The sequence below is a fragment of the Allorhizobium pseudoryzae genome (genome assembly GCF_011046245.1).
GTDB lineage: Bacteria > Pseudomonadota > Alphaproteobacteria > Rhizobiales > Rhizobiaceae > Neorhizobium > Neorhizobium pseudoryzae.
The window spans coordinates 2,761,957-2,873,414 of sequence record NZ_CP049241.1; the positions used below are offsets into that span (position 1 = coordinate 2,761,957).

107 protein-coding genes and 1 pseudogene (2 of these 108 only partly in view) are annotated in these 111,458 nt (G+C 63.6%); 55 read left to right on the top strand and 53 right to left on the bottom strand.

Annotated features, from left to right (window positions below):
* A protein-coding gene (locus G6N78_RS13325) for an MFS transporter (RefSeq protein ID WP_165219148.1) crosses the window boundary here: on the bottom strand, positions 1–353 show its 5' portion. Its footprint begins 859 nt before the window's first position; only the first 353 of its 1,212 coding nucleotides appear in the window; its start codon is at positions 351–353; its stop codon lies off the left edge, out of view.
* Between the two features lie 156 nt (positions 354–509).
* Here G6N78_RS13325 and G6N78_RS13330 point away from each other — a divergent pair, with 156 nt between their 5' ends.
* The gene (locus G6N78_RS13330; RefSeq protein WP_165221759.1) at positions 510–1,418 is read left to right on the top strand and encodes an AraC family transcriptional regulator; all 909 of its coding nucleotides are present in this window, start codon (positions 510–512) and stop codon (positions 1,416–1,418) included.
* Here the strand turns inward: G6N78_RS13330 and G6N78_RS13335 are convergent.
* The 3 genes from G6N78_RS13335 to cobS are packed head-to-tail and all read right to left on the bottom strand — an operon-like array spanning position 1,402 to position 3,149.
* The gene (locus G6N78_RS13335) at positions 1,402–2,106 is read right to left on the bottom strand and encodes a retropepsin-like aspartic protease family protein (RefSeq protein WP_165219150.1); all 705 of its coding nucleotides are present in this window, start codon (positions 2,104–2,106) and stop codon (positions 1,402–1,404) included. The two genes, G6N78_RS13330 and G6N78_RS13335, sit on opposite strands and share 17 nt — an antisense overlap.
* The gene (locus G6N78_RS13340) at positions 2,103–2,339 is read right to left on the bottom strand and encodes a DUF1289 domain-containing protein (protein ID WP_165219152.1); all 237 of its coding nucleotides are present in this window, start codon (positions 2,337–2,339) and stop codon (positions 2,103–2,105) included. Before G6N78_RS13340 ends, G6N78_RS13335 begins: the two co-directional genes overlap by 4 nt.
* 18 nt (positions 2,340–2,357) lie before the next feature.
* The gene (gene cobS / locus G6N78_RS13345; RefSeq protein ID WP_165221762.1) at positions 2,358–3,149 is read right to left on the bottom strand and encodes an adenosylcobinamide-GDP ribazoletransferase; all 792 of its coding nucleotides are present in this window, start codon (positions 3,147–3,149) and stop codon (positions 2,358–2,360) included.
* A 122-nt stretch (positions 3,150–3,271) separates the two neighbouring features.
* On the opposite strand from cobS, the gene cobT reads away from it, so the two are divergent.
* Positions 3,272–4,309, top strand: coding sequence for a nicotinate-nucleotide--dimethylbenzimidazole phosphoribosyltransferase (gene cobT, locus G6N78_RS13350; RefSeq protein ID WP_165219154.1), 1,038 nt, complete (start codon positions 3,272–3,274; stop codon positions 4,307–4,309).
* A 306-nt stretch (positions 4,310–4,615) separates the two neighbouring features.
* Here the strand turns inward: cobT and G6N78_RS13355 are convergent, their stop codons facing one another.
* Positions 4,616–6,151 carry a sensor histidine kinase gene (locus tag G6N78_RS13355; RefSeq protein ID WP_165221765.1) on the bottom strand — a complete coding sequence of 512 codons (1,536 nt, stop codon included), beginning with the start codon at positions 6,149–6,151 and terminating at the stop codon, positions 4,616–4,618.
* A gap of 120 nt (positions 6,152–6,271) precedes the next feature.
* Between G6N78_RS13355 and G6N78_RS13360 the strand changes: the two genes are divergently transcribed.
* From G6N78_RS13360 to G6N78_RS13370, 3 genes are all read left to right on the top strand, one after another.
* Positions 6,272–6,868: a thermonuclease family protein gene (locus G6N78_RS13360; RefSeq protein WP_165219156.1), complete on the top strand. Its 597-nt coding sequence runs from the start codon at positions 6,272–6,274 to the stop codon at positions 6,866–6,868.
* 8 nt (positions 6,869–6,876) lie between these two features.
* Positions 6,877–7,509 (top strand): uracil-DNA glycosylase family protein, encoded by a 633-nt coding sequence (locus tag G6N78_RS13365; protein ID WP_165219158.1) that lies wholly within the window; start codon positions 6,877–6,879, stop codon positions 7,507–7,509.
* Positions 7,510–7,576: 67 nt separating this feature from the next.
* Positions 7,577–8,065 carry an Lrp/AsnC family transcriptional regulator gene (locus G6N78_RS13370; protein WP_165219160.1) on the top strand — a complete coding sequence of 163 codons (489 nt, stop codon included), beginning with the start codon at positions 7,577–7,579 and terminating at the stop codon, positions 8,063–8,065.
* A 78-nt stretch (positions 8,066–8,143) separates the two neighbouring features.
* On the opposite strand, the gene G6N78_RS13375 is transcribed toward G6N78_RS13370, so the two are convergent.
* From G6N78_RS13375 to G6N78_RS13400, 6 genes are all read right to left on the bottom strand, one after another.
* On the bottom strand, positions 8,144–9,985 hold the full coding sequence (locus tag G6N78_RS13375) for a methyl-accepting chemotaxis protein (RefSeq protein WP_165219162.1): 1,842 nt from the start codon (positions 9,983–9,985) through the stop codon (positions 8,144–8,146).
* Between the two features lie 353 nt (positions 9,986–10,338).
* Complete coding sequence (locus G6N78_RS13380; RefSeq protein ID WP_165219164.1) at positions 10,339–11,208, bottom strand: NAD(P)-dependent oxidoreductase; 870 nt, start codon at positions 11,206–11,208, stop codon at positions 10,339–10,341.
* A 78-nt stretch (positions 11,209–11,286) separates the two neighbouring features.
* A complete protein-coding gene (locus G6N78_RS13385; RefSeq protein WP_165219166.1) occupies positions 11,287–11,697 on the bottom strand; it encodes a CopD family protein in 411 nt (136 codons plus the stop codon).
* Between the two features lie 5 nt (positions 11,698–11,702).
* Positions 11,703–12,263: a DinB family protein gene (locus G6N78_RS13390; protein WP_165219168.1), complete on the bottom strand. Its 561-nt coding sequence runs from the start codon at positions 12,261–12,263 to the stop codon at positions 11,703–11,705.
* Between the two features lie 83 nt (positions 12,264–12,346).
* Positions 12,347–13,165, bottom strand: a complete 819-nt coding sequence (locus G6N78_RS13395) for a class I SAM-dependent methyltransferase (protein WP_165219170.1) — start codon at positions 13,163–13,165, stop codon at positions 12,347–12,349.
* Between the two features lie 81 nt (positions 13,166–13,246).
* The gene (locus tag G6N78_RS13400) at positions 13,247–13,513 is read right to left on the bottom strand and encodes an usg protein (protein ID WP_165221768.1); all 267 of its coding nucleotides are present in this window, start codon (positions 13,511–13,513) and stop codon (positions 13,247–13,249) included.
* A gap of 321 nt (positions 13,514–13,834) precedes the next feature.
* Here G6N78_RS13400 and G6N78_RS13405 point away from each other — a divergent pair, with 321 nt between their 5' ends.
* Positions 13,835–15,976 carry an OmpA family protein gene (locus G6N78_RS13405; protein ID WP_165219172.1) on the top strand — a complete coding sequence of 714 codons (2,142 nt, stop codon included), beginning with the start codon at positions 13,835–13,837 and terminating at the stop codon, positions 15,974–15,976.
* A 62-nt stretch (positions 15,977–16,038) separates the two neighbouring features.
* Here G6N78_RS13405 and G6N78_RS13410 read toward each other — a convergent pair whose 3' ends face one another.
* Genes G6N78_RS13410 through G6N78_RS13435 form a run of 6 tightly spaced genes read right to left on the bottom strand, consistent with a single transcriptional unit; the run spans position 16,039 to position 20,005 of the window.
* Entirely contained in the window at positions 16,039–16,440 is a 402-nt protein-coding gene (locus G6N78_RS13410; RefSeq protein WP_165219174.1) for a DUF2442 domain-containing protein, read from the bottom strand.
* A complete protein-coding gene (locus tag G6N78_RS13415) occupies positions 16,433–16,660 on the bottom strand; it encodes a DUF4160 domain-containing protein (protein WP_165219176.1) in 228 nt (75 codons plus the stop codon). Before G6N78_RS13415 ends, G6N78_RS13410 begins: the two co-directional genes overlap by 8 nt.
* A 54-nt stretch (positions 16,661–16,714) precedes the next feature.
* Positions 16,715–17,245 carry a molybdopterin-guanine dinucleotide biosynthesis protein B gene (mobB, locus tag G6N78_RS13420; protein WP_165219178.1) on the bottom strand — a complete coding sequence of 177 codons (531 nt, stop codon included), beginning with the start codon at positions 17,243–17,245 and terminating at the stop codon, positions 16,715–16,717.
* Positions 17,242–17,874, bottom strand: a complete 633-nt coding sequence (gene mobA / locus G6N78_RS13425; protein WP_165219180.1) for a molybdenum cofactor guanylyltransferase MobA — start codon at positions 17,872–17,874, stop codon at positions 17,242–17,244. Before mobA ends, mobB begins: the two co-directional genes overlap by 4 nt.
* Positions 17,871–19,103 carry a multidrug effflux MFS transporter gene (locus G6N78_RS13430; protein WP_234905799.1) on the bottom strand — a complete coding sequence of 411 codons (1,233 nt, stop codon included), beginning with the start codon at positions 19,101–19,103 and terminating at the stop codon, positions 17,871–17,873. Before G6N78_RS13430 ends, mobA begins: the two co-directional genes overlap by 4 nt.
* Positions 19,100–20,005: a DMT family transporter gene (locus G6N78_RS13435; protein ID WP_165219182.1), complete on the bottom strand. Its 906-nt coding sequence runs from the start codon at positions 20,003–20,005 to the stop codon at positions 19,100–19,102. Before G6N78_RS13435 ends, G6N78_RS13430 begins: the two co-directional genes overlap by 4 nt.
* A 231-nt stretch (positions 20,006–20,236) precedes the next feature.
* Between G6N78_RS13435 and G6N78_RS13440 the strand changes: the two genes are divergently transcribed.
* Positions 20,237–22,780, top strand: coding sequence for a methyl-accepting chemotaxis protein (locus G6N78_RS13440; RefSeq protein ID WP_165219184.1), 2,544 nt, complete (start codon positions 20,237–20,239; stop codon positions 22,778–22,780).
* Between the two features lie 55 nt (positions 22,781–22,835).
* Here the strand turns inward: G6N78_RS13440 and G6N78_RS13445 are convergent, their stop codons facing one another.
* Positions 22,836–23,210, bottom strand: coding sequence for a hypothetical protein (locus G6N78_RS13445; protein ID WP_234905800.1), 375 nt, complete (start codon positions 23,208–23,210; stop codon positions 22,836–22,838).
* On the opposite strand from G6N78_RS13445, the gene G6N78_RS25995 reads away from it, so the two are divergent.
* Positions 23,197–23,904: a DUF2231 domain-containing protein gene (locus G6N78_RS25995; RefSeq protein WP_306416196.1), complete on the top strand. Its 708-nt coding sequence runs from the start codon at positions 23,197–23,199 to the stop codon at positions 23,902–23,904. The genes G6N78_RS13445 and G6N78_RS25995 overlap by 14 nt on opposite strands.
* Positions 23,901–25,475: a PQQ-dependent sugar dehydrogenase gene (locus G6N78_RS13455; RefSeq protein WP_165219190.1), complete on the top strand. Its 1,575-nt coding sequence runs from the start codon at positions 23,901–23,903 to the stop codon at positions 25,473–25,475. Before G6N78_RS25995 ends, G6N78_RS13455 begins: the two co-directional genes overlap by 4 nt.
* Before the next feature lie 216 nt (positions 25,476–25,691).
* On the opposite strand, the gene moaA is transcribed toward G6N78_RS13455, so the two are convergent.
* Complete coding sequence (moaA, locus tag G6N78_RS13460; protein WP_234905964.1) at positions 25,692–26,678, bottom strand: GTP 3',8-cyclase MoaA; 987 nt, start codon at positions 26,676–26,678, stop codon at positions 25,692–25,694.
* A 201-nt stretch (positions 26,679–26,879) separates the two neighbouring features.
* On the opposite strand from moaA, the gene G6N78_RS13465 reads away from it, so the two are divergent.
* The 3 genes from G6N78_RS13465 to G6N78_RS13475 all read left to right on the top strand — a co-directional run bounded on the left by G6N78_RS13465 (position 26,880) and on the right by G6N78_RS13475 (position 29,179).
* Positions 26,880–27,278 (top strand): gamma-butyrobetaine hydroxylase family protein, encoded by a 399-nt coding sequence (locus G6N78_RS13465; protein ID WP_165219194.1) that lies wholly within the window; start codon positions 26,880–26,882, stop codon positions 27,276–27,278.
* Between the two features lie 6 nt (positions 27,279–27,284).
* A complete protein-coding gene (locus G6N78_RS13470; RefSeq protein ID WP_165219196.1) occupies positions 27,285–28,496 on the top strand; it encodes a low temperature requirement protein A in 1,212 nt (403 codons plus the stop codon).
* A 74-nt stretch (positions 28,497–28,570) separates the two neighbouring features.
* The gene (locus G6N78_RS13475; protein WP_165219198.1) at positions 28,571–29,179 is read left to right on the top strand and encodes a pyridoxamine 5'-phosphate oxidase family protein; all 609 of its coding nucleotides are present in this window, start codon (positions 28,571–28,573) and stop codon (positions 29,177–29,179) included.
* A gap of 44 nt (positions 29,180–29,223) precedes the next feature.
* On the opposite strand, the gene G6N78_RS13480 is transcribed toward G6N78_RS13475, so the two are convergent.
* Both G6N78_RS13480 and fumC read right to left on the bottom strand, forming a co-directional pair.
* Complete coding sequence (locus G6N78_RS13480; protein WP_165219200.1) at positions 29,224–30,294, bottom strand: GGDEF domain-containing protein; 1,071 nt, start codon at positions 30,292–30,294, stop codon at positions 29,224–29,226.
* A 276-nt stretch (positions 30,295–30,570) separates the two neighbouring features.
* On the bottom strand, positions 30,571–31,959 hold the full coding sequence (fumC, locus tag G6N78_RS13485) for a class II fumarate hydratase (RefSeq protein ID WP_165219202.1): 1,389 nt from the start codon (positions 31,957–31,959) through the stop codon (positions 30,571–30,573).
* Between the two features lie 454 nt (positions 31,960–32,413).
* Between fumC and G6N78_RS13490 the strand changes: the two genes are divergently transcribed.
* The 3 genes and pseudogenes from G6N78_RS13490 (at position 32,414) to G6N78_RS25950 (ending at position 34,905) form a co-directional block, all read left to right on the top strand.
* The gene (locus G6N78_RS13490; protein ID WP_165221774.1) at positions 32,414–34,330 is read left to right on the top strand and encodes a L,D-transpeptidase family protein; all 1,917 of its coding nucleotides are present in this window, start codon (positions 32,414–32,416) and stop codon (positions 34,328–34,330) included.
* Positions 34,331–34,547: 217 nt separating this feature from the next.
* Positions 34,548–34,781 (top strand): annotated as a pseudogene (locus tag G6N78_RS25795) (class I SAM-dependent methyltransferase); the annotation flags it as partial.
* Positions 34,774–34,905, top strand: coding sequence for a hypothetical protein (locus G6N78_RS25950; protein WP_272955637.1), 132 nt, complete (start codon positions 34,774–34,776; stop codon positions 34,903–34,905). The pseudogene G6N78_RS25795 and the gene G6N78_RS25950, both read left to right, overlap by 8 nt.
* A 16-nt stretch (positions 34,906–34,921) precedes the next feature.
* Here the strand turns inward: G6N78_RS25950 and G6N78_RS13495 are convergent, their stop codons facing one another.
* On the bottom strand, positions 34,922–35,566 hold the full coding sequence (locus G6N78_RS13495; protein WP_234905965.1) for an HAD family hydrolase: 645 nt from the start codon (positions 35,564–35,566) through the stop codon (positions 34,922–34,924).
* A 255-nt stretch (positions 35,567–35,821) separates the two neighbouring features.
* On the opposite strand from G6N78_RS13495, the gene rpiA reads away from it, so the two are divergent.
* From rpiA to gor, 3 genes are all read left to right on the top strand, one after another.
* Positions 35,822–36,517, top strand: coding sequence for a ribose-5-phosphate isomerase RpiA (gene rpiA / locus G6N78_RS13500; protein ID WP_165219204.1), 696 nt, complete (start codon positions 35,822–35,824; stop codon positions 36,515–36,517).
* An 18-nt stretch (positions 36,518–36,535) separates the two neighbouring features.
* Positions 36,536–37,099 carry a DUF2059 domain-containing protein gene (locus G6N78_RS13505; protein WP_165219206.1) on the top strand — a complete coding sequence of 188 codons (564 nt, stop codon included), beginning with the start codon at positions 36,536–36,538 and terminating at the stop codon, positions 37,097–37,099.
* Positions 37,100–37,238: 139 nt separating this feature from the next.
* On the top strand, positions 37,239–38,630 hold the full coding sequence (gene gor / locus G6N78_RS13510; RefSeq protein WP_165219208.1) for a glutathione-disulfide reductase: 1,392 nt from the start codon (positions 37,239–37,241) through the stop codon (positions 38,628–38,630).
* Between the two features lie 89 nt (positions 38,631–38,719).
* Here the strand turns inward: gor and G6N78_RS13515 are convergent, their stop codons facing one another.
* On the bottom strand, positions 38,720–39,961 hold the full coding sequence (locus G6N78_RS13515; protein WP_234905801.1) for a vWA domain-containing protein: 1,242 nt from the start codon (positions 39,959–39,961) through the stop codon (positions 38,720–38,722).
* Positions 39,962–40,267: 306 nt separating this feature from the next.
* Between G6N78_RS13515 and G6N78_RS13520 the strand changes: the two genes are divergently transcribed.
* The 5 genes from G6N78_RS13520 to bluB all read left to right on the top strand — a co-directional run bounded on the left by G6N78_RS13520 (position 40,268) and on the right by bluB (position 45,867).
* A complete protein-coding gene (locus G6N78_RS13520) occupies positions 40,268–41,641 on the top strand; it encodes a class II 3-deoxy-7-phosphoheptulonate synthase (protein ID WP_165219212.1) in 1,374 nt (457 codons plus the stop codon).
* 357 nt (positions 41,642–41,998) lie between these two features.
* Positions 41,999–42,394 (top strand): GFA family protein, encoded by a 396-nt coding sequence (locus G6N78_RS13525; RefSeq protein ID WP_165219214.1) that lies wholly within the window; start codon positions 41,999–42,001, stop codon positions 42,392–42,394.
* Positions 42,395–42,491: 97 nt separating this feature from the next.
* Positions 42,492–44,165, top strand: a complete 1,674-nt coding sequence (locus tag G6N78_RS13530) for an NAD+ synthase (RefSeq protein ID WP_165219216.1) — start codon at positions 42,492–42,494, stop codon at positions 44,163–44,165.
* 167 nt (positions 44,166–44,332) lie between these two features.
* Entirely contained in the window at positions 44,333–45,166 is an 834-nt protein-coding gene (locus G6N78_RS13535) for a TolB family protein (protein ID WP_165219218.1), read from the top strand.
* A complete protein-coding gene (gene bluB, locus G6N78_RS13540) occupies positions 45,163–45,867 on the top strand; it encodes a 5,6-dimethylbenzimidazole synthase (RefSeq protein ID WP_165219243.1) in 705 nt (234 codons plus the stop codon). Before G6N78_RS13535 ends, bluB begins: the two co-directional genes overlap by 4 nt.
* A gap of 3 nt (positions 45,868–45,870) precedes the next feature.
* On the opposite strand, the gene G6N78_RS13545 is transcribed toward bluB, so the two are convergent.
* Together G6N78_RS13545 and G6N78_RS13550 are read right to left on the bottom strand one after the other, a co-directional pair.
* A complete protein-coding gene (locus G6N78_RS13545; RefSeq protein WP_165219245.1) occupies positions 45,871–46,551 on the bottom strand; it encodes a hypothetical protein in 681 nt (226 codons plus the stop codon).
* 83 nt (positions 46,552–46,634) lie between these two features.
* On the bottom strand, positions 46,635–48,971 hold the full coding sequence (locus G6N78_RS13550) for an NADP-dependent malic enzyme (RefSeq protein WP_370691428.1): 2,337 nt from the start codon (positions 48,969–48,971) through the stop codon (positions 46,635–46,637).
* A 214-nt stretch (positions 48,972–49,185) separates the two neighbouring features.
* On the opposite strand from G6N78_RS13550, the gene G6N78_RS13555 reads away from it, so the two are divergent.
* The 4 genes from G6N78_RS13555 to G6N78_RS13570 all read left to right on the top strand — a co-directional run bounded on the left by G6N78_RS13555 (position 49,186) and on the right by G6N78_RS13570 (position 50,802).
* Complete coding sequence (locus G6N78_RS13555) at positions 49,186–50,004, top strand: UDP-2,3-diacylglucosamine diphosphatase (RefSeq protein WP_234905802.1); 819 nt, start codon at positions 49,186–49,188, stop codon at positions 50,002–50,004.
* A 79-nt stretch (positions 50,005–50,083) separates the two neighbouring features.
* On the top strand, positions 50,084–50,302 hold the full coding sequence (locus tag G6N78_RS13560; RefSeq protein WP_165219251.1) for an antitoxin MazE-like protein: 219 nt from the start codon (positions 50,084–50,086) through the stop codon (positions 50,300–50,302).
* 3 nt (positions 50,303–50,305) lie between these two features.
* The gene (locus G6N78_RS13565) at positions 50,306–50,632 is read left to right on the top strand and encodes a type II toxin-antitoxin system PemK/MazF family toxin (protein WP_165219253.1); all 327 of its coding nucleotides are present in this window, start codon (positions 50,306–50,308) and stop codon (positions 50,630–50,632) included.
* 11 nt (positions 50,633–50,643) lie between these two features.
* Positions 50,644–50,802 (top strand): hypothetical protein, encoded by a 159-nt coding sequence (locus G6N78_RS13570; protein ID WP_165219255.1) that lies wholly within the window; start codon positions 50,644–50,646, stop codon positions 50,800–50,802.
* An 83-nt stretch (positions 50,803–50,885) separates the two neighbouring features.
* On the opposite strand, the gene G6N78_RS13575 is transcribed toward G6N78_RS13570, so the two are convergent.
* Positions 50,886–51,350 carry a cupin domain-containing protein gene (locus G6N78_RS13575; protein WP_165219257.1) on the bottom strand — a complete coding sequence of 155 codons (465 nt, stop codon included), beginning with the start codon at positions 51,348–51,350 and terminating at the stop codon, positions 50,886–50,888.
* Between the two features lie 132 nt (positions 51,351–51,482).
* On the opposite strand from G6N78_RS13575, the gene G6N78_RS13580 reads away from it, so the two are divergent.
* Positions 51,483–52,403 carry a LysR family transcriptional regulator gene (locus tag G6N78_RS13580; RefSeq protein WP_234905803.1) on the top strand — a complete coding sequence of 307 codons (921 nt, stop codon included), beginning with the start codon at positions 51,483–51,485 and terminating at the stop codon, positions 52,401–52,403.
* Between the two features lie 180 nt (positions 52,404–52,583).
* Positions 52,584–53,792 (top strand): MFS transporter, encoded by a 1,209-nt coding sequence (locus tag G6N78_RS13585; protein ID WP_165219261.1) that lies wholly within the window; start codon positions 52,584–52,586, stop codon positions 53,790–53,792.
* Here the strand turns inward: G6N78_RS13585 and dgcA are convergent.
* On the bottom strand, positions 53,744–54,724 hold the full coding sequence (gene dgcA / locus G6N78_RS13590) for an N-acetyl-D-Glu racemase DgcA (protein WP_165219263.1): 981 nt from the start codon (positions 54,722–54,724) through the stop codon (positions 53,744–53,746). The two genes, G6N78_RS13585 and dgcA, sit on opposite strands and share 49 nt — an antisense overlap.
* 90 nt (positions 54,725–54,814) lie before the next feature.
* Between dgcA and G6N78_RS13595 the strand changes: the two genes are divergently transcribed.
* Genes G6N78_RS13595 through G6N78_RS13610 form a run of 4 tightly spaced genes read left to right on the top strand, consistent with a single transcriptional unit; the run spans position 54,815 to position 58,842 of the window.
* The gene (locus G6N78_RS13595) at positions 54,815–55,978 is read left to right on the top strand and encodes an ABC transporter permease (RefSeq protein WP_165219265.1); all 1,164 of its coding nucleotides are present in this window, start codon (positions 54,815–54,817) and stop codon (positions 55,976–55,978) included.
* Positions 55,979–55,985: 7 nt separating this feature from the next.
* Positions 55,986–56,822, top strand: a complete 837-nt coding sequence (locus G6N78_RS13600; RefSeq protein ID WP_165219267.1) for an ABC transporter ATP-binding protein — start codon at positions 55,986–55,988, stop codon at positions 56,820–56,822.
* Between the two features lie 5 nt (positions 56,823–56,827).
* Complete coding sequence (locus G6N78_RS13605; RefSeq protein ID WP_165219269.1) at positions 56,828–58,198, top strand: MlaD family protein; 1,371 nt, start codon at positions 56,828–56,830, stop codon at positions 58,196–58,198.
* A 23-nt stretch (positions 58,199–58,221) separates the two neighbouring features.
* Entirely contained in the window at positions 58,222–58,842 is a 621-nt protein-coding gene (locus G6N78_RS13610; protein WP_165219271.1) for an ABC-type transport auxiliary lipoprotein family protein, read from the top strand.
* 278 nt (positions 58,843–59,120) lie between these two features.
* On the opposite strand, the gene G6N78_RS13615 is transcribed toward G6N78_RS13610, so the two are convergent.
* The gene (locus G6N78_RS13615) at positions 59,121–66,215 is read right to left on the bottom strand and encodes an apolipoprotein A-IV repeat region-like domain-containing protein (protein ID WP_165219273.1); all 7,095 of its coding nucleotides are present in this window, start codon (positions 66,213–66,215) and stop codon (positions 59,121–59,123) included.
* 455 nt (positions 66,216–66,670) lie between these two features.
* Between G6N78_RS13615 and G6N78_RS13620 the strand changes: the two genes are divergently transcribed.
* Both G6N78_RS13620 and G6N78_RS13625 read left to right on the top strand, forming a co-directional pair.
* A complete protein-coding gene (locus G6N78_RS13620; protein ID WP_165219275.1) occupies positions 66,671–67,039 on the top strand; it encodes an Hpt domain-containing protein in 369 nt (122 codons plus the stop codon).
* Positions 67,040–67,173: 134 nt separating this feature from the next.
* Positions 67,174–67,494, top strand: a complete 321-nt coding sequence (locus tag G6N78_RS13625; RefSeq protein WP_165219277.1) for a 2Fe-2S iron-sulfur cluster-binding protein — start codon at positions 67,174–67,176, stop codon at positions 67,492–67,494.
* 416 nt (positions 67,495–67,910) lie between these two features.
* Here G6N78_RS13625 and G6N78_RS13630 read toward each other — a convergent pair whose 3' ends face one another.
* On the bottom strand, positions 67,911–68,528 hold the full coding sequence (locus G6N78_RS13630; protein WP_165219279.1) for a DUF922 domain-containing Zn-dependent protease: 618 nt from the start codon (positions 68,526–68,528) through the stop codon (positions 67,911–67,913).
* A 108-nt stretch (positions 68,529–68,636) separates the two neighbouring features.
* Between G6N78_RS13630 and folP the strand changes: the two genes are divergently transcribed.
* The 3 genes from folP to folK are packed head-to-tail and all read left to right on the top strand — an operon-like array spanning position 68,637 to position 70,397.
* Entirely contained in the window at positions 68,637–69,506 is an 870-nt protein-coding gene (folP, locus tag G6N78_RS13635) for a dihydropteroate synthase (RefSeq protein ID WP_234905804.1), read from the top strand.
* Positions 69,503–69,868 carry a dihydroneopterin aldolase gene (gene folB, locus G6N78_RS13640; RefSeq protein WP_165219281.1) on the top strand — a complete coding sequence of 122 codons (366 nt, stop codon included), beginning with the start codon at positions 69,503–69,505 and terminating at the stop codon, positions 69,866–69,868. The genes folP and folB overlap by 4 nt, the downstream gene beginning before the upstream one ends.
* 25 nt (positions 69,869–69,893) lie before the next feature.
* Positions 69,894–70,397 (top strand): 2-amino-4-hydroxy-6-hydroxymethyldihydropteridine diphosphokinase, encoded by a 504-nt coding sequence (gene folK, locus G6N78_RS13645; RefSeq protein ID WP_165221782.1) that lies wholly within the window; start codon positions 69,894–69,896, stop codon positions 70,395–70,397.
* Here the strand turns inward: folK and G6N78_RS13650 are convergent.
* From G6N78_RS13650 to G6N78_RS13665, 4 genes are all read right to left on the bottom strand, one after another.
* A complete protein-coding gene (locus G6N78_RS13650) occupies positions 70,394–70,948 on the bottom strand; it encodes a hypothetical protein (protein WP_165219283.1) in 555 nt (184 codons plus the stop codon). The genes folK and G6N78_RS13650 overlap by 4 nt on opposite strands.
* A gap of 103 nt (positions 70,949–71,051) precedes the next feature.
* Positions 71,052–72,119, bottom strand: a complete 1,068-nt coding sequence (locus G6N78_RS13655; RefSeq protein WP_165219285.1) for a YcjF family protein — start codon at positions 72,117–72,119, stop codon at positions 71,052–71,054.
* A complete protein-coding gene (locus G6N78_RS13660) occupies positions 72,116–73,588 on the bottom strand; it encodes a YcjX family GTP-binding protein (protein ID WP_165219287.1) in 1,473 nt (490 codons plus the stop codon). Before G6N78_RS13660 ends, G6N78_RS13655 begins: the two co-directional genes overlap by 4 nt.
* A gap of 176 nt (positions 73,589–73,764) precedes the next feature.
* Entirely contained in the window at positions 73,765–74,274 is a 510-nt protein-coding gene (locus G6N78_RS13665) for a SixA phosphatase family protein (protein WP_165219289.1), read from the bottom strand.
* 274 nt (positions 74,275–74,548) lie between these two features.
* On the opposite strand from G6N78_RS13665, the gene dksA reads away from it, so the two are divergent.
* Positions 74,549–74,968 carry an RNA polymerase-binding protein DksA gene (gene dksA, locus G6N78_RS13670; RefSeq protein ID WP_165219299.1) on the top strand — a complete coding sequence of 140 codons (420 nt, stop codon included), beginning with the start codon at positions 74,549–74,551 and terminating at the stop codon, positions 74,966–74,968.
* A gap of 88 nt (positions 74,969–75,056) precedes the next feature.
* Here dksA and G6N78_RS13675 read toward each other — a convergent pair whose 3' ends face one another.
* Positions 75,057–76,253 (bottom strand): flagellar biosynthetic protein FliO, encoded by a 1,197-nt coding sequence (locus G6N78_RS13675; RefSeq protein WP_165219301.1) that lies wholly within the window; start codon positions 76,251–76,253, stop codon positions 75,057–75,059.
* A gap of 357 nt (positions 76,254–76,610) precedes the next feature.
* Between G6N78_RS13675 and cckA the strand changes: the two genes are divergently transcribed.
* From cckA to G6N78_RS13700, 5 genes are all read left to right on the top strand, one after another.
* Positions 76,611–79,223 (top strand): cell cycle histidine kinase CckA, encoded by a 2,613-nt coding sequence (cckA, locus tag G6N78_RS13680; RefSeq protein WP_165219303.1) that lies wholly within the window; start codon positions 76,611–76,613, stop codon positions 79,221–79,223.
* A gap of 229 nt (positions 79,224–79,452) precedes the next feature.
* Complete coding sequence (gene recA / locus G6N78_RS13685) at positions 79,453–80,541, top strand: recombinase RecA (protein WP_165219305.1); 1,089 nt, start codon at positions 79,453–79,455, stop codon at positions 80,539–80,541.
* A 164-nt stretch (positions 80,542–80,705) separates the two neighbouring features.
* Entirely contained in the window at positions 80,706–83,366 is a 2,661-nt protein-coding gene (gene alaS / locus G6N78_RS13690; RefSeq protein WP_165219307.1) for an alanine--tRNA ligase, read from the top strand.
* A 151-nt stretch (positions 83,367–83,517) separates the two neighbouring features.
* A complete protein-coding gene (gene ttcA / locus G6N78_RS13695; RefSeq protein ID WP_370691523.1) occupies positions 83,518–84,354 on the top strand; it encodes a tRNA 2-thiocytidine(32) synthetase TtcA in 837 nt (278 codons plus the stop codon).
* A 9-nt stretch (positions 84,355–84,363) separates the two neighbouring features.
* Positions 84,364–85,179, top strand: a complete 816-nt coding sequence (locus tag G6N78_RS13700) for an inositol monophosphatase family protein (RefSeq protein ID WP_165219309.1) — start codon at positions 84,364–84,366, stop codon at positions 85,177–85,179.
* An 87-nt stretch (positions 85,180–85,266) separates the two neighbouring features.
* On the opposite strand, the gene G6N78_RS13705 is transcribed toward G6N78_RS13700, so the two are convergent.
* From G6N78_RS13705 to purC, 10 genes are all read right to left on the bottom strand, one after another.
* Entirely contained in the window at positions 85,267–86,472 is a 1,206-nt protein-coding gene (locus tag G6N78_RS13705; RefSeq protein WP_165221788.1) for a multidrug effflux MFS transporter, read from the bottom strand.
* Positions 86,473–86,604: 132 nt separating this feature from the next.
* Positions 86,605–86,940 carry a Grx4 family monothiol glutaredoxin gene (grxD, locus tag G6N78_RS13710; protein ID WP_165219311.1) on the bottom strand — a complete coding sequence of 112 codons (336 nt, stop codon included), beginning with the start codon at positions 86,938–86,940 and terminating at the stop codon, positions 86,605–86,607.
* Positions 86,941–87,075: 135 nt separating this feature from the next.
* Positions 87,076–87,309, bottom strand: coding sequence for a BolA/IbaG family iron-sulfur metabolism protein (locus G6N78_RS13715; RefSeq protein ID WP_165219313.1), 234 nt, complete (start codon positions 87,307–87,309; stop codon positions 87,076–87,078).
* 87 nt (positions 87,310–87,396) lie between these two features.
* Positions 87,397–89,604 (bottom strand): phosphoribosylformylglycinamidine synthase subunit PurL, encoded by a 2,208-nt coding sequence (gene purL, locus G6N78_RS13720; protein ID WP_165219315.1) that lies wholly within the window; start codon positions 89,602–89,604, stop codon positions 87,397–87,399.
* 114 nt (positions 89,605–89,718) lie between these two features.
* A complete protein-coding gene (locus G6N78_RS13725; RefSeq protein WP_234905805.1) occupies positions 89,719–90,294 on the bottom strand; it encodes an acyloxyacyl hydrolase in 576 nt (191 codons plus the stop codon).
* Between the two features lie 196 nt (positions 90,295–90,490).
* Entirely contained in the window at positions 90,491–90,886 is a 396-nt protein-coding gene (locus G6N78_RS13730) for a hypothetical protein (protein WP_165219317.1), read from the bottom strand.
* 34 nt (positions 90,887–90,920) lie between these two features.
* Complete coding sequence (gene purQ, locus G6N78_RS13735; protein ID WP_165219319.1) at positions 90,921–91,592, bottom strand: phosphoribosylformylglycinamidine synthase subunit PurQ; 672 nt, start codon at positions 91,590–91,592, stop codon at positions 90,921–90,923.
* On the bottom strand, positions 91,589–91,846 hold the full coding sequence (locus G6N78_RS13740) for a hypothetical protein (RefSeq protein WP_165219321.1): 258 nt from the start codon (positions 91,844–91,846) through the stop codon (positions 91,589–91,591). The genes purQ and G6N78_RS13740 overlap by 4 nt, the downstream gene beginning before the upstream one ends.
* A 17-nt stretch (positions 91,847–91,863) precedes the next feature.
* Positions 91,864–92,106 (bottom strand): phosphoribosylformylglycinamidine synthase subunit PurS, encoded by a 243-nt coding sequence (purS, locus tag G6N78_RS13745; RefSeq protein ID WP_165219333.1) that lies wholly within the window; start codon positions 92,104–92,106, stop codon positions 91,864–91,866.
* Between the two features lie 17 nt (positions 92,107–92,123).
* Positions 92,124–92,888 (bottom strand): phosphoribosylaminoimidazolesuccinocarboxamide synthase, encoded by a 765-nt coding sequence (gene purC / locus G6N78_RS13750; RefSeq protein ID WP_165221794.1) that lies wholly within the window; start codon positions 92,886–92,888, stop codon positions 92,124–92,126.
* A gap of 234 nt (positions 92,889–93,122) precedes the next feature.
* Between purC and G6N78_RS13755 the strand changes: the two genes are divergently transcribed.
* Complete coding sequence (locus G6N78_RS13755) at positions 93,123–93,437, top strand: ATPase inhibitor subunit zeta (protein WP_165219341.1); 315 nt, start codon at positions 93,123–93,125, stop codon at positions 93,435–93,437.
* A gap of 76 nt (positions 93,438–93,513) precedes the next feature.
* Positions 93,514–93,828, top strand: a complete 315-nt coding sequence (locus tag G6N78_RS13760) for a DUF1476 domain-containing protein (protein ID WP_165219343.1) — start codon at positions 93,514–93,516, stop codon at positions 93,826–93,828.
* 80 nt (positions 93,829–93,908) lie between these two features.
* Here the strand turns inward: G6N78_RS13760 and G6N78_RS13765 are convergent, their stop codons facing one another.
* Both G6N78_RS13765 and G6N78_RS13770 read right to left on the bottom strand, forming a co-directional pair.
* A complete protein-coding gene (locus tag G6N78_RS13765) occupies positions 93,909–96,437 on the bottom strand; it encodes a sensor domain-containing protein (RefSeq protein ID WP_165221797.1) in 2,529 nt (842 codons plus the stop codon).
* A gap of 146 nt (positions 96,438–96,583) precedes the next feature.
* Positions 96,584–97,138 carry an RBBP9/YdeN family alpha/beta hydrolase gene (locus G6N78_RS13770; protein WP_165219345.1) on the bottom strand — a complete coding sequence of 185 codons (555 nt, stop codon included), beginning with the start codon at positions 97,136–97,138 and terminating at the stop codon, positions 96,584–96,586.
* 168 nt (positions 97,139–97,306) lie between these two features.
* Here G6N78_RS13770 and G6N78_RS13775 point away from each other — a divergent pair, with 168 nt between their 5' ends.
* Positions 97,307–98,962 carry a tannase/feruloyl esterase family alpha/beta hydrolase gene (locus tag G6N78_RS13775; RefSeq protein ID WP_165219347.1) on the top strand — a complete coding sequence of 552 codons (1,656 nt, stop codon included), beginning with the start codon at positions 97,307–97,309 and terminating at the stop codon, positions 98,960–98,962.
* A 71-nt stretch (positions 98,963–99,033) separates the two neighbouring features.
* Here G6N78_RS13775 and purB read toward each other — a convergent pair whose 3' ends face one another.
* The 4 genes from purB to G6N78_RS13795 form a co-directional block, all read right to left on the bottom strand.
* Positions 99,034–100,335, bottom strand: a complete 1,302-nt coding sequence (gene purB / locus G6N78_RS13780; protein WP_165219349.1) for an adenylosuccinate lyase — start codon at positions 100,333–100,335, stop codon at positions 99,034–99,036.
* A 91-nt stretch (positions 100,336–100,426) separates the two neighbouring features.
* Positions 100,427–100,930 carry a hypothetical protein gene (locus G6N78_RS13785; RefSeq protein ID WP_165219351.1) on the bottom strand — a complete coding sequence of 168 codons (504 nt, stop codon included), beginning with the start codon at positions 100,928–100,930 and terminating at the stop codon, positions 100,427–100,429.
* Positions 100,927–101,604 carry a ribulose-phosphate 3-epimerase gene (gene rpe / locus G6N78_RS13790; RefSeq protein ID WP_165219353.1) on the bottom strand — a complete coding sequence of 226 codons (678 nt, stop codon included), beginning with the start codon at positions 101,602–101,604 and terminating at the stop codon, positions 100,927–100,929. The genes G6N78_RS13785 and rpe overlap by 4 nt, the downstream gene beginning before the upstream one ends.
* A 79-nt stretch (positions 101,605–101,683) precedes the next feature.
* Positions 101,684–102,754 (bottom strand): branched-chain amino acid ABC transporter substrate-binding protein, encoded by a 1,071-nt coding sequence (locus G6N78_RS13795; protein ID WP_165219355.1) that lies wholly within the window; start codon positions 102,752–102,754, stop codon positions 101,684–101,686.
* Between G6N78_RS13795 and G6N78_RS13800 the strand changes: the two genes are divergently transcribed.
* The 8 genes from G6N78_RS13800 to G6N78_RS13835 are packed head-to-tail and all read left to right on the top strand — an operon-like array spanning position 102,753 to position 108,663.
* A complete protein-coding gene (locus G6N78_RS13800; RefSeq protein ID WP_165219357.1) occupies positions 102,753–102,959 on the top strand; it encodes a hypothetical protein in 207 nt (68 codons plus the stop codon). The genes G6N78_RS13795 and G6N78_RS13800 overlap by 2 nt on opposite strands.
* A 56-nt stretch (positions 102,960–103,015) precedes the next feature.
* A complete protein-coding gene (locus G6N78_RS13805; RefSeq protein ID WP_165221800.1) occupies positions 103,016–103,465 on the top strand; it encodes a flavin reductase in 450 nt (149 codons plus the stop codon).
* Between the two features lie 24 nt (positions 103,466–103,489).
* Positions 103,490–104,419: an AAA family ATPase gene (locus G6N78_RS13810; protein WP_165219359.1), complete on the top strand. Its 930-nt coding sequence runs from the start codon at positions 103,490–103,492 to the stop codon at positions 104,417–104,419.
* 4 nt (positions 104,420–104,423) lie between these two features.
* On the top strand, positions 104,424–105,689 hold the full coding sequence (locus tag G6N78_RS13815; RefSeq protein ID WP_165219361.1) for a vWA domain-containing protein: 1,266 nt from the start codon (positions 104,424–104,426) through the stop codon (positions 105,687–105,689).
* Positions 105,686–106,006, top strand: a complete 321-nt coding sequence (locus tag G6N78_RS13820) for an XdhC family protein (protein WP_165219363.1) — start codon at positions 105,686–105,688, stop codon at positions 106,004–106,006. Before G6N78_RS13815 ends, G6N78_RS13820 begins: the two co-directional genes overlap by 4 nt.
* Positions 106,006–106,704, top strand: coding sequence for an XdhC family protein (locus G6N78_RS13825; RefSeq protein WP_165219365.1), 699 nt, complete (start codon positions 106,006–106,008; stop codon positions 106,702–106,704). The genes G6N78_RS13820 and G6N78_RS13825 overlap by 1 nt, the downstream gene beginning before the upstream one ends.
* Positions 106,701–108,335 carry an NTP transferase domain-containing protein gene (locus tag G6N78_RS13830; protein ID WP_165219367.1) on the top strand — a complete coding sequence of 545 codons (1,635 nt, stop codon included), beginning with the start codon at positions 106,701–106,703 and terminating at the stop codon, positions 108,333–108,335. The genes G6N78_RS13825 and G6N78_RS13830 overlap by 4 nt, the downstream gene beginning before the upstream one ends.
* 4 nt (positions 108,336–108,339) lie before the next feature.
* A complete protein-coding gene (locus G6N78_RS13835) occupies positions 108,340–108,663 on the top strand; it encodes a TfoX/Sxy family protein (RefSeq protein ID WP_165219369.1) in 324 nt (107 codons plus the stop codon).
* A 6-nt stretch (positions 108,664–108,669) separates the two neighbouring features.
* Here the strand turns inward: G6N78_RS13835 and G6N78_RS13840 are convergent, their stop codons facing one another.
* From G6N78_RS13840 to G6N78_RS13850, 3 genes are all read right to left on the bottom strand, one after another.
* A complete protein-coding gene (locus G6N78_RS13840; RefSeq protein ID WP_165219371.1) occupies positions 108,670–109,086 on the bottom strand; it encodes an NUDIX domain-containing protein in 417 nt (138 codons plus the stop codon).
* 7 nt (positions 109,087–109,093) lie between these two features.
* Positions 109,094–110,602, bottom strand: coding sequence for a DEAD/DEAH box helicase (locus tag G6N78_RS13845; protein WP_165219373.1), 1,509 nt, complete (start codon positions 110,600–110,602; stop codon positions 109,094–109,096).
* Positions 110,603–110,780: 178 nt separating this feature from the next.
* On the bottom strand, positions 110,781–111,458 hold the 3' portion of the coding sequence (locus tag G6N78_RS13850; protein WP_165219375.1) for a M23 family metallopeptidase. 621 nt of this gene lie beyond the right edge of the window; the window shows 678 of its 1,299 coding nt (coding positions 622–1,299); the start codon falls outside the window, past its right edge — the gene reads right to left on this strand; it ends in the stop codon at positions 110,781–110,783.

The window sequence follows — 111,458 nt, forward strand, 5'->3', positions numbered from 1 at the left end:
AGGACGCGTGCGACCAGAAGCGGGACAAACCCCGTGGCCGTGGCGGCGAGCAGGCTGGAGAGGATCAGCAAAGCGCTCAGCGTCAGGAGAACCAGCCGGCGATCGAGCCGGCGGGCACCGACCACGACGACCGGGCCGGCGATCGCACCGACGATGGCGGTTGCCGTGACCGTCTGGCCGGCAAGGCCGGGGCTGATGGCAAGGTCGGCGGCAATCGGCGGCAGCAGGCTGGCGGGCAGAAATTCGGCGGTCACCAGCCCGAAGACGCCGAGCGACAGGGAAAAGATGGCAGGCCAGGCGGTGCGCGCGACGGGCAAATCCTCAGCGGGCAGATCGAGGCAATGGTCGGTCATGGAGGAAAATCCTTGAAGTGAATTCTGGTTGGGTCGGTCTGGGAGAACCGTGCTCAAGATGTCTGTTCCATGCTGTCGTTTCTATGCTAGAAAATCCGATATGCTTGATCATTCGTCCAAAAGGTGCGCCGCGTGAGCTTCGATCCGTTGAGTGAAATGCTGAAAGGTCTGCGCCTGGACGGCGTCGAATATGGCCGCTGCCGTTTCGAGGCACCCTGGGCGACGGCGTTTCCGGGCGAAGCCGATGCCCGCTTCCATTTCGTCGGCAGCGGTGGCTGCCGGCTCAAGGTGGAGACGGGCGAGTGGCTGGTGCTGGCGCCCGGAGACGCCGTGCTGTTGCCGCGCGGCAGCGTGCATGTGATTGCCAGCGGCGAGGATGTCGCGCCCAAGCCGTTCCGTTTTCTGGGCCGCAAGGAGGTGTGCACCGGTGTTTATGACGTGCAGTGCAACTGCGCCACCGGCGGCAGCGTCATGTTCACCGGCGCCATGCGCTTCAATGTCGATCGCCAGCACCCGCTGCTCGAAATGATGCCGGATCTTATCCTCGCCAGCGATCTTGCCGCGACGGACCCGGCCATTCCGCATCTCCTGGAGGCGATGGGGCGCGAGGTGGAGATGGACCGCGTCGGGGCGGCGGGCATCCTTGCCCGGCTGGCGGACGTGCTGACCGCAACGCTGATCCGGGCCTGGGTGGAGCGCGGCTGCGGCGAGGCGCGCGGCTGGCTGGCGGCCGTGCGCAATCCCGATGTCGGCCGGGTTCTGGCCGCCATCCATCTCGACCCCGCCCGCGACTGGAGCGTCGCCGAACTGGCGCGCGTGATGGGCGCATCCCGCTCCGGTTTTGCCGCGCGCTTTGCCGAGGTGGTGGGAGAAACGCCCGCTCGTTATGTGGCGCGGGTGCGGATGCACCAGGCCCGGCAGTGGCTGTCCGACGGCACCCGCGTTGCCATTGTCGCCGAACGGCTGGGCTATGATGCGGAAGCCTCGTTCAGCCGTGCCTTCAAGCGGGTCATCGGCGCGCCGCCGAGCGTGTTCCGCCGGGTGGCGGTCAGTCCCGCAGCCTGAGCTGGTCGGTCTGGATCTGCAGCGAGCCGAGCGTCGAGAGGAAGCTCATGCCGAGAAGGCTTTCGGAAAGCCGTCCGTCCTCCGTCACCAGCGCCCGGACATTGGTGCGGCGGATCGGGCCGACGGCCAGCGTCTCCAGCCTCACGGGCGCGGCGCGCGCTTCGCCGTTGGCGGTCTGGACGCGCACGGAATAGCTGAGGTTTTGTGGATCGAGGCCAAGACGAGCCGCATCGTCATAGGCAAGCACGACGGCGCTCGCGCCGGTATCGACCAGCATCGGGACCGTCTGGCCATCGACGGTGACCTGGGCCTGGAAATGGCCGCTGCGGCCGCGATAGATCACCACTTCCTCGCCGCCTTCGCTGGTGGTCATGACGACCGGGCTGCCAGGGATGAGGCCGGCGGTGATGCGGGCCGCGAACTGGTGCAGGTCCGTGCGGTAGAGGTAGCCGGCGACGAGGGCGAGCGCGATCAGCAGCCAGACGGCGATGTTGCGCAACACCTCGCCGGCTTTGCCGCGCCGCCCGGCCAGCACGCCGGCGGACAGCAGCACGACGAGCGCAGACAGTTGCACCAGGCGGCCGAAATCATCATTGCCGAGCCCGAAAATCTGGCCGGAATCGTGGTTGAAGATCAGGAGCGCCAGGCCGCCGCCGAGAATGACCAGCAGAACAGTCAGCATGTTCATCCGTGCGTCCTCTCCTTCATGCCTCCCACCGCCTGCGTGGCATCATCCCCGCCAGCGAGGAGGCCGCTTCTGGCAAGAGCAGCCATGCGCGACGGCAGTTCCGCCATGACCTTCTCGCGGCCCTCGTTTGTATAGCGGCTCCAACTGGCGATCTCGCCGAGCGTGCGGCCGCAGCCGAGGCAGAGTGCCGTTTGCTCATGGATCGTGCAGACGCGGATACAGGGTGTGATCATGGTTCTTATATCATCGCCTCAGAGCACAACCGCAAGGGCACAGAGGAATGCCGTTTCCGTGATCTGCTGAGTGGCGCCGATCGTGTCGCCGGTATGGCCGCCAATCGTCCGGCGGACTTTGCGGGCAAAGAGGAGGGCCGCGAACGCCGAGACGGCAAAGGCGACCAGAACGGCGAGCGGTGGGGCGGGTGTGAGACGCGAGAGGAGAAGCGCGAGTGCTGCCCCCATCACCAAGGCGAGGTTGCGGGAGGCGATCGAGGGCTGGCCGACGGCGGCGGCGGTTCCGCCGGGCCGGGCCGGGGAAAGCGTCTGCCAGTGCCAGACCATGAATGCGCGGGACAGAGAGGCCGCGGCAAGGAGTGTCAGCGGCGCAAGCAACGGGGCGGCGCTCGCCAGAAGGGCGGCAAGCGCGGCAGTCCGCAGGCCGAAGGAGAGGATGAGGGCAATCACCCCATAGGCGCCGATGCGGCTGTCCTTCATGATGGTGAGCGCATGCTCGCGGTCGCGACCGCCGAAGAGGCCGTCGGCACTGTCGGCCAGCCCATCCTCGTGCAGTGCGCCGGAAAGCAGTGTCGAGAGGCCAAGCGCCAAGAGGGCGAGCAGCAGGGCGGTTTCCGGACGGTGCGGCAGAAGGCCAAGGAGTGCAGCGGAGGGGGCCGCAATCACGAGGCCCGCCAGCGGAAAGGCGCGCGCTGTCCGCCCCATGCTGCCGTCATGACCCTCGAAATAGCGGGCCGGAACGGGCAGGCGGGAGAGAAAACCGAGCGACCGCGCGAGATCGAGCGGCAGTTCCTTGAAAGCGGCGGAGATCCGTTCACGCGCGTTTGGCAGTTGTTCCTCCGTCGATGCCTGATAAAGAGAGGCACACCAAATCAGATTCCGCCGGCCAAAACAAAGGCGGCGTGAGACGACGCACAAGGAAGAGTGATCCGATGAGCTTGAGCGGCCTGCCTTTCGACGATTTCCGCACCCTGTTGCGGGACCTCCCCGGCCCCGATTCGCATGCGCTGGTGGCAGCGCGCGAACGCAACAACCAGCTGACCAAACCGGCTGGTTCGCTCGGACGGCTGGAAGAGATTGCCTTCTGGCTTGCCGCCTGGAGCGGCCGTACGCCAGCGGTCAACCGTCCGCTGGTGGCGATCTTTGCCGGCAATCACGGCGTTGCCCGCCATGGCATCACGCCCTATCCGCCGTCGGTCACGCAGCAGATGGTGGAGAATTTTGCCGCCGGCGGTGCGGCGATCAACCAGATCTGCGCGGCTTACGATCTCGGCCTGAAGATCTTTGACCTCGCGCTCGACTACCCGACCGGCGACATCACCGTCGAGCCGGCGCTCTCCGAGCGCGACTGTGCGGCGACCATGGCGTTCGGCATGGAGGCGATTGCCGGCGGCACGGATCTTCTGTGCATCGGCGAAATGGGCATCGGCAATACGACGGTGGCGGCTGCCATCAATCTCGCGCTTTACGGCGGCGAGGCGGAAGACTGGGTTGGCCCCGGCACCGGCTCGCATGGCGAGATGCTCGCCCGCAAAATCGCGGCGGTCAAGCAGGCGGTTGCCTTCCACAAGGATCATCTCTCCGACCCGCTTGAAATCCTGCGCCGTCTGGGCGGCCGGGAAGTGGCGGCGATGGCCGGGGCGATCCTCGCCTGCCGGGTCGAAAAGATCCCGGTGCTGATCGATGGGTATGTTGCAACCGCGGCGGCGGCGATCCTGAAGGCCGCCAATCCGACCGCGCTCGACCACTGCCTGATCGGCCATGTCTCGGCCGAACCCGGCCACCTGAAGGCAATCGAGAAGCTCGGCAAGACACCGCTTCTGGCACTCGGCATGCGGCTGGGTGAGGGGACCGGGGCAGCGCTGGCCGCCGGCATCGTCAAGGCCGCCGCCGCCTGTCATTCGGGCATGGCGACCTTTGCCCAGGCCGGCGTGACGACGGCGAGCGAGCCGACCCCGCATCAGCATTGAAGGGTGAGAGGTCCGCGAAGAGACCTGGATCCTGGACCGCGTGGCGAAGGGTGACGATGTCCTCGTCGCCCACCTCGTAGACGATCAGATAGGGATAAGGCCGTGTCGCCCGGACCTTCAACCCGGGGATCTGCGAGGGCGACCGATCCGCGGACAGGCCGGCAGCATGTGTGAGCCGGGCTTCCACTTTGTCTGCGTTGGTTAGCGACTGATGCCGGATATCATCGCGCCCACCTCGCTCTCCAAGTTCGAATAGAGCGATCATCCACGCAGTTTGCGCCGTGCTGCCGGAGGAGCGAAGGAGCCTCAGGCAAAACTCTTGCGGCGGGGTTCCACGGATTTGGCGTCGGCGACGGCGGCGACCGACTGCAGCACGCGGGTTTTCGGCAGGATGGCGATCGCTTCTGTGCCTTCGCGTAGTTTCGAGCGGAGGATGAATTGGCCGTCGTGCTTGGCGAGGATCGCCTGGACGATCGGCAGGCCGAGGCCGGTGCCCTGTTCGGCGCTTTTGATGGCGATCGAGCCCTGGCCGAAGGCCGAGAGCACGATCGGGATTTCCTCTTCCGCGATGCCCGGACCATTGTCCTTGATCGCCACATACTGTCCGCCGCCGGCCGTCCAGCCGACCTTGACGGTGACCTCGCCGCCCTGGCTCGTGAACTTCACGGCGTTGGACAGAAGGTTGAGGATCACCTGGCGGATCGATTTTTCGTCGGCCCAGACCTGCGGCATGTCCGGTTCGAACTGCTGGTGGATCGTGATAGTCTTGGCGCGGGCGCGGAGCTGGACCATGCCGATACAATCTTCGGCCACTTCGAGCAGCGACAGCGCCTCTTCCGACAGCTCGTAGCGGCCGGCTTCGATGCGCGAGAGATCCAAGATTTCGTTGATGAGGTTCAGGAGATGCTGGCCGGAGCGGTGGATATCGCCGGCATATTCCTTATACGTGGCGTTCTGCAGCGGCCCCAGAACCTCCTGCGCCATCACTTCGGAAAAGCCGAGGATGGCGTTGAGCGGCGTGCGCAATTCGTGCGACATGGAGGCGAGGAAGCGCGACTTGGCGAGATTGGCTTCCTCCGCGCGGCGCCGTGCTTCGTCGGAGACGGATTTGGCGACCTCGAGTTCGGCGATCAGGTCGTCCTTTTCCGACTGGTAGGCCATCAGGGTCAGGCTGGAACGGTGCATGCGGTTCGCGATATAGTGGAACAGCAGGAGGGCCGTGGCGCACATGCCGATCAGGCCGATATCGAGAACGTCTCGCGACAGATAGGCCGAGACCGACAGCACCAGGATGACCGGCAGGAAGGACAGAAGCGTTGCCTGCCGCAGCATGATATTGCTCATGGCCGAAATCGAGATCGCCACGAGCAACACCGCGCCCTTGTAGAAATAGAAACCGTCACCGCCGCAGGTCGTGCAGATGTTGGCGGCAAACAGCGCCATGCAGCATCCGATCATGATCTGGCCGGCGAGCAGGATGCGGCGCCAGCGCGGCGCGTTGGCCGCCGTGACCTCCCGGCGCGAGGCCTGTCTGGCCACGAGCAGGTTGACGGAATGGATGACGAGCGTCAGCAGGGCCCAGGTCAGATAGCGGCCGTCTCCGCTGATATAAAGACCGGCCGCCGCCACCAGCGTGACGAAGAGCGGCAGGATGAGCGCGCTCTGCAAGGCGGTATGCACATGCAGCGACAGGGTGTCCTTGTCGAAGACCTGGCTGCCGATGGAGGTGGACTGGAGCCGTTCACGGGTCGTGCGCACCGCTTTCGACACCGCGGCATTGCGATGTTGACGCGACTTGTCGACAATGTTCTTGTCGGTGGTGGTGCTGACGCCGCTACTCATGACCATGGGTTACTCTGACCGATGCTCGCGAGATTAGGGGCGAAATCTTAAGAAGATCCTGCCAAGCAAGGTTTTGTTTGCCATCTTCCCCAATCTTCCATTTGGAATTTGGACCGAACCGTGACGCATGCCCGACGACATCGCCGCATCAGCCGGCTGAAGGACCTGCTGCTGACGGTCTGCTTCTTGTTTCTGCTGGTGCTGATTGCCGCCCGGCTTTCCGGTCGGTCGGAGGAGACCGTATTTTCCGGACCTTTTTACGTGATCGACGGGGATACGCTGGCCGTTGGTCCGCAACGGCTGAGATTGTCCGGCATCGATGCGCCGGAGATCAAGCAGACCTGTCTGGATGAGCGAAAGCAGCCCTGGCCCTGCGGCGAGGCTGCGCGGTCGGCCTTGTCGCGCTTGATGGCAGGGCAGGCGCCGGAATGCCGGGGGGATGCCCGCGATCGTTACCGGCGGCTGCTGGTCTCCTGCGTCAGCGACGGGCAAACGGTGAACGGGCGGATGGTGGCCTCCGGCCTCGCGCTTGCCACCGGGGCGATCAGCTTTCGCCGCGAGCAGAGTTCTGCCGAAACGGCGCATCGCGGTCTCTGGCGCGGAACCTTCGAGCACCCGCGCGTCTTTCGTGACCGAGCCGGGCTGATCGATCCGGCGCCGGAAGGAGAGGGGTTTTGGCAGAGCATTCGCGATCTTCTGTCGCTGGCCTGGCTGTGAGCGGTCCGATGGCGGAGAGCAGTGACATCGACGCACTCGCAGAGACGATTGCGCGCTGTCGTGTCTGTCGGGATGCGCCGCTCAAGGGGCCGGAGCGGCGTCTGCCGCATGAGCCGCGCCCGGTCGTCGTGCTGTCGCCCGTGGCGCGCATCCTGATTGCCGGGCAGGCACCGGGGCTGAGGGTGCACGAGAGCGGCCTTCCCTTCAACGATGCATCCGGCGACCGCTTGCGTGCCTGGCTGGGCGTCGATCGCGCGACCTTTTACGATCCGAGCCGGTTTGCCATCGTGCCGATGGGCTTCTGTTTTCCCGGATATGACGCAAGCGGCCACGATCTGCCGCCGCGCGCCGAATGCGCGCCGCTCTGGCGCCGAGGCGTGATCGCGGCCATGCCGCAGATCGAGATGGTGCTGGCGATCGGCCAGAATGCGCAGGCCTGGCACATGCCCGACCGGCGCCACAAGACGATGACGGAGACCGTGCGGGACTGGCGTTCGTCCTTCCTGCGCAATGACGGGCCGCGGGTCATGCCGCTGCCGCATCCCAGCTGGCGCAACAGCGGCTGGCTGAAGAAAAATCCCTGGTTCGAGGCAGAGTTGCTGCCGGCGCTCCGTTCCTATGTGGACAGCGGCGTTCGATGAAAGGATTTTCGGTTACAGGTCCGGAAAATCGCGATATGTAGAATATAGTTTCCCCATAGGAGTTGAGATGGACCGCCTCGACCGCAAGATCCTGCGCATTCTGCAGGAAGATTCCACGCTCGCCGTTGCCGATCTCGCCAAGAAGGTCGGGCTTTCCACCACTCCCTGCTGGCGGCGCATCCAGAAGATGGAAGAGGATGGCGTGATCCGCCGGCGGGTCGCCCTGCTCGATCCGGCGAAGGTCAACACGAAGGTGACGGTCTTCGTGTCGATCCGCACCAACAGCCATTCGATCGAGTGGCTGAAGCGGTTTTCCGAGGTGATCGCCGAATTTCCGGAAGTCGTCGAATTCTATCGCATGAGCGGTGACGTCGATTATCTGCTGCGTGTCGTGGTGCCGGACATTGCCGCCTATGACGCCTTCTACAAGCGGATGATCGCCCGCATCGAGATACGCGACGTCTCCTCGGCCTTTGCCATGGAGCAGATCAAATACACGACCGAGCTGCCGCTCGACTATATGATGCTCGACAACCAGAAGGCCGGCGAGGACTGATCGGTCCGCTTGCCGAGCGACATGAAAAAAGGCCGGTGACGGAAGGTGTCACCGGCCTTTGTTGTCAGGCGTGAGGGATCAGAATTCTTCCCAGCTTTCGGCGGCCTGGCCACCGCCGCCCATGGCGCGGGCGACCTTGTTCACCAACCGGCGTGCCGGCGAGGGGGCGGCTGCATGCCGTGTGGCGGCGGCGACCATCGGCGCGTGAACGGCCGTGGCGCCCTGCAGCTGGAAGCGTGCGATCAACTGGCGGAGCTTCTCCGCTTCGCCGGCAAGGCCGGTGCTGGCAGCGGTTGCCTCTTCCACCATGGCGGCGTTCTGCTGGGTGACCTGGTCCATCTGGTTGACCGCCGTGTTGACCTCGGAGAGGCCGACCGACTGTTCCTTGGCGGAGGTTGCGATCGCATCCAGCTGGGAGTTGATCGCCACGACGTGACCTTCGATCACCTTGAGGGCGTCGCCGGTGGCGGTGACCAGCTTGACGCCGTTTTCCACCTGATCGGCCGAGGTGCGGATCAGCTCCTTGATCTCCTTTGCGGCCTGGGCGGAGCGCTGGGCGAGTTCACGAACTTCCTGTGCGACGACCGCGAACCCCTTGCCGGCTTCCCCGGCGCGGGCTGCCTCGACACCGGCGTTCAGCGCCAGGAGGTTGGCCTGGAACGCAATCTCATCGATGACGCCGATGATGTTGGAGATCTGGCTCGACGATTGCTCGATGCGCTGCATGGCATCGACCGCATTGGCGACGACCTGGCCGGACTGCTGTGCGGCGCGGTTCGCTTCGATCGCCACACCGCGCTCCTCGTCGGTGCGCTTCGACGCATTCGAGACGTTCGCCGTGATCTGGTCGAGTGCGGCTGCGGTTTCTTCAAGCGAGGCGGCCTGCTGTTCGGTCCGCTTCGACAGGTCGTTGGCGCTCTGGCTGAGCTCGCGCGAGCCGGTGTCGATCGAGCCGGTGGAGTTTGCGACGAGCGAGAGCGTGTCCTTCAACTGGGCGACGGCCGTGTTGAAGTCCCGGCGCAGGCCTTCGAATTCCTGGGCGAAGGGACGCGTCAGCTGGTAGGACAGATTGCCATCGGCCAGGTTGCGCAGGCCTTCGGCAAGGCCGGAGGTCGCTTCTTCCATTTCGGCGGCGCGGGCGCGGGCGGCTTCGCCGTTGCGGGCTCGCTCGGCTTCCGAGGCGGACCGGGCTTCCAGCGCCTGCTGGTCTGCTTCGATCTTCTTGATTGCCGTCTGGCGGAAGACTTCGACCGCCTCTGCCATCTCGCCGATCTCGTCCTTGCGGCCGCGGCCCGGGATTTCGATATGGTTCTGCCCCCTGGCAAGCGAGAGCATGCCGGCATTGATGTTGCGCAGCGGGCGCACCAGAGAGACGTTCAAGAGCAGCAGGCCAAGGCCGGAGACCAAGAGCATGGCACCGCCGCCGACGAGCGCCGACAGGCGCGCCATCTCTCCCGCGGCGTCTGAGGCGGCGGAGCGGGTGCTGAGAAGCGCCAGTTCCACGTCCGAGAGTTCCTTGATCTTGGCGCGGATGCCATTCATCGAGGCTTTGCCGACGCCGGAGATTTCGATCTGGTGTGCCTTTTCGAGATTGGCCGGGTCCTTCATCAGCTCGAGTTCAGCGTTGACGACCTTCGTGGTCCAGGTCTCGGCAAGAGCGGCGAGTTCCTTCAGGCGCGTCTGCTGGGCGGGATTGTCGGCCGTCAGCGTCTGGGCGGCCTGGAGATTTTCCTTGAACGCGCTGGCACCGGCGATCTGTGGCTCGAGGAATTTCCTGTCGCCCGCAATCAGAAAGCCGCGCATGCCGGTTTCCTGATCGATCATGGCGCCCATCATCGCCGAAAACTTGGCGAGCACCTCATGGGTGTGCTCCGTCATGTCCGCGTTTTCCATCTGGGTGGAACTGGACGTGTAACTCATGAACGCCACGACGAGGCTGACGAGGATCAGCGTGGCAACGCCCGTTGCGATTTTTTCGCGATGATCCTCAAGTTCTGCATAATGCTCAAAGGTCTCTCCCTGGGTGTGGACCGTTGAGCATGCACTTGATGTACATTCATCGGCGTGTATCGATGCAGACCTTATGGCGGCAGCTTTAACCGCAGGTTTAATTTTTGTTTGCTTATACGGAAGAAGTCACGGATGAGAAATCGTAGATATCTAATATTGTTTCGGTTTTCGACACGCGGTGTTGGCTCCACATTGGCTTAATGCGCCACATGGTTGCATTTACCAGCCCTCCCGTTGAGAGGGCCGGTCAATGCATGCGAACATTACTTTTCCAGCCGCGCGAGCAGCGATGACGTATCCCAGCGATGGCCGCCGAGCTTCTGAACCTCGCCATAGAACTGATCGACCAGCGCGGTGACGGGCAGCGTCGCGCCGTTGCGCTTGGCTTCGTTCAGCACGATGCCGAGATCCTTGCGCATCCAGTCCACCGCAAAGCCGAATTCGTACTGGCTCTTTGCCATGGTCTTGTGGCGGTTTTCCATCTGCCAGGAGCCGGCAGCGCCCTTGGAGATGACCTCAACGACCTTCTCGATATCGAGGCCGGCCTTCTTGCCGAAATGGATGCCTTCGGCGAGCCCCTGGACGAGGCCGGCGATGCAGATCTGGTTGATCATCTTGGTCAACTGACCGGCCCCGACCGCTCCCATCAGGCCGACCATGCGGGCATAGGCATTGATGACCGGTTTCGCCTTGGCAAACGTGTCTTCATCGCCGCCGCACATGACGGTGAGCACGCCGTTTTCGGCGCCCGCCTGGCCGCCAGAGACCGGCGCATCGATGAAGGCAACGCCCTTTTCTCTCGCGGCTTCCTGCAGTTCGCGGGCGACTTCGGCAGAGGCGGTCGTGTTGTCGATGAGAATGGCGCCAGGCTTCATGCTCTCCAGAACGCCGCCGGGACCGGTGGTGACAGAGCGCAGGTCGTCGTCATTGCCGACGCAGGTGAAGACGAAATCGGCGTCGCGCGCCGCTTCGGCCGGTGTCGTGCCCAGCGCGCCGCCGAATTTTTCCACCCAGCTTTCGGCCTTGGCGGTCGTGCGGTTGTAAACCGTCACCTCGTGCCCGCCCTTGGTCTTTAGGTGGCCGGCCATCGGGAAACCCATGACGCCGAGACCGATAAACGCAACTTTCGCCATTGTTCAAATTCCTCCAGTCATTGTCCTGCGAGATCTATTGCCTTTCGTTGCGGATGGAAACCCGCTTGGGTGGCGAGATCAGAACGGTTTGATGATCGCAAGCAGTACGACGACGACCGTGGAAACGAGCACGATCGGCATGCCCTTGGTCACGAAGGCCGGCGGATCGATGAGCGGGTTGGCTTCCATGCGCCGCAGCCAGGCGCTCTGCATGCCGTGCAGCGCCGAGAGCATGACGACGATCAGAAGCTTCAGGTGCAGCCAGCCGCCTGAAAAGCCGACATACCCGAACGCGAGGGTGAGGCCGAACAGCCAGGCGCCGCCGAGGGCCGTGGTGGTGACGAGCCGGTCGTAACGGCGCAACGCCGAGATGACGCCGGTGCGGATCGGCGGCGGCACCATGCCGATGACGAAGGCATTGATCAGCATGCCGCCGACCCAGATGATGTCGGAGGCGACGTGCAGGCCCTTGATGACGAAATACAACATTGAGATCAGCTCCAGATCTGGGTTTCGGAAAAGCCGAGTTGCGCGAAATCCGCGCGCCGCAGCGCCTGTTCGGCCGGATCGCCGGGGAAGAATTCATCGAGTTGCGGGGGTGCCACACTGGTGCCGGACAGCATGGCATGCACCTGGCCGCGATGATGGACCTGGTGCTGGAAGAGATGCAGCGCGATGCGATCGGTGCGCTCGACCTGCACATGATCCCGGCGGGGGATCTCGATCTCCCGCTCCAGGGTTTCGGCCGTCAGCTGACGACAGTGGTCGATCAGGCGGTGATCGACGGCACGCTGCTCGCGTTCCAGATCGGCAAAGTCTGCAAAGGGAATGTCCGGTTCAAAGGCCGCAAGACCGATCGGCCGGCCTTCCATCGCGCTCACGTAAAACCAGTCGACCGTCAGGATATGGTTCAGCGTGTGGATGATCGACGGGAAAAAGCCCGTGCGGCGTGCGTGCAGCTCCTCGACCGACAGGCTGCGACAGGCGGTGAGCAGACGATGATTGGCCCAGGCATTGTTATAGGCCTGGGCCAGAAAATAACGGTGCGGTGTCATGAAGCCTCCTCCCGACGGGAAGCAACTTAGTGCGCCGCGGCCCGGTTGGGAATGGCCCCTGGTGCCGCGGCGCAAGGGTTTGCTCACGCGCCGCGGAAGCGGGCGATGACCAGATGGCCCGGCGTCGGGTTGCCGTCCTGCATGCGCACATTGATGTCGGTGATTTCGACGAGATCGAAGCCGGTATCGGACAGGCGCTCGCGCACGTAAGTTTCGGCATGGGCAAACCGCTGGTGCGGGCCGACCATATAAGGACGGCCGTTCATGACGTCGTCGGGCAGGGTTTCGGACGAGAAGATGAAGAGGCCGCCTTTGACCATGTTTTCCGCCGTGCCGAAGAAGAGCGGCTCCAGCGCGCCGAGATAGGGCAGGACATCGGTGGCGGTGACAAGATCGAAGGGCTCGTCGTCATTATCCTCGAGAAAATCCTCGACTTCCGCCACATAAAGGGTCTCATACAGATCCTTTTCGTGGGCGATCTCGACCATGTTTTCGGAAATGTCGATGCCGGTGATGTCGTCCACCAGGTCGCGCAGCGTGCCGCCGGTCAGGCCCGTGCCGCAGCCGAGATCGAGCATGCGCTGGAAGGGGCCGAGCTTCAGCTCCTGCAGGCGCTGGCGCACCAGCACGGGCACCGCGTAGCCCAGCTGCTCGACCAGGATGTCCTCGAAACTGTCGGCGTGCTGGTCGAACAGGGTTTCGACATAGGCGTCCGGCGCTCTCGGTGGCGTCTCGCCGCGTCCGAGCGAGGCCAGCCGCACGGCGGCACCGCCGTGGTCTTCCGGGTCGATCTCCAGCACCTCGTGATAGGCGGCGACCGCGGCATCGATCTCGCCGGCCTTTTCGTGGGCGAGCGCGCGGTTATAGGCCTCCGCAAGGGCTTCTTCGTCGATCTTGGTCATGGCCGCCTCTGGTTGTCCGTGGTGCCGCGGGTTTAAGCCGGGCTTGGCGGAATGGCAAGCAGGGGCGGGCGGATCAGGCCATCAGTGGAGGATGAATTCCCCCTTCAGCGCCCGCCATTCGCCGGCCGCGATCAGCTTGCGGTGCACATAGCGCACCGAATGCAGCGGACCGTCGAGCTTTTCCTGCCAGAATTTCAGAAACCCCTGCATCTCCGGAAACTCAGGCGCGAGATCGTAATGCTGCCAGAGGAAGGTCTGCAGCAGGGCCGGGTGGTCCGGCATGCGGTAGAGGATCTGCGCGGTGGTGATGCCATAGCCTTTCAGCATCATCTCCATATCGGCTGCCATCTGCTTTGCCATCGTCTTTTCCCTCGGAGTTGACCTTGGGCGGCGCCTTGGAGCCGCCATGTCCAGTGCAGCAGTTCGGGCTTAACCGAGGCTTAACATGCGGCGTTTATGACGCTCGTTTCCTGAGAAAATTCAGATGCTTAGCACTCAATCTGAATGACTGCTGCCAACCCTCTTCAGCTGTCGTTCAGCTCCCATCGCCTCTTCTGCCGACGGAACCCGCGACCGGTGGCGAACGTTAGCGATGCCGGTCGCCTCGACCATGAACGATGACGGTGCCTCTCGCGCAAGCGGATGGACACCGCGCCTCAAGGAGAGAACATGCCCAAGCGAAACGGACTTCTGGCCGGTGTGGCCCTGCCTCTGATGTCGCTCAGCCTGCTGGCCGAGCCCGCGCTGTCGCAGATGCGCATGCCGCAGCTGGCAACGCCTGATCTTCCGCTGATCCGCGTGCAGGCGCAGATCCTGCCGCCGGCAGACGGTCAGCCGCAAGCACAGCCCGAAGGCGAGCCGGAGAAGCAGGCGCCGGCCGAGGAGCCGAAGCCGGCGCCCGAAGCGCCGCCTCAGGAGCCGCCAGCCGCGGAACAGCCTCAGCCGCCCGCTGCCGAGGCACCGGCTGCGCCGGCACCGGAACCTGCCGCGCCGGAGCCTCCGCGTGATGCGGCTCCGCCCCAGCCTGCAGCGCCTGAGCCTGCCGCGCCTGGGCCTGCTGCGCCCGAGCCGGAGCCTGTGAAGCCGCCCGCACCTGCCGAAGACCCCGCACCGGCCGCTCCGTCCGAGCCCTCTGCGCCCCAACCGGAAGCCGCACCGGCACCGGACAAGGCAGCGCCTTTGGCCGAACAGCCGAAGCCCGAAGAGACGAGCCCGCCGGCCGCCGCACCGAAGGCTGAGGAACCGGCCGCTCCGAGCCCGGAGCCGGCCGCACCGGCTGCTCCAACTGCTCCGGACGCCTCTGCACCGACGGAACAACCCTCTGCCGAGCAGCCGGCCGCGAGCCCGAAGGATGCGGCGCCCGCGCCACAGGATGGCACCGCACCGACGGGGACGGCACCCACGGGGAGCGCACCCGCCGAGGGCGCGCCGGCACAATCTCCAGCGCCCGCGACGGATGGCGCCGCCGCTCCGGCCCAGCCGCCGGCTCCCGATGCCGCGGCTGCTCCGCCTCCGGCGGGTGCGGCCCCTGCCGCCCCTCAGGTTGCCTCTCCGACGACGCCGGAAGAGATCGAACGGGCCCGCCGCATCGCGCAGGATCCGGCCTCCAGCAACCAGACGGTCGTTCTGCCGGTCGAAAACGGCGCTGCGGTGCTGGACAGCGCAAAGGAAGCGCCGGCGGTAACGGCGCAGCCCACTGCGCCTGGAGCACCGCCGGCACCCGGGGCCGGGCCGCGTGAGCGGCGCGACGGACCCCGCGGCGCCCAGCAGCAGGCCGGGACGCCGCCGCCGCCGGCTGCTCCACCGGCTCCGGCGCCGACCTCGGATGCCGAGGCGCAGGCGCCTCTCTCCGGCCAGGCGGTTCAGCCGCTGCGGATCGAACCGGCAACGGCGGAACGCGGTGAGCGCCTGCGGGATCGTCCCCGCTATGACCGTCCGCGCGGTTTCGAGGAACGTGGCGAGGAACGGGATGGGCGTGTCATCATCTCGATCGACAACCGCACCGTGATCCGCCACGACGACAGCCGCCGCTTCTACGAGGAAGGCTATCGCCCCGAGTATGAGCGGCTGCGCGGGGGCCGGACGCGCGAGGTGATCGAGCGGGATAGCGGCGTGCGCATCGTCACCATCCGCAACCGGTATGGCGACATCGTGCAGCGCTCGCGGATCGGCCGCGACGGGCGCGAATACGTGCTCTATTACGCACCCGAGCTGATGGATGACCGCCGCGATCCGGACTATGTCTGGCGCGATCCGGGCGTCGACCTGCCGCCGATGCGCCTCACCGTGCCGGTCGACCAGTATATCATCGACACGTCCACGGAACCGGACCGGGATTATTACGACTTCCTGGAGCAGCCGCCGGTCGAACGGGTGGAGCGGGTCTATTCGCTGGACGAAGTGCGGTATTCGGCTCGCATCCGCGACAAGGTGCGCCGCATCGATCTCGACACGATCACCTTTGCGACGGGGAGCGCCGAGATCCCGATGACCCAGGCGCGCTCCCTGCGCAAGGTGGCCGAGGCGATGAAGGCGGTGCTGGACAAGGATCCGAGCGAAACCTTCCTGATCGAGGGCCATACCGATGCCGTCGGCTCCGACGACAGCAACCTCGTTCTCTCCGACCGGAGGGCCGAATCCGTTGCCGTGACGCTGACCGACGTCTTCGGCATTCCGCCGGAAAACCTGGCCACCCAGGGGTATGGCGAACGCTATCTGAAGGTGAGGACCGAAGGCCCCTCGCAGGACAACCGCCGCGTGACGATCCGCCGGATCACGCCGCTGGTAAAGCCGGTGGCGCAGAACCGCTGAGGCTTGAATTCATGAGAAGGCACCGCCGGACCGGGTTCGGCGGTGTTTTGCGTTTCATCTGGCTATTTTGCGGATCTTTTGGGTCCGCCATCGTTGACGCTGTACTGAGGGACGGGAGTCTTCTGCAGGCGCAGGCCGGTTGCTTTGCTGCGAGTTTCCATGAAGGCGGAGGTGCCGAAGATCCCGTTCATCAGGCCGGCAATGCGGAAATCGACATCGAGGCTTTCCCAGTGAAGCCCTGTTTCACCCAGCAATTCGACTTCGGACAGGGCGGCATCGGAGGCGTCTTCCAAACCTTCCAGGGCACGCGCTGGTACCATGAAGATCGAGCCATTGGTAAAATCGATCACGATGTGACCGGATGCCGTCTCGTACCGAACAGAAGCAGGGATTGGCCGGTTGGCACGTTCTTCCTGCCACCGTTCCTGAGCCTGTGCCAATGCTGCATCCGAGATATCAGCCATGATATTTCCTCCATATCTCCAGCAACAGAGGGCGGTGGTCATCAACGACCCGAGCGGCCAATCGAACATCCCGATCTGACAATCCGCCTTGCGTAATTACCTGCGAGGTCAGGATCGAAATCCTAGCTTCACCATTCCCATAGACGTGGACGTGTGGCGGTTCGTGATCCGCTGTATAGATGACAAAGCGCAGACCATGCAGGCGCAGGACCGTGACCATGAGCGAAGTTAGCTCAATCACAAGCTGACTTCAATCAGACGGTGAGCCGCGTGCTCAGGATGGAGGTTTGCAGCCGTCCAGTCCCGTCTTCGCCAGCACGAAATCGGCGATGGCTTTTGTGTCGTCGAGGTCGAAGACGGGAAGATCGGTGCCGTGGACGCTGTGATCGGCGGCGATCGCACAGATGTGCGGGTCGGTGGGGGCCAGCGCCTCGGTCTTGGACGCTTCGCGGCGGCGGGCTTCGATCTTGGGCACCGGCTCGCGTTTGTAGCCTTCGATCAGCACCAGGTCGCAGGGGGCAAGGCGGGCGAGGATGTCGTCGAAGCTCGGCTCGGGTTCACCGCGCAGTTCGTGCATGATCGCAAAGCGCGTGCCGGAGACGAGCGCCACTTCGTGTGCCCCCGCCTGCCGGTGCCGATAGCTGTCGGCGCCGACCTTGTCGATGTCGAAATCGTGGTGGGCGTGCTTGATGGTCGAGACCTTGAGGCCGCGGGCCGTCAGCTCCGTGACGAGGCGGACCATCAGGCCGGTCTTGCCGGAATTCTTCCAGCCGGCAATGCCGAACACTCTCGGGGGCTGTGTCATCGAACCTCCGACAGGAAGGTTTCCGCGGTCGCCAGGTCGTCCGGCGTGTTGACGTTGAGGAAGGGATCGAGCGGCCCCTTGGATGTCTCGATCAGCGCGAAATCCACCAGGGTCGTGTGGTGACCTTCGAGAAAGGTTTTGACGCGCGGTTCTTCCGGGCTGTCCAAAAAGACCTGAAGCGCATCGGCGAGCGAGACCGGCCAGAGGCCGCAGACCGGATGCATGGCTTGTGCCGAGGCGGCAATCGCAATGGCATCATTGGCATGGGCGTCGTTGCTGAGTTGCTCCATCAGGTCCCGCGGCAGGAAAGGGCTGTCGATCGGCACTGTCAGCACATGCGAGGCATGCGGGTGATGGTCCGCGACATGGCGCATCGCCGTCAGGATGCCGGCAAGCGGGCCACGATGACCGGGCACCACATCGGCGATCACGGGCAGGCCGTCGGGCGCTGCAAAAGCCGCAGGCGCGTTGAGGGCGAGCGCCGAGACCTGGGGCCGCAGGCGCTCGATGACGTGATCGAGCAGCGACCGGCCCCCGAGCATCACGGTGGCCTTGTCGGTGCCCATGCGGCGCGAGAGGCCGCCGGCGAGGATCATGGCCGGCGGGTTAAGCGGTTCCTGGCCTATCATGCGGAGGGGTCACTTTCTCTGGTGCGGCGGATCATTTCGGTAAAGACCAGCGCCAAGATAGCGGAGGCGAGCATCAGGAAAAGAACCGGCATCACGCCCGTCTCCTTCGTCAGCATCCAGCCGGCGAGAACGGAGAGGGCCGCGCCGCCGCCGACATAGAGCGCGCCGCCGAGGCCGGAGGCGGAACCGGCGAGATGCGGGCGGACGCTGACCAGGCCGGCATTGGCGCTCGGAAGCGTCACGCCGTTGCCAAGGCCGACCAGCACGAGGGGGCCGAAGAAGGCAAAGGCACTGTCGCTGCCGAGCCCCACCAGAACGAGGGCGATCAGCACCCCAAGGACCGACATGAGGTTGCCGGCCGTGATCATGGTGATCAGGCCGAAGCGGCTGGCATAGCGCCCGGAAATGAAATTGCCGAGGGTGTAGCCCACGGCTAGCAGCATGAACTGCAGGCCGAGCATGGCGGGGGTCAGGCCATAGATGACGGTGCCGATGAAGGGGGCGCCGCCGAGGAAGGCGTAGAAGATGCCGGAGGCGAAACCGCAGGTCAGCGCATAGCCCCAGAAGGCAGGCGCGCGCACCAGTTCCGGCCAGGCCCTGAACTGGGCGGTGATGCTGGCGGAGCGGTGATGGTTGGTTTCACCGAGATCGAGATAGGTGATCAGCAGGCAGGCCAGCGCATAGACGATCATGACGACGAAATTCGCCTGCCAGCCATAGGCGTCGTTCAACACGCCGCCGAGCGCCGGCGCGACCATCGGCACCAGCGACATGCCCATGGTGACGTAACCGATCATCGATGCGGCCTCGTTGGCCGAGACCATGTCGCGGACGATGGCGCGCGACAGCACGAAGCCGGCAACGATCGCCGTCTGCAGGATGCGGCCGATCATGAACACCGTGATGTTCTGCGCCGTCAGGCAGATCAGCGATCCAATCGCCAGAAGCGCGATGCAGCCCAGCATCACCGGACGGCGCCCGAACAGATCCGACAGCGGGCCGATAAACAGCTGGAGAGCCGCGGTGCCGGCCAGATAGGCGGAGACCGCCAGCTGCATCACGGCGTAGCTCGTGCCGAAATGGGTGGCCATGCTAGCCAGCGACGGCAGGAAGATGTTCATGGTGAGCGCCGCAAGCCCTGCCACGAAGACGAGCGTGGAGATATGCGGCGGGGTGGTGCGGTCGAGGTAGAGGCTGTCGGGTTTCGTCACGGCTCTGGCCTCGCTCACTGCGGCGTCCGCGGCAGGGTTTCCGCCGCGACGGTGCGGGCGCGCACCTTTTCCCGATAGAAGGCATAGAGGCCGGAGACGACGATCAGGCTGCCGCCGATCGCCATGTAGCTGTCCGGCGTTTCCCCGAAGAAATAGAAGCCGAGGCTCAGCGAAAAGATGAGGCTGGTATAGCGGAAGGGGGCAACAAAGGAGATTTCACCCGAGCGCATGGCCATGATGATCGCCAGATAGCCGGCCAGGATCAGGGCAGCGGCAAGCGCCAGATGCAGGAAGGCGGGCAGGGTGACGGGGTTCCAGCCGCCCATGACCGGGATCAGCGCGCCGCCCACCACCGTGTTGGTGAGGCCGGCAAACAGCGAAATGATCAGGGTCGGCGTGCCGCTGGTGATCCGCTTGGTGACGAGGTCGCGACCGGAGGTAAAGAACACGGCGCTGACGGCAAACAGCGAGGCGGGCACAAAGGCCTCCGGCCCCGGGCGCAGCACGATGATGACACCCAAGAAGCCGACGAGGATCGCCCCCCAGCGCCGCCAGCCGACCTCTTCCTTGAAGAACAGCCAGGCGCCAAAGGTGACGGCGAGCGGCAGAGACAGAAGAATGGTCGCGGCGACCGCGAGATCGATATGCGCAAGGGCCGAGATATAGGTGACGGCGGCGCCGATCTCGAAGACGGAGCGCAGCAGGACCTTCGGCTGGAACATCATGCGCCACTGGTGCAGGACGCCGAAATACCTTGCCAGCACAACCAGCATGATGGTGGTGAGCGTGCCGCGGATGAACATGATCTGGCCCGTGTTCATCTCGGGCGTGACCATCTTCACGAATGCATCGTTGGTAGTAAACACACCCATGGCGAGCGTCATCATCAACGCACCGCGGGCATTCTGCGACAGGTTCATTTCGATTCCCTAGACCTATTTTTATGTGAGGTTTAGAGCATAGATTGTGGAACGACCAGTTGCTTTGTCCGCGAGCGGACCAGGCGACCGGGTTGGTGGCGGCCCCGTCATCAAAGTCGTTAACCCATGTTCAACATGTTTTGGCCACTTTGAGCGGGCCCGCATGAGGTGGGGCGACGCTTGACCTGTCTCCAATGACCATGGAGCCGCCGGCATGCATGGGGAGATGCAATGTCGTTCCTGGATCGTCTGCTGCAGAGCCGCCGGATCGTTACCAAGGTTCTTCTGTTCGTCGTGCCGCTGATCCTTCTGATCGCGGGCGTCGGCCTGGCCGGTTTCTACACCGCGCGGATGCTGAACGGCCACATGACGGTAACGCGCGCCACCATCGAGAACATCGGTGACTTTGAGCGGCTGCAGGCAGCCCTGCTCGGTTTCCTGGCGTCGCCCACCAATACGACCCTGAAGACGCTCACCACCGCGATCGACGCGCAGGAGGCCGGCATCAAGACGCTGGAGGAGCTCGTGGCGACGCCGGAGGACAGACAGCGCCTGGCGGTCGTCCAGCAGACTGCACCGGCGCTTCGGCAGGCCGCCGCCGGTCTCTGGGATGTGGAACGCAGCATCACCCGCACCGAGCAGGCCATGGAGGCGGGCGTGGACGAGATCCGCGTGCTCGCCGGCGCGGTCAGCAACCAGTTCGAAACCGTGCGCAAGGAAGGCGAGGGCAAGGAGAAGTTTGCCAAGGGCTCGCTCTTCGACGCCTATGTTCTGAAAAGTGTCGCGGCGCGGATCGATGCCCTTGCCGATGCGGTCAAGAATGTGAGCGAGGATGAAACGCTGCCGCGTGCGGCCGCCACCTATCTCGTGCTGATGCAGAAGGAATTCGCCAAGGTCGAAGGCAAAGCCTCGTCCCGCGTGCTGCGCATGCTGGATGCGGTCAAGCAGCAGGTGGCCAGCATCGACGCCCTGATCAAGAGTGACAAGGCCGCGCCGGAGAAGGCCGCCGCCATCCGCGAGGTTGTCGGCACCATGGTGCCGGTGCGCGACGTGTTCCTCAAGGAGATGGACAAGAGCACCTCCGCCGCCGCCGACCGGTTTGCCAATCTGGAAGATGACCTTCAGCTGAACCGCAAGCTGCTGACGGCGCTTGGCGAGGCGTTTCGCCTGAACGACCTGTTGCAGCTTCATACGGAACGTCTGCGCACGGCGCTTTCGAGCGAGTCGCGTGAGGAATTCCTGTCCACGGTGCGGGCGCTGACGGCGGCGAGCCAGCAGGTGTCAGACCTGGGCAAGAAGAACCCGACGATGAAGGATTTTTCGCCGCAGCTTCTGCCGATCCTCGACGACCTGACGAAGAAGTCGCAAGGCCTTCTCGATCTGTCCGCCAAGTGGAAAGCCGCTCGCAAGGTGGCCGAAGACACACTGGCGGGTGGCATGCAGGGGCTCAAGACCTTCGTCGCGGAGGCGCAGGAGGCCGGCAAACAGGACAGCGAACGCTCCGCCAACCTTTCGGTTGCCGCGACGGTCATCGGAACGCTGCTGGCGATTGTCGGCGCGCTGATGTTGGTCGAGACGCTGCGTGCACCGCTGCGCCGCGTGACGGAGATCATGACGCGGCTTGCAAGCGGCGACCTGGAGGTGCGGATCGAGGGCCGCGACCGCGGCGACGAGATCGGCGACATGGTGCGCTCGGTCAGCGTGTTCCGCGATGCGGCACTGGAAAACGTGCGGCTGGAGCAGGAGGCGAATGCCGCCCGCGAAGCGTCCGCTGCCGAACAGGAGCAGCGGGCGAGCGAACGCGCCCGCGTTTCCAACGAGCAGCGCCAGGCGCTGTCGGCGCTCTCCGACGTGCTGCATCTCCTGGCCGACGGTGACCTGGAGCGCGAGATGAGCGACAACCTCCCGGCCGATTTCATCGAGATGGCCCGCACCTATAACCAAGCCGTGCGGACGCTGCGTGCGACGCTTGCCGATGTGCGCGCCGTGGCTGACGACATCAACAGCGGCACCGGCAATCTCGCCGCGTCCGCCGACGACCTGGCACGCCGCACGGAACAGCAGGCGGCGGCGCTCGAGCAATCCACCCGCGCGCTTCGCCAGCTGAGCGACCTCGTGAAATCGACCGCCGGCAGCGCCCAGCGGACCGCCCAGTCCGTCAACCAGACCGAGGCCTTTGCCAGCCAGTCCGGCCAGGTGGTGACGAGCGCGATCCAGGCCATGGGCGAGATCAGCCGGTCGTCGGAAAAGATCTCGACGATCATCAGCGTCATCGACGAAATCGCCTTCCAGACGAACCTGCTTGCGCTCAATGCCGGCGTCGAGGCGGCGCGGGCCGGCGAGGCAGGCCGTGGCTTTGCGGTCGTGGCGCAGGAGGTGCGGGAATTGGCCCAGCGCTGCGCCAATGCGGCGAAGGAGATCAAGGGCCTGATTTCCGCCAGCGCCCAGCAGGTTTCAAACGGCGTGCATCTTGTTGAACAGACGGGCACGGCTCTTACCGAAATCATCGCGCATATCGGCACCGTGCAGAAGCTCGTGTCCGACATCTCGTCGGCCACCGGCGAACAGTCTGTCGGCATCAACGAGGTCTCCCAGGCGCTGGGCGAGGTGGAGATGATCACGCAGCGCAATGCGGCGATGGTTGAGGAGAATACCGCCGAAATCCACGGCCTGCGCGGTCGGGTGGAGGCGCTGTCCGACAAGATCGAGCACTTCAAGACCGGGCAGTCCTTTGGGGAAGGTTCTGGTTCGGCAGGGCGGTACCGCGCCGCCTGATCCCCGTTGAGGGGCTGATCCTCGCGCCGCTCCGGTCTGACGCCGGGGCGGCTTTTCATGTCCGGACGGCGGCTGCCGGGATCGGGCGAATCCGCTCAACCATCTCGCCGCAGAAGAGGATGAGGTAGCCGCCATCCGCCTCGACGGTCTCTGCCATGCGCGCGAGATCGGCCGCATAGGGTTCGCTCTGCCAGATGCCGCGCCGGGACGGATCGACGAGCACGGTCAACTGGGCGCCCTGCCGGTAGACGAGCATGCCGCTGCGGGAGGGTTGCCATTCGGACCGCAACTGGTCGTCGCTCACCCAGAGGCAGAGAAAATCCCGACAGGGCTGCGGACGGGTTTCGTAAGCATTGCAGCCCGTGCCGAGGCTGCAATGCGGGCAGGGCCGATCCGCCGGCTTCTGCAGCGCCTCGATGTCCGGCAGCACGCAGCAGGCCGTGCAGCCTGAGCAGCTGCGGCCCGCGATGGCGGATGGTTCTGGGGCAAAGGCGTTCCCTGTCATGGAGATGTTCCCTAGCCCATTTGCTGCCGTCGTGCATGTCTTTTGCAGCGAGCGCCATCAGGCATCGGCGCGGTCAGCCTGGCTGCGTCTGTTGCGGCTGCCGGGGCGGGCGAGGGAACAAAAGGCCCGCCTCATGCGTAACGCCGATGGATCTTCACCTCCGACCACAGAGATTACGATCATGGCGACTACCTACAACGAAACGGTTGTCCATCGCGGGCACCGTGCCTCGGCGCTTTTCGTGCCATTTCCTTTCGTCTGCTTCACGCTGGCGCTGATCACCGACATCCTGTTCTGGCGAACCGCAAACCTGATGTGGCAGAATTTTTCCGCCTGGCTTCTGTTTGCCGGCGGCGTGTTCGGCGGCCTTGCGGTTCTGACCGGCCTGTTCGACTGGCTGCGCCCGGTTTCGCGCCGGTTGATGCCGGGGATCGCCGCGAGTATCGGTTTCATCATCATGCTGCTGATCTCCGTGGTGAACAGCCTGATCCATGCCGGAGACGGATGGACGGCCGTCGTGCCGAACGGCCTGATAGCCTCGGCCCTGACCATGCTGGTGATGATTGTCACGCTGGTGCTCGCGGCACGCCGCCCGGTTATCTACAGGAGGGTTTCATGACCGATATCCGTTCGCGCTTCTGGCGCATCCTTGCCGCTGGCGTCGCCGTGACGGCGCTTCTTCCGTCTGCGGGTTGGACCCAGGACGGTCCGGTCGAGCCCGCCCAGCAGATCGGTCCCGATCCCGTGCTGCCCGAACCCAGCCAGTCGCTGCTGCCGGACCTGAAGGTGGCCGAGGTCGTGGGCTGGAAAGAGGGCGAGATGCCGACGGTCGCCGATGGCCTGACCATCAGCGCCTATGCCAAGGATCTTGCCAATCCGCGCACCGTGCACACGCTGCCCAATGGCGATGTTCTGGTGATCCAATCGCGCGCGCCGGAAGGCGAGCCCACCTCGCGGCCGAAGGATTTCATCCGCGGCTGGATCATGTCGATCGCGCATGGCGATACCGGTGGACCGAAGAAGGAGAGCAATCTCATCACGCTGCTGCGCGACACCGATCGTAACGGAACCGTCGATGAGCGGCACGACCTGCTGACCGGGCTCAACTCGCCGTTTGGCGTCGCCTTTGCCGATGATACGCTCTACGTTGCGGCGACCGATGCCATTCTGGCCTATCCCTACCGCCTCGGCGAAACCGAGATCACCGCCAAGCCGCGCGTGCTGACGCCGCTGCCGGGTGGGCCGATCGACCACCATTGGACGAAGGACCTGGCGCTGAGCCCCGACGGGCGGTTCCTCTACGTCTCGGTCGGCTCCAACTCCAACATCGTGGAGAACGGGCTGGAAGCGGAAAAGGGCCGTGCCGCAATCTGGCAGGTCGATCGGCAGACCGGAGCCGCCCGCGTCTATGCCTCCGGCCTGCGCAATCCGAACGGGCTGACCTTCAATCCGACGACCGGTGCCTTGTGGGCGGTGGTCAACGAGCGGGATGAACTGGGTCCCAACCTCGTGCCGGACTACATGACGTCCGTGAAGGACGGCGCCTTCTACGGTTGGCCGTGGAGCTATTACGGCCAGCACGTGGACAAGCGGGTGCATCCGCAACGGCCCGATATGGTGGAAAAGGCGATCCCGCCGGATTACGCCCTGTCCAGCCATGTGGCGGCGCTGGGCCTCACCTTTTCCATGGGCTCGGCCCTGCCTCAGCCTTATGCCAACGGCGCCTTCATCGGCGAACACGGCAGCTGGAACCGCGACCACTTCAACGGGTACCGGGTCACCTACGTGCCCTTCGCTGACGGCCGGCCTTCCGGAAAGACGCAGGATGTGGTGACCGGTTTCCTCGACGGGGACACGGCCCGGGGACGTCCGGTCGGCGTCGGTATCGATGGCACCGGCGCGCTGTTGGTGGCCGATGATGCCGGCAATACGGTGTGGCGGGTGGCGGCCGCCGATGGTTCGGTGACCCCATCGCCGCTTGGCACTGACCAGATGCCGACAGGCTCGACGCAGGCGGCAGGGACTGGGGCAACGGGCGCACCTGCCTTGGCGGCACCGACGGGCGCCGCACCATCCCCTGCCGCACCGGCCGGCGGCGCGGCTGCGGGTGATGCTGCCACAGGAGGCGTCCCGGCGCAGATGCAGATCGCACCGGCGGTCGGCCTCCAGGATCCCGCACCCGGCAATTGAGGGTTTCGTGTTTGGGGGGGTGAAGCGGCCCCTCATCCGGCTGCCGCCACTTTCTCCCCGTTCTGACGGGGAGAAGGGGAACTGGCGCACGCCTCGTTCCCACGGACCAGTGCGACAAGATTTTGGCCTGGACCCGACGTCAGGGTGCTATCCAGCGGCCTGACGTCGGGTCCGGGTCTGATGACGTAACGGGAGGGGTACAAGGCTGACGCGGCGTCAGCCGCCGGTCACGCTCATGTGGCGGGCAACGGCGGGGCGATTGTTGCGGTCGATGATGAAATCATGACCCTTCGGCTTGCGCGTGATCGCTTCGTCGATGGCGGCGGAGAGGTAACCATCGTCCGGCGAGGCGCGCAGCGCCGTGCGCAGGTCCGCGGCATCGTTCTGGCCGAGGCACATGTAGAGCGTGCCGGTGCAGGTGAGGCGGACGCGGTTGCAGCTTTCGCAGAAGTTATGCGTCATCGGCGTGATGAAGCCGAGGCGTCCGCCGGTCTCCTTGACCTCGACATAACGGGCGGGGCCGCCGGTCTTGTAGGGGATTTCCGTCAGCGTGAACTGCTGTTCGAGGTTTTGCCGGAGTTCCGACAGCGGCATGTACTGGTCGGTGCGATCCTCATCGATCTCGCCCATCGGCATGGTCTCGATGACGGTCAGATCCATGCCGCGGCCATGGGCAAAGCGCAGCATCTCTGGAATCTCGTGGTCGTTGAAGCCTTTCAGCGCAACCGCATTGAGCTTGATCTTCAAGCCCGCCTTCTGCGCCGCCTCGATGCCTTCCATCACCTTGTCGAAATTGCCCCAGCGGGTGATCGCCTGGAATTTGTCGGCGTTTAGCGTATCGAGCGAGACGTTGATGCGCCGCACGCCGCAGGCATACAACTCGTCTGCGTACCGCGCGAGCTGCGAGCCATTGGTCGTCAGCGTCAGCTCCTCCAGCCGGCCTGCCTCGATATGGCGGCCGAGAGCGCGGACCAGGAACATGATGTTCTTGCGCACCAGGGGTTCGCCGCCGGTCAGCCTCAACTTGCGCACGCCCTTGGCGATGAAGGCGGAACAGAGCCGGTCGAGTTCTTCCAGCGTCAGAAGATCCTTCTTCGGCAGGAAGGTCATGTTTTCCGCCATGCAATAGGTGCAGCGGAAATCGCAGCGATCCGTCACCGAGACGCGCAGATAGGTGACGGCGCGACCGAACGGGTCGATCATCGACTCCTGACCGGCAGTCAGGCGGGCAGCGGGCGAGGGGGTGTTGACGAGGCTGTTCAAGGCAATCTCTCCATGCGTCCAAGATGGGTCTTGAACTGGCTGCCGTCAAGGCGGATACGAAGGGAAGGCGTGCCGGCCGCGGCTCTTGCAGCAATGCGTTTGCGCGCCATGTAATGTGTTCAGAATGGATGGATCCCGACAATGGAAAGCTTGGACAATCCGGCCGCAGACAATGCCTGGCCGACCGAACTGCGCGTTTCGGAGGATCGCCGCACCCTGACGGTGAGCTTCGACGATGGTGCCCGCTTTGCCATTCCCGCCGAGACGATGCGGGTGCTGTCTCCTTCGGCGGAAGTGCAGGGGCATGGGCCCGGCCAGAAGGTGACCGTGCCCGGCAAGCGCAACGTTTCGATCCGCAACGTTGTGGCGGCCGGCAATTATGCGGTGCGGATCGCCTTCGACGACGGACATGACAGCGGGATCTTCACCTGGCGTTACCTGCGCGAACTGGGAGAGGACGGCGCGCGGCTGTTTGCCGCCTATGAGGCCGAGCTTGCCGAGAAGGGCATGAACCGCGACAACCCGGCGATCGCCAGATAGGTGCCGATGACGAAGGGCGTGGACAGCAGCAGGCACTGGCTGCGCGACGAGGATCAGGAAGACAGGCAGGTCGGGTTTCCCGAGCTCTTCTTCGACCTTGTTTTCGTCTTTTCGCTGATCCAGCTTTCGCATTTCATCGTCGAGGAGTTTTCGCTGTCGCGCCTTGTGGAAGGCGGCGTCATCGCGCTCGCCTTGTGGTGGGTGTGGAACCACACCGCCTGGGTGACCAACTGGCTCGATCCCGCCCGCATGCCGATCCGCGCCATGCTGTTCGGCCTGATGTTCTTCGGCCTCCTGATGTCGTCTGCCATCCCCGATGCGTTCGGGGCCAAGGGGCTGATGTTTGCCGGCGCGTATATCGCCATGCAGCTGGGGCGGTCGCTGTTTGCAATCTATGCCTTCCGCAACGTGCTGCCGGAGGTGCGGCGCAATTTCGTGCGTGTCTCGCTGTGGTTCGGCTTATCCGCGGTCTTCTGGTTGTGGGGGGCGCTGAGCGGCGAGGCGATACGGCTTACCCTCTGGTTCATCGCGCTTGCCATCGAATATGCCGCCCCCGAGGTGCGCTTCTTCGTGCCGGGGCTTGACCGGTCGCATGCGAGCGACTGGAAGATTTCCGGCGAGCACATGGCAGACCGTTGTGCGCTGTTCGTGATGATCTGCCTCGGCGAGAGCATTCTGGCGATCGGCCGCAGTTTTGCCGACGAGGATCTTTCGTGGCTGGTGATCGCCACCTTCGTCGGCGCCTTTCTCGCCAGCGTCTCGATGTGGTGGATCTATTTTCATTTCGGTCAGGTCAAGACGAAACGGGAAATGGAAGAAACGGACGAGCCGGGGGAGCTTGCGCTGCATGTCTTCACCTATGGCCACATGCCGGTGGTGGCCGGTGTGATTCTGGCGGCAATCTCGGCCGAGCATCTGCTGGCCCATCCGGGCGAGACGGGCGATGCGGCCCGGGCGCTGGTGATCCTCGGCGGCCCGGTCCTGTTCCTCGCCGGCAATCTCTTCGTCAAGCGGGTGACGACGGGCAGGCTGCCGCGGTCGCACCTGGCCGGCATCGGGGTCGCGCTGCTGTTCATGCCGGTCGGGCTTTCCGTTGCGACCTATTGGACCGGGCTCGTCGGTCTGGCGGCCCTGCTTTTGGTGGCGATCCTCGAATATCGCGGCCTGGCGCAGACGCCGCACGCCTCCGACGAGGTGGGCGAGCTGGAGAGCGAGTAGTTTCGCAAAGACAGACGCTTGAGTGCAAACCGCAACGGGGATAGCGTGCCGCCGCCCAGACCCGGAGGAAGAGCATGTCCATCATCACCAGCCCGGACCAGTTGCGCGAGATCTACGCCGGCGCATCGGACGCTTCGCTCATCAAGGTGACGCCGCAGCTGACCGTCGAATACCGTGCCTATATCGAGGCCTCGCCCTTCGTGGCGCTGGCAACGGTCGGACCGGAAGGGCTCGACTGCTCGCCGCGCGGCGATCTCGGCGGCGTGGTGCGCGTCGAGGACGAGAAGACCGTTTCAGTGCCCGACTGGCGCGGCAACAATCGGGTCGATTCGCTGATGAACATCGTCCGTGACCCGCGCGTGGCGCTGATGTTCCTCATTCCGGGCTCGAACACGGTGATGCGCATCAATGGCCGTGCGGTCGTCTCGATCGACGCGACGCTTCTTGAAAGTTTCGAGATGGACGGCAAACACCCGCGCACCGTTGTCGTGGTGACGATCGACGAGGTGTACTTCCAGTGTGCGCGGGCGGTGATGCGCGCCGATCTGTGGAACCCGGAGCATTTCGTTGATCCGGCCCAGCTTCCAAGCGCGGGTGACATGCTGAAGGCGGCAAAATCGGATTTCGACAAGGACACCTATGACCGCCAGTGGGCGGCGCGGGCCGCGGCCACCATGTGGTGAGCCCACCTGCGCGGTGAACCCCTCTGGTGAACCGGCTGGCCGGATTATTTCTTGTAGATGAGCCAGCCCTTGCCGGCATAGTCCTTGCGCATGCCGTCCTCGTAAAGAACCGAGCGGTTGCGACCGGCATTCTTGGCGGCGTAGAGCGCGGTGTCCGATTTGGCGTAGAGATCCCCCGCATCCTCCGCCTGGCTTCCGGTGGCATAACCGAGCGACAGCGTGACCGGACCGTAATCGATGCCCGTGCGCGAATTGCGGAAGGGGCGGCTTTCGAGCGCGCGGCGGACGCGTTCGCACATGGCCATCACTTCTTCGGGCGTGTTGCCTTCGATGACGAGAGCGAATTCCTCGCCGCCGGTGCGGGCGATGAAGATGTCCTTGCGGACGTTCGTGCGGATCACGGCGGCGACGGAGGCGAGCACCTTGTCGCCGACCGGATGGCCCCAGGTATCGTTGATCCGCTTGAAATTGTCGATATCGGCCAGCACCAGCGCCGTGAGCGGCAGGCGCATCGGATCGTCATACAGCGCGCTCAATTTCTCGTCGAAGGCGCGTCGGTTCGACAGGCGCGTGAGTGAATCGGTGTTGGCGATCCGCTTGTACTCGTCCAGTTCGCGCCGCACCTGCTCCATCTCGTGCGATTTCTTCGCCACGCCCTCGACCGTCCGTTCGCCATTGGCAATGGTTTCACCCGTTGCCTGAGTCAGGAGCACGATTGCGCTCCGCAGGAGATCTGAGGAGGTGTGGCTCTTCGAGTTGATGCGGGTGGCCGTTTCGTCGAGCAGCCGGTTATAGCTGTGAAGCGACGACTGTTCCTGCTGAAGCAGTTTCAGCAGCGCATCGAGTTGGCCCAGCAACTCGGCATGCGCCTTTTCAACGGCCTTGCTCTGCCCCGTCCCGAGGAAGGTCGCCGCAAGGCTGTCGAGTTCTTCCTGGGTTGCATGGGAGCCGAGAAGCGCAAGTTCTCGCGTCAATTCCGGATTGGTACCGATATAGGCTTCGTAAAAAAGATTATAGTTTCTCGGAATGGGCGAGGCGCCCATTGCGCGCATAGCGTGTACGATCTGACTCGTTATATCGGAGACCTGCACCTTTGGCGCAACAGCCGTTGTCATCCCTCAACTCCGACAGTCTTATGTGATTAGCAGTCGGTAGGATTAGCTCGGAATTCTTTGGAAATCATTAAAATTGTGTAGTTTCAACAACTTGTTCAAAGCGCTATGGAAGATTTTGCTTCCCTAATATCAACGCAATATCATAGACTTGAAAAACAGTTCCACCGTGCAGAAAAAATTTTCATAATCTCTCAGTTGTGTCTTCGGGGCGTAAAGAAGCCCGCCGCAAGAAAAACGGACGGCCCTTCTGGCCGCCCGTTTCGTATCCGATTCGTTTTACTTCGGGCCGATCATGTTTTCCGGGCGGACATACTGATCGAATTCTTCGTTGGTCAGATAACCGCCGCCGACGGCTTCTTCGCGCAGCGTCGTGCCGTTCTTGTGTGCGGTCTTGGCAATCTTGGCGCAGATGTCATAGCCCAGCTTGCCGTTCAGCGCCGTCACCAGCATCAGCGAGTTTTCGACGCCGCGCTTGATGTTGTCCTCGCGCGCTTCGATGCCGACCACGCAATTGTCGGTGAAGGAGACGGCGGCATCGCCCAGAAGCTGCACCGACTGCAGGAAATTGTAGGCCATCATCGGATTGTAGACGTTGAGCTCGAAATGGCCCTGGCTGCCGGCAAAGGTGATCGCGGCGTGATTGCCAAAGATGTGGGCGCAGACCTGCGTGAGGGCTTCCGACTGCGTCGGGTTCACCTTGCCCGGCATGATTGAGGAGCCCGGCTCGTTTTCCGGCAGGGCCAGTTCGCCGAGACCGGCACGCGGACCGGAGCCGAGGAAGCGGATGTCGTTGGCGATCTTGAAGAGGGCGGCAGCCGCGGCGTTGATCGCGCCGTGCGCGAAGACCATGGCGTCATGGGCGGCCAGCGCCTCGAACTTGTTCGGGGCCGTGACGAAGGGCAGGTCGGTGATCTTGGCGATTTCTTCCGCGACCTTTTCGGCAAAGCCGACCGGTGCGTTGAGGCCGGTCCCGACGGCGGTGCCGCCCTGGGCCAGTTCATAAAGGCCGGACAGCGAGATTTCGAGACGCTTGATGGCGGAGGCGACCTGCGCGGTATAGCCGCCGAATTCCTGGCCGAGCGTCAGCGGCGTGGCATCCTGCGTGTGCGTACGGCCGATCTTGATGATGTGGGCGAAGGCCTTCGACTTGGCATCGAGCGCCGCATGCAGGTGCTTGAGGCTCGGGATCAGGTGACGGACGATCTGTTCGGCGCAGGCGATGTGCATGGCCGTCGGATAGGTGTCGTTCGACGACTGGCTCATGTTGACGTGGTCGTTCGGATGCACCGGCTTCTTCGAGCCCATCACGCCGCCCAGCATTTCGATGGCGCGGTTGGAGATCACCTCGTTGGCATTCATGTTCGACTGCGTGCCGGAGCCGGTCTGCCAGACGACGAGCGGGAAGTGGTCGTTCAGCTTGCCGTCGATGACTTCCTGGGCGGCTGCGATGATGGTCTCGCCGATCTTGGCGTCGAGGCCGCCAAGCGCCATGTTGGCGCGGGCGGCCGCCTGCTTGACGATGCCGAGCGCGCGCACGACGGAGAGCGGCTGCTTTTCCCAGCCGATCTTGAAGTTGCCGAGCGAGCGCTGGGCCTGGGCGCCCCAGTAGCGGTCGCTGGCGACCTCGATCGGGCCAAAGGTATCGGTTTCGGTGCGCGTGGTCATCGGTCTGCCTCTGTGTTACACGGGATCGGGGTAGGGTCTCGAAAGGGCCGGCGGACCATGCCGCCATCACGCCCCGCGAGCCCGGGCGGGCGAATTACTATACGAAAGACTGGCGACTGCAAGCACTGCGAAGGTGTCAATCCGGTCGCTTTTGCCGTGCTTTTCCGGTCACGCTCGCAAAAAGTTGTGCGGAGCAATGCGGTCTTCAGATGAACTGAAGGCCGGATGGTAAGGCGGCGTCAGTAAAAATTTAACGAATGCTTTCTTAAGGTTCTGGAAACGATTGGCGGTGGCCGCTGCCCGTAAGCGCGACTGACGTGCTGCCTTTCGTTTACTTTTCACGTCGCGCGTGATCCGCTAGACAGGCGCGACAGAATTTACAGATGCCCGCTGATTCAAGGCTCACAAGGTGACGGGGACCCACTTGCCGCACGCCCATAAAAAGACTTCGCTGATGCTCGCCCTGATGTCGGGCATTTCCGTCTGTTCGCTGGCCGTACCATCTGCCAACGCGCTGACCCTGATGGACATGCTGCGCGGTAACCGCCCGAGCATCCAGGAGCAGGTGGAAGGCCGCACCGGCGCGGCTGCCGTGTCTCCGGCCGAGCAGCGCGCGATCGACCGGAGCGATCCGGAGCCGCTGCCGAAGGTCTCCGGTCCGAAATATTACACCTACAAGACCGACGGCATGCGTGCCGTGAAGACGGCGGGTTTTGCCGCGGCCTCGGCCACCGGCGACATGCGTTTCCTGCTGGACGCGAAGGTTTCGGCGCCGTCCGATATCGCGACGGCCTTGGAAACCTACTACCGCGCCGCGGCAACGCCGCTCTGGGTCGAGCAGGGCGATGTGAACGAGCGTGCGCGTGCCGTGCTGGCTGCCTTCGAGAAGGCGGGCGATTACGGGCTCGATCCGGCCGATTACCGCATCAGCGTGCCGGCACTGACGACGTCTTCCGTGACCGACCCGGCAGCGCCGGCGGCAGAGGCCGCGTCCGTTCAGCCGGACACGGTGTCCACTGGTCCTGCGACCGCACCGGCTGCCGCGGCGACCACCGCGGCTCCGGCGGACCAGCAGCAGAAAGACCTGATGCAGTTCGAGCTGGCGCTTTCGGCCAAGGCGCTGATGTTTGCGCAGGACATGGTGCGCGGACGCATCGACCCGAACCGGATCTCCGGTTTCCATGACCTGAAGCGCAAGGACGTGAACCTTGCCGCGATCCTGCCGGGCGTCGCCGCGGCGCCGGATGCGGCTGCCTATCTGGACGGCTTTGCGCCGCAGAGCCCGCAGTTCCTGGCGCTGAAGACCGAGTTGGCGCGCCTGCGCGCCGAGGCGGTCGCGACCGAGGCTCCGGTCTCGCTGCCGGACAACCTGCTGCTGAAGCCGGGGCAGACGAGCGAGGACCTCGCCAAGGTCGTCTCCGTTATCGAAAAGCGCGGTTCGGACCAGTTGAAGACTGAGCACGCGGCAACCCTGGCCGCCTATCAGGATACGCCGACCTATGCGCCGGAGCTGGTGGAACTGGTGAAAGGCTTCCAGCAGGAGCTCGGTCTCAAGGCCGACGGCGTGATTGGCCCGGCAACCGTGCGCGCCATGACGGGCCACACCGCCGAGAGCAAGATCGACAAGCTGGTGGTTGCCATGGAGCAGGCGCGCTGGCTGCCGGACAATCTGGGCGATCGCTACGTCTTCATCAACCAGCCGGCCTTCCAGGTCTATTACCACGAGCACGGGCAGGAGCAGTTTTCCATGCGCGTGGTCGTCGGCTCGCGCTCGAACCAGACCTACTTCTTCCAGGACCAGATCGAGACGGTGGAAGTCAACCCGTACTGGGGCGTGCCGCAGTCGATCATCATCAACGAGATGCTGCCGAAGCTGCGCAAGGACCCGAGCTATCTCGACAGGCTGGGCTATCAGGTGGAAGTCGCCGGCCGCGCCGTTCCGTCCACCGCCGTTGACTGGTATTCCTCGACGCAGTCCGTGTCGGTGCGCCAGCCGCCCTCAAGCGACAATGCACTCGGCGAGTTGAAGATCCTCTTCCCCAACAGCCATGCGATCTACATGCATGACACGCCGCAGAAGGCCTTCTTCAAGCGCGACATGCGCGCCTTGAGCCACGGCTGCGTGCGCCTGGCCGAGCCGCGCAAGATGGCGGCTGCCGTACTGGGCGTCAGCGAGGCGGAGGTCGGCAAGCGGATCGCGGAAGGCAAGAACGCTGCCCTTCCGGTGACGGCGAAGATCCCGGTCTATGTCGCCTATTTCACCGCCTGGCCGAACAAGGACGGGCAGGTGGAGTTCTTCGATGACGTCTATGGCCGCGACGAAGCGGTGGACAAGGCTTTCGCGGCGACGAGCAAGGCGCGCGGCGCCTGACTCAAGCCAAGTGACATGATGGACAGGACGCCCGCGGTGATGAGCCGCGGGCGTTTTTATTCGGACTTGGTTGGTGTTCCGGTGCCCGCTTGCATTGCGGACTCGGTCCGAACGGCGATTGTCCCGCCGTTCTATCTCACACATTCGTGTCAGCGGCGCGATTGCATGCCGGGATCGGGTTTGGCAGGGTCTTGGCGATCTCGTCAGGGGGGCGGCCATGAGTGTGTCCGAAGCAGAAAACCGCAGGCAGTATGGCGATGTGCGCAAGATTGCGGCGCGGGCTCGACTTCTGACGTGTTACACGATCGCAGACACAGGCTGGTTTCCGTGGGTTGCGGCCCAGATGCCGCTGGACGAGGGGGCTCGTCTTCTGGATGTCGGATGCGGTCCGGGCTGGTTTTGGGCCTCCTGCGGGCCGCTGCCCACTGATCTCGACCTAACGCTTGTCGATCGTTGCCGGCGAGGCCGAACTGTCGGCCTTCCGAAACGCCATCCATGCGGCCTTCGAACGGGGCGGCGGGGCGATCGAGACCAAGCAGGAGCGCGGTCTCTTCATCAGCCGCAAGGCGCCATGATCCGAAACGCCGTGCGTCAGGCAGCGTTTTCAGCCATCACCGCATCCACCAGCTCCGGGGTCAGCTCGCGGAAATGGTCGATGATGCGGGTCGGCTGAAGCTCGGCTATCGGCACGTCCGAGTAGCCAAAGGTAACGCCGACGGAGCCGACTTTTGCGTTCTTTGCCGCCATGATGTCGTTCACGCTGTCGCCGATCAGGATGCTGCGGGTGGGATCGCCGCCGGCACGCTCGATGGTGCCGAGCAGGTGGCGGGCATCGGGCTTGCGCACGGGGAAGGTGTCGCCGCCGGTGATCGCGGCAAAACGTGTCGTCAGTTGCATGCGGTCGAGAAGCGGCAGGGCGAGCTGTTCCAGCTTGTTGGTGCAGACGGCAAGCTGCATGCCGGCGGCCTCCAGCCGGTCGAAGCACTCCGCAAGCCCGTCGTAGACGGCGCTCTTGCCGGGCATATGCGCGAGATAGTGCTCGAGGAAATGCGCCAGCAGCTGCTCCAGCTCGGTATCGTCGATCGGAACTTCGCGCAGCTTGAAGGCGCGACGGATCATGACGCGGGCGCCCTGTCCGACGAGATGGGTGAGGTCGTCGAAGGTGACGGGGGCGAGATCTCGGAGCGCAATCGTGTCGTTCAGGCTGTCGATCAGATCGGGCGCGGTGTTGATCATCGTGCCGTCGAGATCGAAGACGACGAGAGGCTTGACGCTTATCGGTTGGATCACGGTCGGTCCTTGGGGCTTGCATGAGGAATTCGAAAGAACGCGTCTGACTTAGCCGCTGAATATGTCATTTGCAATTTTGCTGCCGATCTATTGTGGCACTCTCAAGCAGATTGCATGCTGATTGCGTGCGGCGGGGACTTTTGTTTGGCGAACGGGGCGTGTAAACAGCACCTCGGCGAAACAGACGGGAGCTTGCGGCGCATGGACGCCCGGGAAATGAAAATCAAGGCGGCCGAGGCGGCCCTCGCGCATGTCGAAGATGGGATGCGGCTCGGCATCGGCACCGGTTCGACGGCCGAGGAGTTCGTGCGGCTTTTGGCGGAAAAGGTGGCGGACGGGCTGAAGGTCGAGGGGGTTCCGACCTCCGAGCGCACCGCACGGCTCTGCCTCGAACTCGGCGTTCCATTGAAGTCGCTCGACGAATTGCCGGAACTCGACCTGGCGATCGACGGCGCCGATGAGGTGGATTCCGGACTTCGTCTGATCAAGGGTGGCGGTGGCGCGCTGTTGCGCGAAAAGATCGTAGCCTCGGCATCGGCCCGCATGATCGTCATTGCCGACGAGAGCAAGGTCGTGGAAACGCTTGGCAAATTCCCGCTGCCGATCGAGATCAACCCCTTCGGAATGGCGACCACGCGGATCGCCATCGAGAAGCTGGCCGCAAGGCTTGGTCTGTCGGGGGAACTCAAGCTGCGCAAGTCCGGCGACGGGGTGTTCACCACCGATGGCGGGCACCAGATCTACGACGCATTTTTTGGCCGTATTCCTGATGCAGAGGCGTTAGCGAGCCAACTCAATTCCATTCCCGGCGTCGTCGAACACGGGCTGTTCATCAACATGGCGTCTTTTGCGATCATTGCCGGACCGGCGGGTGCGCGGACGCTGAAGGCGAATTAAAACAGGAGCATTGAAACCATGATCAGACAAGCGGTTCTCGGCCGTGTCGCCGCGCTCGCAATCCTTCTTTCGGGCGCCGCCTACGGTGCGTCTGCCGGTGCTCAGGATCTGACGCCCGAGCATCTGAAGGCGGCTCGCGACGTGATCACCGCGCTCAATGCGACCACCCGTTACGATGCCATCCTGCCGAACCTCGCCGAGCGGCTGAAGAACGAATATACGCTCGCTTCGCCGAACTATGTCGACCAGATCAACAAGACGGTCGATGCGGAGGCTCTTGCTCTGGCACCGCGCCGCGCCGATCTGGAAAAGGAAGTGGCTGCAACCTTCGCCCGTTCCTTCACCGAGGCCGAGCTGAAGCAGATCGCCGCTTTCTACAGCTCGGATGTCGGCAAGAAGTACCTGCAGACGCTGCCGCTGATCCAGCGCGAATCCGTCAAGGCCGCCGAAATCTGGGCGAACGGGATTTCGCGTGACCTCACCACCAACAGCGGCGCAAAGCTGCGCAGCGTGATGGATGCGACTGCCGTCCAGCCGCCGGTTGCCGATGTCGGCGGTCAGGCTCCGGCTGCCAAGCCCTGACGGCATCGTCGTCAAATCAGAATTATGCATGATCAGCCCGGCTCGTCCGGGCTTTTCAATGGGCGGTCGCACGTCCTATATGCGGGGGGCGAGGCTTGAAGGCCTCGGCCTTCGAACCGCTGATGCAAGGAGCTTGCCCATGACCGCCTATGATTATGATCTGTTCGTGATTGGCGGGGGCTCCGGCGGCGTGCGCTCTGCGCGGCTGGCTGCATCCATGGGCAAAAAGGTGGCGATCGCCGAAGAATACCGGTTCGGCGGAACCTGCGTCATCCGCGGCTGCGTGCCGAAGAAGCTTTTCGTCTACGCCTCCCAGTATCACGAGCACTTCGAGGATGCCGCCGGCTATGGCTGGACCGTCGGCGAAAGCCGGTTCGACTGGCAGGCGCTGGTGGCCGCCAAGGACAAGGAGATCGCTCGCCTGGAGGGTCTCTATCGCCGCGGCCTGGAAAATGCCGGCGCCGAGCTGCTCGATAGCCGCGCGGTCCTCGTTGGCCCGCACGAGATCCGCCTGCTTGCAACCGACAAGGTGGTGACCGCCGAGACGATCATCATTGCCACCGGTGGCACGGCCAATCCGCATGCCTCCCTGCCGGGGCACGAGCTGTGCATCACCTCCAACGAGGCCTTTCATCTCGACAATCTGCCCACATCGATCCTGATTGCCGGCGGCGGCTACATCGCGGTGGAATTCGCCAATATCTTCCACGGGCTTGGCGTGGACACGACGCTGATCTATCGCGGCAAGGAAATCCTCTCCCGCTTCGACATCGACATGCGCCAGGGGCTGCACAAGGCGATGGTGGAGAAGGGGATCCGCATCGTGTTGACCGATGTCATCGAGGAAGTGACGAAATCGCCGGCCGGTGGGCTGACCGCCCGCACCAAGGCCGGCGCGACGATTGCTGCCGACCAGGTGATGCTGGCGCTTGGCCGCGACCCGAATACGGCAGGGCTGGGGCTCGAAACAGCCGGCGTCGAAACCGATCATCGCGGCGCCGTGGTGGTTGACGCCTATTCGCGCACCAATGTGCCGCACATCTTTGCGCTGGGGGACGTGACGGACCGCGTGCAGCTGACGCCGGTCGCGATCCATGAGGCCATGTGCTTCATCGAGACCGTCTACAAGAACAATCCGACCGCACCGGACCATGATCTGATTGCGACGGCCGTCTTCTCGCAGCCGGAGATCGGTACCGTCGGCCTGTCGGAAGAAGAGGCCTGCGCGAAGTTCGACGAGATCGAGGTCTACCGGGCAGAGTTCCGTCCGATGAAGGCGACGCTTTCCGGCCGGGCGGAAAAGATGATCATGAAACTGATCGTGAACGCCGCCGACCGCAAGGTGGTGGGCGCGCATATTCTCGGCCACGATGCCGGCGAGATGGCCCAGCTTCTCGGCGTTTCCCTGAAGGCCGGCGTGACGAAGGACGATTTCGACCGGACGATGGCCGTGCATCCGACGGCAGCTGAAGAGCTGGTGACGATGTACAAGCCGAGCTACCGCGTGAAGGGCGGTGAGCGGATCGGTTGACGGGCTGTCTTCCGAAGAGGAATGCGACCATGACAAGGGGGCCGGCGAAAACCGGCCCCTTTGTCCATTCTGGCGGACCGACCTGGTGGTCAGCCGGTCAGTCGCGGTGCGCTGATCACCTTGCGGAACAGGGCCTGCATGGCCTCCGTGATGCCTTCGCTTGGCGACACTTCGAAGTAGTAGCCAGGCGAGGCGCAGGCTTCCATGTTGCTGGCAATCTTGCTGTCGAAGGGCTTGATCCAGTTCTTCCACCAGCTGTCGTTCGGCAGTTCCAGATAGGTGGTGTAGAGAACGGCGATCTTGACGCCCTTGTCCTTGATGGCCTGGCAATAGCGCGGCTGCAGCGGCTCCTGGCAGCGGGTGCTGCCGCTCAGTTTTTCGGTGCAGGCGGTATTGCCATAGTCGCCGACGCCATCGGAGACGAAGAACAGCACCTTCTGCCGGTCGGAGCTGGTAAAGCCGGTGCCGCCGGTGCCGATCTTGTCCTTGATCTTGGTGAGGGCTGAGCCGAAATCTGTCAACTGGTTGCCCAGATAGTTGTTCTGCTTCGTCGTCATCAGATCGACGGCATCCGTTGCCGTGCGCACCCTGGCCATGTCGCTGCTCATCGCAACGATCTCGGTCAGGCCGGCGGTGTCGGCCGTCGGGCCGAAGGTATAGACCCCCATGCGGTATTGGTTGGTGACGCGGGAATATTCGGTCGCATCATGCGTCAGGGCCTGTGTCGCCTCGCGCACCACGTCGATGCGCATCTGTGCCCCGACACTCTTGGCAACGGCGTAGTAGTTCTGGCTGGCATCGACGGTGGTGTGGCAGGCGAAGGCGCAGGCATCCGGCGTGTTCTTCTGCATCAGGGCGATATCGGCCTGGGTTGCCGCCAGCCCCATCGAGGGGGTGTTGTCCAGCAGCATGTAGAAATCGACGAAGGCATTCGTCTGGTAGGTGGCCGTGGCGGTTCCGGAAACGGTAACCGCGTCCTTGCCGAAGATGTTCATGAATGACGTCGGCACGCGCGCCGTGAAGTCTAGCTTCGAGGTCATCTCGTTGCCGACACGCAGAATCCGGATCTCTGTCGAGAGAATGCGGTCGCGCAAGGCTTCCGGCACCTGGGCGAGAAAGAGCTTTTCGGCATCGGCATCGGCGATGGCGATTTCTCCGTCGGAGGTCATTGCAAGGGCGGCCGCAACGCCTGCCGATTTTTCCGCCAGAGCACCGACGGCCGCGGCGTCCGCCGCATTCATCAGCATCTCCTTCTGCTCGAAGGCATAATCTAAATCGACGGCCATGCCGGCGGCGCCGATCAGGGGGACGACCAGCAATGCCGTCATCATGCCGAAGTTTCCTGAGCGGTCGCGTAAAAGGCTTGTGAATATCATGGCAGACACCAAACAGAACATGATTGACCCGGAGGCGCTGCGTCATGCAGGCGTTCGGCGGTCTCATTCCGCCCCTTAAGTCCGCGAAGTTAGGTGCAAAGCCTCAGGAAACCGCTAAAAACTACAGTCAATTTTTGCTTGCGGGACTCGCTCAGATGCCGACGAAGGCTTGGCCTATGCAAACGGGTGCTGAAAGAGTATAAGCCGCGCCATCTCAAGCAATCCCGGCCCGACCGGCTCTATGAACGACGGAATACGGACATGGCACAGAACTGGACCCCGAACACCTGGCGGCAGAAGCCCATTCAGCAGGTGCCGGATTATCCGGATGCGGACGCACTGGCAGCGACCGAGGCGCAACTCGCCACCTTTCCGCCTCTGGTGTTTGCCGGTGAAGCCCGCCGGCTGAAGAAGAGCCTGGCGCAGGTGGCCGAAGGCAACGGCTTCCTGCTGCAGGGCGGCGATTGCGCCGAGAGCTTCATGGAGCATGGCGCCGACACGATCCGCGACTTCTTCCGTGCCTTCCTGCAGATGGCCGTCGTGCTGACGTTCGGCGCCCAGCAGCCGGTCGTCAAGGTCGGCCGCATTGCCGGCCAGTTCGCCAAGCCGCGCTCCTCCAACATCGAAAAACAGGGTGAGGTGGAGCTGCCGAGCTATCGCGGCGACATCATCAACGGCATCGAATTCAATCCGGAATCCCGCATTCCGAACCCGGAACGCCAGCTGATGGCCTACCGCCAGTCGGCGGCGACGCTGAACCTTCTGCGCGCCTTTGCGATGGGTGGTTACGCCAACCTGGAAAACGTCCATCAGTGGATGCTGGGGTTCGTCAAGGATTCACCGCAGGGCGAGCGCTACCGCAAGCTTGCCGACCGGATCTCCGAAACCATGGACTTCATGAAGGCCGTGGGCATCACATCTGACAACAATCCGGCTCTGCGCGAGACCGACTTCTTCACCAGCCACGAGGCGCTGCTTCTGGGCTATGAGGAAGCGCTGACGCGCGTCGATTCGACCTCCGGCGACTGGTACGCCACGTCCGGCCACATGATCTGGATCGGCGACCGCACGCGACAGGCGGACCATGCGCATGTGGAATTCTGCCGCGGCATCAAGAACCCGATCGGCCTGAAATGCGGCCCCTCGCTGCAGGCGGACGATTTGCTGCGCCTCATCGACACCCTGAACCCGGCCAACGAGGCCGGCCGCCTGACGCTGATCTGCCGGTTCGGTCACGACAAGGTCGCCGATCACCTGCCGCGCCTCATCCGCGCCGTGGAGCGCGAAGGCCGCAAGGTCGTCTGGTCCTGCGACCCGATGCATGGCAACACGATCACGCTCAACAACTACAAGACCCGTCCCTTCGATCGCATCCTGTCGGAAGTCGAAAGCTTCTTCCAGATCCACCGCGCCGAAGGGTCGCATCCGGGCGGCATTCATGTGGAAATGACGGGCAAGGACGTGACCGAATGCACCGGCGGCGCACGCGCGGTGACGGCGGGTGATCTGCAGGACCGCTATCATACGCATTGCGATCCGCGGTTGAATGCTGACCAGGCGCTGGAACTGGCTTTCCTGCTGGCCGAGCGCATGAAGAGCGGTCGTGATGAAAAGCGGATGGTGGCGCACGGCTGAGGCCGCGGCGAGCAGAAGCGTCTGAAAAATAAGAAAGGCCGGCATTGGGGGGATATGCCGGCCTTTCCATTTCCCCGTCCGACGTGCTGAAGGGATGACGGGTAGCTTTTGTGCCGAGCCAGCGGGAGGAGACTGTTTCGGCACCCGTATTTTCTTATCTGCGAATATAATCACAGGTTGCGGTTAACAAGGCGTTAATGCGCGATGGAAGATTTTGTCGCAATTTTTTGGTGTTGATCGCGGACCGCGTTGATGCTCGCTCAATACTCTTGATCGTTGTCATGAACAGAATGCGTTTGCGCTTTCGGGCGTCGGCGGCAAGACTGTCGCCGGTTCAACGTTCTGAAGGATGAGACGATGCGGAAGGGGCACTGCCTTTGTGGCGCGATCAGGCTGACGGTGCGCGGCGAGACAGGGCCTGTGATTGCCTGTCACTGCTCGCAATGCCGGCGCCAGACGGGTCTTTATTTCGCCAGCGCCGATGTCCAGCGCGCCGATCTCACCATTGAGGGGGAAGAGTTCGTTTCGTGGTATCAGGCGAGCGACATGGCGGCGCGCGGCTTCTGCAGCCGTTGCGGCTCTGCGCTGTTCTGGTCGGCCAACGGATCGGCGAAGATCTCCGTGATGGCCGGTCTCTTTGATCAGCCGTCCGGGCTGCGGATGGACCATCACATCTATTGCAAGGACAAGGGCGACTTCTACGACATCGCCGATGGTCTGCCGCAGTATGAGACCTATCCGCAGTCCGGGTGAGGCGCATGCGTCTCGCATCTGCCGTCTTCTGTGCCGTCGCAAAAATTTCGCTGGGTGCGACGTTGCTCAGGCTCAAGGCGCACGCTAAATCAGTCTCATGACCCAAGCCATTGCCCAGACCCTTCGCATCGCCCTTGCGCAACTCAACCCCACTGTCGGCGATGTTGCCGGCAATCTGGCTCTGGCGCGCGACGCGCGCAAGGCGGCGGCCGAGAAGGGGGCGGACCTCGTCGTCTTTACCGAGCTTTTCCTTTCCGGTTATCCGCCGGAAGATCTCGTTCTGAAGCCGGCGTTCCTGAAATCCTGCTGGCGGGCGCTGGAAGCGCTGGTGGAGGATAGCAAGGACGGCGGGCCGGGGATCATCATTGGCTTGCCACGCCAGAGCGACAAGGGCCGCCACAATTCCGCGGCGATCATCGACGGCGGCAAGATCCTCTCGCTGCGCGACAAGATCGACCTGCCGAACTACGGCGAATTCGACGAGAAGCGCGTTTTCGACGAAGGCGAGATGCCGGGGCCAGTGAACTTTCGAGGCGTGCGGATCGGTGTGCCGATCTGCGAGGAGATCTGGAACGAACTCGGCGTCTGCGAGACGCTGGCCGAAAGCGGCGCCGAACTGCTGATCGTGCCGAACGGCTCGCCCTATCATCGCGGCAAGGTGGATGTGCGCCATCAGGTGGCGCTGCGCCAGGTGATCGAAAGCGGGCTGCCGCTGATCTTCGTCAACCAGCTCGGCGGTCAGGACGAACTGGTCTTCGACGGCGGAAGTTTCGGTTTCAACGCCGACAAGACGCTGGCCTTCCAGATGCCGGAATTCGAAACGGCTCTTTCGATCACCGAATGGCAACGGCAGGGCGAGACGTTCGTCTGCTCGACCGGCCCGTTTGCAACGATCCCTGAAGGCGAGGAGGCGGATTACCGGGCCTGCCTGCTCGGTTTCCGCGACTATGTGAACAAGAACGGGTTCAAGAGTGTCGTGCTGGGGCTCTCCGGCGGCATCGATTCGGCAATCTGCGCGGCGATCGCCGTCGATGCGCTGGGCGCCGAGCGGGTGCGCACCGTGATGCTGCCCTATCGGTACACCTCCGAGGACAGTTTCAAGGATGCGGCCGATTGCGCCAACGCGCTCGGCTGCCGGTATGACATCGTGCCGATCGTCGAGCCGGTGGAAGGTTTTCTTTCAGCGCTCTCCGATATGTTCGAGGGCACCGAAGAGGGCATCACGGAAGAAAACCTGCAGAGCCGCACGCGCGGCACGATCCTGATGGCGATTTCCAACAAGTTCGGCGCCATGGTGGTGACGACCGGCAACAAATCGGAAATGTCGGTGGGGTATGCGACGCTCTACGGCGACATGAACGGTGGCTTCAACCCGATCAAGGACCTCTACAAGATGCAGGTCTATGCCATCTCCGAATGGCGCAACCGGCATGTGCCGCCGGGCGCGCTGGGGCCGGGCGGCGAGGTGATCCCGCAGAACATCCTCTCCAAGGCGCCCTCCGCAGAGCTTCGGCCGAACCAGACCGACCAGGATTCGCTGCCGCCCTATCCGGTGCTCGATGACATCCTGGAATGCCTGGTCGAGGGCGAGATGGCGATCGAGGACATTCTGGCGCGCGGCCATGATGCAGCGACCGTGCACCGCGTCGAACATCTTCTCTATCTCGCCGAATACAAGCGCCGCCAGTCGGCGCCGGGCGTGAAGATCACCAAGAAAAATTTCGGCCGCGACCGGCGCTATCCGATCACCAACCGGTTCCGGGATCGGTAATTCAGCCTCTGCAGGGATTGGCCCTCACCCTGCCTCCGCTTTGCTCGGCAGACCTTCCCACAAGGGGAGAGGAGGCAACGAGCGTTGCGGCATATGCCTTCTCCCCGTGGGGAGAAGGTGCCCGAAGGGCGGATGAGGGTGAGCGTGCCACGGGCGGAAGGACAGTCATGCGCAGTTCCATCGAAATCTACGATCTGAACACCCGCTCCTCACGCATCGTCTGGCAGAGCGAGGACCTGTTGGAGGCGCCGAACTGGTCGCCGGACGGCACGTGGCTGATGCTGAACTGCGATGGCCGGATGCTGCGCCTGCCGGTCGATGGCAGCGCTGGCCCGCAACGGATCGATACCGGGTTTGCCATCCAGTGCAACAATGATCACGGCATTGCGCCGGATGGCCGCTTCATCGCGATGTCCGACAAGTCGGAGTTCGGCAAGTCGGCGATCTACATCCTGCCGGTCGCCGGTGGCGTGCCAAAGCTCGTCACGCGCGATCTTCCCTCCTACTGGCACGGCTGGTCGCCGGACGGGGAGCGGTTCGCCTATTGCGGCATCCGCAACGATGTCTTCGACATCTATTCGATCCGCACCGACGGCACGGACGAGCGCCGGCTGACGGCGGGCGAGGGGCGCAATGACGGCCCCGACTATTCCGCGGATGGCCGGTGGATCTATTTCAACTCCAGCCGGACCGGGCGCATGCAGATCTGGCGTGTGCCGGTGGATGGCGGCGCGGCGGAGCGCATCACCGACAGCCCTTACGGCGACTGGTTTCCGCATCCCTCGCCGGATGGCCGCAAGGTGATATTCCTTTCCTATGACGGCGACGTCTTCGACCATCCGCGTGATCTTGACGTGCGCATCCGGATGATGGATCCGGACGGTTCGAACGTGGAGACGCTGTTCAATCTGTTTGGTGGTCAGGGCACGATGAATTCACCGAACTGGGGACCGGATTCCTCGGCCTTTGCCTATGTGCGCTATACGCCGGTCCGGTCATGAAAATTTCTTGTGAGACGCCGGAAGGCGAGGGCCTGGTCAGCGCCGGCCCCTTGCCCCGGGAGGCGCGCGAGGCCGTCTACCAGACGATCCACAGCCGCCGCGACGTGCGCGACCAGTTCCTGCCCGATCCCTTGCCGGACGACCTGGTGCGGCGCCTGCTGGAGGCAGCGCATGCGGCGCCTTCCGTCGGGTTCATGCAGCCGTGGAGCTTCATCCTCATCCGCGACGCGGAAACCAAGGCCCGAGCGCATGCGGCCTTCCTGACGGCGAATGACGAGGCGGCGGCGATGTTTGTCGACGAGCAACAGGCGCTCTATCGCGGCCTGAAGCTGGAAGGCATCCGCAAGTCACCGCTGTCGATCGTCGTGACCTCCGATCCGGACCGGGCAGGACCTGTGGTGCTGGGACGCACCCACAATCCGAAGATGGATCTCTATTCCACCGTCTGCGCCGTGCAAAACCTGTGGCTGGCCGCCCGTGCGGAAGGGGTGGGCGTCGGCTGGGTTAGCATTTTTCGCGACGAGGATGTGCGTGCGTTGCTCGGCATTCCGGAGCGGGTGGAGATCATCGCCTGGCTCTGCCTGGGCTATGTCGAGACGCTCTATTCCGAGCCGGAGCTTGCCATCAAGGGCTGGCGACAACGTCTGCCGCTCGAGGATCTGGTCTTCGAGGGACGTTGGGGCGAACCGAAACCGGCTTAAGGATTATTGCTGTGGCTGTGCGCCGGGTGTCGCTGGATGCGCCAGGTCAATGCGGCTGTCGTTCGGAAAGAATTGCGGGCCGACCATGCGCACCGGCCGGTCCGGGTTCCAGTCGCGCTCTGCAACCGGCGGCGTCACGTCCCGCCGGGCCTCCTGCGCTTTCGGCTTGAACTCGATGATCGACTGGGACGGAGGCTGGCTGGTGCTCGGACGCAGGCCGCCATCCGGCGCGATCGATGCGGGGATGGTCGCATAGTCGATCTCGCCGCAGCGAAGGGTGCGCATCTCCTCGCGAAGGGCCGCCTCGTCCCGGCCAAGCGACGTGACCACCTTCATGGATTTCTGTCTCTGGTCGATGATGGCGCGGCGGTTGTCATCCATCGCCGACAAGGTCGCCTGCAGATCCTCGCAGACATCGGCCGGGGCGCCGACCTGGACGATGCTGCCGGAACTGCAGCGCATCCTTGTCATTTCCCGGCGGACCTTGCGGATCTCCTGCGCCTGGTCGGACAAGGCGTCGGCAAAGCTGCGCGCCACGTCGGTGTCGCCGATCACCTGTGTCGTCCCGGCGACTTCGCGTCCCAGCGCCATGCAGCGTTCGGCATTGGCAGCGGCATCACCGGCGGCAAGGGCCGCGGCGGGAAACAGAAGGATGAGGGCGGAGAGGAGCGGTTTTACCGGCATGAAAGGCTCTCGTCTTTCGAATGTCTGACCCGGAGGATAAGTCCTCCGGGTTGACAATGTGATAAGGCGAGAACCGTTCCCGCTTAAGCGGGCATCGTCGCGAAATCGCTGTGCGAGGCTTCGACCACCGCAAGGGCCGCCATGTTGACGACGCCGCGCGAGGTGACCGAGGTGGAGAGCACATGAGCCGGCTGGGCGGCACCGAGCAGGATCGGGCCGACATGCAGCGCGTCCATCATGGTGCGCACGATGCCGAGCGAGATGTTGGCCGAATCCAGGTTCGGGAAGATCAACAGGTTGGCTTCGCCGGACAGGCTGCTGTTCGGCATGGCGCGCTTGCGAAGCGCTTCCGACAGGGCAGATCCGGCCTGCATTTCACCATCCACTTCGAGATCCGGCGCACGCTCTCGGATCAGGTCGAGCGCGGCGCGCATCTTGCGGGCGCTGTCCGAATTGCGGGAGCCGAAATTGGAGTGCGAGATCAGCGCGGCCTTCGGCGTGATGCCGAAGCGGCGGATTTCCTGCGCCGCGAGATCGGCGATTTCCGCGATCTCCTCATGCGTCGGATTTTCGTTGACGAAGGTATCGGTGAAGAAGACCGGTCCCTTCTGGGTGATCAGCAGACTCAAGCTTGAAAAGGCCTTGACGCCCGGCCGCTTGCCGATGATCTGGCCGACATCCTTCAGGTGACGGTCGAAACGGCCTTCGACGCCGCAGATCAGCGCATCCGCATCCCCGCGCTTGACGGCGAGCGCGCCGATGACGGTGGTATTCGTGCGCACGATGGTGCGGGCGGCTTCCGGATTGATGCCGAGGCGGCCGACGAGGTGGAAATACTCATCGACATAGTCGCGGTAACGCGGATCGTCTTCCGGGTTGACGACGGCGAAGTCCTCGTTCGGGCGCAGCCGGATGCCGAAACGCTTGAGGCGCGCCTCGATGACCGAAGGACGGCCGATCAGGATCGGCACGCCCGTCTTTTCCTCCAGCAGAACCTGGGCGGCGCGCAGCACGCGCTCGTCTTCGCCTTCGGCAAAGATGACCCGCTTCTTTTCCGCCTGCTTGGCGCTGGTGAAGATCGGCTTCATGACGAAACCGGAGCGCCAGACGAAGCGGTTCAACTGGTCGAGATAATGCTCGAAATCGGTGATTGGGCGGGCGGCGACGCCGGTTTCGGCGGCAGCCTTGGCGACAGCCGGCGCGATGCGCAGGATGAGGCGCGGATCAAACGGCGAGGGGATGAGGTAGTTCGGGCCGAAAACCGGCGTCTCATCCGCATAGGCGCGGGCCGCCACGTCGGAGATTTCCTCGCGGGCGAGGCCGGCAATCGCCTTCACCGCCGCCATCTTCATCTCTTCGTTGATGGTCGTCGCACCGCAATCCAGCGCGCCGCGGAAGATATAGGGGAAGCAGAGGACGTTGTTGACCTGGTTGGGGAAATCCGACCGGCCGGTGCAGATCATCGCGTCGGGGCGGGCGGCGCGCGCCAGTTCCGGCATGATTTCCGGCGTCGGGTTGGCAAGCGCCATGATCAGCGGCTTTTCCGCCATCTGTTCGAGCAGTTCCGGCTTCAGCACGCCGGCCGCCGACAGGCCGAGGAACACATCCGCACCGCCGATCGATTCCGACAGCACCCGCTTGTCGCTCTTCTGGGCGTAGACTTCCTTCCACGGGTCCATCAGCACGTTGCGGCCGTCATAGACGAGGCCTTCGATGTCATGCACCCAGATGTTTTCGCGGCGGGCGCCGAGCGAGACGAGAAGGTTGAGGCAGGCGAGCGCTGCGGCACCGGCACCGGAGGTGACGATCTTGACGTTCTCGATCTTCTTGCCGGCGAGTTCCAGCCCGTTCAGGATCGCGGCGGCGACGATGATCGCCGTGCCGTGCTGGTCGTCGTGGAAGACCGGGATGTTCATCTTGTCGCGCAGCTGGCGCTCCACCTCGAAACATTCCGGCGCCTTGATGTCTTCGAGGTTGATGCCGCCGAAGGTGGGTTCGAGTGCGGCAATGGTCGAGACCATGGAATCGACCGTTCCGGCGTCGATCTCGATATCGAAGACGTCGATGGCGGCAAATTTCTTGAAGAGGACGGCCTTGCCTTCCATCACCGGCTTGGAGGCGAGCGGCCCGATATTGCCGAGCCCGAGCACGGCCGTGCCGTTGGAGATGACGGCGACCAGGTTGGCGCGGGCCGTGTAATCGGCGGCCGTTTCGGGATTGTCGCGGATGGCAAGGCAGGGGGCTGCCACACCGGGGGAATAGGCCAGCGCCAGGTCGCGCTGGTTGCCGAGCGGTTTGGTCGCCACGATCTCCAGCTTGCCGGGTCGCGGATAACGGTGGAAAAACAGCGCCTGTTCGTCGAGGTCCGCCTTCGGCGCCTGTTTCTCCGAAGAACCGTTCGCGTTGTCGCCCATCGCCATCTCCTTTCAGGAACTCTTGTTTTTCTGTGTCATACAGCAAACCGGCGGAAGGAACAGTAGCGATTTGGCCGTTTTCCGGACGATGATGATCACGCAAACAAATCTTTCGCCTGTCGTCGCCCAATCGCCCGGAGCAGGCCCGGCTGTCATCTTCCTGATAAACGAGTCTGGTTTTCAAGGGCGCGAGGGGCGGTACGGCGAAAGGGCGACGGACGTGACAGACGCAGTGGAAACGAGGCATTTTCGGACTCTCTTCATCTCCGACGTTCACCTGGGCTCGAAAGCGGCCCGGACGGATTTCCTCCTGGATTTCCTGCGCTATCACGAGGCCGATACGCTGGTGCTCGTTGGCGATATCGTCGATGGCTGGCGGCTGAAACGCAGCTGGTACTGGCCGCAGGGCTGCAATGACGTGGTGCAGAAGCTGCTGCGCAAGGCGCGCAAGGGCACCCGCATCGTCTATATTCCCGGCAATCACGACGAATTCCTGCGCTCCTTCCCGGGTGTGCATTTCGGCGGGATCGAGGTGGCCGAGCGGATGATCCACGAGGCGGCCGACGGCAAGACATACCTCGTGCTGCATGGCGACGAATTCGACGTGGTGGTGCGCAATATCCGCCTGCTCGCCTATCTCGGCGACTGGGCCTATGACGCGGCGATCGCCATCAACGTGGTGCTGGCGGCGGTGCGCCGGCGGCTTCATCTTCCCTACTGGTCGTTTTCCGCCTGGGCGAAGCTGCAGGTGAAGCAGGCGGTGAACTTCATCGGCGAGTTCCAGAAGGTGGTGGCCGAAGAAGCCCGCCGCAACCATGTCGACGGCGTCATCTGCGGCCATATCCACCATGCGGTGATGGAGGATATCGACGGGATCCGCTACATCAACACCGGCGACTGGGTGGAAAGCTGCACGGCGATTGCCGAGCACATGGACGGCACGTTCGAACTGATTTCCTGGCAGAAGATCGGCCAGAGCGCCGAGATCATGGCGCTTACGGCACCGAGCACGCCGGTGGGCAAAGTACAGGCGGCATGAGGGGCAGTGTTGCTTCAAGCCATTGGGTTGCCGGCGGATTTTATGATAGGGTGGCAGCTCATCCAAGGAGGAGCGCCCGATGCAGCGCCCGAAGCAGATTAACGATGATCCGACCGAGGTTCAGCACGACAGGCAGGAACGGCTGGACCGCGGCATGAAGGAACTGCGCATGTGGGTGCCTGACCCATATGCCGCAAAGTTCGCCGCGGAAGCCAAACGGCAAGGGCAATTGCTGAGGGGGCGCCGTGAGGAAGCCGATGCCCTTGATTTTATTGCAACTGCCGTCGAATGGCCGTAGGCCGTGAAGAGGGGCGATCTCCTCACGGTGTCGGCGCAAGGCGATTATGGCAAGCCGCGTCCGGCTGTCGTCATTCAGTCGGACGCGCTCGACGCGGCCGATAGCGTTCTGGTGGCGCTTTTGACGACCGCGATCGTCGATGCGCCGCTCTATCGTCTGAACGTCGAGCCGTCGCCGGAAAATCGTCTCAACGCTCAGTCGCAGATCATGGTGGACAAGGTTTTGGCCTATCCGCGGGCGAAATGCGGACCGGTCATCGGCCGGCTTTCCAGCGCCGAGATGACCATGCTGAATACGATGTTATCGGTAATGATCGGACTTGCAGACTAACCTGCGGCCGGTTGCTCGCCAGCCTCGGCGACCGGGCCTATGACGCGGCGATTGCCGAGCACATGAACGGTACCTTCGAACTCATTTCCTGGCAGAAGATCGGCCAGTGCGCCGAAATCATGGCGCTTCCGGCACCGAGCACGTCAGTGGGTAAAGTACAGGCGGCGTGAGGAGGCTCCCGCTCACCTGACCGTTCGTGCTCTGTGCGGTCCCGTGACGGATGCCCCGCCTCGATGGCGGGGCAAGGTAGTGGTCACGCGGCCTGGGCTTCAGCGCCGTTATCCACGAAGCGGAGGCCGAAGCGGGCGGACACGGCTTCAAGCCCCGCGGGACCTGCGGGGCAAGCCTCCGCGACGGCCTGGAAAAAGCCCTCGAAGCCGCCGGGTGTCACGATGACCATCAGTCGGCCCATGCCGGTACCGATGTTCTGGAACCGGTGCGGAACGCCGCGCGGCAGAAGAACGCAACCACCCTCGCCAACTTCCGTCCGGCTGTCGCCGCAGATGAACAGGAAACGGCCCGACAGGACGCGGAAGAACTCTTCCTCGCGTTCGTGAACGTGCAGCGGCGGGCCTTCGCCGGCCGGGATATCGGCTTCGAAGAGACCGAAGCGGTCAGCGGTCTCATCGGCAGACATGCGGATCAGGTGCGGTCCGAAGCCGAGGGCGATCCGCCCGTCACCAAGCTGGGAGATGATGGGTGTCTTGAAGGTTGTCATGTGTGTTTCTCCAGTTGGATTGAATGGAGATCATTTACGGGGAGAGACGACGGATGATAATCTCACGCATCTGCCCACACTGTTCGGATCCCTTGACGAATGAAGACCTCCGATCCACTGAATGGTCTTGCCGTGTTCCTGGCGGTTGCCGAGCATCTGAGCTTCACTAAGGCGGCAGAGATACTCGCGATGTCGCGCCCTACCGTCAGTGCGCAGGTGGATCAACTTGAGCGTCGTCTTGGCGTTCGCCTGCTGCACAGATCGACCAGACATCTCAGCCTGACCGAAGCTGGGGCCGCCTTCCACGACAGGCTGAGGAATGTCACGGCCATGGTGCAGGAGGCCGAGCGCGCCGCGATGCATCATCAGGCGGCCCCCGTCGGCAGGTTGAGGATTTCGGCGCCGCCCGACCTCGGATCGAGCCATCTGACGCCGATGATCGCCCGGTTCCTGGCGGATCATCCCGAGATCGAGATCGAGCTGGAATTGTCGAATTCTGCCGTGAACCTGATCGAGCGGAAGTTCGATCTCGCGGTGCGCGGGACGCTCCGGATCGACGAGACCTTGATCACGCGGAAACTGGGCGAGTCTGCCGTGGTGATCTGCGCGTCTCCCGATTACCTGTCTCGCCATGCCGGCCCCGAGCATCCGGAGGATCTGGCGGATCACCGCTGTCTGCACTTTTCGGGTCTCCGATGGGGCCGGAACTGGGAGATGCGGCAGGGCGAAGACCTTCGGCGCGTGCAGATCACGCCAAGCTTCGAAGTGAATGACGGGCGCAATCTGTGCGAGGCGGCGCTCTGCGGGCTGGGCATCACGTTGTTGCCGACGTTCGTGGTGGGCTCTCATATCAGGGCAGGGCGGCTCGTCCGGATTCTGGCCGATTGGCACGTCGCCGAAGTGCCACTTCACGCCGTCTATCCCGACAACCGGCTGATCGCTGCCAAGGTGAAGTCGTTCGTCTCCTATCTGGCAGATGAATTCCGTCGTGATCCCGATCTTTCGGGGGCGGTTGGGCGCGCGCCGACCGTGAAAGACTCGAGCCCCGCCTGACAGCCGGGTGGCGTGGATAAAGAGCTTGGGTGCGCCGGAATGAAAGATGGCCGGCGTGTCATGCGGGATCGCGCAGGCTGCACCGCGCCCCTACCGTCCGCTCCCCACCATGGCCAGCCGCGCGGTTTGCGTGTATGAGAACCCCCTCCTTCGCATCCGTCATCTGATTCCGGAGCCCTCGTGGCCCAGCCTTCCTCTTCCCCGCCGGTTCCTGCCTGGTTTGCGCTGCGCTGTTCGCTCGCCTATGCGGCTGCGCTCGGCGTGAATGGCATTCTTTTGCCCTTCTTTCCGGTCTGGCTGAAATCGCTCACCTTCGACGATGTCGAGATCGGGGTGATCCTCTCCTTGCCGATCCTCCTGCGTATCCTCGCGGGACCCTTGTTCGGATTTCTGGCGGACCGGATGGCGGAGCGGGCGCGGGTGCTGCTGTTTTCCGCGGGTCTCTCCATTGCAACCGCGCTTGCGCTCACCAAGGTCGAGGGCTTCTGGCCGGTGCTGGTGCTGTTTGCGCTGCAGGGGGCGGCCTTTGCGCCGTTTACGCCGGTGCTGGAATCGATCACCGTGATGGGGGTCCGCCGCTGGGGTCTCCGCTATGGTTCGATCCGCGTCTGGGGCTCCATCGGCTTTGTCGTCACGACGCTGATCGCCGGTGAAGCCGTCTCGCGCCTGTCCGGCACGATCGTTCCCGTGGCGGCGGCGATCGCCTTTCTCTTCACGCTCGGCGCAGCCCTCATCGTGCCGCGCCTCGGGCGGGCGGTGAGCACAAGGGCGAATGCCGGCGGGGCGCTGATCCCCTCAGGCTCCGCGACCGGCGGGCTGCTGCCGCTGATGATCGGCTGCACGCTGGTGCAATCCACCCACGGCATGTATTACGGGTTTTCCGGCATCCACTGGCAGGCGCTGGGCTTCAGCGGCTCGCAGATCGGCCTTTTGTGGTCGGCGGGCGTGGTGGCGGAAATCCTGTTCTTCTTTCTGTCGAGCGTCATCGCCAAACGGTTTTCCGCGCTCTCGCTGATGCTGTTCGGCGGTGGAATGGCCGTCATCCGCTGGGCCTTGTTCGTTCAGCCGCTCGATTTTCTTCCGGCGCTGCTTTTGCAGTGCAGCCACGCCTTCACCTTCGCGTTCCTGCATTTCGGCATGCAGCAGAAGATCGTCGAGCGGGTGCATGAAAGCCGCGAATCCTCGGTGCAGGGCACCTATTTCTTCTACAGCGGGCTGTTTTTGGCGGTCTCCACCTTCGTCTCCGGCGTTCTCTACCGCCACTTCGGCCAGGACAGCTATTATGCGATGTCGCTGGTGGCCGGCATCGGGCTTGTGATCTGCTGGGTGACGACGCGCCCTCAGCCCCAGAGGGCGGGTTCCGGCGGGAAGACCAGCGATCCGTCATAACGCAGCGCCGGATCCCGGTCGGTCTTCAACAGCAGCGGTCCGTCGAGATCGGCAAAGGCCGCGCCTTGCGCCAGAAGCACCGCCGGTGCCATGGCAAGCGAACTCGCCAGCATGCAGCCGACCATTACCGAAAAGCCGAGCCGCTCGGCCTCTCTCTTCATAGCAAGCGCCTCGGTAAGCCCACCGGTCTTGTCGAGCTTGATGTTGACGGCGTCGTAGCGGTCCCGAAGGTTTTTCAGATCGCCGGTCGCGTGCACGCTCTCGTCGGCGCAGACGGGGACGGGCCGGCGGATACGGGCCAGGATCGCATCCTTCCCGGCGGGAAGCGGCTGTTCGATGAGCGCAATGCCGGCCTCTGCCGCCACCGCCAGATGCTGTTCGATCGTTTCATCCGTCCAGCCTTCGTTGGCATCAAGGATGATGGCCGCCTGCGGCGCCGCGGCCCGGACCGCGCGGATATGGGCGCTGTCGTCTGCCGTGCCGACCTTGACCTTCAGGAGCGGGCGATGGGCATTCGCTGCAGCGTGCTCAGCCATCACGTCCGGGGTGGCAAGCGAGATCGTATAGGCGGTGACGAGCGGCGCGGCATGCGGCGCAATCCGTGCGGCAACCCTCTGGCCGCTCAGCTTCGCCTCGAGATCCCAGAGCGCGCAATCCACCGCGTTGCGGGCAGCGCCCGGCGGCAGGACCTGCTGCAGGGATGCCCGGTCAAGCCCGCCTTCGATCCGCTGCGAAACGGCGAGGATCGCTTCGGTCACCCCCTCGATCGTTTCGCCATAGCGGGCATAGGGCACGCATTCGCCGCGACCGACGCAACCGTTCTCCTCGATCGTGCAGCTCACCACGCGGGCTTCGGTCTTCGCGCCGCGCGAAATGGTGAAAACGCCGGCGATGGGGAAGATTTCTGTTGTGACTTTGAGGTGACGGGGCATGGAAATCCTTGGGCGGCGCATGGCAATTCGGCAGTGGGTGTTTATATTGCCGGTCTGACCGGAAGGTTCAACCGTGTGTTCGGACATGACATGAGTGCTAAGCGTAAGGCGGCCGATGAACGGCCCGCGACAATCGAGATGGCAACGGCTGCCGATGGCGCGGAACGTGTTGTGCTCTCCGGCGACTGGCGCAATCGTGGCATTGGTGCTGTCGTATCCGATGTCACCCGGCTGGAGAAAAGCCACGGTGACGGTCGGCTGGTGGTGGACGCGTCGGGCATCGGCCTCGTCGATACCTCCGGTGCCTGGCTGATTCGCCGGATGATTCTGCGCCAGCAGGCGGCCGGTCGTGACGTGGAACTGACCGGTGCCACCGAGACGCTGTCCGAACTCATCGATGCTCTGCCGCAGCACGAACCGAAAGGTCCGCCCGAGCCCCAGGATGATCGGTCCCTGTTTCAGAAGATTTTCGAGCCGCCGGGCAAGGTGATTGCGAGCCTCGCCGACGATGCGGTGGCCGGCATGCATATTCTGGGTTCGGCGGTGGCCGGTGCGCAGGTGAAGCTCGGCCGCGGCTCCGGTGTGTCGGCGGCCTCCGTCGTCACCCATATCGACCGCATGGGCGTGCGCGCCGTGCCGATCATCGTTCTCATGTCCTTCCTGATCGGCGCGATCATTGCCCAGCAGGGCGCCTTCCAGCTGCGCTATTTCGGTGCCGAGCTGTTCGTCGTCGATCTCGTCGGCATTCTGCAATTGCGCGAAATCGGGGTGCTGCTGACCGCGATCATGATCGCCGGCCGTTCCGGCAGTGCCATCACGGCGGAAATCGGCTCGATGAAGATGCGCGAGGAGATCGACGCGCTGACGGTGATCGGCCTCAACCCGGTCGGCGTGCTGGTGTTTCCGCGGCTGGTGGCGCTGACGATCGCCTTGCCGCTTCTGACGATCATCGCCAATTTTGCAGCGCTTTATGGTGCCGCGATCGTGGCCTGGGCCTATTCCGGCATTACGTTCGAAACCTTCGTCTCGCGCCTGCACGAGGCGGTGGATTACTCCTCCGTCGCCGCGGGCATGATCAAGGCGCCGTTCATGGCCCTTGCCATCGGCATTGTTTCTGCTGTCGAAGGCATGAAGGTGGGCGGCAGCGCCGAATCGCTCGGGCAGCACGTCACCTCATCCGTGGTGAAATCCATTTTCGTCGTCATCCTGATGGATGCGCTTTTCGCGATCTTCTATTCCGCGATTGATTTTTAGGAGCCTCATGGCCGTTCTGGAGACCGATACAGCCGAGACAACGCACCCGGACGATGACCGGGTGGTTTTGTCCGTGCGCGATCTGACGGTGGCGTTCGGCTCGAAGACCGTGCTCGACCATCTCGACCTCGATGTCTATCGCGGCGAGATCCTCGGTTTCGTCGGAGCCTCTGGCACCGGCAAGTCGGTCCTGATGCGCACCGTGCTTCGGCTGGTGCCGCACCGCTCCGGCTCGATCCGCATTCTCGGCATCGATTACGAGAACGCCGACAGCCAGGCCCGCATGTCGCTCGACATGCGCATGGGCGTACTCTTCCAGCACGGCGCGCTGTTTTCCTCGCTGACGGTGAAGGAGAACATCCAGGTGCCGATGCGGGAATATCTCGACCTGCCGCAGTCGCTGATGGATGAACTCGCTTATCTCAAGATCGAGATGGTGGGCTTGGCCGCGGATGCGGCGGACAAATACCCGTCCGAACTCTCCGGCGGCATGATCAAGCGCGCAGCGCTGGCCCGGGCCTTGGCGCTCGACCCCGACCTCGTCTTCCTCGACGAGCCGACCTCGGGTCTCGACCCGATCGGTGCCGCCGAATTCGATCAATTGATCGCAAGGCTGCGCGACACGCTGGGCCTGACCGTCTATATGGTGACGCACGACCTCGACAGCCTGTTTTCCGTCTGCGACCGGATTGCGGTTCTGGGCGAGAAGCGGGTTCTGGTCGAGGGCACGCTGGATGACATGCTCGCCTGCGACGATGCCTGGGTTCAATCCTATTTCCGGGGTAAGCGGGCCCGGTCAATCGTAAACGACGACGCGTCCCACAGCGCGGCGCCAGGAAAGTAAGAGCCATGGAAACTAAAGCCAATTACGCCCTTGTCGGCTTCTTCACGCTGCTGGTCGTTCTTGCCGCCTTCGGCTTCGTCTACTGGATGGCCCAGTATGGCCGCGGCGGACCGACCGCTGAACTCGCGATCCGCATTCCAGGCTCGGCCAACGGTCTTTCGGTGGGCTCCGCCGTCCGCTTCAACGGCATTGCGGTGGGGACCGTGCGCAACCTGCGCATCGATCCGGATGATCCGCGCTATTCGATCGCCTTTACCGAGGTGCAGACGACGGCGCCCGTTTATCCGTCCACCAAGGCGGTTCTAGAAGTGCAGGGCCTGACCGGCGCGGCCTATATCGAACTCTCCGGCGGCAATACGGGCGAGGAAAACCTGCTGAAGAAGGCGGAGGAGACCGGACGCCCGGCGGTGCTGATCGCCGATCAATCGAGCGTGACGAACCTTCTCGCCACCGCCGACAAGATTTTGCAGCGTGCCGATGACGCGATCGGCCAGATCCAGGGCTTTGTCACTGACGCGCGTGGTCCGCTGACGCAGACAATCCGCCATGCGGAAACCTTCACCGCAGCGCTCAGCGAGAATTCCGGCGCAATCGACGAATTCCTGCAGAGCCTGTCGTCGCTGTCCGGCACCTTCAATACGGTCTCCGAGCGTCTTGATTCGACGCTGAGTGCCGTCGATAGCCTGGTCCGCGCCGTCGATGCGCAGAAGGTGAACAACATCCTCGCCAACGCCGAAAAGGTTTCCGGCGACGTGGCCAATGCGACGGGACAGCTGGGCGATATCATGACCGAGGTGCGAGATGCAGCCTCGGGCTTCAACCAGGCGAGTGCCGATGCGCAGGTGGTGCTGAAGCGCGCCGACAGCCTATTGGCCGCCGTCGATCCCGATCAGGTGAACCGCGCCGTGTCGGATATCACCGCAGCCTCTGCCGATGCGCGAGGCGCGATTGCCTCGGCACGCGATGTCGTGGATGGGGTTGCCGGCAAACGCGACGAGATCAACCGGGCGATCGAAAACTTCACCGAATTGGCGGAGAAGCTGAACCAGGCCTCGAACCGCGTCGACGGCATTCTCGCCAAGGTCGATGGCATGGTGAGCGGTGCGGACGACCAGGGCCTGTTCGCAGAGGCGCAGAAGACGCTCGAATCGATCCGCGCCACCGCCGACAACCTGAACACCCGTATCGGTCCGATTGCCGACAATCTGACCCGCTTCTCCGGCACCGGCCTGCGCGACGTGCAGTCGCTGATCACCGATACGCGCCAGGCGGTGGACAATCTCAACCGCACCATCACCAATTTCGACCAGAACCCGCAGCGCTTGATCTTTGGCGGCGAGACCGTCAAGGAATATGACGGCAGGACGCGGCGCTGATGACGAAGGGTAGAACAACGACCATGAGGGAGAAGACCGTGGCAAGCAATGTCGAGAGCCGTTCGATCCCGCGGATCCTCATCGTGCTGCCGCTGACCGCAGCACTGCTTGCCGGCTGCGGCACCAAGGCCAACAACGACACCTTCGATCTCTCCGTCTCGCCCATGGCGGATGGACCTTCCGCCCGTAACCGGCAGATCCTGGTGCCGGTGCCGACCGCGCTGAAATCGCTCGACAGTTCGCAGGTGCTGGTGCGCGTCTCGCCGTCGGAGATCCAGTATCTCGCAAACTCGCAGTGGGGCGACAGCCTGCCGCGCATGGTGCAGTCAAAGCTCGTGGAGGCGTTCGAAAACACCGGCAAGCTCGGCGGCGTCGGCCAGCCGGGGCAGGGGCTCGCGATCGACTATCAGGTCGTCACCGATATCCGCGCCTTCGAGATCGATACCAGCGGCGCCGATGTCGCCCGCGTCGAGATTTCGGCCAAAATCCTCAACGATCGCAATGGCAGTGTTCGGGCGCAAAAGGTGTTCCAGGCGAGCGTGCCGGTGCGCGGATCGGAGAACGCACAGTTCGTGGCGGCGATCAACACGGCCTTTGCGAAGGTCGGCGCCGAGATCGTGGATTGGACGCTGAAATCGCTCTGAGGCGGAGCGCTTCTGAGAGCTGACATTTGCGAGGCCGGGATTTCGTTCCCGGCCTTTTTGCGTTCAGAAGCTCGCGGGTGCCGGGGATTGCTCCCTGCTGCTCTTGAGGTGGCCCAAAGTCTCGGTCAGGGCTTCCAGTCACCCCTCATCCCGCTGCCGCGACTTTCTGCCCTACCGCTCTGCTGGAGGGACTGCAAAAAAAAACGTTGCCCCCAAACGCAAACGGCCGCCCGTTGAGGGCGGCCGTCGCAAGATCAAGTGGTTTACCCGTCAGCGGCTCAGTTGAAGCGGCCGGAGGCGTGGGCCAGCATGGTGTAGACCTTGCCGGTGTCCGAGGTGAGGTAGCTTTGCGTCACGCTACGGTCACGGTCGGTGCGGGCGACGTCGGCCAGCAGCTTTTCGAAATCGGCGATATAACGATCGACGGCGGTGCGGAATTCCGGCTCGCGCTGGTACTTGCGCTGGATTTCGTCGAAGGTCTGCTGGCCCTTCAGCGTGTAGAGGCGACGGGTGAAGACGTCGCGCTCGCCGCGCTGGTAACGGCGCCAGAGCTCGACCGAGGCATCGTGATCGATGGCGCGGGCGATATCGACGGAGAGCGAATTCAGCGATTCCACCATGTGACGCGGATTGCGCTGGTCACCGGCGCGCGGCTGCGGTTCGGCGGCACGCGGGGCTGGCTGGCGGGGCTGCGCCTCTGCCTGTTCTTCGCGCGAGGCGGCACGCAGCAGGTCGCTGATCCAGCCGCCGGTTTCCGAACGCGGGGCTTCCGGCTGGCGGGGGGTAACCGAGACGGTGCGCTCCGGCGGCAGGCTGCCGCGCAGGCCGTTGTCGGCGAGATCTGTGCGCGGTGCGGGCTGCGGCGGCGCGACGGGCGCCCGCGGTGGTGCCGCGTATTGCGCTGCCGGTGCTGCCTGCTGGCGCACGGGCGCCGGCTGCTGGGCCACAGGCTGCGGCGCGGGCTGAGGTGCCGGCTGGCGGGCGACCTGCGGAGCGGCCGGCTGCGGAGCCTGACGGGCCGGGGCGGGCTGCGAGACTTCCAGCGTCTGGGCCGACTTGCCGACGAGCGCCGAAATATCCTGCAGCGCCTTGATCTGTTCGGAGACGGCACGGCGCATGGCGGCCGCACTTTCCTTCGCCTCTTCCGGAAGATCGAAGGCACCGCGCTTCAGTTCCTGGCGGGTTTCGTCCAACTCGCGGCGGATGTCGCCGGCCGAGCGGCGGATCTCGTCCGTCGCACCGGAGAAGCGGGAAATGGCGTCTTCGACGGCCTGCTGCAGGGTGTCGCGCAGCTGCGCCGCGGCGAGATCGGATTTGCCGGCGGCATCCGAAAGCAGGCGGTCCACATCGGTGAGCGAACCGGCAACACCGGAGCGGATCTGCTCGGCGAGCTGGCGGGAGCGCTTTTCGGCCGAGGCGAGGGTGTTTTCGATCGACTGGGTTGCGTCTTCGCCGGCGCCCATCAGGGCGGCCCGCATGCCTTCGGCGGTCTTGGCGGCGCGCTGTTCCGTATCGCTCAGGCCACGGCCGATTTCGGCCAGCGACCCCTGGAGGTCGGCACGCAGGCGCTGGCCGACTTCCATCGTCCGCTCTTCCGTCTGGCGGAAGGCGCCATCCACGACGGTGGAGAGGTTGCGCATGTTGGCTTCGATCTCTTCCGACCGCTTGACGAGGCCGACGGAGAGGGAGCGCAGCGCATCCTGCCGTTCGCTGAGCGTGCTGGCGAGGTTGGACTGGGCGGCGCCCAGAAGTTCCGCCGCCTGGTCGAGCACGCGGGTGTATTCGTCGAAACGGCCGACAATGCCGCCGACCTGGGTCAGCGTCTGGCCGGAAATGTGCGACAGCCGATCGACGTTGTTTTCGAGGAGACGGCTGGAGCTAGAGACCATGTCGGCCGCCTGGCTGGTCTTCTCGCTGAAGCGGCTGGCCGTCGCGTCGAGCTTCTGATCGGCGGCGGAGAGTTGTTCCGTCGCGCGGTCGATGGTGACGCCGATTTCGCGGGCGGCGGTTTCCACCAAAGCTGCGATGCCCGTATTGCTGTTTTCCAGGCGGGTGATGAGGTCGTTGACGTTGGCCGCCAGACCCTGCTCGACTTTGCGGAGCGCACCGGCTGCCTGCTGCGTCCGCTCGCCGATGGCCGAGAGCGTTTCGTTGGTCCGGGCGGTGATCGCCTCCACCAAGGCACCGTTTTCCTGGCGCAGGCGCTGGGCATTGAGCTGGGCCGCCGCCACGAGACGTTCGGTGCTTTCGCCGGCAGCCGATGCCAGGCGTTCGGCTGCGCTGCGCCCGGTTTCGGCATACTGATCGACGAGCGGCTTCGCCTTTTCGTCGATGAGGCGCGACAGTTCGGCCGAGCGCGAGGCGAGCATGGAGTTGAGGTCACGCGAGCGGTTGTCGAGGCTGGCGCGGATCGCTTCGCCGCGGGCTTCGAGGGCCTTGTCGACGGCAGCCATGGCGGCGTTGATTTCGCCGGCCGTCTGGGAGAGCGACGAGCGCAGCGTTTCGCTGTGGCCGGCGAGCGACTGATCGACCGACTGCAGCGCCGCGTTGACGTTATCTGCTGTCTGGGCGAGCGAGGTGCGGATGGCTTCGCCGCGGGCATCGAGTTCGCGGCCGGCCTCGTCCAGCGAGCCGGTGATGTTGCCAACCTGCTGGCGCACCAGGTTTTCCGCCTCGGACACCTTGTGCATGATCGAATTGCCGGCTTCGGAGAAGGCCTGGGCGACGGCGGCGGCCTGGCCGGCCAGCCGGTTCTGCGTCTCGCCGATGCGGCCGGCAATCTCGCTCGAACGCTCTTCCAAGGCGCGGGCGAAATCGGCGTTGCGCGCTTCGACCTCGGTTGAGAACTGGGCACTCAGCCTGGAGAGTTCTTCCGCCGAGCGCATGGCTTCGGTGTCGAGTTCACGGGCCGCGGTCGTCACGGCGTCGCGCAGCGACGAGGCAAGCGAAGACGCCTTGCCTTCGATGGTGCGCGAGACGTTGTCGAGGCCGATGGTGATTGCCTTGTCCATCGTGGTCAGGCGTTCGTCGACACGCGCGGTTCCGCTGTCGAAGGCGCCGGTGATGCGCTCGCCCGCTTCGCCGGTGATGCGCTCGAAATCGGACGTGCCACGCTCCACGGTCTCCGTCAGGCGACCGAGGCTGGTGGCGCTGATGCGTTCCAGCTCGCTGGCACGCTCGGCCAGGCGTTCCGACAGGGTGCGTCCGGCGGTATCGACGACGCCGCTGACGGCTTCGACCTGAACCCGCATGCGGTCTTCCAGACCGGCAAACGTGCCTTCGATGCGACGGCCGGTTTCGTCCAGCGTGGAGGACACGCCGCCGACCGTCTGTTCGACGCGGCTGGAGAAAGAATCCGCCGAGGTGGAGATCTCGCGGGCAGCGTCACCCAACCGGCCGGCAATATCGCCCGCGGTGTTGCGCAGACGCGCGTCGAGATCCTGACCGGCCGTGTCGATGATCCCGCGCAGATTGTCCTGCTGGGTCTCGAGCGACATTTCCAGCATTCCGGCGCTGGTCGCGATCGTCGTTCCAATGTTCGTCGCCTGATCGAAGAGCAGGTCGTTGATCTGTTCGTTGGCGTCGGAAAGCGTGCCGGCAATCATCTGGCGCCGCTCGTCGAGCGTGGCGCGCAACTGGTCGTGGCGCTGGTCAAGCGTTTCGCCCATCTGCTGGTTGGCGGATGCGACGAGGCGCGACATCTTCTGCTCGCCCTCACCAAGCATTCCTTCGACGCGGGCAATGCCGTCGCCGAGGCTGGTCTCGAAACGCTCCGTGCCGGAGGAAAGGGCCGTCTCAATCCGGCCGGCAGCCGTGCCGACGCTGCGATCGATGACTTCGCTGCCGAAGGAGAGGGTGCGCGCGATTTCCGCATGGCGTTCGGACAGCGTGCGGTCGAGGCGCGCCTGGTTCTGCTCGTAGGTCTCGCGCAGCGCTTCGCCGCGGGCGGCAAAACTCTCGGCGATCCGGTTGTCGGCGGTATCGATGGTCGAGAGGATCGAGCTTGCCTTGTCGTCCAGGGCCGATGCGAAACGTTCCTCGCCGATGGCGAGCGACGTCGAGAGCGTGAGTGCGCGGTCGTCCAGCGTTTCGGCGATTCGGTCGCTTGCACCACCGACGATCTCGCCCAGGGTGTCGATCCGGCGGCCAAGATTACCCTCGATCCGGTCGTGACCCTTGGCGAGGGTGTCCGACATGGTTTCGATGCGGGTGTCGATGAGGTTCGACAGACGGTCCTCGTTGACCGACAGCGTGGTGGTCAGCGCCATGGTCCGGTCGTCGAAGGTTTCGGCGATGCGATCGCCGGCGCCACCGACGATCTCGCCGAGTTCGTTCATACGGCGGCCGAGATCGGTCTCGATGCGCTGCTGACCCTGGCTGAGGGTCTCGGACATGGTCTCGATGCGGGTGTCGATGAGGTTCGACAGACGGTCCTCGTTGACCGACAGCGTGGTGGTGAGGGCAAAGGTCCGGTCGTCGAAGGTCTCAGCGATACGGTCGCCTGCGCCACCGACGATCTCGCCCAACTCGTTCATGCGGCGGCCGAGATCGGTCTCGATGCGCTGCTGACCCTGGCTGAGGGTCTCGGACATGGTCTCGATGCGGGTGTCGATGAGGTTCGACAGACGGTCCTCATTGACCGACAGCGTGGTGGTCAGCGCCATGGTCCGTTCGTCGAAGGTTTCGGCGATACGGTCGCCGGCACCACCAACGATTTCGCCGAGTTCGTTCATGCGGCGGCCGAGATCGGTCTCGATGCGCTGCTGACCCTGGCTGAGGGTCTCGGACATGGTTTCGATGCGGGTGTCGATGAGGTTCGACAGACGGTCCTCGTTCACCGACAGCGTGGTGGTGAGGGCAAAGGTCCGGTCGTCAAACGTCTCGGCGATGCGCTCGCCGGCGCCACCGACGATCTCGCCGAGTTCGTTGACGCGGCGACCGAGATCATCCTCGATCTGCTTCTGACCGCGGCTGAGCGTGTCGGACATCGTCTCGATGAGGCCCGTGAAGCGGTCCTCGTTGACCGAGAGCGTCGTCGTCAGCGCCTTGGTGCGGTCGTCGAAGGTCTCGGCGATGCGGTCACCGGCGCCGCCGACGATTTCGCCGAGTTCGTTCATGCGACGACCAAGATCGCCTTCAATCCGCTCGTGTCCGCGTGACAGAATGTCCGACATGCTGTCGATGCGCGTATCGAGCAGGCTGGAGAGACGCTCCGGTGCGCCGACCACTGCATTTTCCAGGGCTGCAGTCTTGGCGTCGAGCACCTCGGCAAACTGTTTCTGGCTGCCGGTGACGGCATCCACGATGGCCGAGGATCGGTTGGAGACGGTTTCGGCAAACCGCGACTGGCTCTGGTCGAGTGCGCTGGTGAAGGCCGCCGTCTGCTCGCTCATCACGGCATCGATGCGCTCATGCGCGGTCGCGACATTTTCGGACAGCGTCGCCGACTGGACGGCGAGAGAGGTGGCGAGCTGAATGTTGCGGTCGTCGAGGTCGTCGATCAGGGCGCGCGAGCGGGTGTCGAAATCCTGGGTGAGCGTGCGGCTGCGTGTCTCGAGACCCTCGTTCAGTGCGCGGTTGCGCTCTTCCAGTTCTGCCGTCAGCTTGCGGGTGCGGCTGTCCAGAACCTCGCCGATCTGGCTGCTGCTGCGTTCCATTGCGGATTCCAGCAGTTCCTGGCTGGTGCCGAGGGTCGTGGCGAGCGTCAGCGAATGGTCGGTGAATGTGGAGCCGAGGCGTTCGATGCTCGTCGAGAGGATCCCCTCGATCGACTCCGAGCCGCCGTTGACGGTGGCGCTGATGCGGCTCAGGCTCTCGGTCAGCTTGGAGCCGAGCGTGCCGGCGCGGCTGTCGAAGGCACTGGTGAAATCGTCCAGCCCCCGGTCGAAGGTGGCGCTCAACTGGCCGATCGTTCCCTGCAGTCGTTCCTCGAACATGCCGGTGCGCAGGTCGAGATCCATGACCGTGTCGTCCGCCGCACTTTGCAGGCTCTGGCGGAAGCTTGCGCCCTTTTCCTCGAGAGAGCGGTTGAGGTTCGTCAGGACCGTGCCGAGCGTGCCGCCGATCGTGCGTTCGCCGCTTGTCAGCGTCTCGTTGATCTCGCGGGTGCGGGCGAGCAGCGTCTCGTTGAGCATGCGGGTGCGATCGGAGAGCGCTGCGTTGAGCTTCTCGGTGCTGGCATCGAGCGTCGAGGCGCGTGTCTCGAAACTCTTGAGGATCTCTTCGCCGCGGTTGGAAAGCGTGCTGCCGAGCTGTGCCAGGCGCGTATCGAACTCGTCGGCAAGCGAGGAACCGGAGGCATTCAATGCCTTGATCAGCGAATCGGTCTTGGCCGACAGCAGCGAGCCCAGAGCTTCGCCGGCGGCATTCGACTTTTCCATGATCGTCGCCGAGCGCGTTTCGATCATCGAGGCGAAGGCCTCGCCCGAGGTTGCCAGACGAACGGCAATCTCTTCGGTGGCGAGCGACAGGTCTTCCTTCAACTGGTCATGCGCATCGACGATCGAGGAGCGGATCCGCTCCGCATGATTGACGATCGCATCCCGCTCGGAGCCGAGTTCGTGCACGAGGCCGCGGACCCGCAGCTCGTTGTCGGCATAGCTGCGCTCCAGCGCGCTGACTTCCGAATGCACGAGGGTTTCCAGTTCGGTCGCGCGGGCAATCGTGCGCTCGATGCCTTCGTTCATGGCCGAGACTTCGCGGCGGACCGCCTGGCCGACCGACATGATGCGGTCGGTGGCGATCGCTTCCGGCTCGGCCAGCCGCAGGGCGACTTCCGCCATGGAGCGGGCGGCATTGCGCAGGTCCTGGGCTCTTGCCATCATGATGGCGAAGGCGAAGAACAGCATGACGGGCACGAGGATGCCGATGAAGATCGCGACGACGCCCGGCATCGCAACGAGTTCGGCGATGGAGGAGACGCTCCACAGCTGGGCACCATAAAGAAGCTGGGCAAAGCCGAGGCCGCCGATCGTCCAGAGCAGGGAGATGATACCGGCATTGCGCAGGGCCGAGCGCATGGAGCCGCTTTCGAGCGAGCGCAGGATGGCGGTCGTTGCACGGCGGCCGCTGTCATTGGCCGGTTCGAAACTCGGAGATTTCGGCGCGACCGCTTCCGTGGGCTGAGGGCGGGGCGGCTGGGTTGCCTCGGGCGGACGTGTCCGTCGCTGTGCGGCTGCGCTGCGCTGGTCCGGCGTCTCTTGCACTGAGGCCTCGCGGGAAGGAGAAATCGACGTTGTCTTCTGCGCTTTCGGCATGGGTGCCTTCGGCGTGGCCCGTGGCTGCGGATCGTCGTTGAAATCGATCTTCAGCGCGTCTTCCAACGCCTGGAACGCCGTCTCATCGATCGACTCGCTGTGCGGTTTCTTCGCCATAGGGATACGCCTCGTTACACACTACTCGACCGATTGTCGTTTCCGCCATGCCGCCTGCGGGCGAACCAACAATCTGTCGTACCGGACGGAGGCGGCAAGCCGCTTTGCGTCCGATGTTATTCCACTCGGGGAGGTCCTTCATGACAAACCAGTCGTAATAAAGGCTTACACCCGCATTCCAGCAGCACGGACCGCATGTCCGCACTGGTGACAGTCGTACTGTAGTGGCACATTCAGCCTTGGGACACAATTCGGAGGCTTCGCACCTCAGAGGTGCTTGCTTCTTGTTAACAGAAATTAAACCCACGCTGGCGGCAATTCCATCGGATTTAGAGGCGTTTAGCGAAAATTAACCATGGCTGGAGAAATTCCGCCGCGTTTGTGCCGAATTTTAACGGAATAGGCAGGGGGGCTCGGCGAGCATCGGGCTCGCGTGCAACAAGGGATAAGATGACATGGCTGCGGTCAATATTGCGTTCGAGGCACCTGACAGTGTCCGCGGTGGCCCTCTGCCCAAAACCCGTGCAGTCGATCTGGTGCATCTCGCGGTGCAGACCATGGGCGACAAGGACCTGGAGATCGAGGTGTTGAACCTCTTCACCCGCCAGGCGCGTGCGGCTCTCCACGAAATCGCCGAGCGTGACAATGCCGGGGTTTCGGCGAGCGCGCATCGCCTGAAGAGCTCAGCGAACGGCGTCGGGGCCTTCATGGTGGCGGAGGCCGCCGAGAAACTGGAAGCCAGACCCGGCGATGCCGCTCTGCGTGCCGCCGTTGCGGTGGCGGTGCTGGAGGCGGAAAACTTCATTCTGAAGCTGATGCGCTGACTTGGCCGATGTCCGGACGTGGCCACGGCATGAGGCCGTTACCGGTCAGGACCCGCGACATCCGCATAGATTGACTGAGGCGGCGATTTGTCGGAAGACGGACGCCGCTTTTTGTTCAGTTTCAGGAAGAAGACATGACCAAGCTCACCATCGTTGCCTTCGACGGCACCCGCTTTGATCTCGACGCCGAACAAGGTTCCACGGTCATGGAAAATGCGGTGCGCAATTCCGTTCCCGGCATCGATGCCGAATGTGGCGGCGCCTGCGCCTGTGCCACCTGTCATGTCTATGTGGATGATGCCTGGACCGGCACCGTCGGCGGCCCGCAGCCGATGGAAGAGGACATGCTGGATTTTGCCGTCGATGTGCGGCCGACCTCGAGGCTCTCCTGTCAGATCAAGATCACGCCGGCGCTGGACGGCCTGATCGTGCACGTGCCGGAACGTCAGGGCTGATCCTGCTCAGAGACAAAAAAGAGCCTCGCTACGCTGATCAGAGCGTCAAGCGAGGCCGAGGTGGGCGTATCGCCGGCAGGCGCGGGAGGAGACACCTGCGGCATAAGGACACGCCGGGAGAACGCCGGGAAGACACTTGAACTGGCAAGACGCGTAAAACAGGGCACGTGTGGCCGTGGCATTGACTGCCGAAACCTGAGTGGTCGTTGCCGCATGCGCCGCCTCACATGCGGCAACCGACCCGATGACCGAAGAGGCCGTCTCGTCGGGCTTCTTCAGTGATGTTGAATATATAAGCGGCGGATCACATTCGCTACTGGAAGAAGTCACCGGTTATTCACAGTAGAAGACGCAGGTTTCGCGCAAGCTTCGTGGTGCAGCCACGGCTGAAACGGCGTTGATGAATGCCATTGGCATCATTCCGTCAGGCCGGCCCGGTTTTTCAGGAGCCGCATCATGCGCGCGTCGAAGTTTTTTGATTCGACAATATCGAAGCGCAGCTGTTCCTTGTCGTGCTCATCGACAATGCGCCGGGTGGTTTCCGAAACCCGTTTTTCCATCTGGGTGCAATTGACTGCCGCCGGGAGGGCGTGAAGCGAATTCTCCAGCGTGCGGGCATAGGTGCGCGCGATTTCGGCGTGGCGTTCCTCGTGCCGCTTGATATCGGCGGCGAGCGTGTCCCAGATCAGGCCGAGCGATCCGCTCGCCTGGGAACGGTTCTTCCAGCGCGGCAGGATGATCTTGGTCGAGAGCGTGACCTTGACCTCGCCGACGGAACAGCGGCGGTCCGTTTCGAGGTAGGTGATCTCGCCGCCGAACTTGATCTCGGTGGCGCCCGGATGGCGAAAGCCGGTGCTCTTGGTGAGCGGCCCGCGCCGGCTGAGCTCGCTGTCCAGATCCTCGGCGGTGCGCCCGGCGATGGAGAAATACGAATAGCTCTTCGATATCAGCGGGCTTGCGGCGGAGAGGCCCGGCAGTACGACGAGCGCGATGGCAGCCCAGAGGCAGGCGTGGCGGGGTCGGACGGCGGACATTGTGGGCCTTGCGCGATTGAGTTTGGCGAGAGCTTGGGGCATAGCGCATAACATCGCAACAGAACCTTGCGAAAATGTTCGTGAGCAGAACCGATTGGATTTTCCCCTTTGACTTTTGCCGATGAGACCGTTTGGCAGCTGGGCCATGGCCGCAGCCTGGCGCTTGGCGCCCGTGGCCATCTGATGGCGATCATCAATTGCACACCCGATTCGTTTTCCGACGGTGGACGCCATGCCGGCGTTGCAGCGGCCGTTTCCCATGCGCTGGCCTGCGTCGAGGACGGCGCGTCGATCCTCGATATCGGCGGCGAGTCCACCCGTCCGGGTGCCGCGCCGGTTTCGCCGGCGGAAGAGCAGGCCCGCGTGCTGCCGGTGATCGAGGCCCTGGCCCGCCGAACCGATGCGCTGATCTCCATCGATACCTATCGGGCTGAGACCGCACGGCTGGCGGTGGCCGCCGGCGCGCACATCGTCAACGACGTCTACGGCCTGCGCCATGATGAGGCGATGGCCAAGGTCGTGGCAACCTCCGGCGCGGGTCTGGTGATGATGCATACCGGGCGCGGACGCGAGGCGGAAAAGCTGGAGGACGTGATCGCCGACCAGCAGTTGTTCTTTTCCACCTCGCTGGCGATCGCAGAGCGGGCGGGCATCGCGCGCCAAAAGATCGTGCTCGATCCGGGCTTCGGGTTTGCCAAGACCGCCGAGGACGATCTGGCGCTCATGGCGCGATTCGAAGCGCTGCAGGGGCTGGGCTTTCCACTGCTGGCCGGCACCTCGCGCAAACGGTTCATCGGCGCCCTAACCGGTCGCGAGGTGCCTGCCGATCGTGATATCGGAACGGCAGCCACGACGGCGCTGTTGCGCATCAAGGGCGCCCAACTTTTTCGTGTCCACGCCATTGCGCCCAATCGCGATGCACTGCGCGTGGCCGATGCCATGCTGGCCGCCGGTGTGCGGCAGGAGATCCAGTCGTGACGACTTATACGATTACGCTCAAGAACTGCGCCTTTTATGCGCGCCATGGCGTACTGAAGGAAGAATCGGTGCTCGGTCAGCGATTTTTCGTGGATGCCGAACTGGACGTGCCGGTGGGTGCTGCGCTGACCGAGGACGATCTGTCCGCCACCCTGCATTACGGCCATGCCTTCGGCGTGATCGAGGAGGTGGTGACGAAAACCCGCCGGGCACTGATCGAGGCACTGGCCCAGGATATTGCTCTTGCGCTGTGTGCCAGCTTCCCGGTCATCCAGAGAGCGGCGATCACCGTGCGCAAGCCGAGCGTGCCGATCCCCGGCATTCTGGACTATGTGGAGGTGCGCGTTGAGCACCGTCCGTAACGACAATGGTCATGAAGGTGCTGGCATGATCCGCGCCGCTCTCGGCTTCGGCGGCAATCTCGGCGATCCGCGGCAATCGATGGCCGAGGCGCTGAGGATCCTCGATGCCCGGCCCGACTGCCGCGTGGCGGCGGTTTCCCGGCTTTACCGTACGCCTCCCTGGGGCAAGACGGATCAGGCGGATTTCTTCAATGCCTGTGCGCTGATCGACACCGCGCTTGCGCCGAACGCGCTACTGGAACTGTGCCTGGAGATTGAGCGCGGCATGAAACGCGTGCGCATCGAACGCTGGGGGCCGCGCACGATCGATATCGACGTGCTGACCTATGGCAGCGACACCGTGCATGAGGAGGGGCTTGACATCCCGCATCCGCGCATGGTGGAGCGCGCCTTCGTGCTGATGCCGCTTGCCGATATCGCGCCGGAGCTTCAGGTGATGGGCCAAACGATAACGGCCTGGCTGAGCCAGGCCGATCAATCGGGGATCGTGGTGTCGGAGGCCACCCAGGACTGGTGGCGTGGGCCTTAGGGCTTGATCGAGCCGACGGCCATCTGATCCATGTCGCGGGTCAGTGCCAGGCCGATCACCGGAACCATCTGGTCCTCGACCTTGACGGAAATCGTGACGTTCAGGGCATTGTTGTCCTGCATGCGGGCAATCATCGCGCCGTTGAGTTTTGCCCGGTTGATGCCGACGACGATCTTGTCGCCATTCACGGCGCCGGAAACGATATCGAGGCCCTTGCCGTCTGCACCATCCAGGAACTTGCCCTTGTAGCTGCCGCCGGACTGGGTGATCACGGCGCTCATCGGCTGTTTGAAGACGCCGACGCGGCAGGTGCCGTCGAGCTTGATGCCCGTATCGCCTTCGGCGGTCGGCTCGCCGATCAGGTTGCAGGTGAACTTGGTGCCTTTGTATTTGCCGGCGACGATCTCGCCCGGACCCTTCCAGGCGCCGGCCGCGCTTTCGAAGAAGACCTTGTCGCGCGATGCGGCACCGGCCGGCAGAGCTGCGCCAAGGGCGGCGATGGAGGTGGCGGCGATGAGCCCGACTTTCGGGGAAAAGATGCGCGAGACCATAAAACTTTCCTTGGGCGAGCGGCGTGCAGAACGACGTTAACTATAGCCCCGGAATGGTTAATGACCGGTTGAAATTCGACCTCTGGAGGCAGGTCGAGCCTGATCAGGGCGTTCGCTTCACCCCCGGTGCGATATCGGACAGAAAGTCACCGACGCCCGGCCGCTTGACCGCCTTGAACGGAAGCGGCCGGCAGAGGTCCATCGCCGCAATGCCGATTCGTGCCGTCAGAAGCCCGTTGATGACGCCTTCGCCGAGCCGGGTGGAGAGTTTTGCCGCAAGGCCGTGGCCGAGCACCTGCTGGGCAAGGCTGTCGCCGACGGCAATCGAACCGGTGACGGCAAGATGGGCAATCACGTCGCGCAGGAGGCGCAGGAGCCCAAGGGTTCCGGGCCTGCCGCCATAAAGCTCCGCCATGGCCCGCACCAGCCGCGTGACCTCGAAGAGAACATAGGCGAGATCGACGATGGCCCGTGGACTGACGGCTGTGACGACGGAAGTGCGTTTGGAGGCGCCGAGGATGAGCGCCCGCGCCTGCCGGTCGAGCGGCGCTAGCAACTCGCGTTCGGCCAGATCCAGAAGTTGCGGCGCATCGATGACGTCGTCCTTGGTTTCGCCGAGCAGGGCGCGGCCCCTAGCGGTTTCAGCTCGGTGGGCAATGAGGCCTTCCAGGCGTCCAACGAGCAGGCGTGCCGTCTTTGGCGCGGTCGCGGCGGTGATGTCGAGTGCCTCGGCCTTCAGGGACTGGACCGCGCCGAGCCGCATCAGGCCGAGAATTTCGCGGCCGACCACAACCGCAAGCGCAATGACCGCGAGAGAGACCGCGCCGATGGCAAGATATCCCAGCCAGTCGGCACGCGAAAAGAGATCGCGGATGACGCGGTCGGCCCAGAGCCAGAAGGCCATGGACAGAAAGGCGGTGAGGGCGCCGAGCGCAAGCTTACCCCAGGAGAAGCCGCGGCGCCGGGGCCTTGCCACGGCAAGCTCGGCATCGGTCAGGTCCGGCGGCGTCAGAAACGGATCATCGGCATCCGCGGTCAGTTCGAAGCCGTCATCGAACGCCTGCGGCGCCCGGCGTCGGACGGCGGGCGTCTCGCGGCCGTCATCGATCGCAAAGGCGCCGGGGCGGCGGGTTTCGGTGTGCGGACGGGGCGTCTTGTCGTTCTCAGTCATGCCAGCCGGTCTCCGAACAGGAATTCGAGCGCCCGGTCGAGCCGGATATGCGGGACCGACAGTGTGGCGCCGCCGGTTTCCTCCAGCTCCGGAGGTCGGAAACGCACGATATTCAAATGCGGTAGCGGCGGTTCTTCAGAGTGTGAATCCGATCGCTTCAACAATGAATCCGGTTTTTCCGGCAAGTCACCGGGAAATACGGCTGTTTTCCGCTTTCCATCAAAGGTTTCGCCGTTGATGCGTTCGCCCGCGATCGGCGTTCCGGTGATGACGGGCAGCGTTTCGCCGCCATGGCGCACGGTGCCCTCGCGGGTGGCGCGCACAGACGCGATCGCCATCACGTCGATGCCGGCACCGGACATGCCGATTCGGTGGATGGCGCGATCGACCAGCCGGCGGGTGAGCGCCTCCAGCCGGTCATGGCTTTCGTGATGCAGGTGGTCCGCCTTGGTGGCGGCGACCAGCACCTTGTCGATCCGCCTTCCCAGCAGCGAGGAGAGGATGGAATTCGAGCCCGGACGGAAACAGGCCAGCACATCCGACAGCGCCCGCTCGAGATCGGCCAGCGCTTCCGGCCCCCGGTTCAGCGCCTGCAGCGCATCGATGAGGACGATCTGCCGGTCCAGCCTCGCAAAATGTTCGCGGAAGAAGGGTTTGACCACCACCGATTTGTAGGCCTCGAAGCGGCGTTCCATCATGGCGCCGAGCGTGCCTTTTTCGAAGCGTGCGTCGCCGAGGTTGGGCAGTGGCGCGAAGGTGAGGGCGGGCGAGCCGTCGAGGTCCCCCGGCATGAGGAAACGGCCCGGCGGCAGGGTGGAAAGGGACCGTTCGTCCGACTTGCAGGCCGTGAGATAGGCGGCAAAGGCCTCTGCCAGCCGCTTGGCGGTCATTTCATCGGCGGGCGCGGTTGGATCGACGCTTTTCGCCAGCGCCAGCCACTGTTCGGCGAGCTCCCGCCGCACGCCGCGCGATGCAAGCTCGACGGTCGCCTGGCTGAAGCTGCGGTAGTCCTGACCGAGCAGCGGCAGGTCAAGAAGCCATTCGCCCGGATAATCGACGATATCGATGGACAGGCGTCCGGCGGAGAAGAGCCGGCCCCATCCGCTGGCGCTCTGGTATTCGATCGTCAGCCGAAGTTCCGAGATGGCCCGGGTGGAATCCGGCCAGACGCGCTCGCGCACCAGCGCCTGGATGTGATCCTCATACTGGAAGCGCGGAATGGCATCATCCGGCTGCGGTTCGAGCCGGACGGAGGAGACGCGCCCGGAGCGCAGCGCCTCGAAGAGCGGCAGCCGGCCGCCATGCAGCAGGTTGTGGACGAGCGAGGAAATGAACACGGTCTTGCCGGCACGCGACAGGCCGGTGACGCCCAGCCGGATCGTCGGATGAACGAGGCCTGTGGCACGATCCGTCAGATTGTCGAGAGCGATCAGGGCGTCGTCTTTGAAGGAGGTGAGTGATGGCGGCAAGGCAGGAACCCGATGATGTTGCTGAGCCCTATATAGCGATCATGGCGGCGGGAAAAAGATGAGCCTTACCGCTTGAAGGGCACGATCGAGAATTGTTTGCTTTGCTGTCGCCGATGGCGGCAGGTGGCGCGGCGGTCCCGTGCGCGGCGAGCGGCTTCTGATCTCAGGTCTAAGCCTCAGGCCGTAATAAAATCCTTCACCGTCCAGCTGCCGGCCATCGCCTGGTGCGGGCCGCCATGTTCGAGGACGGCGAGGCCTGCCGTCGGGTATCCGCCGGGAATAAGGGCTGCCATCCGGTCCGGGCCAAGCAGGGCTTCCAGCAGCTCTTCCAGTGTCGGATTGTGGCCGATGATCATCACCGACTGGACCTGCTTCTGGCCCACCAGCACTTCGAGATAGATATCGAGTGGCGCGTTGTAGAGGCTGTCGATCGCCGAGATTTCCAGATCCTCGCCAAAGGCGCGGTGCACGGCATCCGCCGTCTGCCGGCACCGCAAGGCGGTGGAAGACAGGATGAGGTCCGGGGCGGGATGCCGGTCGGCGGCCCTGGTTGCCACAAGCTCGGCTTCGGCAAAACCGTGGTCGTCCAGCGGGCGGTCGAAATCGCGTCCGCCAGGCTGCGGCCAGGCCGCGCTCGCATGGCGGAGGAGAAAAATGCGGAACGGAGGTGGATCAAGAACGAGCATTTTTTGGTCTTCGCGCGCAGGGGCCCAGAGTGTCGAGTAACCTGTTGTGCCGATGTCCGTCAACCGTCCCGAATTGGGGCGCAGTTTTTCCCAAATGCGGACGCCTGCTGGCCTGAACATTTGTCAGTTTTTCTGAAAACGCATAAGGAATAGCCAGTTAGCCGATTTTTATGTCAGTTTTAAAAATGCCTAAATGCTGGTCCTGAGGCTTGAATCAGCATGACGGAATGGAGTATAGGACCCCGCGTGAGAGCTGTTCTTCAGGAGAATCGCGTTGAGTGAGAAGATCGACCTTAGCAGCTACGTCCTCTCGGAAGATGATGAGTTCATGAATGCCAATCAGAAGGCATACTTCCGAGCCAAGCTCATAGCCTGGAAAAATGATATCCTGAGAGAAGCGCGCGAAACGCTCGACCACCTCGCTGAAGAAAGCGCAAACCATCCCGATCTCGCCGACCGGGCCTCCTCCGAAACCGACAGGGCCATCGAACTTCGTGCCCGCGACCGTCAGAGAAAGCTGATCTCCAAGATCGACGCGGCTCTGCAGCGCATCGAAGACGGCACCTACGGGTATTGCGAGGAAACCGGCGAACCGATTGGTTTGAAGCGCCTCGATGCACGGCCGATCGCAACGCTTTCGATCGAGGCGCAGGAGCGCCACGAACGTCGGGAAAAGGTCTACCGGGACGAATAGAACCGGTCAGCCCAACCACCGAACTCAGAAATTTCCAGGCACGCCTTCACCGCGTGCCTTTTTTGTGCGTGAACGGCGGTTGGCGTCGTCAGGGACGGTCATCGCGGGTCACCGACATTTCGCCGAAGATGCGCGCCACTTCCTGCTGCAGGGAGGGTTCCGGCGTAGCACCGGTCAGCCGCGGACTGGCCGGATCACGCCGCGGAAAGGCGCTTGCCGGTTGAGCCGCTGCCGGTGCGGGGTGCACATCGGCCAGATTGTTGGCCATCTCTTCTTCCAGAATGCGATCGAAATCGCTGCCGAGGCCGCGCGGCGCCGGGTTTTCCGGCTGCATTGCGGCGGGCGTGGCGGGGGGCGGCGTATCCGGCGCCGCGGCTGCGGTGGCCATGCTCGGGGCAGGTGCGGCAGACTGGGAGGCGGGAGGCGTGCGGTCGAGCGCCGGCTGGAAGACCCGGCGGCGCGCCGCATCCAGCGCGTCGCTGGCGGCACCGATATCGGGCACGTTCGTTTCAACGGTTGGACGGGATGGTGCTGGAGCCTCGATCTCGGCCATCGTGTCCCGTGCGGGTCGGGGTGATACGGCCGGTTCGGTAACGCGCGGTTCCGGTGCTCGCGGTTCCTCGGCACGCGGTGGCGGCGTCACCGGTTCGAACACACGGGGGTTCGGGACCTGCGTGTCCGGCTGAGCGGCGGCCTGAGGCGCCTGGGGTGCTTGGGGTGCTTGGGTCGTATGGGCAGCGGCGGCCGGTTCGGCCTTTGGCGCGACGGACGGTCGCGGCTCGCGGCGAGGGGCTGCAGAGGCCGGCGTCGCGGCCACGCGTTCGCGCAGCGACATGGTCGGGATCGGGGCGGGTTCGACGGCCGTGAGCGGGGCAGCGGACGGCGCCGACAGTTGCGGCGGACGGGGTGGAGCCTGGAGGCGTGGTTCGGCTGCAGGCTCGGCCAGGGCAGGCGGTTCCGCCTCCGGCGCGGTCAACGAGACCGGCCGTGCCTCGGCCGCACCGATGCCGCTTTCGATCACGACATCCGTCGGGCCGCCGATCATCACCAGGTGTTCCACATCATCACGGCGGATCAGCACGATGCGGCGGCGGGCATCCACGGCGGCGGCATCGAGAACCTGCAGGCGCGGCTGTCGGTTCTTGCCGCCTCGCAGGAAGGGGGCTGGCCCCTGTCTGCGGCGCATCAGCATCAGCACGACGACGAGGCACAGCAGACCCAGCCCGACACCGGCGATCGCGATGAACAGCCGGCTGCCGTAATCGCTCATCAGATCCTCGAACATGCGGTCATTCTCCTTCGTGTCGTCTCACGTCTGCCGTGCTTTCAGCCAAAAGGCCAGAGCCGTCCCTGTGTCTTCCCGTCGTCTCCGGCGTTTGGCCACACCAGAAACAACCGGCGCCGCACCTCGCAAGGCTGCGGCAAGCCTGTGCGAGGATACCGGAGATTGAGGTCTTCGCGCGGCAGTGCAATATGTGGGCATGAATATGGACCGTGCGGCGGCGGGAGCAAGTGCAGCGGCGGCGTCTTCAACCGCTTTCTGCACGCTGGTGCTTTTGGCATGCCCCGCAACTTGCTAAGGAAGACAGGTGGACCGATTCCATGGCCGTCCCTTTCGCGACCGGTCGAAATGCGAGGTATGATGACGAAGTCGCAGCCGGCCGGCAGCTATGATGCACCCCTGGTGGACCGCGGCAGGCGGGGCGGAACAGTTTTGCGCCTGCTTCTGCTGGCGCTGGTGCTGATCGGCGTTTCCATCGCCTTCGTGATCTTCAAGGGCGTGATGGACAACGAACTCGTGCTCGGCATCCTCGGGGTGCTGGCCATGGTCGGCATCTTTTTTGTCATCTCCTCGATCATCGGCCTTGTCGAAGTCATGCCGCAGTCGCGCTCCGACGAGTTTGCCGGCAGCTATCTGGCGAGCCATCCGGACGGAATCCTGATCACCGATCCGCGCGGGCGCATTCTCTATGCCAATGCCGCCTATGGACGGCTGACGGGGGCAACCAAGGCCGCCAATGCGCAGTCGCTGGAGGCGCTTCTGTCGAAGAACCGGGAGGCGACGGAAGCGCTCTACCGGTTGACGACCGCGCTGCGCGAAGGCCGCGACGGGCACGAGGAATTCCGGCTGCTGAAACCGCTCGGGCGCAATTCGGCGAGCGGCTCCGGTGCGCACTGGTACCGGCTGAAGGCGAGGCTTCTGACCTCGCCGCAGCAGAAGGCGCCGCTCGATGTGTGGCAGATTGCCGACATCACCTCCGAGCGCGAGGAGCAGGAGCGGTTCTTCCGCGAATTGCAGAACGCCATCGATTACCTCGACCATGCGCCGGCCGGTTTCTTCTCCGCCGGCAAGAAGGGCGAGGTTTTCTATCTGAACGCGACGCTCGCCGAATGGCTGGGTCTCGATCTCACAAAATTCGCTGCCGGATCGATGACGATTGCCGACATGGTGGCCGGCGAAGGCATGGCGCTGATCCAGTCCGTTCAGGCCGGCCCCGGCCAGACGCGCACCGAAACGCTCGATCTCGATCTTCGCCGCGCCAACGGCCAGAGCCTGCCGGTGCGGCTCGTCCACAGCGTGTCCTCCATGCGCGACGGGGCGCCCGGCGAAAGCCGCACCATCGTTCTCGCGCGGCCGAAGGGCGAGGGGGCGGATCAATCGGCCTCGGCGATGCGGTTTACCCGCTTCTTCAACAACACGCCGATGGCGATTGCCTCGATCGGCCGCGACGGCCGGATCCTGCGCATCAACGCGCCCTTCCTGCGGCTGTTTGCGGGCGTCGTGTCCCGCGACGAGGTGGAGACCGGGGCAACGCTCGATGCCATCGTGCATGACAGTGCGAAGGCCGATCTCGAACGGGCGCTTGCTGCCGCCAAGGACCGGCAGGGCGATATCGCGCCGATCGATTGCCGCCATCCCGGCGACGAAACCCGCCACGTGCGCTTCTACGTCAATGCCGTGATCGACGAAAGCGACGAGGCGCCGGAAGAGGTGGCGATCGTCTACGCCGTCGAGACGACCGAGCAGAAGGCGCTCGAAACGCAGATGGCGCAGACGCAGAAGATGAATGCGGTCGGCACGCTCGCCGGCGGCATCGCGCATGATTTCAACAACGTGCTGACCGCCATCCTGCTCTCCTCCGACCATCTGCTGCTGCAGGCGCGTCCCTCGGATGCCAGCTTCGCCGACCTGATGGAAATCAAGCGCAACGCCAACCGCGCCGCCGTGCTGGTGCGCCAGCTGCTCGCCTTCTCGCGCAAGCAGACGATGCGGCCGGCCGTGCTGAACCTCACCGACGTGGTGGGCGACCTGCGCATGCTGGTGGACCGTCTGATCTCCGGCACCAATGTGAAGCTGGAGGTGGATTACGGCCGCGATCTGTGGCCGGTGCGCACCGATCTGTCGCAGTTCGAGCAGGTACTGATCAACCTCTGCGTCAATGCGCGCGACGCGATGCCGAGTGGTGGCCAGATCCGCATCCGCACCCGCAATGTCGATGCGGCGGAAGCCGCCGGTTTTGCTCAGGCCCGCCTTCCGGCGGAAGATTTCGTGATGGTGGAAGTGACCGATAGCGGCACCGGCATTCCGCCCGAGATCATGGACAAGATTTTCGAACCCTTCTTCACCACCAAGGAGGTGGGCAAGGGCACCGGGCTTGGCCTGTCGATGGTCTATGGGATCGTCAAACAGTCCGGCGGCTACATCTATCCCGAATCGGAAGTGGGCAAGGGCACCACGTTCCGCGTCTTCCTGCCGCGGCATATCCCGGAGGTGAAGCCCGTGACGGAGGCTTCCGCCGAGACCGGTGCGACGGGCGAGCAGCCGCCGGTCGCGGCCGTCGCCGCTGCGCCGGCCAACCAGGATGTGGATCTGACCGGCAATTCCGCCGTCGTGCTGCTGGTGGAGGACGAGGAAGCCGTTCGCCGCGGCGGAAAACGCATGCTCGAAACGCGTGGCTATACCGTGCACGAGGCGGGCTCCGGCACGGAAGCGCTCGACATCATGGAAGAGCTGGACGGCAAGGTGGATATCGTCGTCTCCGACGTCGTGATGCCGGAGATGGACGGGCCGAGCCTGCTGCGCGAACTGCGGAAAACCTATCCGGACCTGAAGTTCATCTTCGTCTCCGGCTACGCGGAAGATGCCTTTGCCCGGAACCTGCCCGCCGATGCCAAGTTCGGCTTCCTGCCAAAGCCGTTTTCCCTGAAGCAGCTGGCAGTCGCCGTGCGCGAAATGCTGGACCGTAAGGACTGATGGCTTGCGGACCGCTGCCCGAATCGGGCGCGGAAGCCCGTTACGCGCATGAGGCTCGCGGCCCGTCTTCCATCGTTGACAACGTGCGGGACGAAAAGAGAACGAAGACCAGATTTTTGTTTTAAGGCAATGGCTTAAATGGCTCTTGCAAAATGAGAACAAAAAGAGTACATATTCGTCATCCGATGTTTGTTGCCCGCCGGGCTGCAATAACCTAAAGGTGGATCAGATGGCACAGAATTCATTGCGGCTGGTAGAGGACAAGACGGTGGATAAGAGCAAGGCGCTGGAGGCGGCCCTTTCGCAGATCGAACGCTCCTTCGGGAAGGGTTCGATCATGAAGCTCGGCGCGAACGAGAGCGTGGTCGAGATCGAGACGGTATCGACGGGCTCGCTGAGCCTCGATATCGCGCTCGGCATTGGCGGCCTGCCCAAGGGCCGCATCATCGAGATCTACGGCCCGGAAAGCTCGGGTAAGACCACTCTGGCGCTGCAGACGATTGCGGAAGCCCAGAAGAAGGGTGGCATCTGCGCCTTCGTCGACGCCGAGCACGCGCTTGACCCGGTCTATGCCCGCAAGCTTGGCGTCGATCTGCAGAACCTTCTGATTTCGCAGCCCGATACCGGCGAGCAGGCGCTGGAAATCACCGATACGCTGGTGCGCTCCGGTGCGGTTGACGTTCTCGTCGTCGATTCGGTTGCGGCGCTGACGCCACGGGCCGAAATCGAAGGTGAGATGGGCGACAGCCTGCCGGGTCTGCAGGCGCGACTGATGAGCCAGGCGCTGCGCAAGCTGACCGCCTCGATCTCGCGCTCGAACTGCATGGTCATCTTCATCAACCAGATCCGCATGAAGATCGGCGTGATGTTCGGCTCGCCGGAAACCACGACCGGCGGCAATGCGCTGAAATTCTATGCTTCGGTGCGCCTCGACATTCGCCGCATCGGTGCTGTGAAGGAGCGCGAAGAGGTTGTCGGCAACCAGACCCGCGTCAAGGTCGTCAAGAACAAGATGGCGCCGCCCTTCAAGCAGGTGGAATTCGACATCATGTATGGCGAGGGTGTGTCGAAGACCGGCGAACTGGTCGATCTCGGCGTCAAGGCCGGCATCGTCGAAAAATCCGGCGCCTGGTTCTCCTACAACAGCCAGCGGCTGGGGCAGGGGCGGGAAAATGCGAAGACCTTCCTGCGCGACAATCCGGAAGTGGCGCGTGAGATCGAGCTGTCGCTGCGCCAGAATGCCGGCCTGATCGCCGACCGTTTCCTGCAGAACGGCGGGCCGGATGCCAATGACGGCGATGGGGATGCCGACTCCTGATCGGGCGGATCGTCTCGGATCGAATTTGAAAGCCGGCCGCGCATCGCAGGAAGATGTCCGGTCGGCTTTTGTCGTGCTGGACAGGGTCCGGCTGGAACGATAAAAGCCAGTGGTTTTTGACGCGGTAAAACCGCCCGGGCGGGCGGGGGAACAAGGGCTGTTGCATGAGTGGCGTGAATGAAATCCGGTCGACCTTCCTCGACTACTTTCGGAAAAACGGTCACGAGATCGTTTCCTCGAGCCCGCTCGTGCCGCGCAACGACCCTACATTGATGTTCACCAATGCCGGCATGGTGCAGTTCAAGAATGTCTTCACGGGCCTTGAATCCCGGCCCTACTCCACGGCAACGACCTCGCAGAAGGTCGTGCGCGCCGGCGGCAAGCACAACGATCTCGACAATGTCGGTTACACTGCACGACACCTGACCTTCTTCGAAATGCTCGGCAACTTCTCGTTCGGCGACTATTTCAAGGATCGCGCGATCGAGCTTGCCTGGAACCTCGTGACCAAGGGGTTCGACCTGCCGAAGGACCGGTTGCTCGTGACCGTCTATGCGGACGATGACGAGGCCGCGACGCTCTGGAAGAAGATCGCCGGTCTGTCGGACGACAAGATCATCCGCATCCCGACCTCGGACAATTTCTGGCAGATGGGCGATACCGGTCCCTGCGGTCCGTGTTCGGAAATCTTCATCGATCAGGGCGATCATGTCTGGGGTGGGCCTCCCGGTTCGCCGGAAGAGGATGGCGACCGCTTCCTCGAATTCTGGAACCTCGTTTTCATGCAGTTCGACCAGTCGGCGCCCGGCGAGCGCACGCCGCTGCCGCGGCCGTCGATCGATACCGGCATGGGGCTCGAGCGCATGGCCTGCATCCTGCAGGGGGTCTCCAGCGTGTTCGACACCGACCTCTTCAAGGCGCTGATCGCTGCGACCGAGGATGTCATCGGCGTCAAGGCCGAGGGCGACCAGGCGGCGAGCTTCCGCGTCATTGCCGATCACCTGCGCTCCTCCGCCTTCCTGATTGCCGATGGTGTTCTGCCGTCGAACGAAGGCCGCGGCTACGTGCTGCGCCGGATCATGCGCCGCGCGATGCGCCACATGCAGTTGCTGGGCGCGCGCGAGCCGTTGATGTACCGTGTTCTGCCGGCACTGGTCGGCGAAATGGGCCGCGCCTATCCGGAGCTCGGACGCGCGGAAGCGCTGATTTCGGAAACGCTGAAGCTGGAAGAAGGCAAGTTCCGCACGACGCTTGCCCGTGGTCTGTCGCTGCTCTCTGACGCGACCGAAAGCCTGCACAAGGGCGATTCGCTCGACGGTGAAACGGCCTTCAAGCTGTATGACACCTATGGTTTCCCGCTCGATCTGACGCAGGATGCGCTTCGCGCCCGCGGCATCGGCGTCGATCTGACCGGCTTCAACGACGCCATGCAGCGCCAGAAGGCGGAAGCGCGCGCCAACTGGGCAGGCTCCGGCGAAAAAGCCACCGAAGGCGTGTGGTTCGAACTCAAGGAAAAATTCGGCGCGACCGAATTCCTCGGCTACGACACCGAGAGCGCCGAGGGTGTGGTGCAGGCGATCGTCCGTGACGGCGCCGTTGTGACGGAGGCGAAAGCCGGGGAGAGCGTGCAGATCGTCGTCAACCAGACGCCGTTCTACGGCGAATCCGGCGGCCAGATGGGCGATACCGGCGCCATGTCCACCGATGGCGCCAAGCTTGTCGTGACCGAGACGCAGAAGAAGGGCGAAGGCCTCTTCGTTCATTCGGCAACGGTTTCCGACGGCACGCTGAAGGCCGGTGATGCCGTGGTGCTGACGGTCGATCATAACCGCCGCTCGAAGCTGCGCGCCAATCATTCCGCCACCCACCTGCTGCACGAGGCGCTGCGCGAGGTGCTCGGCACCCATGTGGCACAGAAGGGTTCGCTCGTTGCACCGGAGCGCCTGCGCTTCGACGTCTCGCATCCGAAGCCGATGTCGGCGGAGGAGCTGCAGAAGGTCGAGGAGATGGCGAACGCCATCATCCTGCAGAATGCGCCGGTTACGACGCGCCTGATGAGCGTCGATGACGCAATTGCCGAGGGCGCCATGGCGCTGTTCGGCGAAAAATACGGTGAGGAAGTGCGCGTCGTCTCGATGGGCACCGGTATCGAAGGCTCGAAGGCCGGCAAGGCCTATTCGATCGAACTCTGCGGTGGCACGCATGTGGGTTCGACCGGCGAGATCGGCCTCGTGCGCGTGCTCGGTGAAAGTGCCGTCGGTTCCGGCGTGCGCCGCATCGAGGCGGTGACGGGCGAGGGCGCACGCGCCTATCTTGCCGAGCAGGACGAACGGGTGAAGGCGCTTGCGTCTGCGCTGAAGGTGCAGCCGGCCGAGCTTCTGCCGCGTGTCGAAGCGCTGATGGAAGAGCGCAAGAAGCTGGAAAAGGAACTGGCGGATGCGCGCCGCAAGCTTGCCATGGGCGGCGCCCAGGGCGGTGGCGCGGCTGACGTTCGCGAGATCGGCGGCGTGAAATATCTCGGCAAGGTCGTCACGGGCGTCGATGCCAAGGACCTGAAGGGCCTGGTGGACGAAGCGAAAACGGGCCTTCAATCCGGCGTCGTCCTGCTGATCGCTGTCAGCGAAGACGGCAAGGCCAGTGCCGTGGTGGGTGTGACGGCGGATCTGACGGCGCGTCTGAGCGCCGTGGATCTGGTCCGGGTCGCCTCGGTCGCACTTGGCGGCAAGGGCGGCGGCGGGCGGCCGGACATGGCCCAGGCCGGTGGTCCGGATGGCGACAAGGCGGACGCGGCGATCGAGGCCGTGGCTGCGGCCATCGCCGGCTGAACGCCGATTGTGTGAGGCAGATACGGCAGGGACCGGGGTTTTCACCCGGTTCCTGATCGTAAAGGATGAGGAGGCGCCTGTGACGCTGGAAGTCGTGACCGAGGAAATCGGCAGCGCCGCGGGCGACGAGACCGGCGGCGGGCTGGATAGCCTGCCGGCGGAAGACGCCGGCTTCCTGCACGGGATCTATGCGCAGGCGCCGCAGACGACCGCTTTCAACAAGCTGCGCAAGCGCCTGCTACGCCAGGTGCGCCAGGCGATCGATGATTTCGGCATGCTGAAAGACCAGCGCCGCTGGCTGATCGGGCTTTCCGGCGGCAAGGACAGCTATTCGCTGCTGGCGCTGTTGATGGACCTGCAGTGGCGGGGGCTTTTGCCCGTCGAACTCGTGGCCTGCAATCTGGACCAGGGCCAGCCGAATTTTCCCAAGCACGTGCTGCCGGACTACCTTTCCGGCATCGGCGTCAAGCACCGGATCGAATATCGCGATACCTATTCGGTGGTGAAGGAAAAGGTGCCGGAGGGCGCTACCTATTGTTCGCTCTGTTCACGTCTGCGACGCGGCAATCTTTATCGCATCGCCCGCGAGGAAGCCTGTGAGGCCCTCGTGCTGGGCCATCACCGCGACGACATTCTCGAAACCTTCTTCATGAATCTCTTCCATGGCGGCCGGCTGGCCGGCATGCCGGCAAAGCTTCTGAACGATGAGGGCGATCTCTTCGTGCTGCGGCCGCTCGCCTTTTGTGCGGAAGAGGATCTGGCGAAATTTGCCGCGGCCATGCAGTTCCCGATCATCCCGTGCGACCTCTGCGGCTCGCAGGACGGGCTGCAGCGCAATGCGATGAAGCAGATGCTCTCCACGATGGAGGCGCAGATGCCGGGCCGCAAGGATCGCATGCTGCGGGCGCTTGGCCACGTAAACCCCTCGCATCTGCTCGATCCCAAGCTTTTCGATTTTGCCTCCCTTTCTCCCTCTCCAAAAGACTGAGGTTTTTCAATGCCGATTGATGTAATGGCGCTGGCGGACGTTTTGCGACGGGCTGCCAAGGCGGAAATCCTGCCGCGGTTTCGCCGCCTCAACCTGGGCGATGTGCGCGCCAAGTCGGAAGCGACCGACCTGGTGACCGAGGCGGACGTGAATGCGGAGCGGATGATCCGGGCCGAACTGGAACACCTGATGCCCGAGGCGCTGTTCATCGGCGAGGAATCGGTGGCAGCCGATCCGGCGCTTCTCTCCAGGTTGAAGGATGCGGACCTGGCGGTGATCGTCGATCCGGTGGATGGCACCTTCAACTTCGCTTCCGGCATCCCGGCCTTCGGCGTCATGGCTTCGGTGGTTTACCGGAACGAGACGGTGGCCGGTATCATCTACGATCCGATGGGCGATGACTGGGTCATGGCGGAAAAGGGCAGCGGTGCCTTCCTGCGGCGGCCGGATGGCGATTCGATGCGTCTGTCGGTGGCGGCGGCGAAGCCGCTCGACGCCATGATCGGGATGGCCTCTGCCGGTTACTTCTTCGGCGAACAGCGGGAGAAGATCCTCAGCAACCTCGCCAAGGTGCGGATGTTCGCCTGCTATCGCTGCGCGGCGCACGAATACCGCACGCTGGTCGGCGGGCATGTCGATTTCGTCATGTACAACAAGCTGATGCCCTGGGACCATCTGGCCGGCACGCTGATTGCGCAGGAAGCCGGTGGCCACGCGGCGCGTTTCGACGGCAGCCCGTATCGCCCGACCGACCTGGAGGGTGGGCTGCTGGTGGCCACCAATCCGGAGAGCTGGCGCGAACTGCGCGACCAGATCATCGCCTGAGAGCCGTTCCCCGGCATGTTGCTGAACAGCAGAAAGCCCTGGCATCGAATGGATGCCAGGGCTTTTCTATTGCCAATGCCGGTTCTGTCAGACGCGCGGATTGTGCGCCTGGAAGAGTTTGCCCCGTTCGGCGATCAGCACGAAGAGCAGCCCGACGAAGGAGACCGAACAGAAGCCCGCCACCATCGGCAGTGCCGTGCCGTTGAAGGCCTGGCCGATGACGGCGCCGATCGCAGCGCCGCCGACCGTGCTCATGAAACCGAGCACGGAGGAGGCCGTGCCTGCCACATGGCCGAGCGGCTCCATGGCCAGCGAATTGAAGTTCGCCCCGATCCAGCCGAACATGAACATGGCAAGCCCGAAGAAGCTGATGAACAGCAGGAAGGGCATCGGCTGCGGGCCGATGAGCTGGACGAACAGCCAGAGCACGGTGATCAGGATGAAGGCGAGCAGCGAGGCGTGCGATAGCCGGCGCATGCCGAACCGTCCCACCAGCCGCGCATTGATGAAGGATGCGAGCGACATGAAGGCGGCCACGGCGGCAAAGGCAACCGGAAACCACGGACCCAACCCGTAGATGCCGACATAGACCTGCTGGGCCGAATTGATGAAACCGAACAGGGCGCCGAAGATGAAGGTTGCCGCGATTGTATAGCAGAGCGCGATGCGGTTAGTGAGAACGATGCGGAACCCGTCGATGATCGAAGACACCGTCAGCGGCCTGACGTCATCCGGCGCCAGCGTTTCCGGCAGCCGGATCATCATCCAGGCCAGGATCGCCATCGCCATGACCGCGATGAACAGGAAGATCAGGTGCCAATCCCCGCCCAGCATGATCAGCTGGCCGGTTCCCGGCGCGATGATCGGCACGATCATGAAGACCATCATGATCAACGACATCACTTCGGCCATGGCACGGCCGCCGAAGACGTCGCGCACGATCGACACGGTGATGACGCGTGTGGAGGCGGCACCGGCCCCCTGGATGAAGCGCAAAGCCAGAAGGCCGCCAAACGAGGGGATGGCGACGATGGCAAGCGCACAGATGATGTAGAGCGAAAGCCCGAAGATCATCGGCATGCGCCGCCCGAAACGGTCGGAGATCGGCCCATAGAGCAATTGGGCAAAACCGAAACCGAAGAGATAGGAGGAGACGATGAACTGGCGTTCATTGACATCCTCGACCTTGAGTGCGGCTCCGATTTCCTGGAGCGCCGGCAGCATGATGTCGATGGCGAGCGCATTGAGCGCCATCAGCATGGCCATCATGGCAATGAATTCCGCCTTGCCCATGCCCTTCAGACGGGTTGGGGCGGCGTTTGTAACGGTTGTCACGATCCAAATCCTAAAAATACAAAGGCGCCGCGGGATGGCGGCGCCTCGATCTGTGTCGATTGAAGCCGGACAATCCGGCAAGAGGCCCGGTTACGCAGCGCCGCGAACGGCGATGCCCTGTTCCTGAAAATGGCTCTGCAACTCGCCGGACTGGAACATTTCGCGCACGATGTCGCAACCGCCGACAAATTCGCCCTTGATATAGAGCTGCGGGATCGTCGGCCAGTTGGAATAGTCCTTGATTCCCTGGCGGATCTCCTGGTCGGCGAGAACATTCACGCCCTTGTAGTCGACGCCGAGATAATCGAGAATCTGCACCACCTGGCCGGAGAACCCACACTGGGGAAACTGCGGGGTGCCCTTCAGGAAGAGCACGACGTCATTGCCCTTCACTTCGCTGTCGATCAATTCGTGAATTCCGCTCATGGCTTCAATCCTTTCCGTCCCGGGTTCAAGGTCCGGGTTTTCGAGCCTTTAGATAACATGGCGCGCGTCAATTTCCAGTCGTCACCGGTGTCTTGATCCATCAATTCGCCTGATGGGAGGCCGTATGCGCGCGTCTCAGTCGGGGGCGGAGGTCTGAAGCGCGAGAGCGTGCAGGACGCCACCCATGTTGCCCTTCAGTGCCTCGTAGACCATCTGGTGCTGCTGCACGCGGCTCTTGCCGCGGAAGGCTTCGGCCACGACTTCCGCCGCATAGTGATCACCATCACCGGCGAGGTCCCGGATCGTGACCTTGGCACCCGGAATCCCTGCCCTGATCATGTCTTCAATATCGCCCGGGCGCATCGGCATCTTGGTCATTCCTTCCTGTCAGTCACGTCATGCTTTTTCATCAGAGTGCCAAAAAGCACGCGATTGTCAAAGCGCTTCGCTCGTTGTTCACGCCATAAAGGTCGGGAACCAGCTTTCATGTGCATTGACGAGATCGGTGACCGCGACATCGACGATGTCGTCGATCACCAGGCGCTCGCCGCCAACCGTTCCCAGCGTGCGGAACGGAACGCCGGCTGATTCGGCACTGGCGCGCACGAAGTTGGCAAGGTCGGCCGGAACCGCGATGACGTACCGCGCCTGGTCCTCACCGAAGAGCAGGGCATGCGGCGCGCCCTTGCATTCACCTAGCGAAAGCGTTGCGCCCTTGACGGCTCCCATGCAGATTTCGGCAAGGGCGACAGCAAGGCCGCCGGACGAGATGTCGTGACAGGCCGTGACCTGGCCGTTGCGGATGTTGCTGCGGACGAAATCCCCGTGGCGACGTTCGGCGGCGAGATCGACGACTGGTGCCGGGCCCTCGGTCGAGCCGAGCAGATCGCGCAGGTAGACGGAGGAGCCGAGGTGACTGCCGTCAACGCCGATCATGATCAGCACGTCGCCATCCTTGACAGAGGCGATGCGGGCCATCTTCGACCAATCGGGCAGGAGGCCGACGCCGGCAATCGTCGGGGTCGGCAGGATCGCGATGCCGTTGGTTTCGTTGTAGAGTGACACATTGCCCGAGACGATCGGGAAATCGAGTGCACGGCAGGCTTCGCCGATGCCCTGGATGGCGCCGACGAACTGGCCCATGATCTCCGGCTTTTCCGGGTTGCCGAAGTTGAGGTTGTCGGTGGCGGCGAGCGGCTCGGCGCCGGTCGCGGTAATGTTGCGCCAGCATTCCGCCACCGCCTGCTTGCCGCCTTCGACCGGATCGGCCTCGACATAGCGCGGCGTCACGTCGGAGGAGAAGGCGAGAGCTTTGGTCGGATGGCCTTCGACGCGCACGACACCCGCATCGCCACCCGGAAGCTGCAGCGAATTGCCCTGGATCAGTGTGTCATACTGTTCGTAGACCCAGCGGCGGCTGGACTGATTGGCAGAGCCGACGAGCTTCAGCAGCGCCTCGTTGTAATCGGACGGGGCTGCGACCTGATCGGCGGGCAGCGGCGGGCGGGCATTGGAGGCCTGCCAGGGGCGGTCATATTCGGGCGCCTGGTCGCCGAGATCCTTGATCGGCAGATTGGCAACTTCCTCACCCTGGTGGATGACGCGGAAGCGCAGGTCGTCGGTGGTCTTGCCGACAATGGCGAAATCGAGGCCCCACTTGACGAAGATCGCCTTGGCGACCTCTTCTTTCTCCGGCTGCAGAACCATGAGCATGCGCTCCTGGCTTTCGGACAGCATCATCTCGTAGGCGGTCATGCGTTCTTCGCGCACCGGCACCTTGTCGAGGTCGAGTTCGATGCCGAGGTCGCCCTTGGCGCCCATTTCCACCGCCGAGCAGGTGAGGCCGGCCGCGCCCATGTCCTGGATCGCGATGACCGCGCCGGTCTTCATCAGTTCCAGGCAGGCTTCCAGCAGGCACTTTTCGGTAAAGGGGTCGCCGACCTGCACGGTCGGGCGCTTTTCCTCGATGGACTCGTCGAATTCCGCGGACGCCATGGTGGCGCCGCCGACACCGTCACGACCGGTCTTCGCGCCCAGATAAACGACGGGCAGGCCGACGCCCTTGGCTTCCGACAGGAAGATCGCGTCGGACTTCGCAAGACCGGCAGCGAATGCGTTGACGAGGATATTGCCGTTGTAGCGGGCGTCGAATTCCACTTCGCCGCCGACCGTCGGCACGCCGAAGGAGTTGCCGTAACCGCCGACACCGGCGACGACGCCGGACACCAGATGTTTGGTCTTCGGATGGTCCGGCGCGCCGAAGCGCAGCGCATTCATGGCAGCGACAGGACGGGCGCCCATGGTGAAGACGTCGCGCAGGATGCCGCCGACGCCGGTTGCGGCGCCCTGGTACGGCTCGATGTAGGAGGGGTGGTTGTGACTTTCCATCTTGAAGACGACGCAATCGCCGTCATCGATGTCAACGACGCCGGCATTTTCGCCCGGGCCCTGGATGACGCGCGGCCCCTTGGTGGGGAGCGTCCGCAGCCACTTCTTCGAAGACTTGTAGGAGCAGTGCTCGTTCCACATGGCCGAGAAGATGCCCAGTTCCGTGAAGCTTGGCTCGCGGCCGATCAGGTCAAGGATCCGCTGGTATTCATCGGGCTTCAGGCCATGGGCGGCAATGAGGTCGGGCGTGATCGCAATCGTGTTGGAAATGGTCATCGTCTTCTCTAGTGGCGGTCCGGAATGGCGTCTCTTTAGCCTAGAAGGCCGAAGGGCGCGACAGGAATTTTCCCGTCGCGCCCTGCTGATTGTCTGCCGATTGCGGCTCGAGCTTCAGAACTTGTAGCCGACCATGACGCCGGCGCGGGTCAGCCCGCTGTTGTCGTCGCCGCACAGGCTGGCATGTGATGAATGTTCGACCTGGGCAACGATGCTCCAGTTCTTGTCGAGATTGACGCCTGCGGCCAGATATTCGTGGAACAGCGTTGCGCAGCCGACGAAGGGGCCGCGGGTGCCGTCATTGTGCTTCTTCGCGTCGGTCAGCGCGCCGCCGAAGCCGGCTTCGAGGAAGAAACGCTCGTTGAGATGCGCCGTCCAGGAGAAGCCGGCATAGATCTGGTTGGCTTCGCCCGCCGTCGAGACGTCACCGCCGACATGGACACGGGGCCGCGCCAGGCGTTCCCAGCCGGTTGCCGACTTGGAATCGAACGGATCGAAGAACAGCATGCCGGAAATGAAGACGCCCTTCTCGTCGTTCAAATACGTGTTGTCGATCGCACCCAGAACGCCAAAGCGGGCTTCGTCGAAAATCTTATCTTGGGCGAAGGAGGCGTTGGTGGAGCCGGCAAGGGCGCTGGCTGACACCGCCAGGGACAGGGCAAGCCGCGTCAGCATTGATGTATTCGACATTCCGGTCTGGTCTCCGAATCGGATATGGGCGAGCCGGCGTTTTGGCCGAAGCACCGCGGTGACGGAAACTAAACCTTCGCGATTGCTTATGACAAGTGCGAAAAAGGCCAAAAGGTGGCGAGCTCTGTCTGTAACGACCCGCTGTTGCGCCAAGGGTACGCCCGCGCCGACAAAGGCCGCCGGAGCGCACTTGAGGTCAGCAGCGTTTGTCGCCATTTGCGAAACGAATGACGTCCTGACGGATCCGGTTGCCGGCGGCACCGTCCATCATGGGACCGAACGCATCGATCCGCGCAGGATTTCCTTCGGCTTGGACGACGAGCAGCGGACGTGATTCGGGGCTGCCCTTCGGCACGGCAAGAATGCGCGGACGCCCGGAGAAGGAGTTCAGTTCCGGTGCCAGGCGATAAGCGGAAAAGGCCGGATCGCCGGACTTGAACCAGCAGGCGTTGGCCGCGAGCGCCACGCGTTCCATGGTCGGCAGCGCCGCCCGGTTCGTCGCGGGCGGCGTGGCAGGCTTCGACTGACAGCCTGCAAGCACGGCAAAAAGGGCAGTGCCTGCAAGCGACGCGCATCGGGTAATGGTGTGCATGGACAGGCTCCCGCCGCAGCGTTCGGCTTGGCGTTCAGGCGGCGATGACGTCGAGGGCGGAGGCGAAGATGCCACGGCCATCGGTGCCGCCATGGGCCGCCTCGATCAGGTTTTCCGGATGCGGCATCATGCCAAGAACGTTGCCGCGCTCGTTGACCACGCCGGCGATATCCAGCATCGAGCCGTTCGGATTGGTGCCATCGGCATAGCGGAACACCACCTGGCCCTTGTCCTGCATCGCCTTCAGCGTTTCGTCTTCAACGAAGTAGTTGCCATCGTGATGAGCAACCGGGCAGCGGATGATCTGGCCTTCGGCATAGGCGCGGGTGAAATCGGTGTCGGCATTGACGACCTCGAGCTTCACTTCCTTGCAGACGAACTTCAGCGAGGAATTGCGCATCAGCGCACCCGGCAGCATGCCGGCTTCGACAAGAATCTGGAAGCCGTTGCAGACGCCGAGAACCTTGACGCCCTTTTCGGCCTTTTCCCGCACCGCCTGCATGACCGGCATGCGAGCGGCAATCGCGCCGCAGCGCAGGTAATCGCCATAGGAAAAACCGCCGGGGATGACGATCAGGTCGACATCCGGGATTTCCGTCTCGGTCTGCCAGACGGTGACCGGAGCCTGTCCGGAAATGCGGGTGAGGGCGGCGATCATGTCCCGGTCACGGTTGAGGCCGGGCAGCTGGAGGACGGCGGACTTCATGGGTGAGGCTCAAACCTTGCTTGTGCTTCTGACAGTTCTCGGCGTTCGAGACGGTTCTCTATCCGGTCGAGGCGCAATTCGTATCGCGCCAACGTCGTATGGACGTTGTGTGTATCTTGATGCAGGGACACGATCGCGCCCCGCATCGCATTGATTTCTGCCTTGATCTCGCGCTGGCCGAGCTTGAAATCTGCGCTATCGGCGTGAACCCGCTTCAACAGATCAAACATCAAGTCGTCTTTGATCTCGGCCATTGCGCGCTCCGCAGCCGTCAGATGAGAGCGATAGAATAGTTCTCGATCACGGTGTTGGCCAGCAGCTTTTCGCACATGGCCTTGAGCTCTTCTTCCGCCTTGGCGCGATCGGCGGTCTCGACTTCGAGATCGAAGACCTTGCCCTGGCGTACCTGGTGGACGCCTTCGAAACCGAGGCTGCCTAGGGCGCCTTCGATGGCCTTGCCCTGCGGGTCCAGAACGCCGTTCTTCAACGTGACGGTGACGCGTGCCTTGATCACTGACTGCTCCTCGAAGCTTACTGGACCAGAACCGGGCCGGTGCCACGGATCGGTTCGTTTTCGTTGATGATGCCGAGGCGGCGAGCCACCTCCGAATAGGCTTCCAGAAGACCGCCGAGGTCACGACGGAAGCGATCCTTGTCCATCTTTTCCTTCGTTTCGATGTCCCACAGGCGGCAGCTGTCGGGCGAGATCTCGTCGGCGAGGATGATGCGCATCATGTCACCTTCGAACAGGCGGCCGCACTCGATCTTGAAATCGACGAGCTGGATGCCGACGCCGAGGAAAAGGCCGGACAGGAAGTCGTTGACGCGGATGGCGAGCGCCATGATGTCGTCGAGTTCCGCCGGATTGGCCCAGCCGAAAGCCGTGATGTGCTCTTCGGAGACCATCGGGTCACCAAGTGCGTCGGACTTGTAATAGAACTCGATGATCGAACGCGGCAGAACGGTGCCTTCCTCGATGCCGAGACGATCGGAGAGCGAACCGGCGGCGACGTTGCGCACGACCACTTCCAGCGGAATCATTTCCACTTCGCGGATCAGCTGCTCGCGCATGTTGAGCCGGCGGATGAAATGGGTCGGAATGCCGATCTTGTTCAGATGCGTGAAGATGTATTCGGAGATCCGATTGTTGAGGACGCCCTTGCCATCAATGATGTCGTGCTTCTTCTTGTTGAAGGCGGTGGCATCGTCCTTGAAGAACTGGATCAGCGTACCCGGCTCCGGACCCTCGTACAGGATCTTGGCCTTGCCTTCGTAGATACGGCGGCGACGGTTCATATTGGTGTATCTCATTTGTTCGGGCGTCCCCCTGGACGCCGTGGATGGGTTTGAGCGGTGCAATAACGGAAAACCGCACGTTTCACAATGTGGCTTGACGCGATCAGTCTGATCCAAGTTGCAACAGAAAAATTTGTTCACCTTTCTGCTGCACCGAATTGCAAGTATTTCCCGCTAGATTGCACCTATCGGCAGAAGACCGGTGAACAGGGACAAATAATTTAGGAGAAATCGATGGTTACGTTGCGTGATCGTGCCAATGCTTTGGAAACTCAATTTGCGTACGAACAGAGCTTTCTTTTCTGTGCCCAGTCGCGGCGCAACCGATTGCTCGGACTTTGGGTGGCAGATCAGCTCGGCGAGACCGATCCTCAGTCGTTTGCCGACGCACTCTGCGACTGGTCCATCGCCCATTTTTCAGATGAAGAACTGATCACCAAAGTATCCCAGGAATTCGACCGCGCTGAGCGCCCGCTCGACCTCGACGGTCTGACCAACCGCATGCACACGCTGCTGGGCGATGTCATGCGTGACATGCGGCTCGCCTGAATTTGAACAACGCTCTCTTGCAGCTTCCCGGTGATACTCCCAGATTTCAGATGTCCATCTGAAAGGGAGAGTTCCGATGAGCACTATCAAAGATCGCGAAAAGGGTTTCGAGACGAAATTTGCGCTGGATGAAGAACAGCGGTTTCGGGCTATCGTCCGGCGAAACAGGCTGCTTGGCGCCTGGGCCGCCGGTCTGATGGGTCACACCGATGCCGACGCCTATGCGCAGAGCGTCGTCGAGGCCGACTTCGAGGAGGTTGGCGACGAGGACGTGCTGCGCAAACTGAGCGGCGATCTGAAAGCCGCCGGCGTGTCGATCTCGCAGGAGGAGATCCGGTCGAAGATGCTGGAGTTGATGGCGCAGGCGGCAACGCAAGTGCATCAGGGCTGAGCCTTTCGCTTCTTCCTGTCCCGGGTGCAGCAACGGGTTGCCGGTGCTGCACCTTTTTCGTTGCCAGCCTTCTTTGATGGTCAGCGTGCCGCGCGCCAGACTTGCGACCGGATGAAGGGCGCCACCTGCGCAAAAGGCATGGGTTTCGCCAGCGCGTAACCTTGGAGGACATCGCAGCCGATGTCCTTGAGGATCCGCGCGTGCGCCATGGTTTCCACACCTTCGGCCACGACACGAATGTCGAGCGATTTTCCGATATCGATGATGGCCCGCACCAACCGTACCTGATCGCGCGATTCGGGCAGGCTGCGGATCAGCTCGCGGTCGATCTTGAGAGCCGAAGGTGACAGCCGCATGAGGCTGACGATCGAGGCATGGCCCGTGCCGAAATCATCGATCTCAATGCCAATTCCGAGCTTGCGGATGCGTTTGAGGCTTGTCGTGACGCTTTCCTCGCAATCGTCGAGGAAGGTCGATTCGAGCAGTTCGAAGGACAAGGTCTGTGGCCGAATCGACAGGCGACGTACAGTCTTGGTGAGCGCTGGATCGCGCAATCTTCGGTAAGAGACGTTCACCGACAGTTTCGGAATGGCGATGCCAGTGGCCTGCCAGGCCGAAAAATCCTCCAGCGATTGTTCGAGGATCTGAGCGTCGATCGTCGCCATCGCGTCGATGTCTTCGGCGGTCGGGATGAACACGTCGGGGCTCAGGGTGCCCTCAACGGGATGTTGCCAGCGGGCAAGCGTTTCCACACCACAGACATCCAGCGTGCGCGCGTCGAACTGCAACTGGTAGACGGGGAAAAACTCGCGGCGTTCCAGCGCCTGCAGGATCTGATCGGACAAGGCCTTTGTCTTGGCGATCTCCACCTGTGTGTCTGCGGAGAAGAACTCCTGGCGGTTGCGGCCGTTATTCTTCGCCCTGTAAAGGGCGATATCCGCATTCAAGAGGATCTGTTTGGGATCCATGACGCCGGCTTCTGCCCAGGCGATGCCGATGCTTGCCCCAAAGCGGCATTCGCGGCCTTCACAAGAGACCGGTTTGCGCATTTCGCGGATGATGCGCTCCGCGAGGTTCGAAAGACGCCGCGGGTTTCCGTCGAAACGAACGAGAACCACGAATTCGTCCCCGCCGATGCGGGCGACAAAATCCTCCGTCCGGACCGTGTCCCGCATGATGCGCGCCGCATGCCGCAGGACGGCGTCGCCGGTATTGTGGCCGAGTGTGTCGTTGATCTGCTTGAAACGGTCGAGATCCAGGTGGAGGACGGCGAGTGCCATGCCCTTGGCCGCGCACTCCTGGGCGTAAAGGCCGAGCATTTCGTCCAGATACCGGCGATTGGGCAGTCCCGTCAGGTAGTCGTGCATCGCGTTATGCTCGATGCGCACGCGGGCGGTTTCGAGTTCCACGTTGCGGGCTTCGGCAAGCGATTTTGCCCGCTCGAGTTCACGCTGGAGGATGACGTCTTCGGTGATGTCCCAATTTGCGCCGACGAGCTTCAGGTGGCCGTCCGCGTCGATGAAGGTCATGCTGCAACTGCGCACGTACCGCTCCCTCCCATCCTTCAGGAGAATTCGGTACTGGTCGGAAAAGCAGCGGTTTTGCTCGGTATTGCGCGCGACATTGGCCAGAACGGTCGCCTTGTCGTCCGGGTGCAGAAAACTCTCCCAGGTGTCGCCGACACGGATCTCCATGTCCATCGGGACACCGTAGATCTCATGCATGCGTCGGTCCCAATCCACGTCGCCGGTCACGAGATCGGCTTCGAAGACGCCGACACCGGAGATGGCGAGTGCCATTTCCAGACGGCGGGAGACCTGGACGGCCCGGTGCTGGGCTTCCTTACGCTCCGTGACGTCGGTATCCGTGCCGACCACCCGCAAGGGGCGACCATCAGGCGCCCGATCGATGCAGGCGCCGCGACATTCGATCCAGACCCAATGCCCATCCTTGTGGCGCTCGCGGTATTCGAAGACCTGATAGGCCGGATCGCCGTCCTCCTGCCGTTGCATGGCATAGAGCGTGTGCTCGACATCGTCCGGATGCAGCAGTTCCAGCCAAGCCTCCTTTGTCGGCGGGAGCGGGTCTTTGAGATCCATGCCGCGGATCTGGCGCCAGATCGGCGAGTAATATTTCTGGCCGATGGCGTAATGGTGATCCCAGACACCGGAGACCGAGCTGACGAGCGCTGCGTTCCAGCGCGTCTCGCGCGCGATCACATCGTCCAGCAGCTTCTTCTGCACGGTGAAGTCGACGAGCTGAACGACAAAAAGCTGGGCGCCCGGCGCCTTTTCCGGCTCGAAGGCCCGTGCATGCAGTTCGGCCCATCGCACAGTGCCATCCGGCCGTGGCAGGCGCAGCATGGAGGTGGTGCCAAGCGGTGAGGGCGGGTCGGCATGACGGAAGGCCTCATGCAACTGCCAGAGGTCGTCCTGATGGACAAGGGAGGCAAGATCACGGGCAGGCCGGTCCAGCCATTCGCTGCGGAAGAGATGGTTGGCGTGCACGAAGCGGCCAGCCTCCGGCTCCAGCACCGCTGTCGGAAGGGGCAGATGATCGATGCAGGCCGCCAGGGCCGCAAGTTCATCGGTCCGCAAGGCGTGGGACATCAGCTTTGGAAACACGGATCAGATCGCTCCGACAAACATCTTGTGCGGAGACTATTTTGACGGGCGTCTATTAAATCCTTCTTAAGAAAGTACTCGCCGTGCGGGACGAAAATTCGTCCCGAACCCGCTGCGGTTGTTTCTGTGGGTCAGGCTTTCAATCCTGCGAGGAATTTCGCAAACACCATGGTGCCTTCCGGCCAGGGGCCGTGTCCGGATTCCGCGTTGATATGGCCGGACTCGCCCGCATCGATCAGCAGCGAACCCCAGGCATTGGTGATGTCGTCGGCATGCTCGTAGGAGCCGAACGGATCGTTGCGGCTGGCGATGGTCAGCGACGGAAAGGGCAGCGGGTCGCGCGGATAGGGCCCAAAGGTCATCAGATGTTTGGGCCGGATGGCGGGATTAGCGACATCGGGCGGCGCGACGAAAAAGGCGCCGGCAATGGGCTTGCGGAAATGCGGGATCGCATGGATCGCGGTCGGCACACCCAGCGAATGGGCAACCAGTACGACGGGCCGCGTAGAGGCGTTGACCTCTTCTGCCACACGGGCGAGCCAATCGTTGCGCACGGGTTTCGACCATTCTGCCTGTTCCACGCGCCGCGCGGTCTGCAGCTTGGTTTCCCAGCGGCTCTGCCAGTGGGAGGGACCGGAATTGGTGTAGCCGGGAATGATCAGAATATCTGCGTCGGAAGCCTTCATGGCCCCTATCTGCGTTTGACGACGCGCGACGTCAAGACGGTGCATGGCAGTCTGCGGTCGAAAATTAATATGCAACACATACTATCTTGAGGTTTTGACGGGTGTTAATCTTCTGCCGATGCCGCATGGGAGGACAATGCGGTGATCGGATTTGAACGGGAGGATTGCATGAAACGAACCCTTTGGTGTGGTGCGGCGGTCTTGGCATTGCTGCAGGCGCCGACGTTGGCCGTCGCTGCGACAGGTTGTGCCGATCTCACGTCAGGCGGTGCCCAGCCGGCCGGCGTCGAGATCACCGAGGCTGTGGAGACACCAGCAACAGCGGACATTCCCGTGGACCACTGCCTGGTGCGCGGCAAGACGCCGGATCGTGTCGGCGCGGATGGAAAGACCTATGCGATCCGGTTCGAACTGCGTCTGCCTCAGGCCTGGAACGGCCGCTTCGTGCACCAGTTCAATGGCGGCAATGACGGCGCTGTCGTTCCGGCGCTCGGGCCAGTCCTGGGCGGCAACAAGGCCGACACGGCGCTGGCGCGTGGGTATGCGGTCGTATCGAGCGATGCGGGCCATGACGGCAAGGCCAATCCGGATAAGGGGCTTGCCGGCGGGGCGGCCTTTGGTTTCGATCCGCAGGCCAGACGCGACTACGGTTATGGCGCCGTTGCGACGCTCAACCCGTTGGCGGAGGCACTGGTCGAGCGCTATTACGGCCAGAAGATCGCGTTTAGCTATGGCATTGGCAGCTCGAACGGCGGGCGGCACGGTATGGTCGCCGCCAGCCGGACGCCGCAGATGTTCGATGGCATTTTGTCCGGTTATCCCGGTTTCAACCTGCCGAAGGCGGCCCTGCAGCATGCGCTCGATGTGCAGGCCTGGTCCAAGGTAAACCCGGAGATCGCCAAGGCCTTTTCGCGCGACGACATGCAGGTTCTCGCCAAGGGTATCCTGAACGCCTGCGATGCGCTCGACGGAGCGAAGGACGGGATCGTTGCAGACGCAGATGCGTGCGAGGCGGCGTTTAAGCCGGAGACACTGGCCTGCGCCAAGGAGGGTGACAAGGACTGCCTCTCGCCGGCGCAGATCGAAGCTCTGGTGACGAGCCACAAGGGGCCCCGGAACGCCAAGGACGAACAGCTCTATAGCACCTGGGTCTGGGATCCGGGCATGGCATCGAACAACTGGCGCGGCTGGAAGCTCGAAAGTCCGGTGGAGGCCTGGGGCAAGCGACCGATTATCGGCGTGATGGGCGCCGCTTCGCTGGCGCAGGTCTTTACCACCCCGCCGACACCGGTCGGTGGTTCACCGGAAGAGCTGCAGACATTCCTGCTAAACTTCGATATTGCCGGCCAGGCGTCCAAGGTTCTCGCCAAGGACGCGACCTTCACCGAATCCGCCGCCGACGTGATGATCCCGCCCGGTGCCGACAATCCGGACCTCAAGGCGTTCCGCGACGCCGGCCACAAGATGATTGTCTTCCACGGCAATGCCGATCCGGTCTTTTCGGTCGTCGATACGGTCAACTGGTACCGCAAGCTCGACCAGAACAACGGCGGCAAGGCGGGCGATTTCGTCAAGCTCTACCGGGTGCCGGGCATGCCGCATGGCGCAGGCGGCCCCTCCTATGACGACTTCGACTTCTTCTCGCCGCTGGTGGCCTGGGTGGAGGAAGGCAAGGTGCCGGGTGCCGTTGCCGCCGGCGTGACGCCCGCCAACAAGGAGGCGGAGCATCTGAAGGGCACGCGCTTCCTCTATTGCCCCTATCCGCAGGTGACCCGTGCGACCGGTGCCGCCGGAACGGGCGAGGACCGATTGGCCTGCCAGTAGTCCCGGTCTAAAAAACGGCCGGGGTGACAAGTCGCCCCGGCCAATGGATAGGATTTGCGATCTGTTGACGATCAGCCGAAGACACGACGGAAGATCGTGTCCACGTGTTTGGTATGATAACCGAGGTCGAATTTTTCGCGGATCGTGTCCTCGGACAGGGCTGCACGCACCTCCTGGTCGGCGAGCAGTTCCTCCAGGAAGTCGGCGCCGTGTTCCCACACCTTCATCGCATTGCGCTGCACGAGGCGATAGGCATCCTCACGCGACACACCGGCTTGCGTTAGGGCAAGCAGAACCCGCTGCGAGTGAACGAGGCCGCGGAACTTGTTGAGATTCTTCAGCATGTTCTCCGGGTAGATGACCAGCTTCTCGATGACGCCGGCCAGACGGTTCAGCGCGAAATCGAGCGTGATCGTCGTATCCGGGCCGATGCCGCGCTCGACGGAGGAGTGCGAGATGTCGCGCTCGTGCCAGAGCGCCACGTTTTCAAGTGCCGGCACCACCGACATGCGCACGAGGCGGGCAAGGCCGGTCAGGTTTTCGGTCAGCACCGGATTACGCTTGTGCGGCATGGCGGACGAGCCCTTCTGGCCCGGCGAGAAAAATTCCTCCGCCTCGAGCACTTCCGTGCGCTGCATGTGGCGGATCTCGATCGCGACATTTTCGATCGACGAGGCGATGACGCCCAATGTGGCAAAGAACATCGCATGACGATCGCGCGGAATGACCTGCGTCGAGACCGGTTCCGGCACGAGGCCGAGCTTTGCGCAGACATGTTCTTCGACGCGCGGATCGATATTGGCGAAGGTGCCGACGGCGCCCGAAATCGCGCCGGTCGCAATCTCGGCGCGGGCATTGACGAGACGGGTGCGGTTGCGTGCCATTTCGGCGTAGAAGCGGGCGAAGGTGAGGCCCATGGTCGTCGGCTCGGCATGGATGCCGTGGCTGCGGCCGATGCGGATCGTATCCTTGTGCTCGAAGGCGCGGGTCTTCAGCGCGGCGAGCAGACGGTCCATGCCGGCGATCAGGATGTCGGCGGCGCGCACCAGCTGGATGTTGAGCGTCGTATCGAGCACGTCGGACGAGGTCATGCCCTGGTGCACGAAGCGGGAGTCCGGACCGACGAATTCGGCGAGATGGGTGAGGAAGGCGATGACGTCATGCTTGGTAACGGCCTCGATCTCGTCTATGCGCGCCACGTTGAACTCGGCAGCGCCGCCCTTTTCCCAGATGGTCTTTGCCGCGTCCTTCGGGATCACGCCGAATTCCGCCAGCGCGTCGCAGGCATAGGCTTCGATCTCGAACCAGATGCGGAACTTCGTTTCGGGCGACCAGATGGCGACCATGTCTGGCCGGGAGTAGCGGGGGATCATCGAGGTTTCCTTGGCGGTTTTTGCGAGAATTTGCGCCCGCTTTAGCAAGAAGAGCGGCCAATACCAAGTCTGATATGGTTGGGATCGGTTCTCAGCGCGTGGTGCGCAACAAGAGCGCAGTCGCACCCGCCAGGGCCAGCGGCCCATAGGGCAGATAGAGCCTGAGGCCGATAACCAGGAACTGGTAGAGCGCCGAAGCGGTGGTGAAGGCCTGCTGCAGGAACCAGTCGCGGCTGAAGGCATCGGCGTGCCAGCGGGCGTAGAAGGCGCGATAATCCAGCGCAAACAGGCCGGCGGTGACGGTGATGGTCGCAAGCCCGAGGCCGAGGAAAGCGACGGAAACGAGTGCGATCCGCGACCGCTGAAGCGCTGGCCGCAGCACGGCAAGGCAAAGGACCGAAAGGACCCAGGAGAGCGAACCGCCGGCGGCAAAGATCACCAGAATGGTCGAGAGGTGAAAACTGTCGAAACGGCCGCTTTCGGCGAGATTCATGGCAGCGATGAGGCTGGTCGCAAAGCTCCAGGCGATCGCGCCGGCCAGCACCGGGATGACCGGCAGGCGCAGGATCGACCGGGAGCGGCTCGCTTCGATCAAACCACGATGCTTTCTGAGGCGGCGCGCAATGCCTCGATGTTGGTGCGGTAATCGGCAACGCCGTTGCCCTTGTAGACGGCAGAGCCTGCGACGAAGACATTGGCGCCGGCGTTGACCGCCGAACCGATCGTCTCTGCCGTGATGCCGCCATCCACCTGCAGGTCGATCGGGCGGCCGCCGATCAGCGCCTTCGCGGCGGCGATCTTGTCCACCATGGCGGGGATGAACTTCTGGCCGCCGAAACCCGGATTGACGCTCATGATCAGGATCAGGTCGATATCATCGATGACGTTTTCCAGAACCGAGAGGGGGGTTGCCGGATTGAGCGTGACGCCGACCTTTTTGCCGAGTGCGCGGATGGTCTGCAGCGAGCGGTGCAGATGGGCGCCCGCTTCCGCATGGACTGTGATGCTGTCGCAGCCCGCCTTGGCAAAGGCCTCGAGGTAGGGATCGGCGGGCGCGATCATCAGGTGGCAGTCGAAATAGGCCTTCGTGTGCGGCCGCAGCGACTTGATGACATCCGGGCCAAACGAGATGTTGGGCACGAAATGGCCGTCCATCACGTCGAGATGGATCCAGTCCGCACCCGCTTCCACGACATCGCGCACCTCCTGGCCGAGCTTGGAAAAATCGGCGGCAAGAATGGACGGGGCAATCAGGATCGGCGACGGCATGGAGTTCCTCCGGCTGGGCAGTGTGCGTTGCGCCCGCTTAACACTCCCTTTGCATCCGCACAATTGGTGCCGGCTGCGCTTATTCCGTTTCCGGCTCGGCGATGTGAAAGGCGTTGCTGCGCCATTCCTGCAGGCGGAATGGGTTCTCCGCCAGTTCGTGATCCGCGCCAAAACGGAGAGGGCCGAGGACGGTCTCGACGGTCAGAGTGCGCAAGGTCTCGGTCAGCGATTGCGGTGCCTTGGAAAGTGCCGCCCGTGCCGTCTCCACCGCTGCATAGGCCGGCAGCGTGTAGCCCTCCGGTTCGATGCCCTGGCTGCGAAGCTTTGCCGTCACTTCCGTTGCGGCGGAAAGCTCCGCATAGGGCGGGAGGGCAACGGCAAGCGTCCCATCCGCCAGCGGCAAGGGTCGGTCTGCTGCGCGCATGACATCGCCGCCGACGAAGGTGAAAGGCGCGCCCTCCTGGGCCGCATCGCGGGCCATCACTGCGACATCGGTCCGGTCGCCACCGACAATCACGTGACTGGCGCCGGCCGCCACCAGGCGGCGCACGAGCGCCAGTTGCTGTTCCTGGCCGGGGCGGAAGGTATCGGTGAACACCGGTTTGATGCCGCCGGCCTCGATCTGCTGGCGGACCGCGCTCAGCAATTCGCGGCCGTAGATCGTCCCATCATCGACGAGCGCGATCGGACGGTTCTGCCAGCGGCTGAGGATCACCTCGGCGAGTTTTTTGGCCTCCATGCCGTCCACCGGCGCGAGCCGGAAGAACGGCCACTGGTAGCGCTGCGCATCCTCCATCAGGATTTTCGAGCGGACCGACACCGAGATCGCCGGGATATTGTCCATCTTGAGACGCGGCAAGGCTTCCGCCGCCGTCTCGACGCAGAGGAAACCGATTGCCACCGCAACGTTCGCCGCCATCAGGCGATCGGCCACATCCGTGCCGTTGCCCTGTTCGCAGGTTTCGTTGACGGCGATGATCTGGTCGCTGTCGCCCGCTGCGGCGCGCGCGCCGGCAAAAATCTGGGCGCCCAGCGCGGCATAGGGGCCCTGCTGCGGCGCCACCACTCCAATCACGGCAGCCCCGGCCGCATCCGCCGCGAGGAGGGCTGAGACCAGAGGAACGGCAAAACGGAGCGAGTGTGGCAGCATGCAGCAAATTTTCCCTCTCTTTGCCTCACATTTAGCTGCGCTGCAGCGTGGGTCAAAGAAAATCGGCGCCGCGGTGCTTACCAGGCAGCGCAAAATGGCGGCGGACGGTTCGGCCGGTGCCGGGCTGGTGGACAAGCGTCAACCATTTGCCCATATCCTTGCGAGAACGTGGTCCACCTGGACCGCGAGGGAGGAGATTGCGTGACCCTATCCGAAAAGCCGGTTCCCGTGCCCGTCGATCCCGCTATCTACCGCAACGGCATGGCGCGGTATGCCGGGCATGTGCAGGCGGTCACCACCGAATGGGAGGGCGTGCGCCGGGGCGTGACGGCGACGGCGGCGTGCTCCGTCTCCGACGATCCGGCGACCGTGCTGGTCTGCCTAAATGCCAGCAATGCGAAGAATGCCATCTTCGAAGAGAGCGGCCGGTTTGCGCTGAATGCTCTGGCTGCCCATCACCAACCTCTCGCCCGGGCGCTCGCCGGCTTCGACGAACTGCCGGTCGAGGATCGCTTTGCGCTCGGTCACTGGCAGCGACTGTTGACCGGTGCGCCCATTCTCTCCGATGCGCTGGTTGCCTTCGACTGCCGGCTTCTGGAGATCCGCCGCATGTCGACGCATCTGGTGCTGTTCGGCACGGTGGTGGCGATGCATTTCGGGCCGCAAAATCCGCCGCTTCTTTATCTGGACCGGGCCTTTCACGCGCTGTAGCATCCGTCTCATGGGAGGAACACCATGGCTGACGACACCGTGCCGCATCTGCCGCAATCCATCGACGAGATGATGCGCTTTCTGGAGGCTCAGGATTATCTGGCCGGTCGCGGGCTTGCGACCGTGATTTTACTGGCGCTGAAGATGAAGCGTCCGCTGTTCCTCGAGGGCGAAGCCGGCGTCGGCAAGACGGAGATCGCCAAAGCCCTGTCGAAGGGGCTCAACCGACCCCTGATCCGGCTGCAGTGTTACGAGGGTCTCGACGTCTCGTCCGCCGTCTACGAATGGAATTATCCGGCGCAGATGCTGGACATTCGGCTCTCGGAAGCCGCCGGTCTGGAAGACCGCGAGCGGCTGGAGGCCAATCTCTATTCCGAACGCCACCTGATCCGCCGTCCCGTTCTGCAGGCGCTCGGCCATGCGGGTGAGGCGGCGCCCGTCTTCCTGATCGACGAGTTGGACCGCGCCGATGAGGCGTTCGAGGCCTATCTCTTGGAGGTGCTGTCGGATTTCCAGGTGACGATCCCGGAGCTCGGGACGATCAAGGCGGCGGAACCGCCGATCGTCATCATCACCACCAACCGCACGCGGGAAATCCACGATGCGCTGAAGCGCCGCTGCCTCTACCACTGGGTGGATTATCCGGATGCCGCCCAGGAACTTTCGATCCTCACCCGCAAGGTGCCGGGTGCCGCCGAGGCGCTGTCGCGGCAGGTGGTTTCCTATGTGCAGAAGCTCCGCACCGTTGCTCTCTTCAAGAACCCGGGGGTTGCCGAAACCATCGACTGGGCAACGGCACTGACCGAACTCGACCGGATTGCGCTTGACCCGGAAACGATTTCCGACACGCTCGGCACGCTCCTGAAATATCAGGACGATATTGCCCGTATCCGGGGCGGCGAGGGGGAGCGTATCCTCTCCGAAGTGAAAGCGGAATTGTTGGCGGCGGGGTGATCCGATGCGTGATGCCCGTGACGGTGCCGTTCTGCCGCCTGTCCCCGTCGGAGATGGACGGCTGGCGGAGAACATCCTCTATTTCTCTCGTGTGCTGCGGCGGGCGGGGCTGAAAACCTCGCCGCAGGCGACGCTCGATGCGGTGGCCGCGGCAGAGGCGATCGGGCTTGGCGCGCGCGAGGAGTTTCACGCGGCGCTCTCGGCCGTCTTCGTCAAGCGGCGCGAGGATATGGCGGTGTTCGACGAGGCCTTCCGCCTGTTCTGGCGCAAGCGCGATCTGATCGAGAAGATGATCCAGATGATGTCGCCGAAACTGGCTGACACGCGGGAGAAGGAAAAGCCGAAGCCCGCCTCGTCGCGGGTCAACGACTCGCTCGTCGCGAAGCAGGCGCGTCCGCCGAAACGCGAGGCGCCGCCGGAGATCGAAACCGACGCGCGCTTCACCGCGTCCGGTTCGGAAGTGCTGCGCAAAACGGATTTCGCCCAGATGAGTGCGGCCGAACTGGCACTGGCGCGGCGCGAGATTGCAAGGCTGGTGATGCCGCTGGAGACGGTGGTGACGCGCCGCTTCCGCGCCTCGCCCCATCCGCCGCGGCTGGACCCGAAGGCGACGCTGCGGGCGGCGATGCGCACCGGCGGCGATCTGATGCTGCCGAAATTTCGCAGCCGGCGAAAAGAAACCCCGCCGCTCGTCGTGCTCGTCGATATTTCCGGCTCGATGAGCCAGTACAGCCGGATTTTCCTATCGTTCTGCCACGCGGTGATGGAAAAGCGGCGGCGCTGCCATGTCTTCCTGTTCGGCACGCGGCTGACCAATGTGACGCGAGCGCTGCGGCAGCGCGACCCGGACGAGGCGCTCGCCGCCTGCACGGCGCAGGTGGCCGACTGGTCGGGCGGAACGCGGATCGGGGCGACGCTTGCCCGCTTCAACCGCCATTGGGGACGCCGGGTGATGAGCGGCGGGCCGGTGGTGCTTTTGATCACCGACGGGTTGGAACGCGACGGCGTGGAGGAACTGGAACTTGAAATGGATCGTCTGCACCGCTCCTGTCGCCGGCTGATCTGGCTCAATCCGCTGCTGCGCTTCGAAGGGTTCGAGGCGCGGGCGCGTGGCGTCAAGGCCATGCTGCCGCATGTGGATGAATTTCGACCGGTGCACACCCTGAATTCGCTTGCCGATCTTGCAGCTGCCCTTTCCGGACATACATCGAAGGCTGCAGATCCGCGCCGCTTTTTCGCCGGCCGGCATTTTCCGGGGAGAACATCATGACCGGCACCATCGATCCGCTGCTGACGGCAGAAGGCTGGCGACGCGACGGCCGCGCCGTGGCGCTGGCCACCGTTATCGAAACCTGGGGTTCTGCGCCGCGACCAGCCGGCAGCCATCTGGTGATCGATGGCGAGGGCAATTTCGAGGGCTCCGTCTCGGGCGGCTGCGTCGAGGGCGCCGTCATCTCCGAAGCGATGGACGTGATCGCCACGGGTGCGCCAAAGATGCTGGAATTCGGCGTGGCAGACGAGACGGCCTGGCGGGTCGGACTTTCCTGCGGCGGGCGCATCCGCGTCTATGTGGAAAGGCTCAATTGATGGAACTCTCCATTCTTGCGGCTCTCAATGCCGCACGACAGGCGCGCAAGGGCAGCCTGCTTGCGACGTATCTCGCGACCGGCCGATCGGAGGTTCTCATAGAAGGCGACACATGGCCGGAGGGGTTGCGGGAGGCGGCGGAGAAGGCCCTACGGACTGGCAAATCCGGTACGGTGGACATCGAAGGCGCGAGCGTCTTTCTCAACGTTCACCTGCCGCCGCCGCGCGTCGTCGCGATTGGCGCCGTGCACATCACCCAGGCGCTGGCGCGGCTGGCACCGGTGGTCGGGTACGATCTCACCATCATCGATCCGCGCACCGCCTTTGCCACACCGGAACGCTTCGAAGGTGTCGATCTCGTCGCGGACTGGCCGGAGGATGTTCTGCCGCAACGACCGCTCGATGCCTATACGGCGCTCGCCGCCGTGACCCATGATCCGAAGATCGACGATTTTGCCCTGGCAGAAGGGCTGCGCCGCGGCTGTTTCTATGTCGGGGCACTGGGGAGCCGGAAGACCCATGCGAAGCGGCTGGAACGGCTTGCGGCGCTGGGGCTGTCCGAGACGCAACTGTCCGGCATCCGCGCGCCCATCGGCCTTGATATCGGCGCCTCCAGCCCGGAGGAAATCGCGCTCGCCATCATGGCCGAAATCGTCCAGGCCTTCCGCCGCCGTGCGCTGTCGGGAGACGCCGCATGATTTTTGGCCCGGTGTCGGTCAACGAGGCACAAGGGGCGATGCTTGCCCACGGTATCCTTCTGTCCGGCGGCAGGCTGCCCAAGGGCACGCTGCTGACGGCAGGCGCCGTGCTGCGGCTTCAGGCGGAGGGAATCGAAACCGTCATCGTGGCACGGCTTGAAGAGGGCGATCTGACGGAAGACGAGGCGGCGGAACGGCTGGCCGGCGCGCTCGACCTGACCGGGCTGCGCAAGACGGAGGCAAGCACCGGGCGCGTCAACATTCATGCGACTGTTAACGGCCTGTTTCGTGCCGACCGCGACCTGATCGACCGGTTCAACCGGATCGATCCGGCGATCACGATTGCCAGTCTGGCCGATCATGCCGCGGTCCATGCGGGTGACATGGTGGCGACCATCAAGATCATTCCGCTTGCGGTTGGTGCAGACACGGTCGAGGCGGCACGGGCTGTTCTGGCCAGCGGGGCGGCGGTGAGGGTGAAACCCTATCGGGCCCATTCCGTCTCGCTGATCCAGACCGAACTGCCGCAGATGAAGGCCTCCGTGCTGGACAAGACCGCACAGCTGCTGCGCCGTCGGCTGGAGCCGTCCGGCAGCGTCATCGTCTCGGAACGGCGGGTGGCGCATCGGCAGGATCAGGTGACAGAGGCAATCCGCGCTGCGCTGGCCGCGGATGGCGGCGCGAGCGCCCGCATGGTGATCCTGTTCGGCGCTTCTGCCGTCTGCGATGCATTCGACGTTCTGCCGCAGGCCATACGGCTTGCCGGCGGCGTGGTGAACCGGGTCGGACTGCCGGTCGATCCCGGCAATCTGCTGGTGCTCGGCCATTGCGGCGACGTGCCGGTGATCGTTGCCCCCGGATGCGCCCGCTCGCCGAAGGAGAACGGTTTTGACTGGGTGCTCTCTCGGTTGTTAGCCGGCGAAGTGCCGAGCGATGAGACCTTGTCTGGGTTGGGTGTCGGAGGCCTTCTGATGGAAATTCCAAGCCGTCCCCGGCCGCGCGAGGCGATACGCGCGACGCTCACCGAGCAAGACCTGGGCGCTGTCCTTCTGGCGGCAGGGCGGGCGAGCCGCATGGGCGAGGCCGGCCACAAGCTGCTTGCCGAATTCGAGGGTGTTCCGCTGGTCCGCCGGATCGCCGAGCGGGCGCTGGATGCGCTGCGAGGACCGCTGGTGGCCGTCATCGGGCATCGGGCGACGGAGGTCACCACGGCATTGACGGGGCTGCCGCTGGCCATCGTCGATAATCCGGCTTTCTCCACCGGCATGGCAAGCTCGCTGAAAGCCGGATTGTCGTCTCCCGCGCTGGCCGATGTGGCGGGCGTGATGGTGCTGCTTGCCGATATGCCGGGTCTCACGTCGGATGATCTGGAGCGGCTGAGCGATGCCTTCCTCGAAGCGGAGGGACGTGCGATCGTGCGTGCCGTTGCGAACGGCAAGCGCGGCAATCCGGTGATCCTGCCGCGGGCTACCTTTGCGGACCTGATGTTGCTGGAGGGGGATGTCGGCGCCCGGCACGTGATCGAGACCTGCGGCCTGCCGATCATCGACGTCGAGCTTGGCGCCGCGGCGCATGTGGATGTCGATACGCCCGAGGCGGTTGAGGCCGCCGGTGGAATTCTGAGGGGTTGAACGGATGGACAATGCCGCCATCGAGGAAATGTTCGAGAGCCTGGGTTCGATCAGCATTCGCCGCATGTTCGGCGGCAAGGGCATTTATCACCAGGGCGTCATCTTCGCGCTGGAACTTTACGACGAAGTCATGCTGAAGGCGGATGCCGAGACGGCGCCGCTGTTTGCCGAAGCAGGGGCCCGGCAATGGTCCTATGAAGGGAAATCCGGCAAGCCGGTGCTGATGCCCTACTGGTCGATCCCCGACGAGGCGTTGGACGATCCGGACATCATGGCGCGCTGGAGCCGACTTGCCTTCGAGGCAGGACTGCGGACCGCCAAAAGCTGATCCGGCTCAGGATTTTGGCAGAAGCCGGATCGCTTCCTGGGTAAACACGGAGAGCGGTAAGGGCAGAGCGTCGGGCGAAAACCAGCCGAATTCCGACAGCTTGTCCGGCTCCGTCAGCTGCGGCTCTCCTGCGAAATTGTCTGCCAGGTACAGCATGGAAATCCAGTGCTGACGGTCGGCCTCGATCCGCTGTTCCGAGACGCCAAGGAAGGTGACCGGCCCGATCGACAGACCCGTTTCCTCTTCCGCCTCACGGCAGGCCGCATCGGCGGAATGCTCCATATGATCCACCTTGCCGCCCACGATGTTCCAGTGGCCGGCTTCCGGTGATTTCATACGCTTGTAGAGCAGGATCTTGCCATCGCTTCGCCGGATCACGAGACCCGTGCCGAAGCCCGGGAAATCAATGCCGGGAAGACCCATGGCACATTCAGGCCTTGGCGCTGGCGACGATCAGCATGAATGCCGGGATATCGTCACCGAAGCCGACCGGCGTCGGGCCGTCATCGTCGTCGCGGCGGCGGCGGCGCTGATGATCGTCATTGGCCGGATAGGGGCGTCCCGGATTGCGGCCGCCATGCTGATGCTTGCGATGTTCCGCCTTCTGAGGTTCTGCTGCCACGCTGTCCGTCCTTGTTTCCCGGGGTGTGATCTCTGCGACGTCATCCGCATCTTGCTCCACGCGGATGTCTGCTTTGTGACCGCGTTTGCCACGGCCACGATCTTTGTCTCTGTCCTTGTCGCGCTCGCGGCCCTTGCCGCCGCGTCCACGACCGCTGTCCTGGCTCTCCATGGGAGCCGGAAGCGCAGACAGATCGCCATTCGCCCATTCGATCTTTTCGCCGATCAGCTTTTCGATCGCGTCAAGATATTTGGCGTCTGACTTGGTCACCAGGGTAAAGGCGCGGCCGGAACGTCCAGCGCGACCAGTACGGCCGATGCGGTGAACATAGTCTTCCGCATGGATCGGCACGTCGAAATTGAAGACATGGCTGACATCCGGGATGTCGAGACCACGAGCTGCCACGTCAGAAGCGACGAGCAGCGTGATCTGGTTGTCCTTGAAGCCGGCCAGCATGTTGGTGCGCGAGCGCTGGTCCATGTCGCCATGCAGCGCGCCGACGGAAAAGCCGTGGCGTTCCAGCGAGCGGAACAGATCTGCGACATCCTTCTTGCGGTTGCAGAAGATGATCGCGTTCTTCAGGTCGTCCTGGGCACGGATGAGAGCGCGCAGCACGGCGCGCTTCTCGTAATCCTTGTTGTGGGCGGCCACGAGACGCTGCGTCACGGTCTTGGCGGTGGAGGAGGGCGGAGCCACTTCCACGCGTTCCGGGTTCTGCAGGAAGCGGTCGGCCAGCTTCTGGATTTCCGGCGGCATGGTGGCCGAGAAGAACAGCGTCTGGCGGGTGAACGGGATCATCTTGGCGATCCGTTCGATATCCGGGATGAAGCCCATGTCGAGCATGCGGTCGGCTTCGTCGATGACGAGGATTTCGACACCCGTCATCAGAAGCTTGCCGCGTTCGCAATGGTCCAGCAGGCGGCCGGGCGTGCAGATCAGCACATCGGCGCCACGCTCAAGCTTGCGGTCCTGATCGTCGAAGGACACGCCGCCGATCAAAAGAGCCACGTTCAGCTTGTGGTTCTTGCCGTATTTCTCGAAATTTTCCGCTACCTGCGCGGCGAGTTCGCGCGTTGGTTCCAGAATGAGGGTACGGGGCATGCGCGCCCGGGCACGGCCCTTTTCGAGAAGGGTCAGCATGGGCAGCACGAAGGAGGCCGTCTTGCCGGTCCCTGTCTGTGCGATGCCGCAAATATCGCGGCGTTGTAGGGCGGGCGGAATCGCGCCAGCCTGGATCGGCGTGGGCGTCGAATAGCCCGCGTCGGTCACAGCGGAAAGGACTTTCTGGCTCAAGCCAAGATCAGCAAATGTGGTCAAAGAGAAAACTATTTCCGTTAGGTTCCGGAGAAGAACACTGTGAGTCGGATCAACATGTCGTCCGACGATGGGCGCGACATAAGCGCTATAGCCGGCAAAGTCAAGAAAAGCAGCCGTGATCAGGCGTGAATGGTGAATTCTGCCCGTTCATGGTCAATGGCTGAATAAGAATAAACTTTTACATATAGGTGGTGAGCTTCAGCCCGGCATTCAGGAAGCGCATCGGATCGATGGCGTCGCCATTGCGGCGGACCTCGTAATGGATATGCGGACCGGTGGAACGCCCCGTCGATCCCGCCCGGCCGATGATCTGGCCAGCCTCCACCTGATCGCCGACGGAGACGAGAATGCCGGAGAGGTGGCCGAAACGGGTCGTGATGCCCTGGCCGTGATCGATCTCCACCATGTTGCCGTAGCCGCCGGAATAACCGGCGGCGGTCACCTTGCCGCTTCCGGTCGCCCGCACGCTTGCGCCGACATCGGCCTGGAAATCGATGCCGGCATGCAGTGCAAGACGGCCGAGGAAAGGGTCGATGCGGTTGCCAAAGGGGCTGGTGATGTCGCGGCCCGGCGCCGGATTGGAAAAGGGCAGTTCCTTGGCCGTCTGGCGGACCGTGTCGAGGCGGGTGAGGGCAAGGTCCAGCCTGTCGAGGGAGGCATCGAATGCGTTGACGCCGATCGGCTCGACGAAGGGTCCGCCAAGGCCGTTCTTGCTGTTGCCGTCCGTGGCGGCTTGATCCTGTGCCGGCAGATCGACACCCGTGCGGCGCATGATGGCGGCCATGGCTTGCGCCTTGCGGTCGGCATCGGCGGTCAGGCCGTGGATGCGGGCAAACTGTTCCTGTTCGATGGCCTT

What these genes read in the sequence shown, in the direction of transcription:
- G6N78_RS13435 (WP_165219182.1), bottom strand. Translation starts at nt 20,005, where the DNA reads ATGAACCTGTCGCAGAATGCCCGCGGTGCGTTGATGATGACGCTCGCC.
- G6N78_RS13725 (WP_234905805.1), bottom strand. Translation starts at nt 90,294, where the DNA reads ATGTCGAATACATCAATGCTGACGCGGCTTGCCCTGTCCCTGGCGGTG.
- G6N78_RS13370 (WP_165219160.1), top strand. Translation starts at nt 7,577, where the DNA reads ATGGACCGCCTCGACCGCAAGATCCTGCGCATTCTGCAGGAAGATTCC.
- G6N78_RS13800 (WP_165219357.1), top strand. Translation starts at nt 102,753, where the DNA reads ATGCAGCAAATTTTCCCTCTCTTTGCCTCACATTTAGCTGCGCTGCAG.
- G6N78_RS13770 (WP_165219345.1), bottom strand. Translation starts at nt 97,138, where the DNA reads ATGAAGGCTTCCGACGCAGATATTCTGATCATTCCCGGCTACACCAAT.
- G6N78_RS13375 (WP_165219162.1), bottom strand. Translation starts at nt 9,985, where the DNA reads ATGAGTTACACGTCCAGTTCCACCCAGATGGAAAACGCGGACATGACG.
- G6N78_RS13700 (WP_165219309.1), top strand. Translation starts at nt 84,364, where the DNA reads ATGCCGATTGATGTAATGGCGCTGGCGGACGTTTTGCGACGGGCTGCC.
- G6N78_RS13775 (WP_165219347.1), top strand. Translation starts at nt 97,307, where the DNA reads ATGAAACGAACCCTTTGGTGTGGTGCGGCGGTCTTGGCATTGCTGCAG.
- G6N78_RS13545 (WP_165219245.1), bottom strand. Translation starts at nt 46,551, where the DNA reads ATGCCGGTAAAACCGCTCCTCTCCGCCCTCATCCTTCTGTTTCCCGCC.
- mobB (WP_165219178.1), bottom strand. Translation starts at nt 17,245, where the DNA reads ATGACACAGCCCCCGAGAGTGTTCGGCATTGCCGGCTGGAAGAATTCC.
- G6N78_RS13755 (WP_165219341.1), top strand. Translation starts at nt 93,123, where the DNA reads ATGGTTACGTTGCGTGATCGTGCCAATGCTTTGGAAACTCAATTTGCG.
- G6N78_RS13495 (WP_234905965.1), bottom strand. Translation starts at nt 35,566, where the DNA reads ATGATCAACACCGCGCCCGATCTGATCGACAGCCTGAACGACACGATT.
- purL (WP_165219315.1), bottom strand. Translation starts at nt 89,604, where the DNA reads ATGACCATTTCCAACACGATTGCGATCACGCCCGACCTCATTGCCGCC.
- G6N78_RS13475 (WP_165219198.1), top strand. Translation starts at nt 28,571, where the DNA reads ATGTCCATCATCACCAGCCCGGACCAGTTGCGCGAGATCTACGCCGGC.
- G6N78_RS13715 (WP_165219313.1), bottom strand. Translation starts at nt 87,309, where the DNA reads ATGCCGATGCGCCCGGGCGATATTGAAGACATGATCAGGGCAGGGATT.
- G6N78_RS13440 (WP_165219184.1), top strand. Translation starts at nt 20,237, where the DNA reads ATGTCGTTCCTGGATCGTCTGCTGCAGAGCCGCCGGATCGTTACCAAG.
- G6N78_RS13525 (WP_165219214.1), top strand. Translation starts at nt 41,999, where the DNA reads ATGCGGAAGGGGCACTGCCTTTGTGGCGCGATCAGGCTGACGGTGCGC.
- moaA (WP_234905964.1), bottom strand. Translation starts at nt 26,678, where the DNA reads ATGATCGACCCGTTCGGTCGCGCCGTCACCTATCTGCGCGTCTCGGTG.
- G6N78_RS13820 (WP_165219363.1), top strand. Translation starts at nt 105,686, where the DNA reads ATGACCGGCACCATCGATCCGCTGCTGACGGCAGAAGGCTGGCGACGC.
- G6N78_RS13765 (WP_165221797.1), bottom strand. Translation starts at nt 96,437, where the DNA reads ATGTCCCACGCCTTGCGGACCGATGAACTTGCGGCCCTGGCGGCCTGC.
- G6N78_RS13665 (WP_165219289.1), bottom strand. Translation starts at nt 74,274, where the DNA reads ATGCTCGTTCTTGATCCACCTCCGTTCCGCATTTTTCTCCTCCGCCAT.
- G6N78_RS13835 (WP_165219369.1), top strand. Translation starts at nt 108,340, where the DNA reads ATGGACAATGCCGCCATCGAGGAAATGTTCGAGAGCCTGGGTTCGATC.
- G6N78_RS13810 (WP_165219359.1), top strand. Translation starts at nt 103,490, where the DNA reads ATGGCTGACGACACCGTGCCGCATCTGCCGCAATCCATCGACGAGATG.
- G6N78_RS13400 (WP_165221768.1), bottom strand. Translation starts at nt 13,513, where the DNA reads ATGGCAGCCGATATGGAGATGATGCTGAAAGGCTATGGCATCACCACC.
- G6N78_RS13410 (WP_165219174.1), bottom strand. Translation starts at nt 16,440, where the DNA reads ATGGCTGATATCTCGGATGCAGCATTGGCACAGGCTCAGGAACGGTGG.
- G6N78_RS13730 (WP_165219317.1), bottom strand. Translation starts at nt 90,886, where the DNA reads ATGCACACCATTACCCGATGCGCGTCGCTTGCAGGCACTGCCCTTTTT.
- G6N78_RS13390 (WP_165219168.1), bottom strand. Translation starts at nt 12,263, where the DNA reads ATGACACCGCACCGTTATTTTCTGGCCCAGGCCTATAACAATGCCTGG.
- G6N78_RS13815 (WP_165219361.1), top strand. Translation starts at nt 104,424, where the DNA reads ATGCGTGATGCCCGTGACGGTGCCGTTCTGCCGCCTGTCCCCGTCGGA.
- G6N78_RS13335 (WP_165219150.1), bottom strand. Translation starts at nt 2,106, where the DNA reads ATGAACATGCTGACTGTTCTGCTGGTCATTCTCGGCGGCGGCCTGGCG.
- purQ (WP_165219319.1), bottom strand. Translation starts at nt 91,592, where the DNA reads ATGAAGTCCGCCGTCCTCCAGCTGCCCGGCCTCAACCGTGACCGGGAC.
- G6N78_RS13625 (WP_165219277.1), top strand. Translation starts at nt 67,174, where the DNA reads ATGACCAAGCTCACCATCGTTGCCTTCGACGGCACCCGCTTTGATCTC.
- purB (WP_165219349.1), bottom strand. Translation starts at nt 100,335, where the DNA reads ATGATCCCCCGCTACTCCCGGCCAGACATGGTCGCCATCTGGTCGCCC.
- G6N78_RS13650 (WP_165219283.1), bottom strand. Translation starts at nt 70,948, where the DNA reads ATGGTCTCGCGCATCTTTTCCCCGAAAGTCGGGCTCATCGCCGCCACC.
- G6N78_RS13515 (WP_234905801.1), bottom strand. Translation starts at nt 39,961, where the DNA reads ATGATGACGGCATTGCTGGTCGTCCCCCTGATCGGCGCCGCCGGCATG.
- G6N78_RS13575 (WP_165219257.1), bottom strand. Translation starts at nt 51,350, where the DNA reads ATGACAACCTTCAAGACACCCATCATCTCCCAGCTTGGTGACGGGCGG.
- G6N78_RS13330 (WP_165221759.1), top strand. Translation starts at nt 510, where the DNA reads ATGCTGAAAGGTCTGCGCCTGGACGGCGTCGAATATGGCCGCTGCCGT.
- G6N78_RS25995 (WP_306416196.1), top strand. Translation starts at nt 23,197, where the DNA reads ATGTCCGGCAGCACGCAGCAGGCCGTGCAGCCTGAGCAGCTGCGGCCC.
- rpe (WP_165219353.1), bottom strand. Translation starts at nt 101,604, where the DNA reads ATGCCGTCGCCGATCCTGATTGCCCCGTCCATTCTTGCCGCCGATTTT.
- G6N78_RS13610 (WP_165219271.1), top strand. Translation starts at nt 58,222, where the DNA reads ATGAGGGAGAAGACCGTGGCAAGCAATGTCGAGAGCCGTTCGATCCCG.
- purC (WP_165221794.1), bottom strand. Translation starts at nt 92,888, where the DNA reads ATGAACCGTCGCCGCCGTATCTACGAAGGCAAGGCCAAGATCCTGTAC.
- G6N78_RS13840 (WP_165219371.1), bottom strand. Translation starts at nt 109,086, where the DNA reads ATGGGTCTTCCCGGCATTGATTTCCCGGGCTTCGGCACGGGTCTCGTG.
- G6N78_RS13825 (WP_165219365.1), top strand. Translation starts at nt 106,006, where the DNA reads ATGGAACTCTCCATTCTTGCGGCTCTCAATGCCGCACGACAGGCGCGC.
- rpiA (WP_165219204.1), top strand. Translation starts at nt 35,822, where the DNA reads ATGGACGCCCGGGAAATGAAAATCAAGGCGGCCGAGGCGGCCCTCGCG.
- G6N78_RS13455 (WP_165219190.1), top strand. Translation starts at nt 23,901, where the DNA reads ATGACCGATATCCGTTCGCGCTTCTGGCGCATCCTTGCCGCTGGCGTC.
- cckA (WP_165219303.1), top strand. Translation starts at nt 76,611, where the DNA reads ATGACGAAGTCGCAGCCGGCCGGCAGCTATGATGCACCCCTGGTGGAC.
- G6N78_RS13520 (WP_165219212.1), top strand. Translation starts at nt 40,268, where the DNA reads ATGGCACAGAACTGGACCCCGAACACCTGGCGGCAGAAGCCCATTCAG.
- G6N78_RS13340 (WP_165219152.1), bottom strand. Translation starts at nt 2,339, where the DNA reads ATGATCACACCCTGTATCCGCGTCTGCACGATCCATGAGCAAACGGCA.
- G6N78_RS13415 (WP_165219176.1), bottom strand. Translation starts at nt 16,660, where the DNA reads ATGGTCACGGTCCTGCGCCTGCATGGTCTGCGCTTTGTCATCTATACA.
- alaS (WP_165219307.1), top strand. Translation starts at nt 80,706, where the DNA reads ATGAGTGGCGTGAATGAAATCCGGTCGACCTTCCTCGACTACTTTCGG.
- G6N78_RS13530 (WP_165219216.1), top strand. Translation starts at nt 42,492, where the DNA reads ATGACCCAAGCCATTGCCCAGACCCTTCGCATCGCCCTTGCGCAACTC.
- folK (WP_165221782.1), top strand. Translation starts at nt 69,894, where the DNA reads ATGATCCGCGCCGCTCTCGGCTTCGGCGGCAATCTCGGCGATCCGCGG.
- G6N78_RS13600 (WP_165219267.1), top strand. Translation starts at nt 55,986, where the DNA reads ATGGCCGTTCTGGAGACCGATACAGCCGAGACAACGCACCCGGACGAT.
- G6N78_RS13620 (WP_165219275.1), top strand. Translation starts at nt 66,671, where the DNA reads ATGGCTGCGGTCAATATTGCGTTCGAGGCACCTGACAGTGTCCGCGGT.
- G6N78_RS13805 (WP_165221800.1), top strand. Translation starts at nt 103,016, where the DNA reads ATGGCGCGGTATGCCGGGCATGTGCAGGCGGTCACCACCGAATGGGAG.
- G6N78_RS13395 (WP_165219170.1), bottom strand. Translation starts at nt 13,165, where the DNA reads ATGACCAAGATCGACGAAGAAGCCCTTGCGGAGGCCTATAACCGCGCG.
- grxD (WP_165219311.1), bottom strand. Translation starts at nt 86,940, where the DNA reads ATGAGCGGAATTCACGAATTGATCGACAGCGAAGTGAAGGGCAATGAC.
- gor (WP_165219208.1), top strand. Translation starts at nt 37,239, where the DNA reads ATGACCGCCTATGATTATGATCTGTTCGTGATTGGCGGGGGCTCCGGC.
- bluB (WP_165219243.1), top strand. Translation starts at nt 45,163, where the DNA reads ATGAAAATTTCTTGTGAGACGCCGGAAGGCGAGGGCCTGGTCAGCGCC.
- G6N78_RS13355 (WP_165221765.1), bottom strand. Translation starts at nt 6,151, where the DNA reads ATGAGTAGCGGCGTCAGCACCACCACCGACAAGAACATTGTCGACAAG.
- G6N78_RS13480 (WP_165219200.1), bottom strand. Translation starts at nt 30,294, where the DNA reads ATGACAACGGCTGTTGCGCCAAAGGTGCAGGTCTCCGATATAACGAGT.
- G6N78_RS13830 (WP_165219367.1), top strand. Translation starts at nt 106,701, where the DNA reads ATGATTTTTGGCCCGGTGTCGGTCAACGAGGCACAAGGGGCGATGCTT.
- G6N78_RS13630 (WP_165219279.1), bottom strand. Translation starts at nt 68,528, where the DNA reads ATGTCCGCCGTCCGACCCCGCCACGCCTGCCTCTGGGCTGCCATCGCG.
- mobA (WP_165219180.1), bottom strand. Translation starts at nt 17,874, where the DNA reads ATGATAGGCCAGGAACCGCTTAACCCGCCGGCCATGATCCTCGCCGGC.
- G6N78_RS13560 (WP_165219251.1), top strand. Translation starts at nt 50,084, where the DNA reads ATGCAGCGCCCGAAGCAGATTAACGATGATCCGACCGAGGTTCAGCAC.
- G6N78_RS13380 (WP_165219164.1), bottom strand. Translation starts at nt 11,208, where the DNA reads ATGGCGAAAGTTGCGTTTATCGGTCTCGGCGTCATGGGTTTCCCGATG.
- G6N78_RS13470 (WP_165219196.1), top strand. Translation starts at nt 27,285, where the DNA reads ATGACGAAGGGCGTGGACAGCAGCAGGCACTGGCTGCGCGACGAGGAT.
- G6N78_RS13405 (WP_165219172.1), top strand. Translation starts at nt 13,835, where the DNA reads ATGCCCAAGCGAAACGGACTTCTGGCCGGTGTGGCCCTGCCTCTGATG.
- G6N78_RS13605 (WP_165219269.1), top strand. Translation starts at nt 56,828, where the DNA reads ATGGAAACTAAAGCCAATTACGCCCTTGTCGGCTTCTTCACGCTGCTG.
- G6N78_RS13740 (WP_165219321.1), bottom strand. Translation starts at nt 91,846, where the DNA reads ATGGCCGAGATCAAAGACGACTTGATGTTTGATCTGTTGAAGCGGGTT.
- G6N78_RS13505 (WP_165219206.1), top strand. Translation starts at nt 36,536, where the DNA reads ATGATCAGACAAGCGGTTCTCGGCCGTGTCGCCGCGCTCGCAATCCTT.
- G6N78_RS13385 (WP_165219166.1), bottom strand. Translation starts at nt 11,697, where the DNA reads ATGTTGTATTTCGTCATCAAGGGCCTGCACGTCGCCTCCGACATCATC.
- G6N78_RS13535 (WP_165219218.1), top strand. Translation starts at nt 44,333, where the DNA reads ATGCGCAGTTCCATCGAAATCTACGATCTGAACACCCGCTCCTCACGC.
- cobT (WP_165219154.1), top strand. Translation starts at nt 3,272, where the DNA reads ATGAGCTTGAGCGGCCTGCCTTTCGACGATTTCCGCACCCTGTTGCGG.
- G6N78_RS13675 (WP_165219301.1), bottom strand. Translation starts at nt 76,253, where the DNA reads ATGTTCGAGGATCTGATGAGCGATTACGGCAGCCGGCTGTTCATCGCG.
- fumC (WP_165219202.1), bottom strand. Translation starts at nt 31,959, where the DNA reads ATGACCACGCGCACCGAAACCGATACCTTTGGCCCGATCGAGGTCGCC.
- G6N78_RS13615 (WP_165219273.1), bottom strand. Translation starts at nt 66,215, where the DNA reads ATGGCGAAGAAACCGCACAGCGAGTCGATCGATGAGACGGCGTTCCAG.
- G6N78_RS13795 (WP_165219355.1), bottom strand. Translation starts at nt 102,754, where the DNA reads ATGCTGCCACACTCGCTCCGTTTTGCCGTTCCTCTGGTCTCAGCCCTC.
- dgcA (WP_165219263.1), bottom strand. Translation starts at nt 54,724, where the DNA reads ATGCCCCGTCACCTCAAAGTCACAACAGAAATCTTCCCCATCGCCGGC.
- G6N78_RS13705 (WP_165221788.1), bottom strand. Translation starts at nt 86,472, where the DNA reads ATGGGCAAGGCGGAATTCATTGCCATGATGGCCATGCTGATGGCGCTC.
- G6N78_RS13595 (WP_165219265.1), top strand. Translation starts at nt 54,815, where the DNA reads ATGAGTGCTAAGCGTAAGGCGGCCGATGAACGGCCCGCGACAATCGAG.
- G6N78_RS13760 (WP_165219343.1), top strand. Translation starts at nt 93,514, where the DNA reads ATGAGCACTATCAAAGATCGCGAAAAGGGTTTCGAGACGAAATTTGCG.
- G6N78_RS13365 (WP_165219158.1), top strand. Translation starts at nt 6,877, where the DNA reads ATGGCGGAGAGCAGTGACATCGACGCACTCGCAGAGACGATTGCGCGC.
- recA (WP_165219305.1), top strand. Translation starts at nt 79,453, where the DNA reads ATGGCACAGAATTCATTGCGGCTGGTAGAGGACAAGACGGTGGATAAG.
- G6N78_RS13550 (WP_370691428.1), bottom strand. Translation starts at nt 48,971, where the DNA reads ATGGCGATGGGCGACAACGCGAACGGTTCTTCGGAGAAACAGGCGCCG.
- G6N78_RS13490 (WP_165221774.1), top strand. Translation starts at nt 32,414, where the DNA reads ATGCTCGCCCTGATGTCGGGCATTTCCGTCTGTTCGCTGGCCGTACCA.
- G6N78_RS13465 (WP_165219194.1), top strand. Translation starts at nt 26,880, where the DNA reads ATGGAAAGCTTGGACAATCCGGCCGCAGACAATGCCTGGCCGACCGAA.
- G6N78_RS13655 (WP_165219285.1), bottom strand. Translation starts at nt 72,119, where the DNA reads ATGACTGAGAACGACAAGACGCCCCGTCCGCACACCGAAACCCGCCGC.